The 96,325-nt window shown below is 55.9% G+C and carries 95 protein-coding genes, 1 CRISPR repeat array and 1 riboswitch (1 of these 97 running past the window's edge); of the genes, 53 read left to right on the top strand and 42 right to left on the bottom strand.

The annotated features are described in order from the left end of the window. A partial coding sequence (locus INT20_RS18055) for a hypothetical protein (RefSeq protein WP_226912084.1) occupies positions 1-222 on the top strand: 222 nt, incomplete at its 5' end. Between the two features lie 1,051 nt (positions 223-1,273). On the opposite strand, the gene INT20_RS07670 is transcribed toward INT20_RS18055, so the two are convergent. Both INT20_RS07670 and INT20_RS07665 read right to left on the bottom strand, forming a co-directional pair. Next, positions 1,274-2,512, bottom strand: a complete 1,239-nt coding sequence (locus INT20_RS07670; protein ID WP_193056719.1) for a type II toxin-antitoxin system HipA family toxin — start codon at positions 2,510-2,512, stop codon at positions 1,274-1,276. After that, on the bottom strand, positions 2,509-2,805 hold the full coding sequence (locus tag INT20_RS07665) for a helix-turn-helix domain-containing protein (RefSeq protein ID WP_087111202.1): 297 nt from the start codon (positions 2,803-2,805) through the stop codon (positions 2,509-2,511). Before INT20_RS07665 ends, INT20_RS07670 begins: the two co-directional genes overlap by 4 nt. Positions 2,806-3,009: 204 nt before the next feature. On the opposite strand from INT20_RS07665, the gene INT20_RS07660 reads away from it, so the two are divergent. Both INT20_RS07660 and INT20_RS07655 read left to right on the top strand, forming a co-directional pair. Continuing rightward, a complete protein-coding gene (locus INT20_RS07660) occupies positions 3,010-3,546 on the top strand; it encodes a serine hydrolase (protein ID WP_226912083.1) in 537 nt (178 codons plus the stop codon). A gap of 169 nt (positions 3,547-3,715) precedes the next feature. After that, the gene (locus tag INT20_RS07655) at positions 3,716-4,162 is read left to right on the top strand and encodes a serine hydrolase (RefSeq protein WP_319643849.1); all 447 of its coding nucleotides are present in this window, start codon (positions 3,716-3,718) and stop codon (positions 4,160-4,162) included. Positions 4,163-4,179: 17 nt separating this feature from the next. On the opposite strand, the gene INT20_RS07650 is transcribed toward INT20_RS07655, so the two are convergent. The 13 genes from INT20_RS07650 to INT20_RS07590 all read right to left on the bottom strand — a co-directional run bounded on the left by INT20_RS07650 (position 4,180) and on the right by INT20_RS07590 (position 17,925). Further along, the gene (locus tag INT20_RS07650; protein WP_193056718.1) at positions 4,180-4,683 is read right to left on the bottom strand and encodes a tellurite resistance TerB family protein; all 504 of its coding nucleotides are present in this window, start codon (positions 4,681-4,683) and stop codon (positions 4,180-4,182) included. 36 nt (positions 4,684-4,719) lie between these two features. Continuing rightward, positions 4,720-5,724 (bottom strand): nucleoid-associated protein YejK, encoded by a 1,005-nt coding sequence (gene yejK, locus INT20_RS07645; protein WP_193056717.1) that lies wholly within the window; start codon positions 5,722-5,724, stop codon positions 4,720-4,722. A 57-nt stretch (positions 5,725-5,781) separates the two neighbouring features. Beyond that, entirely contained in the window at positions 5,782-6,543 is a 762-nt protein-coding gene (locus tag INT20_RS07640) for an ABC transporter permease (RefSeq protein WP_172119068.1), read from the bottom strand. After that, on the bottom strand, positions 6,540-7,475 hold the full coding sequence (locus tag INT20_RS07635; protein ID WP_193056716.1) for an ABC transporter ATP-binding protein: 936 nt from the start codon (positions 7,473-7,475) through the stop codon (positions 6,540-6,542). The genes INT20_RS07640 and INT20_RS07635 overlap by 4 nt, the downstream gene beginning before the upstream one ends. A gap of 183 nt (positions 7,476-7,658) precedes the next feature. Beyond that, on the bottom strand, positions 7,659-7,937 hold the full coding sequence (locus INT20_RS07630; protein ID WP_087111190.1) for a peptidylprolyl isomerase: 279 nt from the start codon (positions 7,935-7,937) through the stop codon (positions 7,659-7,661). Positions 7,938-8,023: 86 nt separating this feature from the next. Beyond that, complete coding sequence (locus INT20_RS07625) at positions 8,024-9,172, bottom strand: serine hydrolase (RefSeq protein WP_226912082.1); 1,149 nt, start codon at positions 9,170-9,172, stop codon at positions 8,024-8,026. Between the two features lie 11 nt (positions 9,173-9,183). Then, complete coding sequence (locus tag INT20_RS07620; RefSeq protein WP_193056715.1) at positions 9,184-10,290, bottom strand: acyltransferase family protein; 1,107 nt, start codon at positions 10,288-10,290, stop codon at positions 9,184-9,186. A gap of 172 nt (positions 10,291-10,462) precedes the next feature. Continuing rightward, complete coding sequence (locus INT20_RS07615) at positions 10,463-10,750, bottom strand: hypothetical protein (RefSeq protein WP_172119065.1); 288 nt, start codon at positions 10,748-10,750, stop codon at positions 10,463-10,465. A 501-nt stretch (positions 10,751-11,251) separates the two neighbouring features. Then, positions 11,252-12,997 (bottom strand): IlvD/Edd family dehydratase, encoded by a 1,746-nt coding sequence (locus INT20_RS07610; RefSeq protein ID WP_193056714.1) that lies wholly within the window; start codon positions 12,995-12,997, stop codon positions 11,252-11,254. Between the two features lie 57 nt (positions 12,998-13,054). Beyond that, a complete protein-coding gene (araH, locus tag INT20_RS07605) occupies positions 13,055-14,065 on the bottom strand; it encodes an L-arabinose ABC transporter permease AraH (protein WP_193056713.1) in 1,011 nt (336 codons plus the stop codon). 37 nt (positions 14,066-14,102) lie between these two features. Next, the gene (araG, locus tag INT20_RS07600) at positions 14,103-15,596 is read right to left on the bottom strand and encodes an L-arabinose ABC transporter ATP-binding protein AraG (RefSeq protein ID WP_172117991.1); all 1,494 of its coding nucleotides are present in this window, start codon (positions 15,594-15,596) and stop codon (positions 14,103-14,105) included. Between the two features lie 40 nt (positions 15,597-15,636). After that, positions 15,637-16,629, bottom strand: a complete 993-nt coding sequence (locus INT20_RS07595) for an arabinose ABC transporter substrate-binding protein (protein ID WP_193054277.1) — start codon at positions 16,627-16,629, stop codon at positions 15,637-15,639. Between the two features lie 75 nt (positions 16,630-16,704). Then, positions 16,705-17,925 carry an aldose epimerase family protein gene (locus INT20_RS07590; protein WP_193054276.1) on the bottom strand — a complete coding sequence of 407 codons (1,221 nt, stop codon included), beginning with the start codon at positions 17,923-17,925 and terminating at the stop codon, positions 16,705-16,707. Between the two features lie 180 nt (positions 17,926-18,105). Between INT20_RS07590 and INT20_RS07585 the strand changes: the two genes are divergently transcribed. From INT20_RS07585 to INT20_RS07575, 3 genes are all read left to right on the top strand, one after another. After that, positions 18,106-19,074: a LysR substrate-binding domain-containing protein gene (locus INT20_RS07585; protein ID WP_193054275.1), complete on the top strand. Its 969-nt coding sequence runs from the start codon at positions 18,106-18,108 to the stop codon at positions 19,072-19,074. Between the two features lie 516 nt (positions 19,075-19,590). Next, positions 19,591-20,991 (top strand): MFS transporter, encoded by a 1,401-nt coding sequence (locus INT20_RS07580; protein WP_193056712.1) that lies wholly within the window; start codon positions 19,591-19,593, stop codon positions 20,989-20,991. Between the two features lie 32 nt (positions 20,992-21,023). Continuing rightward, on the top strand, positions 21,024-21,968 hold the full coding sequence (locus tag INT20_RS07575; protein ID WP_193056711.1) for a glycoside hydrolase family 43 protein: 945 nt from the start codon (positions 21,024-21,026) through the stop codon (positions 21,966-21,968). A 117-nt stretch (positions 21,969-22,085) separates the two neighbouring features. Here the strand turns inward: INT20_RS07575 and INT20_RS07570 are convergent, their stop codons facing one another. Together INT20_RS07570 and INT20_RS07565 are read right to left on the bottom strand one after the other, a co-directional pair. After that, entirely contained in the window at positions 22,086-23,012 is a 927-nt protein-coding gene (locus INT20_RS07570; RefSeq protein WP_193054272.1) for a Gfo/Idh/MocA family protein, read from the bottom strand. A 39-nt stretch (positions 23,013-23,051) separates the two neighbouring features. After that, entirely contained in the window at positions 23,052-23,840 is a 789-nt protein-coding gene (locus INT20_RS07565; RefSeq protein ID WP_193056710.1) for a FadR/GntR family transcriptional regulator, read from the bottom strand. 427 nt (positions 23,841-24,267) lie between these two features. Between INT20_RS07565 and araD1 the strand changes: the two genes are divergently transcribed. Next, positions 24,268-25,266: an AraD1 family protein gene (araD1, locus tag INT20_RS07560; protein ID WP_193056709.1), complete on the top strand. Its 999-nt coding sequence runs from the start codon at positions 24,268-24,270 to the stop codon at positions 25,264-25,266. An 11-nt stretch (positions 25,267-25,277) separates the two neighbouring features. Continuing rightward, positions 25,278-26,855, top strand: a complete 1,578-nt coding sequence (locus INT20_RS07555; protein WP_193056708.1) for an aldehyde dehydrogenase (NADP(+)) — start codon at positions 25,278-25,280, stop codon at positions 26,853-26,855. Between the two features lie 57 nt (positions 26,856-26,912). Here INT20_RS07555 and INT20_RS07550 read toward each other — a convergent pair whose 3' ends face one another. The 4 genes from INT20_RS07550 to INT20_RS07535 all read right to left on the bottom strand — a co-directional run bounded on the left by INT20_RS07550 (position 26,913) and on the right by INT20_RS07535 (position 30,990). After that, positions 26,913-28,208, bottom strand: a complete 1,296-nt coding sequence (locus INT20_RS07550) for a TRAP transporter large permease (protein ID WP_193056707.1) — start codon at positions 28,206-28,208, stop codon at positions 26,913-26,915. Continuing rightward, positions 28,205-28,744 (bottom strand): TRAP transporter small permease, encoded by a 540-nt coding sequence (locus INT20_RS07545; RefSeq protein WP_193056706.1) that lies wholly within the window; start codon positions 28,742-28,744, stop codon positions 28,205-28,207. Before INT20_RS07545 ends, INT20_RS07550 begins: the two co-directional genes overlap by 4 nt. 57 nt (positions 28,745-28,801) lie before the next feature. Next, positions 28,802-29,788 carry a TRAP transporter substrate-binding protein gene (locus INT20_RS07540; protein ID WP_193056705.1) on the bottom strand — a complete coding sequence of 329 codons (987 nt, stop codon included), beginning with the start codon at positions 29,786-29,788 and terminating at the stop codon, positions 28,802-28,804. Positions 29,789-30,087: 299 nt separating this feature from the next. Then, positions 30,088-30,990: a LysR family transcriptional regulator gene (locus tag INT20_RS07535; protein WP_193056704.1), complete on the bottom strand. Its 903-nt coding sequence runs from the start codon at positions 30,988-30,990 to the stop codon at positions 30,088-30,090. Between the two features lie 150 nt (positions 30,991-31,140). On the opposite strand from INT20_RS07535, the gene INT20_RS07530 reads away from it, so the two are divergent. The 7 genes from INT20_RS07530 (at position 31,141) to recQ (ending at position 39,594) form a co-directional block, all read left to right on the top strand. Then, a complete protein-coding gene (locus tag INT20_RS07530) occupies positions 31,141-32,346 on the top strand; it encodes a CaiB/BaiF CoA transferase family protein (protein WP_193056703.1) in 1,206 nt (401 codons plus the stop codon). Between the two features lie 10 nt (positions 32,347-32,356). After that, positions 32,357-33,304 (top strand): hydroxymethylglutaryl-CoA lyase, encoded by a 948-nt coding sequence (locus INT20_RS07525; RefSeq protein WP_193056702.1) that lies wholly within the window; start codon positions 32,357-32,359, stop codon positions 33,302-33,304. A 162-nt stretch (positions 33,305-33,466) separates the two neighbouring features. Further along, on the top strand, positions 33,467-34,594 hold the full coding sequence (locus tag INT20_RS07520) for an ABC transporter ATP-binding protein (protein WP_193056701.1): 1,128 nt from the start codon (positions 33,467-33,469) through the stop codon (positions 34,592-34,594). A gap of 18 nt (positions 34,595-34,612) precedes the next feature. Continuing rightward, complete coding sequence (locus INT20_RS07515; RefSeq protein WP_193056700.1) at positions 34,613-35,893, top strand: ABC transporter substrate-binding protein; 1,281 nt, start codon at positions 34,613-34,615, stop codon at positions 35,891-35,893. Between the two features lie 60 nt (positions 35,894-35,953). After that, positions 35,954-36,838: a carbohydrate ABC transporter permease gene (locus INT20_RS07510; RefSeq protein WP_193056699.1), complete on the top strand. Its 885-nt coding sequence runs from the start codon at positions 35,954-35,956 to the stop codon at positions 36,836-36,838. Beyond that, positions 36,835-37,695: a carbohydrate ABC transporter permease gene (locus INT20_RS07505; RefSeq protein WP_193056698.1), complete on the top strand. Its 861-nt coding sequence runs from the start codon at positions 36,835-36,837 to the stop codon at positions 37,693-37,695. Before INT20_RS07510 ends, INT20_RS07505 begins: the two co-directional genes overlap by 4 nt. A gap of 78 nt (positions 37,696-37,773) precedes the next feature. Continuing rightward, the gene (recQ, locus tag INT20_RS07500) at positions 37,774-39,594 is read left to right on the top strand and encodes a DNA helicase RecQ (RefSeq protein WP_193056697.1); all 1,821 of its coding nucleotides are present in this window, start codon (positions 37,774-37,776) and stop codon (positions 39,592-39,594) included. 12 nt (positions 39,595-39,606) lie between these two features. Here recQ and mtnA read toward each other — a convergent pair whose 3' ends face one another. Further along, positions 39,607-40,623 carry an S-methyl-5-thioribose-1-phosphate isomerase gene (mtnA, locus tag INT20_RS07495; protein ID WP_193056696.1) on the bottom strand — a complete coding sequence of 339 codons (1,017 nt, stop codon included), beginning with the start codon at positions 40,621-40,623 and terminating at the stop codon, positions 39,607-39,609. A gap of 126 nt (positions 40,624-40,749) precedes the next feature. Between mtnA and mtnB the strand changes: the two genes are divergently transcribed. From mtnB to INT20_RS07465, 6 genes are all read left to right on the top strand, one after another. Then, complete coding sequence (gene mtnB / locus INT20_RS07490; RefSeq protein WP_193056695.1) at positions 40,750-41,337, top strand: methylthioribulose 1-phosphate dehydratase; 588 nt, start codon at positions 40,750-40,752, stop codon at positions 41,335-41,337. Beyond that, positions 41,334-42,053, top strand: coding sequence for an acireductone synthase (gene mtnC, locus INT20_RS07485; protein WP_193056694.1), 720 nt, complete (start codon positions 41,334-41,336; stop codon positions 42,051-42,053). Before mtnB ends, mtnC begins: the two co-directional genes overlap by 4 nt. Before the next feature lie 48 nt (positions 42,054-42,101). After that, positions 42,102-42,650 carry a 1,2-dihydroxy-3-keto-5-methylthiopentene dioxygenase gene (locus INT20_RS07480; protein WP_193056693.1) on the top strand — a complete coding sequence of 183 codons (549 nt, stop codon included), beginning with the start codon at positions 42,102-42,104 and terminating at the stop codon, positions 42,648-42,650. Between the two features lie 168 nt (positions 42,651-42,818). Further along, a complete protein-coding gene (locus INT20_RS07475) occupies positions 42,819-44,312 on the top strand; it encodes a sugar ABC transporter ATP-binding protein (RefSeq protein WP_193056692.1) in 1,494 nt (497 codons plus the stop codon). After that, entirely contained in the window at positions 44,248-45,336 is a 1,089-nt protein-coding gene (locus INT20_RS07470) for an ABC transporter permease (protein WP_319643848.1), read from the top strand. The genes INT20_RS07475 and INT20_RS07470 overlap by 65 nt, the downstream gene beginning before the upstream one ends. Before the next feature lie 42 nt (positions 45,337-45,378). Further along, positions 45,379-46,461, top strand: a complete 1,083-nt coding sequence (locus INT20_RS07465) for a substrate-binding domain-containing protein (RefSeq protein ID WP_226912079.1) — start codon at positions 45,379-45,381, stop codon at positions 46,459-46,461. Between the two features lie 122 nt (positions 46,462-46,583). Here the strand turns inward: INT20_RS07465 and INT20_RS07460 are convergent, their stop codons facing one another. Beyond that, a complete protein-coding gene (locus INT20_RS07460; RefSeq protein ID WP_193056691.1) occupies positions 46,584-47,747 on the bottom strand; it encodes an S-(hydroxymethyl)glutathione dehydrogenase/class III alcohol dehydrogenase in 1,164 nt (387 codons plus the stop codon). Positions 47,748-47,869: 122 nt separating this feature from the next. On the opposite strand from INT20_RS07460, the gene INT20_RS07455 reads away from it, so the two are divergent. After that, positions 47,870-48,910, top strand: coding sequence for a GlxA family transcriptional regulator (locus INT20_RS07455; RefSeq protein WP_193056690.1), 1,041 nt, complete (start codon positions 47,870-47,872; stop codon positions 48,908-48,910). A gap of 14 nt (positions 48,911-48,924) precedes the next feature. Here the strand turns inward: INT20_RS07455 and folE2 are convergent, their stop codons facing one another. From folE2 to INT20_RS07425, 6 genes are all read right to left on the bottom strand, one after another. Continuing rightward, positions 48,925-49,815, bottom strand: coding sequence for a GTP cyclohydrolase FolE2 (folE2, locus tag INT20_RS07450; protein WP_193056689.1), 891 nt, complete (start codon positions 49,813-49,815; stop codon positions 48,925-48,927). Continuing rightward, positions 49,815-50,900, bottom strand: a complete 1,086-nt coding sequence (locus tag INT20_RS07445; protein ID WP_193056688.1) for a CobW family GTP-binding protein — start codon at positions 50,898-50,900, stop codon at positions 49,815-49,817. The genes folE2 and INT20_RS07445 overlap by 1 nt, the downstream gene beginning before the upstream one ends. 6 nt (positions 50,901-50,906) lie before the next feature. Next, entirely contained in the window at positions 50,907-51,371 is a 465-nt protein-coding gene (gene dksA / locus INT20_RS07440) for an RNA polymerase-binding protein DksA (RefSeq protein ID WP_264299226.1), read from the bottom strand. A 135-nt stretch (positions 51,372-51,506) separates the two neighbouring features. Beyond that, positions 51,507-52,067: a gamma carbonic anhydrase family protein gene (locus INT20_RS07435; RefSeq protein WP_193054252.1), complete on the bottom strand. Its 561-nt coding sequence runs from the start codon at positions 52,065-52,067 to the stop codon at positions 51,507-51,509. A 343-nt stretch (positions 52,068-52,410) separates the two neighbouring features. Then, positions 52,411-53,688 (bottom strand): S-methyl-5-thioribose kinase, encoded by a 1,278-nt coding sequence (gene mtnK / locus INT20_RS07430; protein ID WP_193056687.1) that lies wholly within the window; start codon positions 53,686-53,688, stop codon positions 52,411-52,413. A 127-nt stretch (positions 53,689-53,815) separates the two neighbouring features. Beyond that, positions 53,816-54,571, bottom strand: a complete 756-nt coding sequence (locus tag INT20_RS07425) for a DeoR/GlpR family DNA-binding transcription regulator (RefSeq protein WP_192527876.1) — start codon at positions 54,569-54,571, stop codon at positions 53,816-53,818. 145 nt (positions 54,572-54,716) lie between these two features. Between INT20_RS07425 and INT20_RS07420 the strand changes: the two genes are divergently transcribed. The 8 genes from INT20_RS07420 to INT20_RS07385 all read left to right on the top strand — a co-directional run bounded on the left by INT20_RS07420 (position 54,717) and on the right by INT20_RS07385 (position 63,069). Continuing rightward, positions 54,717-55,709, top strand: a complete 993-nt coding sequence (locus tag INT20_RS07420) for an ABC transporter substrate-binding protein (RefSeq protein ID WP_087111067.1) — start codon at positions 54,717-54,719, stop codon at positions 55,707-55,709. A 2-nt stretch (positions 55,710-55,711) separates the two neighbouring features. Beyond that, positions 55,712-57,412 carry an ABC transporter permease gene (locus INT20_RS07415; protein ID WP_193056686.1) on the top strand — a complete coding sequence of 567 codons (1,701 nt, stop codon included), beginning with the start codon at positions 55,712-55,714 and terminating at the stop codon, positions 57,410-57,412. Continuing rightward, a complete protein-coding gene (locus INT20_RS07410; RefSeq protein ID WP_192527873.1) occupies positions 57,400-58,446 on the top strand; it encodes an ABC transporter ATP-binding protein in 1,047 nt (348 codons plus the stop codon). The genes INT20_RS07415 and INT20_RS07410 overlap by 13 nt, the downstream gene beginning before the upstream one ends. Further along, positions 58,443-59,516 carry an MBL fold metallo-hydrolase gene (locus tag INT20_RS07405; RefSeq protein ID WP_192527872.1) on the top strand — a complete coding sequence of 358 codons (1,074 nt, stop codon included), beginning with the start codon at positions 58,443-58,445 and terminating at the stop codon, positions 59,514-59,516. Before INT20_RS07410 ends, INT20_RS07405 begins: the two co-directional genes overlap by 4 nt. Then, positions 59,513-59,962 (top strand): phosphatase domain-containing protein, encoded by a 450-nt coding sequence (locus tag INT20_RS07400; protein ID WP_192527871.1) that lies wholly within the window; start codon positions 59,513-59,515, stop codon positions 59,960-59,962. The genes INT20_RS07405 and INT20_RS07400 overlap by 4 nt, the downstream gene beginning before the upstream one ends. Before the next feature lie 253 nt (positions 59,963-60,215). Further along, entirely contained in the window at positions 60,216-61,244 is a 1,029-nt protein-coding gene (locus INT20_RS07395) for an ABC transporter substrate-binding protein (protein WP_192527870.1), read from the top strand. Further along, on the top strand, positions 61,241-62,308 hold the full coding sequence (locus tag INT20_RS07390) for a FecCD family ABC transporter permease (protein ID WP_192527869.1): 1,068 nt from the start codon (positions 61,241-61,243) through the stop codon (positions 62,306-62,308). The genes INT20_RS07395 and INT20_RS07390 overlap by 4 nt, the downstream gene beginning before the upstream one ends. Continuing rightward, positions 62,305-63,069, top strand: coding sequence for an ABC transporter ATP-binding protein (locus INT20_RS07385; protein ID WP_192527868.1), 765 nt, complete (start codon positions 62,305-62,307; stop codon positions 63,067-63,069). Before INT20_RS07390 ends, INT20_RS07385 begins: the two co-directional genes overlap by 4 nt. Before the next feature lie 6 nt (positions 63,070-63,075). Here INT20_RS07385 and INT20_RS07380 read toward each other — a convergent pair whose 3' ends face one another. The 5 genes from INT20_RS07380 to INT20_RS07360 all read right to left on the bottom strand — a co-directional run bounded on the left by INT20_RS07380 (position 63,076) and on the right by INT20_RS07360 (position 66,638). Then, complete coding sequence (locus tag INT20_RS07380; protein ID WP_087111050.1) at positions 63,076-63,249, bottom strand: DUF1289 domain-containing protein; 174 nt, start codon at positions 63,247-63,249, stop codon at positions 63,076-63,078. Continuing rightward, positions 63,249-63,614, bottom strand: a complete 366-nt coding sequence (locus tag INT20_RS07375) for a hypothetical protein (protein WP_087111048.1) — start codon at positions 63,612-63,614, stop codon at positions 63,249-63,251. Before INT20_RS07375 ends, INT20_RS07380 begins: the two co-directional genes overlap by 1 nt. A gap of 49 nt (positions 63,615-63,663) precedes the next feature. Then, a complete protein-coding gene (locus tag INT20_RS07370; protein WP_192527867.1) occupies positions 63,664-64,830 on the bottom strand; it encodes an MFS transporter in 1,167 nt (388 codons plus the stop codon). Then, a complete protein-coding gene (locus tag INT20_RS07365; RefSeq protein WP_192527866.1) occupies positions 64,821-65,867 on the bottom strand; it encodes a GlxA family transcriptional regulator in 1,047 nt (348 codons plus the stop codon). Before INT20_RS07365 ends, INT20_RS07370 begins: the two co-directional genes overlap by 10 nt. An 87-nt stretch (positions 65,868-65,954) precedes the next feature. Further along, positions 65,955-66,638, bottom strand: coding sequence for a GntR family transcriptional regulator (locus INT20_RS07360; RefSeq protein WP_192527865.1), 684 nt, complete (start codon positions 66,636-66,638; stop codon positions 65,955-65,957). A gap of 155 nt (positions 66,639-66,793) precedes the next feature. On the opposite strand from INT20_RS07360, the gene INT20_RS07355 reads away from it, so the two are divergent. From INT20_RS07355 to INT20_RS07335, 5 genes are all read left to right on the top strand, one after another. After that, a complete protein-coding gene (locus INT20_RS07355; RefSeq protein WP_192527864.1) occupies positions 66,794-67,789 on the top strand; it encodes a TRAP transporter substrate-binding protein in 996 nt (331 codons plus the stop codon). Between the two features lie 89 nt (positions 67,790-67,878). Then, on the top strand, positions 67,879-68,400 hold the full coding sequence (locus INT20_RS07350) for a TRAP transporter small permease subunit (RefSeq protein WP_087111039.1): 522 nt from the start codon (positions 67,879-67,881) through the stop codon (positions 68,398-68,400). Positions 68,401-68,402: 2 nt separating this feature from the next. Beyond that, positions 68,403-69,737: a TRAP transporter large permease gene (locus INT20_RS07345; protein ID WP_192527863.1), complete on the top strand. Its 1,335-nt coding sequence runs from the start codon at positions 68,403-68,405 to the stop codon at positions 69,735-69,737. Between the two features lie 11 nt (positions 69,738-69,748). After that, on the top strand, positions 69,749-71,101 hold the full coding sequence (locus tag INT20_RS07340) for a malonyl-CoA decarboxylase (protein WP_192527862.1): 1,353 nt from the start codon (positions 69,749-69,751) through the stop codon (positions 71,099-71,101). Beyond that, positions 71,098-72,621 (top strand): malonate--CoA ligase, encoded by a 1,524-nt coding sequence (locus INT20_RS07335; RefSeq protein ID WP_192527861.1) that lies wholly within the window; start codon positions 71,098-71,100, stop codon positions 72,619-72,621. Before INT20_RS07340 ends, INT20_RS07335 begins: the two co-directional genes overlap by 4 nt. Here INT20_RS07335 and INT20_RS07330 read toward each other — a convergent pair. Next, positions 72,618-72,878 (bottom strand): hypothetical protein, encoded by a 261-nt coding sequence (locus INT20_RS07330; RefSeq protein ID WP_192527860.1) that lies wholly within the window; start codon positions 72,876-72,878, stop codon positions 72,618-72,620. The two genes, INT20_RS07335 and INT20_RS07330, sit on opposite strands and share 4 nt — an antisense overlap. A gap of 214 nt (positions 72,879-73,092) precedes the next feature. Between INT20_RS07330 and INT20_RS07325 the strand changes: the two genes are divergently transcribed. From INT20_RS07325 to INT20_RS07300, 6 genes are all read left to right on the top strand, one after another. Then, positions 73,093-73,548 (top strand): DUF2170 family protein, encoded by a 456-nt coding sequence (locus INT20_RS07325; RefSeq protein WP_087111029.1) that lies wholly within the window; start codon positions 73,093-73,095, stop codon positions 73,546-73,548. Between the two features lie 22 nt (positions 73,549-73,570). After that, positions 73,571-74,266 carry a PspA/IM30 family protein gene (locus INT20_RS07320; protein ID WP_087111027.1) on the top strand — a complete coding sequence of 232 codons (696 nt, stop codon included), beginning with the start codon at positions 73,571-73,573 and terminating at the stop codon, positions 74,264-74,266. 105 nt (positions 74,267-74,371) lie between these two features. Next, complete coding sequence (locus tag INT20_RS07315; RefSeq protein ID WP_192527859.1) at positions 74,372-75,097, top strand: DUF2491 family protein; 726 nt, start codon at positions 74,372-74,374, stop codon at positions 75,095-75,097. A gap of 65 nt (positions 75,098-75,162) precedes the next feature. Next, positions 75,163-75,573 (top strand): DUF350 domain-containing protein, encoded by a 411-nt coding sequence (locus INT20_RS07310; RefSeq protein WP_172117914.1) that lies wholly within the window; start codon positions 75,163-75,165, stop codon positions 75,571-75,573. A gap of 11 nt (positions 75,574-75,584) precedes the next feature. Further along, positions 75,585-76,196 (top strand): DUF1190 domain-containing protein, encoded by a 612-nt coding sequence (locus tag INT20_RS07305; RefSeq protein ID WP_172117913.1) that lies wholly within the window; start codon positions 75,585-75,587, stop codon positions 76,194-76,196. Positions 76,197-76,214: 18 nt separating this feature from the next. Next, positions 76,215-77,381, top strand: coding sequence for a glutathionylspermidine synthase family protein (locus tag INT20_RS07300; RefSeq protein ID WP_192527858.1), 1,167 nt, complete (start codon positions 76,215-76,217; stop codon positions 77,379-77,381). Between the two features lie 21 nt (positions 77,382-77,402). Here the strand turns inward: INT20_RS07300 and INT20_RS07295 are convergent, their stop codons facing one another. The 3 genes from INT20_RS07295 to INT20_RS07285 are packed head-to-tail and all read right to left on the bottom strand — an operon-like array spanning position 77,403 to position 79,450. After that, entirely contained in the window at positions 77,403-78,608 is a 1,206-nt protein-coding gene (locus INT20_RS07295) for a molybdopterin molybdotransferase MoeA (RefSeq protein WP_192527857.1), read from the bottom strand. Continuing rightward, complete coding sequence (gene moaB, locus INT20_RS07290; RefSeq protein WP_192527856.1) at positions 78,601-79,119, bottom strand: molybdenum cofactor biosynthesis protein B; 519 nt, start codon at positions 79,117-79,119, stop codon at positions 78,601-78,603. Before moaB ends, INT20_RS07295 begins: the two co-directional genes overlap by 8 nt. 4 nt (positions 79,120-79,123) lie before the next feature. Further along, on the bottom strand, positions 79,124-79,450 hold the full coding sequence (locus INT20_RS07285; protein WP_192527855.1) for a DUF1244 domain-containing protein: 327 nt from the start codon (positions 79,448-79,450) through the stop codon (positions 79,124-79,126). A gap of 268 nt (positions 79,451-79,718) precedes the next feature. On the opposite strand from INT20_RS07285, the gene mobA reads away from it, so the two are divergent. Genes mobA through INT20_RS07265 form a run of 4 tightly spaced genes read left to right on the top strand, consistent with a single transcriptional unit; the run spans position 79,719 to position 83,589 of the window. Next, positions 79,719-80,321 carry a molybdenum cofactor guanylyltransferase MobA gene (gene mobA, locus INT20_RS07280; protein WP_192527854.1) on the top strand — a complete coding sequence of 201 codons (603 nt, stop codon included), beginning with the start codon at positions 79,719-79,721 and terminating at the stop codon, positions 80,319-80,321. Next, positions 80,318-81,565 (top strand): molybdopterin molybdotransferase MoeA, encoded by a 1,248-nt coding sequence (gene moeA / locus INT20_RS07275; RefSeq protein WP_192527853.1) that lies wholly within the window; start codon positions 80,318-80,320, stop codon positions 81,563-81,565. Before mobA ends, moeA begins: the two co-directional genes overlap by 4 nt. Further along, positions 81,562-82,554: a GTP 3',8-cyclase MoaA gene (gene moaA / locus INT20_RS07270; RefSeq protein WP_192527852.1), complete on the top strand. Its 993-nt coding sequence runs from the start codon at positions 81,562-81,564 to the stop codon at positions 82,552-82,554. The genes moeA and moaA overlap by 4 nt, the downstream gene beginning before the upstream one ends. Before the next feature lie 3 nt (positions 82,555-82,557). After that, complete coding sequence (locus INT20_RS07265; protein ID WP_192527851.1) at positions 82,558-83,589, top strand: CobW family GTP-binding protein; 1,032 nt, start codon at positions 82,558-82,560, stop codon at positions 83,587-83,589. A 2-nt stretch (positions 83,590-83,591) separates the two neighbouring features. On the opposite strand, the gene INT20_RS07260 is transcribed toward INT20_RS07265, so the two are convergent. Beyond that, positions 83,592-86,684: a bifunctional diguanylate cyclase/phosphodiesterase gene (locus INT20_RS07260; RefSeq protein WP_193056685.1), complete on the bottom strand. Its 3,093-nt coding sequence runs from the start codon at positions 86,682-86,684 to the stop codon at positions 83,592-83,594. A gap of 450 nt (positions 86,685-87,134) precedes the next feature. Here INT20_RS07260 and INT20_RS07255 point away from each other — a divergent pair, with 450 nt between their 5' ends. The 3 genes from INT20_RS07255 (at position 87,135) to INT20_RS07245 (ending at position 89,502) form a co-directional block, all read left to right on the top strand. Next, a complete protein-coding gene (locus INT20_RS07255; protein WP_172117904.1) occupies positions 87,135-87,323 on the top strand; it encodes a YqaE/Pmp3 family membrane protein in 189 nt (62 codons plus the stop codon). Positions 87,324-87,545: 222 nt separating this feature from the next. Next, the gene (locus INT20_RS07250) at positions 87,546-88,394 is read left to right on the top strand and encodes an ABC transporter substrate-binding protein (protein ID WP_193056684.1); all 849 of its coding nucleotides are present in this window, start codon (positions 87,546-87,548) and stop codon (positions 88,392-88,394) included. 335 nt (positions 88,395-88,729) lie between these two features. Further along, positions 88,730-88,895: riboswitch (FMN riboswitch) on the top strand. 109 nt (positions 88,896-89,004) lie between these two features. After that, entirely contained in the window at positions 89,005-89,502 is a 498-nt protein-coding gene (locus INT20_RS07245) for a 6,7-dimethyl-8-ribityllumazine synthase (protein WP_193056683.1), read from the top strand. Positions 89,503-89,581: 79 nt separating this feature from the next. Here the strand turns inward: INT20_RS07245 and INT20_RS07240 are convergent, their stop codons facing one another. After that, positions 89,582-90,037: a GNAT family N-acetyltransferase gene (locus INT20_RS07240; RefSeq protein ID WP_193056682.1), complete on the bottom strand. Its 456-nt coding sequence runs from the start codon at positions 90,035-90,037 to the stop codon at positions 89,582-89,584. 93 nt (positions 90,038-90,130) lie between these two features. On the opposite strand from INT20_RS07240, the gene pdxR reads away from it, so the two are divergent. The 5 genes from pdxR to INT20_RS07215 all read left to right on the top strand — a co-directional run bounded on the left by pdxR (position 90,131) and on the right by INT20_RS07215 (position 94,329). Then, the gene (gene pdxR / locus INT20_RS07235; RefSeq protein WP_193056681.1) at positions 90,131-91,609 is read left to right on the top strand and encodes a MocR-like pyridoxine biosynthesis transcription factor PdxR; all 1,479 of its coding nucleotides are present in this window, start codon (positions 90,131-90,133) and stop codon (positions 91,607-91,609) included. A gap of 37 nt (positions 91,610-91,646) precedes the next feature. Further along, positions 91,647-92,255: a DNA-3-methyladenine glycosylase I gene (locus INT20_RS07230; RefSeq protein WP_193056680.1), complete on the top strand. Its 609-nt coding sequence runs from the start codon at positions 91,647-91,649 to the stop codon at positions 92,253-92,255. A 181-nt stretch (positions 92,256-92,436) separates the two neighbouring features. Then, positions 92,437-93,162: a phosphatidylcholine synthase gene (gene pcsA, locus INT20_RS07225; RefSeq protein WP_287076878.1), complete on the top strand. Its 726-nt coding sequence runs from the start codon at positions 92,437-92,439 to the stop codon at positions 93,160-93,162. 31 nt (positions 93,163-93,193) lie between these two features. Next, positions 93,194-93,886 (top strand): uracil-DNA glycosylase family protein, encoded by a 693-nt coding sequence (locus INT20_RS07220; protein ID WP_193056679.1) that lies wholly within the window; start codon positions 93,194-93,196, stop codon positions 93,884-93,886. 38 nt (positions 93,887-93,924) lie between these two features. After that, complete coding sequence (locus INT20_RS07215; RefSeq protein ID WP_193056678.1) at positions 93,925-94,329, top strand: VOC family protein; 405 nt, start codon at positions 93,925-93,927, stop codon at positions 94,327-94,329. A gap of 144 nt (positions 94,330-94,473) precedes the next feature. Then, positions 94,474-95,665: direct repeats of the CRISPR family, unit length 29 nt; unit sequence CGGTTCATCCCCGCGCCTGCGGGGAACGG. A gap of 110 nt (positions 95,666-95,775) precedes the next feature. Here INT20_RS07215 and cas2e read toward each other — a convergent pair. Both cas2e and cas1e read right to left on the bottom strand, forming a co-directional pair. Continuing rightward, positions 95,776-96,072: a type I-E CRISPR-associated endoribonuclease Cas2e gene (gene cas2e / locus INT20_RS07210; RefSeq protein ID WP_193056677.1), complete on the bottom strand. Its 297-nt coding sequence runs from the start codon at positions 96,070-96,072 to the stop codon at positions 95,776-95,778. A 1-nt stretch (position 96,073) separates the two neighbouring features. Next, positions 96,074-96,325 carry the final stretch of a type I-E CRISPR-associated endonuclease Cas1e gene (gene cas1e / locus INT20_RS07205; RefSeq protein WP_193056676.1) on the bottom strand. Its footprint extends 669 nt past the window's final position, so only the last 252 of its 921 coding nucleotides appear in the window; the start codon falls outside the window, past its right edge — the gene reads right to left on this strand; its stop codon occupies positions 96,074-96,076.

Below are 96,325 nucleotides of genomic sequence, written 5' to 3'. Positions count from 1 at the left end.
CCATACCTACCGCTGTTGTGGAGCCCCTATTCTGGCCCAGCTCAGGAGACAAATTCCACACCCAACGTCGAAGAGCCTTTTTTAGATGCTTCAGGTTCGTTTGTAACGTTTAAAGACATTTTATTCATATCCAGCACGCCACCCCTCTTTATCGCTACATCATTCACTCTTTTGCGGCTATCAACGGTACCGCACAGCTATTACTGCTTTTTTATCGGTTAAAATCAATCATCCCCCTGTGGCGGCAGCCTGCCACTAACCACCTTTAAAGCAAACGTTTGAACCATTAAAACGCTGCCACTTAAAACGATCCTCGATAAAAAACATGAGCTTAACCGATTAATATCAGATATTTTCCGCGTTAAATTTTAATTTAATAAAAATTAACGACATGCCTATTTACGACAAAATATCTTATATAGCAACGATATACTGCATCGCTTACTTATCGCCCTGGCGCGTTATAAAAAAATACTATCCATTTGATTTTTAATAAAAAAAATAATACTGGATAATTATACAACGCCTTACCGTCAGCAAAAAAACATATCTACACCATACTTTGGCTTTTAGTATGCCTGCTTAATCCGTCGCGTTTGTGAAGTTTTGTTTTTTTTCTGCAACATTATTAATCGGCTTATTCGGCCTCAGCCTTGGGTTAACGGTAGTTGCAATGCTCCAAAATGGGTATCTTCAGCGCTCAACCTGGCCTTTGCTACTGCTGCTCTAAGCAATAGAACTCGCTTTGCGATACCGGTGACGCGGTGACGGCTTTACGCATATTCCGGTGGCCCAGCACTTTTTTACTGAGCGATAACAGCTATTCGAGGCAGGCACGCGGCTACGTTTAATGCCTATAGCCGCTGGGTTATGGCAGCGATGCGGCGAGAGTAAATATATGAAACGTTTGTTTGAAGAGTGAGGCTAATAACGCTTATGTCGTGCTTACCGCGTCACTTTTGTCACTAGATTGCTTAGGCGGGTGCGTAAAAAAGCCCGCAGGGGAAATCTGCGGGCGTGCTGGCAGTCGCTGATGTTAGCGCAGGCCGAGCAGTGAAAGGATAAACAGTACAACGACGATTAGGCCTACGATATAGATAATATTACGCATGTTGGCACTCCTTGCTAGTTTGCGTTTTGGGTGAAATCAAAGGGTTGCTTACGCCCAGTAACGATTAAAGCCTAGCAGGCTTTTCAACTTTTTGCGTAATGCCCTGCCTTTCCCTACCAGAAGGCAGAAGGTGGCTGGGTTTGCGTGGCCGCATGGCTAGCGTTATCCGAGACGCTGGCGGTTCTCGTCGAATGCTCGCTGAATAACTTTCTGCTGCTGGGTATCGATTTCTAATTCATAGCAAAGGGACGACCATTCGGATAGAGCATCAAGGGCTTGTTCAATATAGAGATCCGGGGTTAAGTACCTGAAGGGAGCACACACCTGTTTGAGCTTTTTACGCGTAGCCAAACCTGCCCCACTGAAAGATGTTGTATGCTCGTCTGCATAGCCCCGAACAGGGGCGTAAGTCAGGTCGTATGCAGGGGCCAGTGTCCATCGCCCTTGATCATGTAAAAAAGCGAAGTTCTTAGCGTGGTCATCGTGATTGTGGGTCAGGGCGTTGAACACCATCAATCTCGCCATGCGCTCAACGTCTTCTGCGTGGCGGGTAAACGTGCTGGTTGCCTTGAGCAGATCTAAATAGTCCAGCGATGGAGCGCTGTGATCGGCATATAGAATGCCGCTAGCGGTCATCATGTGGATTTTGCGATTACCGTTGCGATCAAAGCGCTGAGTAGAAAAGAAACGCTCGGTTCCCGTTGAGGAGCTGACCTCAATTAGCTTGCTCGAGGCCATTTTCACACCCGCATGCTTAGCCAACACCGAATAGGCGTACTCAATGGCGCCCGTATCCCTATGCTCGGCAGGGGCACGGAACTTCACTAGCCAATGCTGATAGCCCACAGGAAGCTCTTGGAAAGACGTACTGCACTGCTTACCATCAGAAGATAACGCAACGACCACCTTGGGCCGGGCACCTGCCGGGGAACCACCGGCTAGTCGCAAGGCATCCAGAGTAGTCGTGGTTTCACCTTCGTAGACAGCATTAGCTGCCTGATAGAGCTGGGCCAGGTCAATATCATTTTCATCCGCGGTATGCTCAATAACGGGACGGTACTCCAACGCCCCCATTCCCTTGTCGGCCATATAAGCCAGCCGATCAAGCGGGGAAATATCTCTCCGGTCTTTTCCATGTTCGGCGAGGAAATAGCGATCCATGAGCAGCATTCCCCAACCATCTGGCAGTGAGTCAGCAAATGCGCCTGGTAGACCAGCAAAAAGGAGGGAATCGGGCGCCTTCTGTGGCTGGGTAGTAAAATCCATGTTCAGAGGCGATAAATTAAAGCCCTCCGCCACCCACTGAGGGTCATAAGCAAAGTAGGTGCCCTGTCGGCTAGCGACCAGCTCACCCACACGGTTATCTGCTAACAGCACCTCTACGGTGTTGATACGCTTCATTTTCGCCCCCGAACACGCCCTGCCTGCTTGATCTCTTCAAGTGATATGGGATGCTCATATGTGAATAGCTCGGCAATTTGGCGTGTGGCGCCCAGCGCCGTGGCAATGAGCACCAAGATATCGAGGGTTATTTGCCCACTGGATTCGAACCGTTTAATGGTGGACTCGGAAACACCCGTCATCTGCGCCAAGGTTTTACGGGAAAGGTTCTTCGCCAATCGTGCTTCTCGTGCATTGGCACCGACCTGCTGAGACAGTTCGCCAGGAGCAAGCAAGGAGTGAGTAAGGGCCATAAAAAAACCTCTATATAATGGGTTATTTATAACCCATTATAGACTAAAAATGACTTTAAAAGATCAAATATAACCCTTAATAGCTATTCGATTAGCTTTATATCTAGAGAGTGCTATCGCACTTTAATTTTAGCGTCTGTATGTGGTGGAACCTCTCTCACTTCTAAACCTCGAACCTTTGCCACTTATACCGAAGGTGTTGTGATGCGCGCCACTGCTTTGCTTGTTTCATTAGCGGTTACTTCATTGTTACCCACCGCCTATGCAGCCGCTAATGAACCTTCTGCGCATGCACTCCAGGCGCTGGATCAGCAAACCCGCCAATTAAACCGCCTTCACAGCGTTGTGGTCGCTTACGACGGCGAGATTATCCACGAGCTTCACCAGGGTGGCCCCGGTGTTGCGCAGCCTGCCAATATCAAATCACTTTCCAAAACGGTGCTGGCGGCCATAACCGGCGCAGCCATTGAAGAAGGCATTATTGAATCCACCGAGCAGCGCTTGGTAACGCTCTTGGATGAGCTATTGCCAGCCGGGCTGGACCCGCGCGTGGAAGACATTACCGTAGGGCATTTGTTGGCTCAGCAGGCGGGGCTTGAGCGTACATCCGGCGGTAACTACAGCGCTTGGGTGGCAAGCTCAAACTGGGTTAATGATGCCCTTACTCGCCCATTTGTCGATGAGCCCGGCGGGCGGATGCTGTACTCCACCGGCACTAGGGTTTGTACGAAAAGTCGCTGAGCGAAGGCCAGACAAGGCAAAAATCAGCGAAAAAACGGAGTTTACATGTGTAAATGAGTATTTTGAGCTGATTTTTAACGCCGTATGGTCGAGCGCAAGCAGTTTTCGTACAAAGCCTAGCCACCTGCTTTCAGCAGCACTTACCCAGGCAAGCGGTGAAACCACGCATGTGCTCGCGCAACGCCTGCTGGGGGAGCCGCTTACTATTTCGATTCCCGCATGGCCGCGTGACCCACAAGGCATTTATTTTGGCGGCAACAATATGCAACTTTCGCCACGCGCATTAATGGAGGTGGGTGAGCTTTATCGTAACGACGGCGTGATGGAGGGCGAGCGGCTATTGCCAGAGGGGTGGGTGGAGGCTTCATGGACACCCCGCGGTATCTCTGCCTGGACGGGTGATGGCTATGGGTATGGCTGGTTTATTACCGAACTCGCGGGGGAGGCGGTGTACTACGGGCGTGGCTATGGCGGGCAAGCGCTGTACGTGATCCCTGAGCGCGATATAACCATCGTGATCACCGCCGACCCCACGCCACCCTCCCCAGGCGGCCAGTTTCAGCAACAGCTGCATCGCCTGGTCGAGGGCCTGCTCAGCGCACCTGAAGAACAGTAACGCAGGAAGCTAATATGTTAGTGAGATACGCCGCCTCGTTCAGGCCCTTCTTGCGCTGTTCGGCGCTCTTCAACCTGTCCTTCAACCTGTAGCTTGGTGCGAATAAAATCACTGTGGCTAACATGCAGTAAATCGGCCAGCCGCCGAATACGGTGCTCTTCAAGTGGGTCAACGCTGCCGTCTGCCCACGCCAGTTGCCACATCAGCGCCACCAGCTCGCAGCGCTGGTCGTAGTTATAGTGCTCTTTGATTAGGCTCACAAACTGGTAATGATCGACGGCCTCATCCACTTCTGCTTGTGCCAACGTCATCAGCTCTTCTACATCGCTTGTGCTGAGCTGGTAGCGCTCGGTAAGCATAAGACGCAGCGCGGCAAGCTCTTCATTGGTGGTGTCGTAATCGGCGCGGACGATTTCACACAGCAGTGCTGCGGTGGCCAGTTCCAGGGTGAGCGTTTGATTTTCGCGCTGCTCGGGCTGCGCAAGCGTGCGCTGGAAGAAATCACTAATAGCGTTCAGCATAAGGGGCTCCTGGGTTGCTACAGCATCGTCCTTACCTCAATCCTTCTTGGTAAGCTGCTCTCTTAACTGCTTGGGTACTTGCTTGATAATCAGGCGATCTTGATTGGCGTCGTACTCGATGCTTGAGCCCAGCAGGTGGGAGTCAAAACTAATAGAGACACCGCCCGCTCGACCGGTAAAGCGGCGGAACTGGCTTAAGGTGCGCTTATCGGGGGGAATCTCCGGCGAAAGCCCGTAATCGGCGTTGCGAATATGGTCGTAAAAGGCTTTCGGCTGCTGTTCGTCCACCAGCCCAGAAAGCTCTTCCAAGGTCATTGGCTCGCCACGGCGAAGCTGTTCATTGGCGTAGTCCACCAGCGTGTCGGTTTTTTCTCGACTCGCCTCGTCGTCGAAATCCTCTTTTTCCACGTAGTCGCTGAAGGCCTTGAGCAGCGTGCGGGTTTCAGCGGGCGCATCGATCCCTTCTTCCATGCCCAACAGGGCTACCATGCCTTCGGCAAGCTTTTTACCACCACGATCTTTCAAGAAAGAGACGTACTGCGCACCAGGCGACTCGCTCTGCCACTGGGTTAAATTGACCCGGGCCGCCAGGGTAAGCTGGCTGGTATTCAGCTGCACGGCAGGCACGGCCTGGTGGGTTTGGTTAATGCCAATGCCCTCACGCTGATGTACCAACGCGATAAATAGCGTTTCGGTGTCCCCTTGGCGCATGTGCGCAAGCAGCAAATAGCCGCTGACGGATAGCTGCTCTTGTAGCTCACGCGCCAAGCGCTCAGCAATTGCGGTCGAAAGCTGGGTAAAGTCCTGGGCACCCGCACTATAGTCGCGCAGCCAGGCAACTAGTGGGCCAGCCTGCTCGCCCTCTTCAGCAAAGCGCCCCCAACCTTTAGCCTTGGTGTTATACGTGTCGTTCAGCGTATTCACCAGGCTTGTCATGGCCGGGTCATCACTTTCGGCAAGCGATGGCGCAGCGGTTAGCGTTAAGCGTTCACCGTCAAGCGAAGGGTCCAGGCGGTGAACAATGCTTTGCAGTAGTGGCATAAGGGCCTTGGCTCCTGGCATCAATAAAAAGAGGTGCTATGCAAAAAATACTGCGCGTTAGGGTTTCAGACGATAGCCGGTACGAAATATCCACGCGATAGTGGCCAGGCTCGCCAGTAAAAACAGGCTGATCATGGCCACACTGGCTACCACACTGACATCGCTAATCCCGTAGAAGCTCCACCGAAAGCCGCTGACCAGATACACCACGGGGTTGGCGAGCGTGACGGTCTGCCAGAAAGGGGGCAGCATATCTATCGAGTAGAAACTGCCGCCCAGAAAGGTCAGCGGCGTAATGATCAGCAAGGGCACAAGCTGCAGCTTGTCGAAACCATCCGCCCAAATGCCGATAATGAATCCCAGCAAACTAAACGTGACGGCGGTGAGCACCAGAAACGTCAGCATCCAGAAGGGGTGCGCAATTTCCAGCGGCACAAAAAAACTCGATGTCCCAAGAATGATCAGCCCCAATAGAATCGACTTCGAGGCTGCCGCTCCTACATAGCCAATCACTATTTCAAGATAGGAGATGGGCGCCGATAAAATTTCATAGATACTGCCCGAAAACTTGGGAAAGAAAATCCCGAAAGAGGCGTTGGACACGCTTTGGGTCAGCAGCATGAGCATAATCAACCCAGGCACGATAAAGGCGCCGTAGCTGACCCCACCAATCTCACTGATACGCGAACCGATGGCCGCGCCGAACACCACAAAGTAGAGCGAGGTTGAAATAACCGGCGACACAATGCTTTGCAATAATGTGCGCCGCGTACGCGCCATTTCTGCCATATAAATGGCGCGAACAGGATACAGATTCATGCACGCTCCTTAACCAGGTCGACGAAAATATCCTCAAGCGAACTCTGCCGTGTGTGCAGGTCTCTAAAGGCGATGCCTTCGCGCTCAAGGTTCGCTAACAGCGCTGATATTTTGTGGCCCTCTTCATCCTGACGGCCATCATAGCTGTACACCAACTCATGCCCATCGGCGGCCAGGCTTAACCCCGTTTGCTGAAAAGCGGCAGGTAGCGCCTTTAACGGCGTTTGCAGTTGAAGAATTAACTGCTTGCTGCCCAGCTTTTGCATCAAGGCCGCTTTCTCTTCCACCAGCACGATTTCACCTCGATTAATCACCCCGATGCGGTCGGCCATCTCTTCGGCTTCTTCAATATAGTGGGTGGTGAGAATAATCGTGACGCCACTTTCGCGCAGCCCGCGAACCACTTCCCACATATCCCGGCGCAGCTCAACATCGACCCCCGCCGTTGGCTCATCCAAAAACAGAATGCGCGGCTCGTGAGAAAGCGCCTTGGCAATCAGCACGCGGCGCTTCATTCCGCCGGAAAGGGTCATTAAGCGGTTATGACGTTTATCCCATAACGCCAATGACTTAAGCACTTTTTCAATATGCGCAGGGGCAGGCGCTTTACCGAACAGGCCACGGCTAAAACTGACCGTATTCCACACCGTTTCAAAGGCTTCGTTGGTCAACTCCTGAGGCACCAGACCGATACGCTCACGCGCCTGGCGGTACTGGCTAACGCTATTAAAGCCGTCAATCACCACCTCGCCCTGGGTCGGGTTTACCAGCCCACACACCACGCTGATCAGCGTGGTTTTGCCTGCCCCGTTGGGGCCAAGCAGCGCAAAAATCTCACCACGCTGAATGGTGAGGTCCACCCGCGAGAGCGCTTGAAAGCCGCCTTCGTAGGTTTTATTCAGGCCGTTAATCGAAATAATGGGGTCGTTCATGGCTTTCTCCTCACACCGCAACGTAAACGCCACGACGCTGGAGGCGATTTAACGCGAGGTTAAACATGCGATTCTGTCTGAAAAGTGACCGAGCATAAGCGCTTTTCAGGCAGGACCGAATGCCAAAGCGACAATAGCCGTGCAGACGTCTTATCGTATTGCACGGCTATAGAGACGCAACGTTTAGGTGCGGTCAGTGATTTCGAGCAGGTGATAACCAAACTGCGTTTTCACCGGGCCGTGTACCTGACCCAACTCACCGCTGAACACCACCTTGTCGAACTCAGGCACCATTTGGCCGGGGCCGAAGCTACCCAAGTCGCCGCCCTGGCGGCCAGAAGGGCAGCTAGAGTGCTGCTTGGCGACATCGGCAAAATCACGGCCGTTTTCGATTTCCTGTTTAAGCGCTAAACACTGCTCTTCGCTGCTAACCAAAATATGACGGGCGCTGGCGTTTGCCATAACAACCTCCTGCCTGTATCAATGAAATGAAGCCGCTAGTTTATCACGCTCGCCTTGGCGGCGGGTGTACCTGCGACACAGCATGTTCAAGGCTTCCCAAGCGCACCGCTATAGCGTAACGCATCGCCTACTCGCGCCAGCGCACGTTCATGGTCATTCACCGCTACCGGTCCCCGGCTGCAAGCAACGATCACCCAGGGGCCATTAGCCTCCTCGTGCGAAGCAATGCCCGCATCGCAACTGCGCCGATGCTGGGTACCGGTTTTATGTGCAAAACGGATGGTGTCGCCCAACCCGGCCGTTAGTCGATTACTGCCCGATGTTGTTCGCTGCATTATCTCCAGCAGTGCCTGGCTCGGCTGGGCACCTAAGCCACCACTCGCTGCCTCTTTATACACACTTGCTAACAGGTCGCCGTAGGCACGCAGCGTGCCTACGTTTTCACCGGTCGCCTCATAGGCATCGAACGCGTGGTCATAGTCAGGTTGCTTGAGCGTGGAGGGATCAACATCCAGCCGCTGAGCCAGCGCCGCCGCACGCTGGCTTAACCGGTGCTGGCGCAAGGCGATAAAATCCATGCCGTCCAGCGTTCGTGCGTCAGGGTGTAGCTGCCCATAAACGCCCTGACGAACGCCAACCAGCTTGCTAATCGGGCCGATATCATCAGGATTGCCTCCACTATCCGCAATCATTGCTCTCGCCCGAATATTGACATCGGCAAGCCCCACGCGGTCAATCAACATATCGGATGCCGTGTTATCACTGACGGTAATCATCTGTTCAAGCAGGTAGCGAATCGAGATCGGCGTCCCCGGGTCGTGCCAGATCACCGGCCCCGCGCCATCCACAAAGTCACCGCGCGAAAGCGTTAAGCGCTCATCCAGTGACAGCGTGCCTGATTGACGTTCGGCAAGCACTTGGGCGGCAATAGGTACTTTTACTAACGAGGCCAAATACCAGGGCCTGTCCGCGTGCCACGAGTAGGCTTCTCCGGTGGCCAGGTTTTGTACATATACCCCTAACGTACCTTCAAAGATGCCCTCAATAGCGGCGACTCGGGCATTCAAGTCAGCCTGCCATGTGCTCTGTTTATCGACTTCGTAGTACCAGTTCGTCTCAAAAGCCTGTACTTCAAGCTCCTGTGCCTCAAATTCCTGTGCTTGAGTACCGTCGGCATAGGCTGGCAGTGCCATTAAACACACTATGGCCAGCAGCCATCGTTGCTGTCGTTGCAAACCATGTCCTCTTAGCGGTGAGCTGCGATCCAGCGTGTCACCCAAATCCACACGGCGGCGCCCAGTATCAACACGCCGCTAATCGCCAGCGCCTGTGGATAGGTATACATGCCCTCGCCTTGTAGCAAAAAGCGCAGCACGAGAAAGATCATCACAATATGAAAAATAAACGCTTTTAGCGCATCGCTGCCGACCACGGTGAGCGGCAAAAGTGCCTTGGCGGCAGCCGCTCCACCGGCCAGTGCCAATGCGAGCAAAATAAGCGCGCCACCTACACTAAACAGCATAAATTCCAGGCCAGGCGGATGTTTGCCTGCGTTATTGGCAACGGCCATCATGGCGGCATAAACACGGCCATCCGCCAACGCGAGACCATAAAACGCCATTACCATTAACGCGCCTACCGCCAGCAGTATTAACACCAAGCGGCGGCGCAAGTGAGCCGTAAAGTAACAGCGCAATAGCGCTTCACCGACCAATAATCCCGCCAGGATAAGGGGCGCCCGGCTAATCTGCCCCCAGGCATAGTGGTCGGGGTGGTCGACCAGTAAGGCTTTCAGGATATCGTTACCGCCAAAGCTCAGCCCTTGTAACCAGGCAGAAAGTGCGGTTAAGCCAACCAGTGTGGCAATCCGGCTCCAAAGAGGCGCCCGTGCCCATAGCGGTAGAATAAGCGGCACCCAAAGCAGGGCAATGGCATAAAAGCCTAAAATCTCGACCCAGATTCCAAAGCGCCCATAAAGCAACGTATCGACAATATCGGCAGGGCTACTAAACGGCAGCATCTCGATAATAATGAGCGCCTTGTACCAGAACCACACTTCAATCGCGCGTAGCCATAGCTTAAGGCGTCGTTTAGGCCAATCATCGCTTTGGGTGTGAGAAAGAAAGGCCACTGCCAGGGCAATGCCGAATACCAAAATAAACAGTGATGAGGAGAATTTGGTTAATAGATGAATAGGCACCATGCCCCAGTCAGGCACATTACGTATGCCTATCAGCCCGCTAACCGTGTGGCTGACAATCATTAAGCCAATCGCAATGCCTCGCGCCAAATCGATAGCCGCGATTCGCCCTTCCGCTTTAGGAAGCTGCGGCGCCTCTTTCCAGTTCACCACGATACAGGCTTCCTTATAGTCATAACGGGCCAAGGGGTACGTAATGTTAACAATAGACGATAAGGCAACAACTTTTGCTTTGGGCTTTAAACGCAAAAATGCCCCGCAGGCGGCGGGGCATTTTGTGGCTCATCCGTAAGCCAGAGCAAGTGTTATTCCATTAGCGGGTTAATTACCACTGGGTGTCGTCATCGTCATCCGTGGTTTCGTACTCCTGCTCCTCTTCCTCTTCTTCATAGGTGAATTCTTGCTCTTCCTCTTCATACTCAGTGGTTACATCTTGATCTTGCTGATCAGTGTCATACGAATTAAAACTGCCTTGCTCGTCCTGCGTCGTCTCTTCTTGCGGCACTGGTTCTTGCTCAGTGCCACTTTCCATTTCAGCAAACGCAAGAGGGCTTGCGATCAGACCAAATGATACGCCTAAAATACCTAGTTTTTTCAGAGCTTCCATTTTCATGTCGTGCCTCCTAAGTAATCTGCTTTCTGTTGCTTCGTAAAAATAAATCAAACAAGGAACATCTAGCCAAGAACCAACCATCATCCTGATGCTGCGTTCTTGTCCTGGTTACTGCACGCGTCGTACCAGGTTTTTCTAAAAAACAAAAAACATATATAAAGTCAAAAACTTAAACTCAACAAGAGCATGCCAACCTATTGATTTTATGAAATATATTTAATAATTTACTGTTTAACTGTGGCACATGAGCCCGCTTTGGTCATGCCAGTTAAGTTAATGGCTTCGTCATTTAGGTTTTAAATGAAAACGGGCAGCGACTGATCCACAAACACAATAGACCTTCCCAACAGCTGGCATCAGAACATCCATCTTGAGCAACAGGATGCTGAGGAAAGTGCTTAGACAACATGTGCAGAATGCAATAAAAAGTTCAGGAAGGAGACCCTGCCCAGGCCACTCCCGCCATCGATCATAGTTAAAAAAATCATCAGGAAATTCTTATCAGTGCGAATGACGCGGCACGTCAGAGCCTCGACAGCCGATCAGGAAGTCAAAGTCACAGCCTTCATCGGCTTGCAGCACTCGCTCAATATAGAGCTGGCGATAGCCGCCCTGGCTTGCGATGAGGGTCGAGGCCGCCGTGGCATCAAACGCGGCGAGGCGTGCCTGAATCTCCTCTTCACTGACGTCCAGGTGCAGCCGGCCGCTGGCGCAGTCGAGTTCAATCCAGTCGCCGTTACGCACCGCGGCCAAGGGGCCGCCAGCAGCGGCTTCTGGTGCCACGTGCAGCACCACGGTGCCGTAAGCGGTCCCGCTCATGCGCGCATCAGAGATACGCACCATATCGGTGACGCCCTGAGCAAGGACCTTGGGCGGTAGCCCCATATTGCCGACTTCCGCCATGCCGTGATAACCGCGAGGCCCGCAGTGTTTCATTACCAGGATATCGTTGGCTTCAACGTCCAGGTCCGGGTCATTGATGCGCGCTTTATAATCGTCGAAGTCTTCAAACACGACGGCCCGACCACGGTGCTGCATCAGTTCGGCGGTCGCTGCCGAAGGCTTTAACACCGCGCCATTGGGTGCAAGATTGCCGCGCAGCACACAGATACCGCCATCTGCGGTCAGCGGGTTATCCAGCGGACGAATCACATCGTCGTTATACAGCGGGGCGCCCTTGACGTTTTCCCACAGGGTTTTACCGTTAACGGTGAGAGCGTCTTTAAAGGGCAGGCGATCAGCGTCCCCCAAGCGTTTTAGTACGGCGGGCAGGCCTCCAGCGTAGTAGAACTCTTCCATCAAATAACGCCCGGAGGGCTGTAAGTCTACCACTGTGGGCGTACCGCGCCCCACCCGGCTCCAATCGTCCAGCTTAAGGTCTACCCCCATCCGCCCGGCAATCGCTTTCAGGTGGATCACCGCGTTGGTGGAGCCGCCAATCGCTGCGTTGGTACGAATGGCATTCTCAAACGCTTCTTTCGTAAGGATTTTGGAGAGCTTTAAGTCTTCATTAACCATCTCGACAATACGGTTACCGGAAAGGTGTGCGAGCACATAACGACGCGAATCCACCGCAGGAATTGCCGCATTGTGAGGTAGTGAGGTGCCCAGGGATTCCGCCATGCAGGCCATGGTAGACGCGGTGCCCATGGTGTTACAGGTGCCCGCCGAGCGCGACATGCCCGCTTCAGCGGCCATAAAGTCGTGCAGTGAAATCTCGCCCGCTTTGACCTGCTCAGAAAGTTGCCAGACCACGGTGCCCGAACCGATGTCCTTGCCCTTGTGCTTGCCGTTAAGCATGGGGCCGCCGGTCACGACGATGGTGGGGATATCACAGCTCGCCGCGCCCATTAACAGCGCTGGGGTCGTTTTATCACAACCTACCAGCAGCACCACTGCATCAATCGGGTTGCCACGAATCGCCTCTTCAACATCCATGCTGGCAAGGTTACGGGTAAACATTGCGGTCGGGCGGAGGTTGGATTCACCGCTGGAGAAGACCGGGAATTCCACCGGGTAGCCACCCGCTTCCAGTATGCCCTGCTTTACATGCTCCGCTAGCTTGCGAAAGTGAGCGTTGCAAGGCGTTAGTTCTGACCAGGTGTTACAGATGCCGATAATCGGCTTGCCTTGGAATTCATGGTCGGGAATGCCTTGGTTTTTCATCCAGCTGCGGTACATAAAGCCGTTTTTATCGGCGGTTCCAAACCACTGGGCAGAGCGTAGGGGCGGCTTTCGTTCAGACATGGACGTCTCTCCGTACAATTCGGTAAAAGATAGAAACAAAACAGGAAAAAAGTGTCGTTAGGCGCGCTGACGTCGCGTCTGTTTCCAGCGGTCAAACATTACCGCCAGCAGCAGAATTGCCCCTCGTACCAGGTACTGATAGAACGTTGGTACGTTGAGTAGCCCCATGGCATTCTGCACGCAGCCCATAATCAGTACGCCGACGACTACACCGGTGATAGTGGCAACGCCGCCCGATAGCGCCACCCCACCCAGTACACAGGCAGAAATCACCGCAAGCTCTAGCCCCATGGAGGTATTGGGGTCGCCCAAGCCCATCCGCGAGGCCAGTAACACGCCCACTACGCCTGCAACAACGCCTTGTAAACCAAAGACAATAATCTTGAGTCGGCGGACATTGACCCCCGCGAGCGACGCGGCCTCCGAGTTACCGCCCGTGGCCAGCACATTGCGTCCGAAGGCGGTCATATTGAGCACCACACCGAAGATGACAAAGCAGGCCAACATGGTCCACACCGGCAGCGTCAGGCCTAGAAATGAAGCGCTACCCAGGTCAAAGAAACCCGGCACGGTAATCATCACCGCATCGCCGCCCGAGGTGATATAGGCCAGCCCGCGAACAAACTCCATCGCCGCCAACGTGGCAATCAGCGAGTTAATACCAAACCTGGCAATCACAAACCCGTTAAAGGCCCCCACCGCGCCCCCGGCAACAACGCCACCTATAACGCCGATAAAAACGCTACCGGTGCTAGAGGTCACAACCGCTGCCACTACCCCCGCAAACGCCACGATTGAGGCCACCGAAAGGTCCACCTCGCCCAGCGCCAACACCAGCATCATGGTGGTCGCCAGGCTGCCTATCAGGGTGATCGAAAGCAGCAGCCCCACCATGTTTCGCCCGGTAAGAAAGTCGGGGATAAACACCGCCAAGGCGATAAAGAGCAGCATAAAAACGGCGATCAGCCCAGAGGTGTCCAACAGCGTGCGCAGTGGTTTAACGAGCCCTTGGCGCCCCGCAGGGCGCGTTGGTTCAACACCGTCTTGGGTTAATTTGTTCGATGTCATCACAGGTGTCCTGAACGTGTTCGATAATGGGTACCGCTTAGGCGGGTAGTGCCAGGCCTAATAGTCGTTCGGGCGTGGCGGCGTCTCTTGGCACCACGTCGACCAGCTCACCGTCGCGCATCACTGCGATGCGGTCACAGATGGAGCTAACTTCGGCAAGGTCGCTGGAAATCACGACAATGCTTTTTCCCTGCTCGGCCAAGTCGTAAAGCAGGCTATAAATGTCTCTACGCGCGCCCACATCAATCCCACGCGTGGGCTCGTCCATTACGAAAAGGTCAATCTCTTCCGCGAGCCAGCGGGCCAAAATTACCTTTTGCTGATTGCCCCCGGATAGCTTGCCTATCGGTGCCCGATAGCTGGGGGTTTTAACGCTAAGCTGCTGAATATAGGCTTCAGCATTGCGTCGTTCGCGGCCAGGGTGACGGAAAACACCCCAGCGCTTAAAAAACCGCCGACAGCTGATATTGAGGTTGTCGGCAACGCTCGCCACGGGGAAAATCCCTTGAGATTTACGGTCCTCCGGGCACATGGCGATACCAGAACGAATCGCCTCTGCGGGACTTTTAAAGCGTCGCGATTCGCCCTGGAACGTCACGCTACCTGCTTTAGGCGCTTCCACCCCGCATACCAGCCGCAATAGCTCACTGCGACCGGCGCCTACCAGGCCAAACAAGCCAAATACCTCGCCACGCTTTACGGAGAAGCTAACCGGTGCATTCAGGCCGCGCCCTTGAATCTCGTCAACAGACAGCACCACATCGCCCTGCTCGCGGGCGCGATAGCCGTACACGTCATCGATGTCCCGCCCCACCATCTCGCTAACCAATAGATCATGCGTCAGCTGCGACATATCTTCGTGGGTACGAATATGCTGGCCGTCGCGAAAGATAGTGACCGCATCGCACATCTCAAACACTTCTTCCATGCGATGGGTCACGTAGAGCACCACCCGCCCCTCGTCGCGCAGGCGTTTGACGATGCGTTTAAGCTGACGGATTTCCTGAATGGAAAGGCTACTGGTAGGTTCATCGAAAGCGATAACGCGGGCATCACGCAGCAATGCACGGCCAATCTCAATCATCTGCTGCTGACCGATAGAGAGATCGCGCACCTTGGTCGAGGGATGAATGTCACCCTCGCCAAGGTCAGCCAGAATCGCCAGCGCCCTTTCCCGCATCTTTCGCCGGTTCACAAACCCCTGACGCGTAGGCAGCTGGCCCAGCAGCAGGTTTTCAGCGACCGACATATTGGGCGAGAGCGTTAGCTCCTGGTAGATAATGGCGATCCCTTCGCGCAATGCTTCACGAGCATTGCTGAACACGTGGCGCTGTCCATCAATCCAGAGAGCCCCCTCTGCAGTGCGGTTCACCCCGCTAAGCACCTTCAGCAACGTCGACTTACCCGCGCCGTTTTCGCCCATCAGCGCATGCACTTGGCCGGTATGAGCAGCAAAGCTCACCCCATCCAGCGCGCGCACCCCAGGGAATACAACACTGATATTGTCAAAGCGAAGATATGGATCAGACATACGTGAGCACTCCACCAAATAGCCCGTCACAAAAAGTCAGTTACAGACCGAGCGCGTCGCGCACTTCTTCCCAGTTATCACGCGTCATTAACGTGCCGGACGTTTCTGTAATCGCCAGAGGCTCCTGGTCTTCGCTGATCCAGCGGTAAAGGTCTTCAGCCGTTTGTCGACCATGCATGGTAGAACTCACCGCAACGGTGCCGTGGAAGCCCGTGGGGTTGTCGCGGGAAAACTCAGCAAATGCCGCGCCTGAACCATTGATGCCCACCCCAATGACATCCTCAGCGGCCAGGCCGTACTGTTCGGTCGCCCGAACGCCCCCCAGCACACTCTCTTCATTTAGCGCGTAGATTATCCAGTGCTCATAATCACCGCGCTGAGAAAGCACCGGTGATGCAGCGGAAAATGCACCACTCGTATCCGTACTTTGTTGAGGCGCATCGAAGATGTTCTCTTCGGGGAAGCCCGAAGCAAGCAGCGCTTGGGTCGCTCCATCCGTCCGTTCAACGGCAGTCGGTAGCTCGTTATTGGTAATACGCAACGCACCTACGTTCTCAACATCCCAGCCACGGGCTTCCATTTCGGCGGCAATTGCCTCACCAACCTGCTGGCCAATTTTGGTGCCGGACATACCCAGGTGCGGTACGCCTTCCATAGGCTCACCACTGGCGTTAACAAACTGGTCATCGACGGTCACCACTTTCATGCCGTACTGTTCGGCGCGATTCATGATCGCAGGCCCAAGACGTACATCTGGCGGGCAAATGACAAACCCTTGAGCGCCTTGTGAGTAAAGGTTATCAATCGCGCTAAGCACCTCTTGACCATCTTCACCACCCAAACGAACAACCTGGAATCCGAGTTCCTCGCCCGCCTCTGTAGCGGCGCGCTGTTCGTTAATAAACCAGGCTTGTTCCGGCTTTTTGACGATAAAGCCCATCTTCACGTCGTCCTGTGCCTGCACAGAACCCAGCGAGGCCAGCATGACGGCGCTACCCAGCGCCAGGCGCGTAAACGTGGTTACGATGCTCATTGTTGTGCTCCTGATGTTCCAATTATTATTGATGTTATTGCTGCAATCACTGTCTGCTGCTCGTCAGGCACTTGGCTAGGCGTCCATATCGTCCTGGGCAGAGAAGCGGAAGATGGTACGTGAACGGTAGGTCTCTCCTGGCTGTAGCACCGTGCTGGGAAAGGCATCCTGATTAGGCGAATCGGGAAAATGCTGCGTTTCCAGTGCAAAGCCAGAGCGCTGTGGATAGGCATTGCCACTTTTGCCCGTTAAATCACCGGCCAAAAAATTCCCCGAATAAAATTGAATACCAGGCTCAGTGGTTTCAATTTCCAACAGCCGTCCACTTTGTGGCTCCCACACCCTCGCGGCCATCACCAGATCGCCTTGCTCGGCGTTATCTCGGTTAAGCACAAAGTTATGGTCGTAGCCCTGCCCAAAGCGCAGTTGATCGTTATCTTGCTCAATACGCTCGCCAATCGACGTGGCCTGGGTGAAATCGAACGGCGTGCCTTCAACAGGCTGCAGTTCGCCCGTCGGAATCAATGATTCACTCACCGGGGTAAAGGCATCGGCATTGAGCATAAGCTGATGATCAAGGATGGAGTCGTTTCCTTCACCCTTAAGGTTGAAGTAACTGTGCTGGGTAAGATTGACGGGCGTTGCCTTGTCGGTCTCGGCCTGGTAATCAACAATCAGTTCATTTTGATCGGTAAGGGTATACGTCACTTCAACCGTCAGCTCTCCAGGATAGCCCTCTTCGCCATCCTCACTGACATAGCTCAGCACCAGCCCCGTCCCTTCATCATTTTCAAAAGGCTCGGCCTGCCAGAGCACACGATCAAACCCTTGCTCGCCGCCGTGCAGGTGGTTATCACCATCGTTGGTGGCTAACGAGTAGGTTTCACCCTCCAGCGCAAACTGACCTTCGGCGATACGGTTGCCGTAGCGGCCAATGAGTGCACCAAAGTAGGGATTAGCTTGCTGGTAAGTGTCAGACAGATAACCATCCAGCGATTCAAAACCCAGCGCGATATCGTCAATGTTTCCGTCTACGTCAGGTACTTTCAGGGATACGATTGTGCCCCCGTAATTAATGACCTGAAGCTCAACGCCATTGGCGTTCGTCAGCCGGTAGCTTTGCACCTCACGGCCGTCCGGCAACTGGCCGAACGTCGATTGTTCGACGGCGTTCTCTGCTTTACTGTTCGCCATGGGTTCCTTATCACTTTGGGCCTGGGCTACGTTTGTCATCAGCGCGATGACGCCTGCGCTCAGTAACAATCTTGAGCCAACGCTACCTGTATGAGAGGGCATGGTGTTCCTCCTGTTAACATCGTTATTGTTATTCGTGCGGTATGCGGTTCACTACCAGGTTCATTACCAATTTTTCCACTACACGCCCTACACTAGACAGCTCTTACATAACTAACCAATATAGGAACACGTTAATTCCGATACACTTATTGCTATCAAAAGCACTGAAAGGCTTATTCCATGAGCGTTCTTGACAGTAACTGGTTTCTCAACGCTCGACTAAAGTTGCGTCATTTTCAGCTATTTTTGGCGCTTGACGAGCACCGCAACCTGCATCGTGCCGCTGCCCAACTCAACATGAGCCAGCCCGCAGCCTCAAAACTGCTCAGCGACCTGGAAGCCAAGCTGGGTATACGTCTGTTTGATCGCCAGTCGCGTGGGCTAACCCCTAACTGGTATGGGGAGGTCATGATTCGTCATGCGCATAGTGTGCTGTCGACACTACACCACACCGCTGAAGAGCTGACCGCGCTGCGCAACGGCAATACGGGCACCGTGGCTATCGGCACCGTTATGGCACCCGCCGTTACGCTTCTAACCAGCGCTATTGAACGGGTCCACAGAGACCGCCCGGAGCTTAAAATCAGTGTGGATGTGGATGTCAGCAAAGCGCTGGTGCCACGTTTGCTGGAAGGTGAGCTGGATTTTGCGATTACACGCCTTCCACCAGGCAGCGATCTTGAGCGCTTTGTCTTTGAAGAAATTGGCGAGGAGGAGTTGTGCTTTGTGTGTCGTGAAGGGCATCCGCTAGTAGGCAAAACGTCGTTAAAACTGGCGGACATGGCCGCCTATCCGTGGTCACTGCAGCCACCCGGCGCACTCATGCGACAGCGTGTTGACAGTCTGTTTCTGCATCATCAGGTCGCGCCACCTCGGCAAGTCGTTGATACTGCCGACTTACTAGTGTCACTAGCGCTGGTCGATAAGTCCGACACCATCACCGTGACCACGCGCGAAACGGCCGATCTACTCTGCACCCCGCAACGCTTTCACCAATTGCCCTTCGTCGAAGCGCTTAGCGTGCAGCCCTACGGCCTGGTCAGCTTACGCCACCAACGACTTTCACCGGGGGCTGCGCTATTAATGAGCACCCTCCGCGAGATTATCGCTCAGAACGCGCAACGCGAAGATGGGCGCAGTGAAACGTAACGAGGCAGCCGCACAACAAGCATGGCCAGCCCGATAGCAGCTGGCCTTTCACTGCTGCTATCTCATAGAAACGTCCTCACAGCCCCCTCCTCACAGCACCCTTACCAACATTAATACTGCGCTCCTTATCGAAAGATGCGTAGCGGCTGCCCCATGAACACAGCCGACAGGTCAGATATTGCCAAGCGGTCGGCATCGCCGCTCGCCTTGGCTTAACCTGCTCAGTGCTTGAGAAAAACGTCCCTCTAAAGCCTCTGAATAAGCTACCAGACTAAAGTCCATGTTGAACATTTTCCCCATATGTTCAACATATAGGCAATCCTAATAAAGAATAATCGACTGGAGCCACTATGCTGCACATCGCCGTATTTCTACGTTTAACCCTATATCGCATACCGTGTTTCAGGGCCTATCGAAAGTGAATTGCCATGGACGTCAGGTGATTTGCTCCTTCGGTTTCTATAGAGGCGGTCACTAATTTCTTAGTCGCCATATCTATCATTTAAGGCTCTACCCATGAAAACTCCAAAGCTTACGTATCTGGAAAAGGTTGGATTCGGCAGCGGCGATATGGCGATCAATGTCGTTATATCTTCGATGTTTCTGATTATCTCTTACTTCTATACTGATATTTTTGGCCTAAAACCCAGCCATATGGGGATTCTATTTCTAGTAGCGCGGTTAATGGATGCAGTGACTGACCCGCTTATGGGTATTATCACCGATAAATTCAATACGCGTTATGGTCGTTACCGCCCTTACTTCTTGATTTTTTCAGTACCTTTTGGGATCTCGGTACTACTACTTTTTACTACACCCGACTGGAGCTATAACGCTAAGCTGGTGTGGGCATACTCAACCTACCTGTTTGTCACGCTCATGTTCACGGCGGTGACCATTCCCTATATTTCCTTAACCGGAGTACTGTCACCGGACCCGCAAGACCGGCTATCTGCCAATGGATACCGCTTGTTTTTTGCCAAGATTGCCGCCTTCCTGGTAACGATCATAGTGCCGATACTTGCCGAATTTGTGGGTGGAGATAATCTTGCCTTGGGCTACCAGGTATCCATGGGCTTAATGGGAGGACTCGCTACCCTGTTATTTCTGTTCTGTTATTTCACGACTACCGAGCGCGTCCAGCACACTATCGATACGAAACCACTGAAAGAGCAGTTTCGCCTGTTAATCAAAAACGATCAGTGGATGGTGCTATGTGCGGTCTGCTTTACAGGCACGCTGGGTTATGTGATTCGCAGCTCGGTGGCGGCCTATTACGCTAAATATTATCTCGGCGCTAACGCGACAATGCTGTCAGCCTTCTTAACCGTGGGCGTTAGCGCAGCCATCTTGGCCATGGTGGCTTCAACCTGGATCACCAAACGCTACTGCAAACTCAACCTCTTCCGCTGGAGCCAACTCGCCGTCGGGGTGCTGAGCGTTATCATGTTCTTTGCCGTCTCTCCGGGCGATATCGTGTTGGCCTTTATTCTGTATTTCTTTATTTCCTTTGCCGTTGACCTACATGCTCCGGTTTTCTGGTCGGCTATCGCCGAGTCAGTAGATTACGGAGAAGCCAAGACTGGGCGGCGTGTCTCAGGACTGGCGTTCGGTGGTATTTCATTTTTTCAAAAAGCAGGCATGGGGGCAGCCGGTTTCCTGGTAGGCATCTTGTTAACCTATTTTAACTATGAGCCTAATACTGAACAGAGTGCGTTTACGCTAACCGGTATCGCGTTGATGCTTTCTATCATTCCTGGCGTCTTTCATACGCTGATGGGCAGCTTAATGTTCAAGTACCATATTACTGATCGCTATTATGAAAAAATGAAAGCAAACCTTTTAGAGGGCTCCCCGCTACCTGAAACGCCGCCAAAGCAACAACAGCGGCCTATCTACCGCGCAACGAACCTATAACGCGCAACGAACCTATAAGAAGAGAGACCATAATGACGATGAGGCCTTTGATAGAACAACGCGCAGACCCGTTTATTCATAAGCATACCGACGGCTTTTATTACTTCACGGCTTCGGTGCCTGAATATGATCGTTTAGAGTTACGCCGGGCATCAAGCATCGAAGCCCTTGCCGATGCCAGTACCGTCAGCGTATGGCACAAACCAGATACAGGCCCTTTAAGCGAACTGATTTGGGCACCGGAACTGCACTTTCATGCAGGGCGTTGGACTATCTATTTTGCGGCGGCTCCCAGCCGAGAGATTAAAGACGGTTTATTCCAGCACCGCATGTACGCAATTAGCACTGACGCGGAAAACCCTCTGACCGGCACATGGAGCGCGCCCATTCAGGTCGAGACGGGCATCGATAGCTTCTGCCTCGACGCAACAACGTTCTCTCATCGCGACAAACTCTATTACCTATGGGCGCAGAAGTCGCCCGACATCCCCGGCAATTCCAATCTCTATATTGCGCCTATGGAAACACCCGACACGCTTGCAGGGCCGCCGGTTCGTTTGAGTATTCCTGAGTTCGAGTGGGAGACGCGTGGCTTCAGTGTCAACGAGGGGCCTGCGGTTCTGTGCCGACATGGCCGAGTGTTTCTGACCTACTCGGCAAGCGCTACCGATGAAAACTACTGCATGGGCTTGTTGTGGGCCAATGCCGATGACGACTTGCTTGATCCTTCCAGCTGGACGAAGCTGCCAAACCCCGTTTTTCAGAGCGACTCGCCCAATAAGCTCTTCGGGCCAGGGCACAATAGTTTTACCGTTTCTGAAGACGGCCAAACGGATCTACTGGTGTATCACGCGCGCACGTATACCGAGATTGAGGGCGACCCCCTGTGGGATCCGAACCGACATACGTACGTCAAACGCATCCAATGGGACGCAGAAGGATTCCCTCTTTTCGGAAAACCCTCATCACCTGATTAATGGTTTATTTTTCTGCGAATGCTTTAACGTTCCGCGTTAACCCGCCACCAACGACTCCATATGCCCTTTCGTTTGGCTTGAGTCGTTGATGCCACCTCTCTATAGCGTGAACGGCCATCACTCGATAAACGCATCCGTTACGTCACGATGACCGTACAAGAAAGCGTCGGCTACTTGGCGCAGTGGCGCGACATCTACTTCGCTGCGCCCCGCTGCGATAAGCTCGGCGAAGTAAGTATAAAGACCTTCATACTCCTTCTCTTCAGCGTCGACTATCTGCTGACCTTCAATCGTTAGGCGGCAACCACCGTCGGTCAGGCTTACGCGCCCGCCATCAGTATCAATGTGAATATCCCAGGTTTGCGGGCCGGTCTGACGAAAATCAAACACCGCTTCAATAGCCGTATCCAGGTGGTCCGTAAAAGAGAGCTCAGCGGCAATCGGTGTCTGGCAATTTTCTGGCACCTGCAACCGCGCCTGACGCAGGAAAAACGGTTGCGGCAGGATGGCCGTGGCAATGGAAAGCGCGTTAATACCCGGGTCGAATACGCCCATTCCACCGGGTTGCCAGATCCACGCTTGGCCTGGATGCCATACCCTTACGTCCTCTTTCCACTCAATATCAACTCGCCGAATACTGCGCTCTGCTAGCCACTGTTTGGCATGGGCAACGCCCGGTGCAAAACGTGAATGCCAGGCAGCAAACAGGCTAACCCCTTGCTGGTCAGCCACTGCGATCAAGTCCTCTACTTCACTTAACGTGGCCCCTGGCGGCTTTTCCAGCAGCACATGCTTGCCACGCATTAACGCAAGGCGCGCTTGAGAGTAGCGCAGGTGAGTAGGCGTGCAAATGGCCACGGCGGTTATCTCGGGGTGAGCATCCAGCATGGCCTCTAGCGAGGCATAGCCAGGAGTGCCCGGCAGTACTGCGTTAGGGTCAGCTGTGGCGACAAACTGGCAGCTAGTGACCGCTGCCATTGCAGGAATATGCTGATCGCGGGCAATTTTACCCACCCCGACCAGGCCAATCATTACGTGAGACATACGTTTGCCTTGTTAGCAAAAGTGGGATCAATGTAAGGTTCAGCGGCGCTCGATGTTAAGTTCCAAAGAGCTGGGTCCCAAAGAGCTGGGCTCCAGGGTGCTGGCACTGTTCTCAAGCCCCAGCGCCTTTGCGGTACCCGCCAACACGGCCTGAGCCGCCAAAAACGCCTCCCGAGGGCGGCGCAGGCGAATACTTTCCATTAGCTGGCGATGCTGCTCCAAACTCTCATCAGGGTCCGGGGCGCTCTCATTGGACATCGATACCAACATATAAATGGAAGGGCGCAAGATATGGGAAAGCTGTGCCCAAACGATGTTGTGAGTCGCCTTGAAGATCGCTTCATGAAAAGCAACATCGCATTCACTATGCAGACGCCGCTCTTCAAGACAGGTGGCATGACGCAGGTTCTGGCCCAACCCTTCAAATGCTTCTTCGATAGCCACCAAATCGTGCGCCGTGGCACGCTTGGCAGCGGTCATCGCCACATAAGGTTCCACATCCAAACGAAAAGCCAGTATTTCACGCTGGATATCAGGGTTTGGCGCAGCATACCGCGTTAACCAATGGGTCACCTGGGGATCAAGGATATGCCACTCAGAATACTCACGAACCTTGGAGCCATGCCCTGAAATACGCTCAATAATACCCGCATCCACCAACTGACGAAGATCGCTACGTACCGCCGAGCGATTAATAGCAAAGCGTTCACACAGATCCAGCTCCCGAGGCACAAAATCGCCGGGCTGATAATGCCCTGCGAAGATAGCTTCGGCGAGATGTTCGGCAATACTGGGCCGAGCAACAGGCTTACTGAGAGATGACGTCACTATGATTCAACCCTATTACAATTCTTCTCAATCATAACGTAATCAACCTCTCCAAGCATGGGCGTAATACAAGCGGATGGTACTGATGATTTCCCCTTGATTAATGCTCATGACAACATCGTGATATTGGCAACTCCCTTTAAATCCAGGGAGCCGCTATGACGTTACGCTTTCTTTGTGATAACGTCGACACATACAAAAGTATATGTTGAACATACTGGCAATAAGCTCAACAGTTCGTCTACGATGAATAGCACTTTCCAAATAATGGCGTCAGCCACCTCTAACAAGCAGCGCTAGCACTCTCCCGGATAGCCCGCTTGGGGTGACATGACACCGCCTCATGCCATTCAAGACACCATTGGGTTGCCTGCTGTTTGCCATGCAAATGAGCAAGCGCTTGATGTATTAACAAGGACATGTCGCTATGCGGTTGATTCAGTACACCGAACAAGAAACACTAAAAGTCGCATTGGTAGAGAGCGCTGAGAAAGTTCGCCCCATCGCCATAGAGGGCGGCACTTACGCGCTAGCCAAAGCCGCTATTGCCGCTGGGGAGTCGCTTGAACAAGCCATTAAATCACGGCTTGGCGACTCGCTGGTTGATTACCAAACGTTAATCGACGAGCAGCGCCTGCTGCCGCCGCTCACGCATCCCGACCCCGCCCACTGCCTAGTGACCGGCACCGGCCTCACCCACTTGGGCAGCGCCGATACCCGGTCCGCCATGCATGCAAAAACTCAAGTGGCCGAGGAGGAACTGACCGACTCCATGCGCATGTTCAAACTCGGCGTTGAAGGCGGAAAGCCTTCCGATAACGCCGAAGGGTCGCAGCCGGAATGGTTCTATAAAGGCGATGGCGACTGCATCGTCGCGCCGGAAGCAGACATGCCTTCTCCCGCGTTTGCTCAGGATGCTGGTGAAGAACCAGAGCTTGCGGGGCTCTATATTGTTGCTGACGATGGCACTCCGTGGCGGATTGGCTACGCTGTGGGTAACGAATTTTCCGACCATGTTACCGAGCGTTTTAACTACCTGTGGCTGGCGCACTCTAAACTGCGCGCCTGTAGCGTTGGGCCAGAGCTGTTGATCGGAGAGTTGCCTGCCCACCTTGAAGGCACCAGCCGCATTGTGCGCGATGGTCAAACATTGTGGGAAAAGCCATTTTTAACCGGTGAGTCCAATATGGCCCACAGCCTCGCCAATCTTGAGCACCACCACTTCAAATACGCAGGCTTTCGCCGCCCGGGCGATGTCCACGTCCACTTCTTCGGCACGGCTACTCTTAGCTTTGCTGATCAGATTCAAACCCGCGATGGTGATCGTTTCGAGATCACGCTTAACGATTTTGGCCGCTCACTACGCAACACGCTACGCATGCCAACGAATCACAAGCACGAAACAACCATCGTCAACGCGCTTTAACAGGAGGCTACATGACACTGCAAGGTACACTGCTTATCGGTCAACAGGCCGTCACCGGTACTCAAGCCGATATTGTTGCCGTTAACCCGGCCACCGGCGAGACACTGGAGCCGCGCTATCCCGGTGGTAGCCGCGCCGAGGTTGAAAAAGCCTGCCAGCTTGCCGAAGCGGCGTTTGATCAATACCGCGAAACCTCACTTGAAGCGCGCGCTCACTTCCTGGAAACCATTGCCGAAGAAATTGAGGCCATTGGTGCTGACTTGACCCAGCGCGGCGTGGCCGAAACTGGCCTGCCTGAAGCGCGCCTTGAAGGCGAGCGGGGTCGGACCTGCGGCCAGCTACGGCTGTTCGCTTCGGTAGTGCGCGCAGGCGAATGGCTGGATTTACGCTACGACCCGGCCCAGCCTGAGCGTAAGCCCATGCCGCGTGCCGACTTACGCCAGCGCCATATTCCGCTTGGCCCCGTGGCCGTGTTCGGCGCCAGCAACTTCCCGTTGGCCTTCAGCGTAGCAGGGGGCGATACCGCCTCAGCGCTGGCGGCAGGCTGCCCTGTGGTCGTGAAAGGCCATTCAGCCCACCCCGGCACTTCTGAGCTGGTAGGCCGCGCTATTCAACGCGCCGCGGCCAGGTGCAACATGCCGGAAGGGGTGTTTTCGCTACTGTTCGGCTCAGGTCGCGATATTGGCCAGGCGCTGGTCTCAGACCCGCGTATTAAAGCGGTTGGTTTTACCGGCTCACGCAGCGGCGGCATGGCCTTGATGGCGACTGCCCAGGCGCGTCCCGAGCCGATTCCCGTTTATGCCGAGATGAGCAGCATCAACCCGGTATTCCTGTTCCCCGAGGCGCTGAAAGCACGCGGCAACAAGATTGCCGAAGGCTTTGTCGCCTCGCTGAACATGGGTGCCGGCCAGTTCTGCACCAACCCTGGCCTGGTCATTGGCCTCAAAGGCGCTGACCTGGATGCGTTTATCTCTACCGCTGGGGAAGCCGTTAAAGCCAGCGGCGCCCAAACGATGCTGACGCCCGGCATCCATGAGGCGTATCAAAGCGGTGTCTCCGCCCTTTCGGGCCAGCCAAGCGTCAAGGAAGTGGCCCGTGGTCAGTCAGGTAGCGGCCCGCATAGCTGCCAACCGGGGCTATTTGTGGCCAGCGCTCAGGATTTCCTTAACGATGACGCGCTTCAGGGCGAAATTTTCGGCGCTGCATCGCTGGTCATTGAGTGCGCTGACGTGCAGGAGATGCAGCGTGTTGCCGACCAGCTCGAAGGTCAGTTGACGATTACCCTGCAAATGGACGATGGCGACCTGGAGGCCGCAAAATCACTTCTGCCCACGCTTGAGCAGCGCGCCGGCCGACTCTTGGCCAATGGCTGGCCGACCGGGGTCGAAGTGGGTCACGCGATGGTGCATGGAGGACCGTTCCCGGCAACGTCCGACAGCCGCACCACGTCCGTCGGCAGCGCCGCGATTTATCGCTTCCTGCGCCCCGTTTGCTATCAGGACCTGCCTGCTGGCTTACTGCCAGAAGCATTGCGCGACGATAATCCTTTTAAGGTTTCGCGACTGGTGGATGGTAAGCGGGAAGGCTAACAGCCTGCCTGTTCATACTATTGCCTCGCTGGTTAAACCAGCGAGGCAATTTTTATATCAATAGCCCATCACGCTAGGCAGCCAAGTGGCCAACCCCGGCACAGCAATCAACAGTAGAATGGCCGCCATAATCGGCAGCAAAAACGGCAGTACTGCCTTAACCACCTGGCCGTAACGCAGCCGGGTAATACCCACCATCATGAACAGCACCGTGCCGAACGGCGGCGTAATGACCCCCACCGAGAGGGTAATCACCATCACGATACCGAAATGTATCGGGTCCAAGCCTGCACTCAACGCGGCAGGTACCACAATGGGGGTAAAGATCAGGATGCTTTCGATCACCGACATAAAGCAGCCGATCAGCAAAAAGAACAGCGCAAAGCAGATCAGCAGCGCAATAGTGGGCATATCGATACTGGCCACTTGACCAGCCAGCGCTTGGGGAATACCCATACGCACCAGAATCCAGCCATAAAAGCTTGATACCGCAATGATCAGCAGAATGACCGCGCTGAACATCAGCGTACGCCGAAACGCGTCGTACAGGCTTTTCAAACTCAAGTCGCGATAGATCACCCCACCCAGTATCACCGCATACAGCGAGGCAATCGCGCCGGCTTCAGTTGGTGTGAAGAAGCCGCCCCAAATACCGCCAACGATGATTGCAGGCATCATCAAGGGTAAAATAGCCCGCTTACCGGTTCGTACGACTTCAGCTGCATCAAACGGTACGGGAGCAGGCATCACGACTTTTCCCGTGGCGCCGAGTAAAACGGTCATCCCCATAAGCAGCAGCGCCATTAAAATACCCGGCACCAACCCCGCCATAAAGAGTCCGCCGATACTTACATTGGCGAGCCAGCCGTAAACCACCAGCGCAATACTCGGCGGTAGAATCGGGCCAACCACGCTCGAAGCCGCGGTAATTCCGGTCGTATAGTCCAAGGCATAGCCGCGCTCTTTCATCGCCTTGATTTCGATACTGCCAAGCCCCGCGGCATCGGCCACCGCCGTGCCGGACATGGTGGCAAAGATAGAACTCGCCACTACGTTGGCGTGGCCTAGCCCACCTTTGGTAAAGCCCACCAAAGCCGTCGCAAAATCAAATATTCGGGTGGTGGTCGAGCCCAGGTTCATGATGTTGGCCGCCAGGATAAACAACGGAATCGCCATCAAGGTGAAATTATTAAGCGTTTGCACCATGCGCAGCGAAAGCAGCTCAACCGGCAAACCGCCAGCTCCGGTTACCGCCAGGGCAATAAACGAGGTAACCCCAATCGACACCACCACGGGCAGGCCGATCATCATTAACAGCAGCAACCCGCCGACGAATATCGCAAGTTCCATCATGGCGTTATCTCCTCGTGCGCGGGCTTATTCAACCACGTGACGGGGCCGCGTAAGGTTTGCCAAGTGGCGATCAGCGCCATGGCAACAAAACTGAATAACAAGCCGTAATAGAGATAGGAGAAGCTGATACTCAACGAGACTGTTTTGTTGTTGGCGCTCATATCGGACATGATCCAGGCGCCCCAGCTCGCCAGTACAAAAAAACCGACGGAGATAATGGCCGTCAGCCGATACTGCATTTGATGGCCCAGCGCACCCAGCCGGTGGCTAAACAGGTCCACGACCAGATGGTCACTACGTACCCAAGCGGAGATCGAGCCGAAACCAATGGCGTAAATAGCCAGCAGCGAGACGACTTCCTCGCTCCAGGGCATGCCCCAGTTGAGCAGGTCGCGGGCAACCACGGCGGCCACGACCAAGCCTAAAATACCAACCAATAACGCGACACCCAAGGCATCGCATAGGCGAGTGACATAGCGCAGGACATAAAAAGCCAAACGATCGGCTCCGTTTGCGGGTGGCAGTGCTCCATCCACAAGATAACTCCTTACCTAAGACGGTGGCGGCATCATCATGCCGCCACCTAATGATGATCAGTCGCTTACTTGGCTCGCGCTGATTGCGTCGTCGCGTACACCGTCGGCCATTTCTGACAGCACACGATCAATGGCGGGCATGGCCGCTTCACGAAAGGCTTCAGTATCCGGCTGGACGACCGTCATACCCTCTTCTTGAAGGGCATCCAGGTAGTAATCATCCAGTTCGAGCTCCTGCTCGGTGCCGTAGGCACGAGCGACATCAACCGCCTCAGAAATCAGCGCCTGATCCTCTTCCTCCAAACCGTCCCACCAACGCGCGCTGGCAACCCAGCTCCAGGGGAACTGCACGTGGCTGGTGGTAATGAGGTAGTCCTGCACTTCCCACAGGCGCCGCGTGTAGGGCGAAGAGAGGGAGTTTTCATGGCCATCAACCTGGCGGGTCTGCATGGCGAGATAGATTTCCGGCGCAGGCACGTTCACCACCTGCGCGCCCAGTTCTTCCCAAACTTCTAGCCAGATCGGCAGTGACGGCAGACGTAGCCGAAAGCCCTGCAAATCTTCTGGTGTATGAATCTCTTTATTGGCAGTCATATGGCGCGGGCCACGGTGCTGAACCCCCAGAAACTTGAGGCCGCCCTGCTGTTCTGCCTGCTCAATCAGCGTCTGGCCCGATGGGCTATCGATATAGCTATCCACCTCGTCCCAGGTCGTGAACAGGAAGGGCACGGTAATGGCGTCGTACTCCGGCGCATATTGCTGGCGCCAGTTGCCACCGGTGAGTGAAAGCTGGGTCTGGCCCAGGTTGAGCAGCTCCAGTACGGAATCTTCACCGCCCAGGGAACCCGCGAGAAAAGGCCGCACGTTGAAACGCCCCGGCGCCTGCTCTTCCAGGTACTCCACAAAGCGTTCAACCGCAGCACTTTCAGAGCCGCCTTCACTCATGGTGTTGTTAACTTGAATTTCAATCGGGTTGGCCAGCGCGAAGGGAGCAACCGCTAAAATGCCTACTGCAGTGAGCGTGGCAAGTAGTGATTTTTGCATGAGATGTACTCTCTCAATTTGTCGTTATAGGCAGAATGGTGCGATGTTGTTCTATCGATCTTGAAACAAGCCGCCGATACGCTCAAATCGACGTTCGAGAAGGCTGACTTCGCAAAATACGATGGCTGGAGACTCCATGACAGTGGGCGTTTGAGGGCTCTCGTAAAACAGCATACGACTAAAGATGGAGAAGCACCGGCAGTCGTTAGCCAGGTTTGTTCAGGGCTAGCCGATAAGGGAGGGCTCAGAATGTTAATGAGCTTTCTCCAAACGCGAACCCGAAAGGGGACGCGTAGCCTTTAAGAAGACGTCGTTTCAGCCTTAACCAGATGATCCACTAAATGACGGGCAGTGGCCGGTAGGGTGGCGTAGCGGCGCATACCGATCACCAGCTCGCGCTGCGCCCAGGGGTCGCTAAGCGGAATACTGTTCAACTCCAGATCGCCCAATTCACGATAGATGGTCTTTTCAGGCAGTATGCCCACGCCCATCCCGTGATGAATCATGCGGCAAATGGCATCGAAGCTACGCACCTGAATGCGCATCCGTAACGCCTTGTCAGCAATATTGGCTTGTTCATGCAGTAGTGCTTGCAGCGAGGCATCCTGCTGGAGGCCGATAAAATCGAAGTCGAGCGCCTCATTGAAGGCAATACTTTCACGCGCCGCGAGCGAGTGATTGCCAGGCGTTACCAATACCAGCCGGTCATTCCGGTATGAAAGCTGTTGAAGGTCAGGTGCCGCGACATGCCCCGCGAAGATGCCGATATCGGTCAATCCATCGCGCACGGCGGCCACAATTTCGCTACTCACCCGCTCCTGCAGGTCGATTTTAATATCGGGGTAGTGGCAAGAGAAAGTGCTGAGATCCTGGGGAAGAAACGCAATAATGGCCGAGGTGTTGGAGTGGATGCGCACATGGCCGCGCACCCCTTCGCCATATTCACTTAGCTCTGCTTCCAGGCGCTCGATATTATCCATGATGCGCCGGGCGTGGTGCAGAAACGCCTGGCCTGCGGGGGTTAGCTCAACGCCTCTGGGGCGGCGATACAGCAGCGTGGTCCCTACCAGCGCCTCAAGGTCGCTAATCCGCTTACTCACCGCAGCAAGCGCTAAATGCTCACGCTCGGCCGCTGCCGTCAGGCGTCCTTCATCTGCCACAGAAATAAACAGCTTGAGGGTGACAAAGTCGAAGCGGCGCATGATCACATCTCTTAACCAACAGTCTGCTTATGCTAACGCATACCTTCGCCAGCCACGAACCCTTTGTTACCCATTGCCTAATTGTCGACCCAAAACGGCTGCCCCATGCTGGCGCTCACTACGAATAACGACAAGTAGAGGAGAGCCTTAATGAATGCTCCTGAAGCGCGCAAGCTTCCCTTGCAGGACCTAAAAGTGCTTGAGCTAGGCCAGCTGATTGCCGGCCCCTTCGCCACCAAACTGCTGGGTGAATTTGGCGCTGACGTGATCAAGATTGAGCCGCCCGGCACCGGCGACCCACTTCGCAAATGGCGAATGATTGAAGACGGCACCTCGCTCTGGTGGCACGTGCAAACCCGCAACAAGCGCTCAGTGGCGCTGGACTTACGCAGCGAAGAGGGCCAGGCCTTGGTGCGCCAACTTACTGCCGAGGCAGACGTTGTCGTGGAGAATTTTCGCCCCGGCACGCTGGAGAGCTGGGGGCTGGGTTGGGAAGCGTTATCAGCCCTCAACCCACGGCTGATCATGGTGCATATCTCAGGTTACGGGCAGACCGGCCCCTACCGCGACAAGCCCGGCTTTGGCGTAATTGGCGAAGCAATGGGCGGGCTGCGCTACCTTACCGGCCAGCCGGACGAACCCTCCGTGCGGGTGGGCGTGAGCATCGGCGACTCGCTTTCCGCCCTTTACGCGGTGATCGGCACCTTGCTGGCCCTTCAAGAGCGAAACCGCAGCGGCCTTGGCCAGGAAATTGATGTCGCTCTGTATGAATCAGTATTTGCCATGATGGAAAGCCTGCTGCCGGAATTTGATGCCAGCGGCCAGGTCCGCGAGCCCAGCGGCAGCGCCCTTCCCGGCATTACGCCTTCAAACGCCTACCGCTGCCTGAACGGCGACTACGTGCTTATCGCTGGCAATGGCGACAGCATCTTTAAACGCTTGATGGGCGTGATTGGCCGCGAGGATTTAGGAAGCGACCCAGCACTTGCCCATAACGATGGGCGCAGCCAGCAAGCCACCATGATTGATGCAGCCATTGAAGCCTGGACGCTAGAACGCCCGCGGGACGCCATTCTACAGGCCCTGGATGATGCCCGGGTGCCCGCCGGCTACCCCTACACCGCTGAAGATATCGCCTTTGATCCCCACTACCTGGCGCGGGAGATGATCCAAACCTTTACCCGCCCCAACGGCCAGCCGCTCAAAGTGCCCGGCGTACTGCCCAAGCTAAGCGCCACGCCCGGGCGCCTGGGCAATGGCGGCCCGAACCTTGGTCAACACACCGACGACGTACTGGACGAGCTGGGTATCGATCAAGAAACCCGCACCAAACTGCGCCAGGCAGGCATCATTTAAGGAGTTTGTTATGAGCCAGTTATCACCCTGCCCTTTGAGAATCGAGATCAACGAAGTCGCCCCCCGTGACGGCCTACAAATTGAAGCGCGTTTTGTGCCTACAGAAGAAAAAATCCGCTGGATTGACGCCCTCTCCACCACGGGCCTCAAGCGCATCGAGGCGACATCATTTACCTCCCCTAAAGCGATTCCCAACCTGCGCGATGCCGCCGACGTTGTTACCAGCCTTCAGCGCCGGGCAGGCGTAGATATCACCGTGCTGGTGCCCAACGTAAAAGGTGCCGAACGCGCGCTTGCCTGCAACGTCGATGAGATCAATCTGGTAATGTCGGCAAGCGACAGCCACGGCCTGGCCAACCTGCGCATGACGCCCGAGCAATCCCTTGAACAATTTTCGGCTATCCTGGACGTGACACAGGGCAGCGGTGTGTTTATCAACGCCTCACTCTCCACCACCTTTGGTTGCCCCTTTGAAGGCGAAGTGCCCGAAGCTCGGGTGCTGGAACTGGTTGAAAAGCTGATAGCGCTGGGCATCCAAGGGGTAACGCTGTGCGACACCACCGGCATGGCCAACCCGGCCCAGGTCAAACGCCTGTGTGAAGCGGTACTTGAGCGCTGGCCTGAAACGCCGTTTACCCTGCATGTTCACAACACCCGCGGCATGGGCCTGGCCAATGCCCTGGCAGCCTGGCAGGCAGGCATTACCCGCTTCGACTCAGCACTTGGCGGGCTGGGCGGCTGCCCCTTTGCCCCCGGCGCCACCGGCAACGTATGCACCGAGGATCTAGTACATATGTTTGAAGCCATGGGCGTGGACACCGGCGTTGACCTGGACGTCCTGCTTAACGTCGCCGCTACTCTCCCCGAGCTTATCGGCCATGAGGTACCGGGGCAGGTGGTGAAAGCGGGTAAATCGACGCGGCGTTATGCGATGCCAGCATCCGCTATTCAACAATGAACGGCACTAGTCTCAGGCTACATTGAGGCCTTTAACCAAAAGAGCTATATAACTATTACCTGACACAACTTCGCCATACAAACGTCACACAACAGCAACATTTTCACCGCAAGCTGGCCAACAATAAATAACAGCTGGCGGTGAAGACATGAGCCTGTGTGTATGAGCCAATCGCGTATCCGCCTGGAGCGCGTTACTAAACGCTGGGGCGCGACGGCTGCGGTCGATGAAATTTCTTTTGAAGTAACGCCCGGCCAGTTTGTCATTCTGCTGGGCCCTTCAGGTTGTGGGAAGTCGACCACGCTGCGCATGATTGCAGGCCTGGAAGAGGCAAGCGACGGTCAGATCCATATTGGTGAGCGTGATGTTACGCGCCTGCCGCCGGGCGACCGTGGCTTAAGCATGGTATTTCAATCCTATGCGCTGTTCCCGCATCTAAGCGTTGCCGACAATATCGTGTTTGGCCTGCGCAGCCGCAAAGTGCCTAAAGCTGAACAGCGCGAGCGGTTGGCTAAGGTGGCCGAGCTTGTCGACCTTACCGATTACCTGAACCGTAAACCTGCCCAACTCTCTGGTGGCCAGCGCCAGCGGGTGGCGCTGGCCCGCTCGATTATCTCGGAACACCCGATCTGTTTGATGGATGAGCCACTCTCCAATCTGGATGCGCGGCTGCGCAGCGATATGCGCCGGGAAATCAAGGCGCTACAAAGCCGCCTGAATATGACGGTGATTTACGTGACCCACGATCAGGTCGAGGCCATGAGCATGGGGGACCGCGTGATTCTGATGCAGCACGGCCGCATCGTTCAGGACGGGTCGCCTGACGCGCTTTATAACCAGCCTGCCAGCGCCTTTGCCGCTAGCTTTATAGGGAGTCCTGCCATGAACTTGCTGCCACTTATTAAAGGCGACCAAGGCGCTGTTATCGACGGCGAGCCAACCACCACGGTCGCACCGCTGGAAGCCGTTGGCGGTCAGCTAGGTATTCGCCCGGAGGATATTGAGCTGCGCCCGGCGTCGGAGCCAGGCGTGCTGGCCACCGTACTTAGCGAGGAGTATTTAGGCGCCGACACGATTGTCCATGTGGCAGTGGGCGGACACAGCCTGCGCGTGCGCATCAATGGCAAACCCGCACTGACTAACGGCACGTGTCGGCTCTATTGGGCGCCAGAAAACGCCCACTTGTTTGCAAATAACGGGTTACGTCTGGATAGCGTTTTGCCAAGTGCGTTACCAGGCTCGCCTCGCGTTGTTTCTCGTCCACCGGCGGTGGGCTCTTTCCAACACTGATATTCGTGGAGTCTTTTTATGCGTTTGCGTATCCCCTTCGCTACCACCGCGCTTGTGGCTGGCATGTTAAGCGCCACCCAGGTCAACGCGAATACCGTTGACCTGACCATGTACTACCCGGTTTCAGTGGGCGGCGCGCTGACCAATGTCATTGACGACTTAGTGGCCGAGTTTGAGAGTGAGCATCCCGACATTTCGGTAGAAGCCATCTACGCCGGCAACTACGACGACACCCGCGTGCGCACCATGTCGGCAATTGAATCAGGCGATACACCGCAGCTATCGGTGATGTTCTCGATTGATCTTTACGAACTGGTTGAGCAGGACGCCATCGTGGCGTTCGATGATCTGGTCGAAACCGATGAAGAGCGCGACTGGCTTGACGGCTTCTACCCCGGTTTGATGGAAAACGGCCAGTTGGATGGCGACACCTACGGCATTCCTTTCCAGCGCTCCACCATTGTGCTGTTTTGGAACAAGGACGCTTTTGAAGCGGCCGGTTTAGACCCTGAAATCCCGCCAGAAAACTGGCAGGAAATGGCCGAGATGGCGGCAACGGTTCGCGAAGCCTCCAACGGGGAGCAGTGGGGCGTGATGGTGCCGTCTACCGGCTACCCGTACTGGATGTTCCAGGCGTTCGCGTTTCAGAACGGCCACCGCTTGATGAGCGAAGACGGCACCGAGGTCTATTTTGATGCCCCCGCCGCCGTTGAAGCGCTTGAGTACTGGGTGTCGCTAGCAACCGAACATGACGCCATGCCAGATGGCACCATCGAATGGGGCACGCTGCGCCAGAACTTCCTTGAGCAATCTACCGCCATGATGTGGCATACCACCGGCAATCTAACCGCCGTGCGCAATGAAGCCGATTTTGATTTTGGCGTCGCCATGCTGCCCATGAACACCCAGCGCGGCAGCCCCACCGGCGGCGGCAACTTCTACGTCTTTAAAGATGCCTCTGAAGAGGAGCAGCGCGCTGCGATGACGTTTATCCGCTGGATGACCGCACCCGAGCGCGCCGCCGACTGGTCGATTGAAACAGGCTACATGGGCGTTAGCCCCGCCGCTTACGAGACTGACGCGCTGCGCGAATACGTGGAGAGCTTCCCGCCCGCCGCTGTTGCCCGCGACCAGCTGGAATATGGTACTGCCGAGCTTTCCACCTATCAGGGTGGCCGCATTCGTCGCACGCTGGATAACGCCGTTCAGGCAGCGTTAACCGGCCAGATGGAACCGGAAGCCGCGCTTAACCAGGCCCAGCAGGAAGCGGACGCCATACTGCGGCGTTACGCACGTTAAGCCCTTTCTTACCCATTCGCCGGGGTTCGCCCCGGCGTTTCCTATAAGTAGCCGTTCCCCATGGCATTAACCGCCCACCACAAAATGCAGATGTATGGCGCGCTGCTGTTACTGCCCGCTGCCGTGCTGTTAGCCACTTTTGCGTACCTACCCACGATTACGACCGTGATTCAAAGCCTGTTTCTGCCCGGCTTTCGCGGTGCCCCGCCGGAATTTGTCGGGCTTGAGAATTATCATTTTTTGTTCGATGACGCCAAGTTCTGGAAGGTGGCGCGCAATAACTTGATCTACGCGTTGGGCACAATCCCCGCCTCCATCGCCTTGGCGCTCGGCATGGCACTATTCGTTAACGGCAAACTGCCGGGGCGCGGCCTTGTGCGCATGGCCTACTTCACACCAACTATTTTGCCCATGATTGCCGCAGCCAATATCTGGATGTTTTTCTATGCCCCGCAAATTGGCCTGTTTAACAAGCTGCTCGGGGCGCTGGGGTTTTCCGGGGTGAATTGGCTGGGCGACCCAAGTGTCGCGCTGGGCTCGGTGATGGTGATGTCGGTCTGGAAAGAAGCCGGCTTTTTTATGATTTTTTATCTCGCGGCGCTTCAAGGCATTCCGCCCGAGCTAAAAGAAGCCTCCGATCTTGAAGGCACCAGCCGCTGGAGCTTCTTCTGGCGAGTGACGTTTCCGCTCTTGATGCCCACCACGCTGTTTGTGCTGATCAACGCATTAATCAATGCGGTACGCGTGGTTGATCACCTGTTTATTCTGACCAAGGGCGGCCCCAATAACGCGACCAACCTGTTGCTGTATTACGTCTACGAAAATGCCTTCTCGTTTTTTGATCGCACCACGGCGGCCACCATCACAGTGGTGATTCTGCTGGTACTCGCGGTGGTTGCCACGCTGAAGTTCACGATCCTGGACCGCAGGACGCACTACCAATGAGTTCAACGACAATACACTCAAGCGCCAAAAAACCTACGCCTCGATCTCGCCAACTATCACTTCCATCGCTTGAAACTCTGGCGGCGTGGCTATTGGCGGTGATTTGGATTTTTCCGCTGCTGTACGCTTTTTGGGCGGCCTTCCACCCCAGCGAATTTATGGTGCGCTTTGATCTATTCGCCCCCCTGACGCTGGATAATTTCGTTAACGCCTGGGCCCAAGCGCCCTTCGCCCGCTATTACTTCAACACCTTTGCCCTGGTTACCGGCGTGGTATTGGGCCAATTTGTGGTGTGTACGCTGGCAGCCTTTGCCTTTGCACGGTTTCCCATTCCGGGTAAAAACCTGCTGTTTATGCTGGTGCTGATTCAGCTGTTTGTCTTTCCCGAAGTGCTGATCGTGGAGAACTACCGTATCGCCAGCGAGTTGGGATTAATCAATACCATCACCGGTATTGGCCTGCCTTATGTGGCCAGCGCCTTTGGTATTTTCCTGCTGCGCCAAACGTTCAAGACCATTCCGCGCGAGCTTGAAGATGCCGCGCGCATAGAAGGTTGCAGTTGGCTGGAAATTCTCTGGAAGGTCTACGTACCGTTGGCCAAGCCTACCTACCTAGCCTATGGACTGGTTTCCATTAGCCATCACTGGAACAACTTTTTATGGCCGCTGGTGGTCACCAATTCGGTGGAAAGCCGCACGTTAACCGTTGGCTTGGGCGTATTTTCCGCCCCGGAAACGGGGGTTAACTGGGCAACGGTCAGCGCGGCCACGCTACTCAGTATCGCGCCGCTGTTAGTGGCGTTTCTGCTTTTTCAGCGCCAGTTTGTGCAGTCTTTCCTACGGGCTGGCATCCGTTAGGCTTAGTACGAAAACCCTAATCAACGGGCAAGCGGCTTTTCGTGCGACAATCCCCGCTCGGCAAAAAGGAGAGCGAGGATGCACGGCGAACCCAACCCGGCGGCCCTCACGGTGCTGCAGGAAGTCTTTGGCTACGACAGCTTTCGCGGCCCACAGCAGGCGATTATTGATCATGTGGTTGCCGGTGGCGATGCGCTGGTCCTGATGCCCACCGGCGGCGGTAAATCGCTGTGCTACCAGATCCCCGCGTTGTTACGCGAAGGCACCGCCGTCGTGGTTTCCCCGCTGATCGCACTGATGCAGGATCAGGTGGCAGCACTCGTACAGAACGGCGTACGCGCTGCGTATCTCAACTCCAGCCTTGATTACCATGAGGCGGTCGAGGTGGAGAATCGCCTGCGTTCAGGCGAGCTGGACCTTTTATACGTCGCCCCCGAGCGGCTTGCCATGCCGCGTATGCAGGCGCTTCTTGAGCAGGCCCGGATTGCCCTGTTTGCGATTGACGAGGCCCACTGCGTTTCCCAGTGGGGCCATGACTTCCGCCCTGAGTATCGCCAGCTCTCTCAGCTTCATCAGCGCTTTCCCCAAGTGCCGCGAATCGCGCTCACCGCCACCGCCGATGTGCCCACGCGAGGCGATATCATTGAGCACCTGCAACTGGGCGAGGCAGCGCTTTATAACAGCGGCTTTGACCGCCCCAACATCCGCTACCATATCGCTGAAAATCAGGGCAACGCCCGTGAACAGTTGCTGCGCTTTATCCGCGACAACCACGCAGGCGAAGCCGGGATTGTGTACTGCCTATCTCGGCGCAAGGTAGATGACACCGCCGCCTGGCTTGAGCGCCAGGGGCTAACCGCGCTGCCCTATCACGCTGGACTTCCCGCCGAGCAGCGCCAGCATCACCAGACGCGTTTTCTGCGCGAAGATGGTGTGGTGGTAGTGGCCACCATCGCCTTTGGTATGGGCATCGACAAGCCGGACGTGCGCTTTGTCGCCCACCTCAACCTGCCCAAGAGCATTGAAGCTTACTATCAGGAAACCGGCCGCGCCGGGCGTGATGGTCTCCACGCCGATGCGTGGATGGCTTACGGCTTGCAGGATGTGATTACGCTGCGTCAGATGCAGCAGAACTCCAGCGCAGATGATCACCAGAAGCGTATCGAGCAGCAAAAGCTCGATGCCATGCTGGGGCTTTGCGAGATCATCAGTTGCCGCCGCCAGGCGCTTTTGCACTACTTCGGCGATCATTTGGATGCGCCCTGCGGTAACTGCGACAACTGCCTGACGCCGCCTGAGACCTGGGACGCCACGGTGGCCGCGCAAAAAGCGTTGTCGTGTGTCTACCGCACCGAGCAGCGCTTCGGCGTCACCTACTTGGTGGATGTGTTGCTGGGCAAAAACAACGAGCGCATCACCCGCTTTGGTCATGACAAGATCAGCACCTTTGGCATCGGCAAGGATCTCTCGGCCAACGAATGGAAGGCGCTGTTTCGCCAATTGATCGCCAGCGGCTTTCTAAGCGTGGATATGGAAGGTCATGGCGGGATTCACTTAACGGCAAACGCCAAGCCGGTGCTGCGCGGCGAGCAGTCGTTGACCCTGCGCAAGCCCAGCAAAGCCAAGGCCGCCCGACGCGGAAACAAAGGCGCCTCGGCAACGCCGGGTCACGGCGCGCTGTGGGAATCCCTACGCCAGCACCGCAAGGCGCTTGCCGAAGCCCAGGGCGTGCCTGCTTACGTCATCTTCCACGATGCCACGCTTGCCGAAATGGTCGAGCAGAAGCCGCAGAATTTGCAGGCGCTTGGCGATATCTCCGGCATTGGCGCACGCAAGCTTGAGGATTACGGCGAAGGTTTTCTGGCGGTGATTCAAACCCACGGCGATGCCACGCTTTAAGTACAGAGGCCGTTACCGGCAGTGTTCACCACGGGCGATAGCGGCAGCGTCAAACACGCCGGTATCCAGCACCCAGCCGGTCACTAGCGAGGCGGGCGTGACATCAAACGAAGGGTTCCACACCGGCGCATTTTCCGGCGCCCAGACGACATCCCCGAACGCCCCGGTGGCTCCGCGTATTTCTGCGGCGTCGCGCTGTTCGATCGGAATGTCATCGCCAGTGGCGCAAGCTTTGTCTACCGTGGTGTAAGGCGCCACCACGTAGAACGGCACTTGGTGGTAGCTGGCGACCACCGCCAGCATGTAAGTGCCCACTTTATTGGCGAAGTCCCCGTTGGCACAGATGCGGTCGGCACCGACCATCACTTTATCCACTTTACCGGCGGCCATCAGGCTTGCGGCCATGCTGTCCGCAATTAGCTGATACGGAATATCCAGGTCGGCCATTTCCCAAGCGGTCAGCCGCCCACCCTGAAGCAGCGGGCGGGTTTCGTTGACGTAGACATGCAGCGCTACACCACGCTTTTTGGCCACCGCCAGCGCGCCAATCGCCGTGCCGACCCCGGCCGTGGCCAGGGCGCCGGTATTGCAGTGAGTAAGCACTCGCTCGCCGTCTTTCAGCAAGTCCGCGCCGCGCTCGGCCATCTGCAAACACAGCTCGCGGTCCTCTTCAAACAGCGCGGCGGCGCGCTCAGAAAGCGCAGCCGGTCCTTGAGCAAAGCAGGCCTCCATGGCATCCAGGCAATACATCAAATTAACCGCCGTGGGGCGCGTGGCACGTAAGCGGTCACTTACCAACTGCCACTCGCTCTCCTGACCGGGATGTTGCGCCGCATACTGTGCCAACACAAAGGCCGCACTCAGGCCAATCAGCGGCGCGCCGCGAATCGCCAGGCTTTTGACCGCCACCTGCCAATCTTCCGGGCTTGCACAGCGTACCCACGTTTCGGCCTGCGGCAGGCGAGTCTGATCCAGATACTCAAGCGAGTCGGCATACACCCGCAAACTGCGTGACTGAAGATGAGGCATCAGGGGCTCCTTGAGTACTGCGATAAAGAACGTATGGAAAGAACGAATACGGCGCGTGGCTTATCAGCCGCGGAGCATATCATATAGAATGAAGGCCTTTGAAAGCGACGCGATACTGACCCTACGATGATATTACAAGACGAACTGCTAGCAGCGATCTCTTGGGCGGCCCAGCAAGGCTGGACGCCCGCCACGGGCGGTAATTTTTCTGCCCGTGTGCCGCAAGGTTATCTGGTCACCGCCTCGGGCCGTGATAAAACGCGCATTCAAGCCGATGACTTATTGCTTTGCGACCTTGAAGGGCGCGTACTTGAAGGCAGCGGTAAACCCAGTGCAGAAAGTGACCTTCACGCGGCACTTTATCGGATGGATGAACAGATCGGCTGCGTACTGCACACCCACACCGTGGCAAGCACCGTCCTTTCGCGTCGTTTTCCTGAAGGCATTGCGCTAAGCGGCTTTGAAATGCAAAAGGCGCTACAAGGTAATAGCACGCATGACGCCACCATTCACTTGCCGGTGGTACCCAACTCCCAGGATATGAGCGAGCTGGCCGACCACGTACGGGCAGATTGGCCGATGCCCTGGGGCTTTCTGGTCGCGGGCCACGGTATTTATGCCGTCGGCGAGACCATTGCCGAGTGTCGTCGCCATTTGGAAGCCATTGAGTTTTTACTTGCCTGTGTCCTTGAAGAGAGCCGGTGGTCCAAATGATTAATAACCCAGATGTTAATAAGCCAGATATTGATAACACCAGCATTCGCGCCGTGGTCACCGATATCGAAGGCACCACCACCGATATCAGCTTTGTGCATAAGGTGCTGTTCCCCTACGCTCATGATCAGCTCCCCGAATTTGTCTACACTCACTCAGCGCAACCCGATATAGAAGAGCAGATAGCCGCAGTGCGCGATGAGCTCAAGGAGCCGGACGCCTCGCTGGATAAAGTGATCGAAACGCTGCTCTACTGGATCGAAACTGACCAAAAAGTCACGCCGCTCAAGGCACTTCAGGGCATGATGTGGGCCGATGGCTATCAACGTGGCGCCTTTAAAGGGCATCTGTATAGCGATGTCGCCCCGCGTCTTCGTCAGTGGGGAGAAGCCGGGAAGCAGCTTTACGTCTACTCGTCAGGCTCCGTGCAGGCGCAAAAGCTGCTGTTTGGCTACAGCACAGAGGGCGATTTAACGCCGCTGTTCAGCGGCTACTTCGATACGCATATCGGTCACAAGCGCGAAGCCTTGGCGTATCAGCATATTGTCAGCAAGCTACAGCTCCCCGCCGACGAAATCCTGTTTCTATCCGATGTGGTAGAAGAGTTGGATGCCGCCAAGCAGGCGGGCATGCAAACGCTACAACTGGTGCGTGAAGGTACTCAGGCTGGTACGCAGCACGCTTGCGTGACAAGCTTCGATGAGATCAATCTCTAACAACTTAGCCTTTAACAGTTCAAGTATTAGCTAGCGGAGAGCGCCTCAATGTCACAACTTAAAGTATTTGCCGATCAAGACCCGAACAACGCGCTGGTCGATATTACCGACGGAGAGCAGATCAAGGCCGAACTCAACCGTGTAGGCGTGCTATTTGAGCGCTGGGCAACGCCGGGCGAGATCGCCGACGACGCTACCCAGGACGATATTCTGGCGCTCTACCAGGACGACATCGAACGCTTGAAAACCCAAGGCGGCTACCAGACGGTGGATGTGCTGCACATGGTGCCTACGCATCCTGAAAAGGATGCCATGCGCCAGAAGTTTTTAAACGAGCATCGCCACTTTGAGGACGAAGTGCGCTTTTTCGTGAAAGGCCAAGGGCTTTTCTGCCTGCATATCGACGACAAGGTGTACCAGGTGCTGTGCACCCGCAACGACCTGATCAGCGTACCCGCCAATACACCGCACTGGTTCGATATGGGCCCGGCGCCTGAATTCACCGCGCTGCGTTTCTTCGACAACGTGGAAGGCTGGGTACCCCACTGGACCGAGAGCGATATCGCCGGCAAGTTTGACCGGATTGATCAGCTGTAAATATCGGCAGTAACTAAAAGGACGCGGGTTCAATTCCCGCGTCCTTTTTTGCGCTGGCCTCAGGCTTTTCGTGCTTGCCATATACCCTGCCACGGCGATTGACTTTCCAACTTCCGTTACCGATGATCTTGCGCCCTTCACAGCGTATGCCTACCAAGGAGAAACGTCTTGCAAGCGAGCGTACTTGATATCCAGGGGATTCATAAATCCTTTGGGAACAATCAGGTCTTGCGTGGCATTGATATGCGTATCAGTGCTGGCGAAGTCGTCGTATTGATGGGCGCCAATGGGGCAGGCAAGTCGACCCTGGTTAAGGTACTTAGCGGCTACCACGCAGCCGACCACGGCCAGATGCAGCTTGCCGATATGCCCTACCACCCCCACGATGCGCGTGAGGCGATTCACCAGGGCGTGGTGACCGTACATCAATCCATCGATGACGGCGTCATCCCCGACCTGGACGTGGCCAACAACCTGATGCTGGATCGACTAGCCTCCGGCGCGCACGGCTTATGGGTCAGCGCCAAGAAGCTTCGTCAGCAGGCAAGCGAAGTTGCCGATGCCATGGGGCTGGATATCGATCTGAACGCCCGCGTTGCCGATCTTTCGGTGGCTGACCGGCAGATGATCAGCATCGCCAGAGCCATGGCCCACGCCCCCAGACTTTTGATTCTGGATGAGCCGACCTCGTCACTCTCCGCTACCGAAGCCGAGCGCTTGTTTACGGTGATCGACCGTTTGCGCGCCCAGGGCGTGGCGATTGTGTATATATCGCACCGCATGTCCGATATCAGGCGCTTGGCGGATCGCATCATCTGCTTGCGCGATGGGCAGATATCCGGCGTATTTGATCAAGCGCCGCTGGATCTCACCGCCGCCGTGCATGCCATGCTGGGTCAGGCGATCAATAATGCCGATATTGAGCCGGCAACACCGGGCGCGCCTATCCTGACGCTACAAAATGTCGAACTGACTCAAGGCGCGGCGCCGGTCAGTTTGAACGTGGGTGATGGCGAAGTTGTCGCGTTTACCGGCCTGCTGGGCAGTGGGATGTCGGCGCTTGTCGAGACCCTGTTTGGGCTGCGCTCTTTAAGCAGCGGTACCATGCAGGTCGATGGTCAGCCCTATGCGCCCGCCAATGTACGCGAAGCGCTTGCCCGGGGCGTGTTCATGTCGGTAAAAGACAGAGCGACCAACGGCGTGATTGGGGATTTCAATATCGCCGACAATATGACGCTGCCGTTTTTAAAAGCCTTTACCCGTGGAGCGTTTCTGAGTGCCCGCCAGCAGCGCGCCAGCACAGAGCAAATGATTGCCCAGTTGGGGATTGTCTGCCAATCCCACGCGGATGCGATTGGCACGCTTTCCGGAGGCAATCAGCAAAAGGTCATGATCGGACGCTGGCTTCAATCGCCCAGCCGCGTGTTACTGCTGGATGAGCCCTTTCAAGGTGTGGATATCGGGGCAAGGCAGGATATAGGCCGCCATATCCGGGCAACCGCCAAAGGGCGCGCAACGCTGGTGTTTGTTTCTGAACTAGACGAGGCGATTGAAATCGCTGACCGAATTATTGTGTTACATGAAGGAGCCATTGCTGGTGAGCAATCCAACCGAGATATCGACCTCAACGTCCTCGTCGCCCAGGCCTCCGGAAAAGCCTAATGCTAGCGCCGCGAAAGCTCGCTGCCTGGAGCTAGCCATTCGCTACGGTTTCTTGCTTCTGCTGGTAGCGCTGGTGGTTTACTTCAGCCTGGCGGCCTCTGGCTTTGCGAACCCGCGTTCGGCGGTATTTGTACTTCAGTCTGTGGCGATTACCGGTATTCTGGCGCTGGGCGTGACCACCACGCTAGTGGTGGGCGGGTTTGATCTATCCATTGGTGCCGTGGCCACCACGTCGTTGATGCTGGCCGCGTACTGTATGGTCGTCCTCGAACAGCCCGCCTATGTGGCCGTGGCTGTGTGTCTTTTGATGGGGGCTTTCATCGGGCTTATTAACGGTCTTCTGATCGTCAAGTTCCGCATCCCTGACCTGCTGGCCACCCTGGGCATGATGTTTTTGCTGATTGGCCTTCAGCGCATTCCTACCCAGGGCAACTCTATCGCCACCGGTATGTCGCTGGCCGATGGTTCCACCGCAGAAGGCACGTTCTCGGCGGCGTTTCTGTGGCTAGGCAGGCACCGGTTTGACCTTATTCTGGAGCGTTTGATTCCGGTGCCGGTGGTGGTGTTTGTTCTGATTGCGGTCGCTATTTGGCTGTTTCTGGGCTTTACCCGTCACGGCAGGCTGATGTATGCCATTGGCTCCAATGAGCGTGCGACCGCTCTGGTGGGCGCGCCGGTGGAGCGCTACAAGATCGCGGCGTACATGATTTCTGGTGTTACCGCCTCGATTGGCGGTATTTTGCTGGCCGCCCGTTTAGGCCGGGGCGATATTGCCAGCGGCAATAACCTGCTGCTGGATAGCGTGGCCGCCGCGCTAATTGGCTTTGCCGTACTAGGTGCTGCACGCCCCAACGCGTTTGGCACTGCCATGGGCGCACTTTTTGTGGGGATACTTCTTCAAGGCATGACGATGATGAATGCGCCCTACTACACGCAGGACTTTGTTAAAGGCGCGGTATTGGTGGTGGCACTCATGTTCACCTTTTACCTCTCCTCACGGCGTGGCCAATCAGGCCGTTATTAATAACGCTTCAACGCTAAAAATGTTAACAACCGGGACACCGCTATGCTTAAACACCTTGTACTTAAAAACATTGCACTTAAACACCGTATGCTCAAACGTTTTGCGGTCAGTTTTACCGCCGCCATGGCGCTACTGGGAACGAGCCTTGCAACGGCCGAAGAGCGCCCGGCACCCTTTGATGCGCCGGAAGATGTCACCATCGCGCTTATCCGCTATATCTCCACGGGCGATTTCTTTCAAGCCTATCTGTCGGGTGTAGAGGCGCAAGCCGCTGCGCTGGGCGTGAACCTGCGCGTGCTGGATAGCCGCCAAGATGCGGCCCTGCAGGCAGATATGGTGGACCAGGCTATCGCGCTCGGCGTAGATGGCATCATCATTCAGCACGGGCTGCCGGAGTCCATGAAAGATGCCGCTCAGCGCGCCGTAGAGGCGGGCATTGATGTCGTCGCATTCGATGTGGAAGTGGATAACCCCGCCATCCCGCAAGTCGAGCAGTCCGATTATCTGCTGGGCGAGTTAGTGCTTAACCAGGCGCTACAGGATAACGGTGACAGCTTTACCGCAGGCTATGTTTACGTGCCTGGTATCGCGCCGCTTGATCGCCGCAACGCCGCTTGGGAAGATTTTAAAGAAGCTCACCCAGGTGTGACCGAAGCCGCAGTTTTTGGCACCCTGGATAACCCGATCGCCAACTCGGTTGCCAATCAGGCCCGCGCGGTGATTCAGGCCAATCCGATGATTAATGTGTTCTTCGCGCCCTACAATGAGTTTGCAGCGGGCGTGAAAATAGCCGTGGATGAAATGGGTCTGGGTGAGGATATCGCTATTTATTCAGCCGATATCTCCACCTCCGACATTGCCGCCATGCGTGAGCCCGGCTCGCCCTGGGCCGCAACGGTTGCCACCAACCCAACCGTGGTGGGCGAAGTCTCGGTACGTACGCTAGCGCTATTAATGGCCGGTGAAGAGCCCAGCCAGCAGGTTATCGTGCCGCCCACGCTGATTACTCAGGACTTCCTGAACGATAACGCCATCACCAACATGGAGACGCTGGGTGAAAATATGCCGCAGTTCTCCCATGCTGAGGTAGTACTGGCTGATTGGCTGACCCTGCCTGAGCGTTAATCCTGGACAGTGGCAAACCAGCCATTCAAAAGCTATGCAACGTTGGAACTGGTAGCGGGCTTTTTTATGGTTACACGGAGGCGGGTTCAATCAGAACCCGCCTACCTTCTAAGCGTACATGTTCAGCTTGAAACAATCTTGCCTGCCAGTCCTTCCGGTTGCATCGTCTCCTTGGGCTGGAAATGGATGACCGAACGGATCGATTTGCCCGCGTGCAGCAAGTCGAAGGCGGTGTTGATCTGATCGTGCGTCATATTGTGGGTAATGTAGGGGTCGACATCGAAGTCGCCGCGTAACCATTCATCTACCATCCCCGGCAGCTGACTGCGCCCTAGCACACCGCCAAATGCAGAGCCACGCCATACACGCCCGGTCACCAGTTGAAAGGGTCGCGTAGAAATTTCTTCTCCCGCGCCCGCCACGCCGATCACCGTACACTCACCCCATCCTTTGTGGCAGCACTCCAGTGCCGCACGCATTACGTTGACATTGCCAATGCATTCAAAGGAGTAATCTGCGCCGCCATTGGTCATTTCGACGATGACTTCTTGGATGGGCTGCCTGAAGTCGGCGGGATTAACGCACTCCGTTACGCCCATGTCCCGTGCCAGCGGGAACTTGTTGGGGTTGGTATCGATACCGATAATACGGCCAGCGCCGACCATTTTGGCGCCTTGAATTACCGCCATGCCCACCGCGCCTAAGCCAAAAACCACGACGGTCGCGCCAGGTGTGACCCTAGCAGTATTGCGCACCGCCCCCATCCCGGTCGGCACCGCGCAGCCCATAACACTTGCCTTGGCAAGTGGCGCCTCTTTAGCAATTTTTGCGACCGCAATTTCAGGCAGTACCGTGTATTCGCTGAAAGTACTGGTCCCCATATAGTGATGGATCATCTTCCCTTTGTAAGAGAACCGCGAGGTGCCGTCAGGCATCACGCCGCGCCCTTGTGTCTCGCGAATCGTCTGGCAAAGATTGGTTTTACCCGACTTGATATAGGGGCAGTTGGGGTCTTCGGGCGTGTAGAGAGGAATCACATGATCCCCGGGCTTAACCGATGTAACACCACGGCCCACTTCCTCGACGACCCCTACGCCTTCGTGACCGAGCACGGCAGGGAATAGCCCTTCGGGGTCGCGCCCTGAAAGCGTGAACATATCCGTATGGCAGAGGCTGGTGGTAACAATGCGGACCAGCACTTCACCGTCTTTGGGGCCTTCCAGGTCGATTTCTTCAATTTCCAGTGGGCGGTTCGGCTCCCATGCAATCGCGGCGCGCGTTTTCATTTTCTCTCCTTTTACTTGAGCTAAAATGATACGTTATAACGTTTTGTTAAATTACCCCAGCGAGTACTCCGGTCAAATCAAGACAGAGTTCACGGTAATCAGGCCTCGAAAGAGTAATACCCATGAAAAATGACAAAGCCAATAACATCCCAGGGATCACAGCAGCCGAAAACAGCGACCGTGTACATCTCATCATTTATCCGGGGTTTAAAATCATGGAGACCATCGGACCGCTCAGCGTATTCACCTACGCCAACAAACGCTTGGCCGAGCGAGGCGATCCGCGACGTTACAAGGTGACGCTGGCCGCCCCACAGCCTGGCGTGATTGCGTCGGAGACGATGGTGCCACTTCAAGCACAGAGCGGGCTGCCTGAAAACGGCCCGTTTTCAACCGTAATGGTGGCAGGCGCTGCCGATATCGAAAAAGCACTCACCAACCAACCTGCACTTATCGATTGGTGTCGCCGTCGGGCAGATGATGTTCAGCGCTTCGCCGCGCTATGTACCGGGTCATTTTTTCTCGCTGAAGCGGGGCTTCTTAACCGCCGTCGTGCGGCAACGCACTGGCACTATGCGGCCCTGCTACAGCAGCGTTTTCCCGCGTTGCAGGTAGATGCCGATGCGATTTTTGTGCAGGACGGTCGTTTCTGGACTTCCGCCGGGGTGACGGCCGCGATTGATCTGACGCTGGCATTTGTCGAGCAGGATTTTGGACGCGATCTGGCGCTGGGCGTAGCGCGCGATCTGGTGGTTTATCTCAAACGCCCGGGTGGCCAGTCGCAATTTAGCGCCGCCCTCACCAGCCAAATGACGGGTTCGCCCAGTATGCGCGAGTTACAGAGCTGGCTTATCACTCATCTTGATAAACCTTTAAAGCTTGCAGATATGGCCGCCAAGGCGGGTATGAGCCCCCGCCATTTCAGCCGCACGTTTCTTGACGAGTTTGGCATGACGCCATCGGCCTGGCTTGAAAACGCCCGTTGTGAACGCGCCAAGTCGCTGCTGCTCGACACAGCGCTGCCCATGAAAAGCATTGCCTGGCGCGCAGGATTCAGTTCCGACGAACAGATGCGCAAGGTATTTTCTCGTCGTTACGCGCTGACGCCTACCGCCTATCGGGCACGCTTTAAAACCGCCCGCACGCCCCTATCGCTTCATTGATTACGATCATCGCATCACCACTGCCATTCGCTGCGCGCGACGGCGTTGTGAGCATGCAGGCTCTCTGCATGCACGACCTTGAGTTGAAATCCCGCGACCCAAGGCATTTTGCGCAGCGTGCTATCCACACGCTTGGCGGCATCTTCACAAAACATCAGGTTTTGGCCATTGGCGAGGGCGAAGGCCTGTTCATCGATACGCTTCACCGCCGTCTGCAGCGCGGTGCCCAGGGCGTTCTCTACCCGGTCGATGGTAGCTTCCAGCGGCAGTGTGTCGCCACTTTCTGGTGACAGATGCAACGAGCAGGTGACGTCACTTCGCTGACTATGGGGAGTTGCCAGTATGCCCTCTTCACTACCGAGCCAAGCCGATACCGCTGACCTCGTCAGTGGTATTTCTTCGAAGTCTTCTTCAAAAGCTTGCTGAATGAGCTGTCGGGCTAACGCCGCCGAGCAGGGGCAAGTCGATGAGTAGCCTATTTTAATATCCAACTGCGCTTGGAAACCCGCGGGGGTCAACTGGCAATGTAACGAGAACGGGTAGTTTTTCCATCCTGCGAGCGGGCTAATTAACGCGCTGCGCTTAAGAGGCATATTGCCCTCAACACTGAGATACGCATGCTGGGACAGTCCGCCCTGGCCCTTTACAAATGCGTTCAATACCGTGTGAACGACAGGCAGTGTCAATGTCTCATTCTCTAGAGCATCCAGCGCTAGATATAAGCGCGACATATGGATCCCCCGGGCGCCCGGCTCATCAAGGCTGACGCCCGCATTTACCGTCACGTTAAGCGTCATATCGTTTAAGCGAATGGGCAGCGCGATACCCTCCATCCCTACCCATGATAAAGCGCCTGATAGCGTCGGCCTTTGGCGTGCAATATCGGGTAACGTCACAGCGGTCATTAGGCACTCTCTTTAGAGGTTTGAAAAAAGCGGTACATCTCAGCCACGCTCTCCGGCGACACGTTCTGCGTGATGAAAACAAATCGGGAAACTCGATCACTCACGCTGCCTATGGGCAGCTCTGCAGGCGGGTGAAAGATATGTTGTACGCCGTGTAACGCCAGCGGTGACTCCCTGTCGGTAAGATGCACTACCGCTTTGATACGCAACATTTTATCGCCCATCAGCGACATCAATATATCCAGCCAGCTCTCTAACGTGTCGGGGTGGATTGGCTCTTCAACGCTAAAGCAAAAGGCATTGATACTATCGCCGTGCGATGTGCTGTCGGGCTGGGCCGCGTTCAACAATGAATGCTCACTCAGCGAAAAAGCAGCACCGGCGTGCTGATCGGCGGGCTGGATTGTATAACTGCCCGCCTTTAGCCACTGGTCAACCTGGTAGCCCGCCTGTTCACTGCGATAAAGCCCTGCGCCGACCAGGAGGCTGGCGGAAAGCTCGCCGTTAATTACCTGCCACTGCTCGGCCGTAGGGTTAATTCTCGCGAGCTGGTTGGCCAGGGTAGATACCACGTTTTGCTCGGCCAAGTCAGTTTTGGTGAGTAACAGCTTATCGGCGATGGCTACTTGCTGCTGCGACTCGCTATGGGCGGTAAGCGTTGCTGCGCCATTGACTGCATCAACACAGCACACCACGCTATCAAGTTTAAAACGATGCGCTAGCCAGTGATCGGTCATCAGCAACTGCAGTATGGAAGTGGGCGCTGCCAGGCCCGTGGTTTCGATCACCACGCGTGAGGGAAAAGGCTTATCTTGTGCCTGAATATCTTCCAACGCTTGCTGTAGCGTACGACTAAGATCGCCGCGCAGCGTACAGCATAGGCAGCCGCTGCTCATTTCGATAACGGCTTGCTCATCGCTATGGGTGATGAGCAGGTGGTCCAGCCCAATATCACCAAACTCATTGATAACCACCAATGTATTACGCATTGACGATTGGTGTACCCAACGATTGAGCAGCGTGGTTTTGCCGCTTCCCAAAAAACCGGTAAGCACGTTAATGGGAATGAGCGAGGGTGTCGTCATAACGGGTTACTCCCACCTTGCTTTGCGGTAATGATTTTCCTGGCTTTCCTGACGCTCTTTCGCCTCAATACATAGCCGCGCAGTGGGTCGGAACAGCAAGCGGGCAATACCAATAGGCTCGCCAGTCTCGTCACAATAGCCATAGTCGCCGTTATCGATCCGTCGTAAAGCCGCATCGATATTGTTCACCAGGCGGCTTTCCCGGTCGGCCTGGCGTAGTGATAGACGTAGCTCCTCTTCAAACGAGGCCTGATCGGCTTCATCGCTGTCACGTTCGTGAGAAGCGATTGCCTCTTTCATTTCCTTTAAATGCGCTTGAATTTCATAGCGCTCATCCAGCAAGCGCTGGCGAAAAAAAGCCAACTGCTCGTCGTTCATATAGTCGCAGGCAGGCATGGCCAATATCTTGGCCTTCTGCACTTTATCCGGCGACTCACGCTGTGTTAATGCCGTGGTAATTGGCTTATTCATACATATACCTTGCGCTATAAATTACGTTATAACATACCGAAATATAAAAATTTAACGTTAATAGCGACCTGACTCACTAGCTAAACGCAACACTGTGTCAGTAATCGTTTTAAACGAGCGGAAAATTGCTACTACCTAAAACTCATTATGGATAGCCTTATAACCCTGCACCAAATCATTGTTGGTGCGAGCGACATCCTCGGAAAACGCACTCGCTTCGCTGGGCACCTGGCTTAAACGCGTCAAATTGGTATCGGGGCCAATTCGCTCAGTAGAAGGAACATAAAAGTTCGCTGGCAGTTGGCAACCATCGACCACCGCGTTGTAGCGCACTACGCAGCCATCGCCAATCTGGCAATTGAAAAGTACGCTGTTAAAGCCGATGAACACGCCACTACCCACCGTGCAGGGCCCATGCACAATAGCGCGATGGGCAATCGAGGTACGCTTACCTATCGTTACGCTGGCCCCCGATTTGGAGTGGATCACAACGCCATCTTGAATATTGGAGTGCGCACCGATCACCATCGGATCAATATTTCCATGCGCATCCATTTCATCGGCTCTGATCACGGCGTAGGGCCCAATGAATACATTCTCTTCCACGATGACCAATCCACAAATGATAGCCGTGGGATCAATAAAAGCACTGGGATGAATCGTTGGCAGGTCACCACGTGGATTTTTCCTAATCATTGGTCACTTATCCTTATTTATCATAAAGCAGGGGAAGTGTTGAGGCAGACCAGATGGGGCTTACGGACTACAGCAAGGGGACTCAAATATGCTGAAACCAATCTCAGCCAAAACGCTTATTGTTATAGTATAACATACCAAATAAATATAACGAATGCTCTCAATCGTAACGTTACCGGGACAGGGATATTTACTGGGCAGGCTGCGCAATCAGCAACTTGAACGTCTCGTCGTACGCCTTCCTTATAAAAACACCCCCTGCGTTAGAGGGTTGTCCAACGCTAGGGGGCAGCTCATCGGGCGATTGCGGCTTTTTTATAGCACGTCTTTTATAGAATGCCGTTTATAGAACATCCTGACGGTTATACGCCTGAGCCAGTTCAATAAGCGCAGGTACCTCACGAGCCGCGTCTGGGTTCATTATAAGCGCCTGGCCCATCAACACATTACGGGCTTCTAGCCGGGCGCGCAGGGCAGTGTCTTCGATCTCTTCGAAGTCCGCGTTATGGGCCAGTGACAGCACCCGGCGGTGCATCTCGATACCGCAGTAGGCCAGCGCATCCAGGCGAATCTCATCCAACAGCGCATCGCAGGCGTCGTCCGCACTGTTGCCCTGCTCTTCAAACAGCGTCCTGGGGAACAGAATGCCGGTGCGCTCGGTTTGCCATAAGTAACGGAACTCGGCATCAAAGCTTGTGAAGCACGCCTCGATGACGTCGAGAATCCACGCCTGGTAAGCAGCCAGATCGTTATCCTTTCTGTGGGCAGGCTGACTAAAGTACGCCATCAGGAAGTTGGCCACGGCCATTCCCAGATCAAACGCCATCGGCCCGTACTGGGAAAACTCAGGGTCGATCACGCGCACGTCGGTATCGGTCGCCATGATCGAGCCCGAGTGCAAATCACCGTGGAGCATGGTTTCAGTGTTGGCAGTGAACTTCATCAATAGCCGCTGAACCTTGGCTTTTAAGCGCACATTGCGGCGCAGCTCGTCCACCACTGGCGAAAGTTCCGGCGTGTGGTGGTTCATCTCGGCGCCGTAATAAGGGTCGGTGAACACCAATGATTCGGTAATCGCAGGAATCGCCACGTTACCCGAAAACAGCCCCACATCCTGCTTCTTCTCTGGGCTTGGCAGAGAAAGCTCCGAACCGCGAAACGCCGTGCGCGCACAAAACTGGCCGATGGTCTCCCCCAAGCGAGCCACGCGCTCACCTTTAATCAGCTTACGGCGCAAGATCGTGTGCGGGTAAAGATACTCCATCACAAACAGGGCCTGGGGCTTATCGAAATAAAACACCTCCGGCGCAATGTTGGGGGCACGCTTGGCCTGGCGCACCAGGGCGTAATACTCAAAATGGGCGCGGTAAAGCGGCAGCGGCCAGCTTTCGCCCACCATACGAACGTAGGGCAGCGCCTGCTTGACCACCACGCTACCTGCTGTGCCCGTCACGATAAACACCAGGTTCAGGTTGCCATCGCCCACCTCACGCATTTCCCAGCTCGCGGGCTCGCCGCCTACCCGGCTGGCTACTTCGTGTACATCACCCAGCCGCGTTGCCAGCGTATCTACGGATAACGCTTCATAACGCAAGGCCGCTTCTGATTGACCGTTTTCCACAGCGTGCTCCTCAAGCAAATTTTTTGGGTATTTGTCATCACCTGAGAGCCAATGTCAAATAGATACCAGCGCCTATCGGCTGCGGCTACCTCGCCGACCACCTTAATACCTGCTCATATCAAACTGTTCATATCAAAAACCTAACACCCTGTGCGGCAAGAGGGCTGCGCAATCGGTCGGGGAGCGCCACGTCGGTAATCACCGCGTCATAATCGGCTAGTTGCCCCGCCGCACAGCGCAGCGGTAAATCAAACTTGGTGCTATCCAGCACCAGAACGCGAAAGGCTGCATTAGCCAACAGCGCTTCACGGGCCATAACCTCATCGTCGTTATAGTCGAAAAGGTTGCCGTGAGCATCCATGCCGCCTACCGAGACAATGCCTACATCCGCCCGGTAGCGTTGAAAAAAGCGCCACGCGTCGCCACCAATCACGTCCTGGTCCCGGCGACGTACCCGGCCACCCGCCACTACCATCTCACACTCCATAGCGGATAGTTTGATAAGCGCATGAAGGTTATTGGTCATGATATGCAGGCCCTTTTTATCGTGCAGCGCGTCGGCGAGCTGCTCAACGGTGGTGCCGGTACCTAGAAAAAGCGACTGATGGTGCTGAATCAGCGAAGCGGCCTGGCGCGCAATATGGCGTTTTCCGGTTTCGTTAACGATCTGGCGCTGGTCGTAGCCGATATTTTCACGGTCGGGAAACGGCAGCACCTCGCCGTGGCGACGCAGCACCATCCCCTTCTCGGCAAGAAAGCGAATATCGCCGCGCAGCGTTTGTACTGACACCCCAAACTGACCGGCCAGCGCCTCCAGCGAATGGCGCCCCTCCTGGCGCACCCGATCAAGCAGCGCTCGGCGACGCTCGTTTAAGCCTTTCATTCCGCACTCATCTCCCTCTTTTTTATTAACGAAAGGCTTTCCGGTGTTTACGAAAGCTTTCCCCCTTCAAACGAAAGGGTACTGTCACGATGTTGTAAGGTGATGACAGTAGTGTGAGCAGGGTCAACTCACTGGAGACTTTCTGATGCTTAAGCGCTCACTCTGCACCGCCATTGCTCTTACCACCACGATGGCAAGTTTGGCTCTTTCGGCAAACGCCGTTGCCGACGACAAACTCGTGCTCTACACCAGCCAGCCCAACAGCGATGCCCAGCAAACGGTCGATGCCTTCCAGGCAGCCTATCCGGATATCGAAGTGGAGTGGGTACGCGACGGCACCACGCGGTTGATGACCCGCCTGCGCTCCGAGCTTTCCGCCGGGGTCAGTAACCCGGATGTGCTGCTGATCGCCGACAGCATGACCATGGAGTCGTTAAAGCAGGAAGACCAGCTTCAGGCGTATTTGAGCCCTCATCGTGAAGCCTTTGATGCCGAGCTTTTTGACCCCGAAGGCTTCTACTACGGCACCAAGCTGATCACCACCGGTATCGTGTATAACACCGGCGCTGACGAGCAGCCGCAAAGCTGGCAAGACCTACTCAAGCCCGAATATGAAGGCTTAGTGACCATGCCAAGCCCGCTTTACTCGGGCGCGGCACTGATCCACATGGCGGCGATTAGTGAAAACCCTGACTTGGGTGAAAGCTATTACGATGCACTACATGACAACCGCACCGAGGCACAGGGTGGCAACGGCGGTGTGTTCAACGCAGTGGCGGCGGGCACTAAGCCTTACGGCATCGTGGTGGATTTCCTACCCATCCGCGAAGCGGCCAAAGGCTCGCCGGTCGAGTTTGTCTTCCCTGAAGAGGGTGTAAGCGCGGTCACCGAGCCCGTCGCTATTATGGCAGGCGCCAAGAACGTTGATGCGGCACAGAAGTTTGTCGACTTCGTACTCTCGGAAGAGGGCCAGCAGTTGGTCAGCGAGCAGGGGTATCTGCCTGCCCACCCCGGTGTTACGCCGCCAGAAGGCTTCCCCGCCCGCGACACCATCGAGCTGATGCCTGTTGATATCGCCCAAGCGCTTGAGCAGGAAGAAGCCCTGAAGCAGCGTTTTAGCGACCTGTTCGGCGGCTGATCATGTCACCGAGTCTTACCCAAGGCAGCCAGCACCGCTGGCTGCTTACCCTTTTGACGCTTACCGTCGTCCTGCTGAGTCTGGCGCCTAGCCTACGTCTTTTAGTAGAAGCGTTAAGCGATCTGACTCAAGGGGGCGATGCGCCACTATGGCGTGTGCTCCAATCAGCGAGTACCTGGCGAGCGCTGTGGCACAGCCTGTATACCTCGGGGCTAGGCATGCTGATCGCCCTTGCACTAGGCAGCCTGTTTGCGTTCGTGATCACCCTCACCGACATTCGCGGCAAGGCGTGGCTGGTGTTCTGCTTTATGCTGCCGATGATGATTCCACCCCAAGTCACGGCACTTAGCTGGCTTCAACTATTTGGCCCGGCAAGCCCGTTACTCAAAAGCATCGGCATGGCGCCGCCGTTGGGCAGCCCGCAGCCGCTCTACTCGGCGGAAGGCATCGCGCTGCTGTTAGGTATTCAAAGTGCCCCGCTGGTGTTTCTAGCGCTGCGCACCTCGCTACTTTCTCTGCCCCGCGAGCTGGTCGAAGCCGCCCGCATCAGTGGCGCCCGGCAAAACCAGGTATGGCGGCATATTGTACTTCCCGTGACGAGAAGCGGCCTAGTCGCAGGTGCCGCCATGGCGTTTATCTCCAGCCTGGGTAACTTTGGCATCCCGGCCATGCTGGGCATTCCGGCGGGCTACTATGTACTGCCTACGCTGATCTATCAGCGCATGGCCAGTTTTGGCACCGGCGTACTAGCTGAGATGGCGGCCCTTTCGCTGCTGATTGGCGTGCTGGCGCTGGTGGGTGTGGCGCTTCAACAACATTGGATGGGCCGCAGCCGTTTCGGGCTGGTGGGGCATAGCGGGCGCGCCCATGATTTCTCACTCGGCCGCTTTCGTGCGCTGGTCACGGTGCTGCTGGTCATCGTGTTGCTGGTCATTCTTGTCGCTCCGCTGGTGGCGCTGGTAGTCAGCTCGCTGGTGCCAGCCATGGGCGTACCGCTTAATGCCGATACCGCCACTCTAAACGCCTACCATGAAGTGATTGGCCGCCAGGGCGCTACGTGGCGCGCCATGCGCAATAGCTTCTGGCTTGCCGGTGGCGCAGCCGTGGTGCTCATGCTGTGCAGCCTGCCGCTGGCCTACCGCCTCCAGCGGCTTCCAGCGCGCCTGCAAAACCTGACACTGAGTATTATCGAGCTGCCTTACGCCCTGCCCGGCGTGGTACTCGCGATTGCCTGCATTCTGCTGTTCGTGCGGCCACTGCCCATTATCAACGTCGCACTATACGGCACGCTGGGGCTGATCTTCGTGGCTTATCTGGCGCGTTTTCTGGTGGTGTGCCTAAAGCCGGTCAGCGCAAGCCTTGCCCAGTTAGATCCTTCGCTTGAAGAAGCCGCCCAGCTCGCCGGTGCCGGCCCTTGGCGCCGCCTTGCCACTATCGTGATGCCGCTGATTGCGCCCGCGCTGTTTGCCGGTGGACTGTTGGTATTTCTGCTGGCCGTCAACGAGCTGACCGTTTCGGCGCTTCTATGGAGTGCGGGCAACGAAACCCTGGGCGTGCTGATTTTCAACCTTGATGAAGGCGGCGAAAGCGTTCTGGCCTCAGCGGTATCCGTGCTGGTCGTGCTGATGGTCGCTTCACTCATGCTCTCGCTTAGCCTTCTGGCCCCGCGTTTACCCAAAGGAGTCGTGCCATGGCAGGGCTAACCCTCAAGCAAGTCACCAAGCAGTTTGGCGAACACAACGCCGTGGATGGGCTTTCATTAACGGTTGAACCGGGCGAGTTTGTCGCCCTGCTCGGCCCCAGCGGCTGCGGAAAAACCACCATGCTACGTATGCTGGCCGGGTTCGAGCAGGTCAGCGGCGGTGAAATCCATCTGGGCAATCAGCTTCTAGCGAGCGAGCAGCACCACGTGCTCCCCGAGCAGCGCAATATGGCCATGGTGTTCCAATCCTACGCGTTGTGGCCGCATATGAGCGTGGCCGATAACGTCGGCTACCCTCTTAAACTACGCGGCGTGCGCGGGGCGGATTATCAACGCCGCGTTGAGCAGGCGCTTGCTCTGGTGGCACTTGGGCCCTACGCCCAGCGCACACCGCAGGATTTAAGCGGCGGCCAGCGCCAGCGCGTGGCACTCGCCCGCTGCTTGGTCACCGACCCGTCAGTAGTGCTTTTGGATGAGCCCCTAGCGAACCTGGACCGCCACCTGCGCGCATCCATGGAGCATAGCTTTGCAGATTTTCACCGCCGCACCGGCGCTACCATGGTGTACGTCACCCATGATCAAAGCGAAGCCATGGCGCTGGCCGACCGTATCGCGGTGATGCAGGCGGGCAAGCTGGTGCAGTGGGCCACGCCCGAAACGCTCTACCGCGAACCGCGCACATCCTGGGTGGCAAGCTTTATCGGCCAGGGCAGCCAGTTAATGATAAGCACCGGCGCACCGGGCAGGCGCCTCAGCGGCAGTGAGCTGATGCAAGGGCTGACGTCTCCCGCTTCCCAACGCCATCAGGCAGTGCTGGTGCGCCCGGAGCATATTCAGGTGCATCCCGAGGCGCCCAGCCAGCAGGATTTAACCGCCCGCGTCGAGCGCCAGACCTTTCGTGGCGAGCGCTATGAGATTCACCTGCGCATGAGGGATGGCGCAACGCTGCTCGCCTATCATCCCCACGCGCTCAAAGAGGGCCAGCAGGTGGCGCTAACGCTATTGGAAGGCTGGTGTCTGGAGCCCGACCAATGAACGCCAGCATCAACATATTAAGCGGCCTGGGCGATAAAGGCCCTGCAGCCATGGTGGTGGAAGACAACGGCAAGCGGCTTCTGTTGGATGCAGGCGGCGCGCTGCACCCGGGCGAGCCAATTACCTGGGCTCGCGGGCTTGATGTCGATGCGGTGATTATCAGCCATGACCATATCGATCATATTGGCGGCGTCAGCGAGCTACCCGCGTCGCTTCCGCTTTACTGCACGCCGCTGGTTGCTCAGGCACTTCCCAACGGGCGCGCCTGGCAACCGTTGCCCGAGCGCGGTACCTGCCAGATTGCCGGTATTCCGGTGACCACCGGCCAGGCGGGCCATTCGTTGGGCGGGGTATGGATTCACCTGGATGTCGAGGGCGGCATTTTCTACAGCGGCGACGCCTGCTTTGAGTCCCGGCTATTTCCGTTTGATACGCCGCCACCGGCGCGCATTGCGCTACTGGACGCTTCTTATGGCACCTACGATCAACCCCAGCAGGCATGTGTGGACGCCATCAGCGAACACTTGTGCCGCCCGCTGGTTTTTCCGGCACCTGAATCAGGCCGAGCGCTTGAGATGGCGCTCTGGCTAGCCGAAGAAGCGGATGCTCGCGGGCTGCCGCTCGCCATTGATCCGATTATTCGCGCCAACCTGCAAACCCTACTGGCGCTCCCCACGACGCTTCGCCGCTCCCATTCGGATGACAAAATAGAAGCGCTTCTGGGGCGCCCCGATGCTTCCCAGCCAAGCCTCAAGCTGATTAGCGACCGGGACGACACCGCCGCCACGTGGCCAGGCTTTCACCTGCTGCACACCGGTTATCTGACGCCTTCGCGCTGCGCCGAGCTTACCGCTGGCGACATCCTCTGGCAGCGCTGGAATGTGCACCTACGCGCCTCGCACCTGGTTGCGCTTGCCGATCAAGTAAACGCCGAACGTGTGGTGCCGCTGTTTACCCACTTATCCGAACCGACTCTTAGCGCCTGGCGCGCGTTACTCGGTGCGCGCCTCGCCACGCAAAAGATGCTGTTTTTAAATACTCACGCCTTGAATAACAGGAGCCTTGCATGACCCACGCCGTGATTGTCGATGTTGACGGTACGTTAGCTGAATTTCACCCCACGAAAGTACACGAATGGGTGTTAGGCCCTGCCAAGCAGTGGGACCCCTTCTTTGCGTTTATGGCCGAAGCGCCAGTGATCGAACCGGTCGCCCGGCTGGTGAAACTATTGAAAGCCCAGGGCCAGCAGATCATCATTTGCAGCGGCCGCCCGGACACTCACCGCGAACATACCCACGAATGGCTGACGCGCAACGCCATCCCGTTTGACGCCATGTACCTGCGCCCGGATGGCCATGACCACGTGGACGATGAAGCCGTCAAAGAAGCCCTGCTCAGCATCATGCGTGAAGACGGTTTTGAGCCCTGGCTGGTGCTGGATGACCGCGATGCAGTCGTTGCTCAGTGGCGCGCTCTAGGCCTTACCTGCCTGCAATGCGCCCCGGGTGATTTTTAACCAGGCGCGCTAAGCCTGCAGCTACATTACTAAAACGCCTCTGCTGCTTTATCCTGATCGTTTAATATCCCAATCTGACTCCTTCTGCTTTCTCCGCTACCCAGCACTTGGCTCTGGGTAGCGGCACGGGCGTTGCTTTTCAAGCATCAAAATATGTTATAACATAACAATAAATAAAAACGCCGTCTCTTTTCCCTCCCATTTGGCTAAAGGCGACGTTTACGTTGGTGGAACAACTTATTTGGGAATTTTCATGAACCTCATTCGCTCAATGCTGGTGGCGGTATCCGGCCTATCAGCCGGCTATGCCATTGCTGACACGACAGCTGACACGACGGGCTATCCGCTAACGCTGGATAACTGCGGCAAGCAGATTAGTTTCCCAGCAGCGCCTAACGGTACGGTCACCATTGGTCAGTCGGCGACCGAGATTCTATATGCCTTGGGGATGGGCGATCAAGTGTTGGCCACGTCCGTATGGTTTACGCCGGTGTTGCCTCCGTTTAGCGAGCTGAACGCCTCCGTTGAACGCATCGCCGATAACGACCCAAGCTTTGAGTCAGTGGTCAATAAGCGCCCCGAGCTTGTGGCCGTGCAGTACGAATGGCATGTCGGTGCCACGGGCAGCGTGGGAACACGTGAGCAGTTCGACGATCTGGGGATCGCCACATACATTATGCCCGCCGACTGCGATACCAAAGACAACACTACCGGAGGCGACGGCATGCGTACCGCGGCCTTTTCGCCTGATCACGTCTACAAGGGCATTGCCGAGCTTGCCGAAATCTTCGATATGCAACCGGCTGGGGAAGCGCTGATTGAAAGCCTTGAAACCCGTGAAGCCGACGCGGTGGCTACCGCCGCCCAGCTTGATCTACCGGACGATCTTTCCGCCGTGTTCTGGTTCTCTTCGCCGGATACCGGCGTTGCCCCCTTTGTCGCAGGTCAGCTGGGCGCACCCGGCTATATGATGAAGACGCTGGGAATACGCAACGTCATCCAGTCGGATGAGGAGTGGCCCACCGTCGATTGGGAAACCATTGCCCGCGCCAACCCGGACGTGATCGTCATCGCACACATGGACCGGCGCCGCTACCCCGCTGACGATGTGGCCGCCAAGCGTGCATTTCTTCAAAGCGACCCTGTCACACGTGAAATGCAGGCGGTTCAAAACGGCCATATCATCGAGATGGATGCCCACGCCATGAGCGCAACGATGCGCACCATTTTCGGTCTCGAAACGTTAGCGGATGCCCTGTCGGGAATGTCCTTCGAACGATGAGTACGGCATCTGCGCTAACCATACGGCCACGCTTTCAGGTTCGTGGCCACTGGTTCTGGCTGGCACCACTGATTCTTTTCTCGGCGCTAATCGCCGGAACCGCGATTGGCGAGACGTCGATACCTGTGGAAACGGTGCTCAAGGTGCTCGCTAACCGGCTGTTGGGGGCAAGCTATCCTGTCGACCGAATCGATGCCGGGATTATCTGGAGCTACCGGCTTAGCCGCGCAGTCGTCGCCGCGTGCTGTGGTGCCGGGTTGGCGCTGTCCGGGGTCGTGCTTCAGGCGCTGCTGCGCAATCCGCTGGCCGACCCTTACCTGATGGGGATTTCCGCAGGTGCGTCGACCGGCGCTGTCTTGGTTGCCGTTGCCGGGTTTGGTGCTGGCGTCGTTACTCTCTCGGCAGGGGCCATGGTCGGGGCCATCGCGGCGTTTGGGATGGTGGTTATACTCGCCTACGCAGCGTCGGATAGCCGGGGCAGCGGAACACAGGCATCCAGCGCAATCATTCTGGCCGGTATTGCCGGGTCGAGCCTGTTTAATGCGTTGACGGCGTTTATCATCGCCAAATCAGCCAGCGCCGAGCAGGCACGTGGCATCATGTTCTGGCTGATGGGGAATCTTTCCGGCGTTCGCTGGGACAACGCCCTTCTTGCCGTACCCACCGCGCTTGTCGGCCTGCTGATCTGCCTCTGGTATCGACGAACCCTGGACGCCTTTACCTTCGGCACCGACAGCGCGGCGTCCATGGGCATTCCCGTGCGCCGTGTGCGGGGCATTCTGATCGCCACCGTCGCGCTGATGACCGCCGTGATGGTTTCCATGGTAGGTGCCATCGGCTTTGTGGGGCTGGTCATTCCTCATGCCATGCGTTTTCTAACGGGGAGCCGCCATACCCGCTTGGTGCCCGCATCTGCCTTGGCGGGCGCGGTATTTTTGATCGGCGCTGATGTGGTGTCCCGCGTGCTGGTTGCCGGGCAGGTACTGCCCATTGGGGTCGTCACGGCACTGGTCGGCGCGCCGGTTTTCGCTTTGATACTAATTCGCGGAGCAAGATCACGATGAAACTCGCGGCCGAACATGTGAGCTGGAAAGTTCAGGGGCGTACGTTGCTGAAGGATGTCAGCTTTGAAATTGCCGCTGGTGAAACCTTTGGGCTGATCGGGCCGAACGGCTCGGGAAAAACGACACTGCTACGCCTGTTTGCCGGCCTTCAAAAACCCAAAGTGGGGCGTATCCGGGTCGGCGAGCAGGATATGGGCCGTATGCGCCAGCGCGACATCGCACGCTCGGTGGCCCTGGTCGAGCAACAGGCCAACACAGCCGAGCGCATCAGTGTTCATCAGGCCGTATCGCTCGGCCGGACACCCTTTCTTTCGCCGTTTCATCCGTGGTCCGAGGAGGATGAGGCGATCGTCTCACACGCGCTGGCGGATGTGGGTATGCAGTCAATGGCTGAGCGTCTCTGGCATACGCTTTCCGGCGGCGAGCGCCAGCGCGCCCACATCGCCAGAGCCCTGGCCCAGCAGCCTAGCGTATTACTGCTGGATGAGCCCACCAACCATCTGGATATCCGCCACCAACTCTCGATTCTTCAGCTGGTCAGGCAGCTCCCCATCACGGTGGTGATTGCTCTGCACGACCTCAATCAAGCCATGGACTGCGACCGTATTGGAGTGATCGAAGGCGGGCGACTGGTCGATCTGGGGTCGCCTCGGCAAGTGCTAACGTGTCGTCGGCTGCGCCAAACCTTCGGCGTGCATGCCGACATTCTTGAAGACCCCATTGGGCAAGGGCAAATCATGCGCTTTCGCCAAGCCGTTTAAAGCACGCTATTTGCTGAGCTTCTTGCACCGCTGCTCGGCCCGTTTAATGGTGGCGATTTTTTCGGGCCGTTTCATGGATTTCCAGTGGCGGATCTCCTCTATGCTTCGCCCACAGCCGGTGCACATGCCGCCCTTCAACTGACAGGCGGATATGCAGGGGCTATCGATTTTCTTGGCCATCAGTGCCTCACACTTCGCGCGCGCAGACGGCGCTGCCAGTCACCACCATGGGCGCGCTGGCACGCCTGTTCACTATCGAAGTCGATGTGCGGCGTGATGCTATCCAGCACCACACCCGCCTCAGCCAAAGCGCTGGCCGTGAAGTCATGCAGGCGCTGTTTGGCATCGCCCTTTAGCGCTGAGGCTAAATGGGCATCGGTATCAAATACCCAGATAACCACCAGGCTTTCGGGGAAGTGCTGGTAGTCCACGCAGTGAGTTAACCAGACGAACCCAACCACCTCGACCTTGGCCTGCTCACAGACTTCAGTCAGCGAAGCAACAAGCTGGCGCTCCAGCTTGCCGCGTTCCCGTTTAGCAATCATTCAACCACCTGACGTAACAAATAGAATAATATAACTATGTTATAACATTTTAAGAAAGAAGAGGCGCGTTTGCCCGCCGCTGCCATGCCAGCAGCACCATAGGCAGTAACGAAACAGGAATCAGCAGCGCATTGAGCGTTGCCCAGCCTAGGGTGTTAACCAACGGCCCCGCCAGTAGCGCCGTCAAGGCCGCCGTACCGAATACCAGAAACTCGTTGGCCGCCTGAGTGCGTGCCTTATCTGCCGGTTGATAGCTTTGCGTCAATAACCCGGTGGCGGGCAGGAAGGTGAAATTCCAGCCAAGCCCCAGCAGGATCAACGCAGCGTTAAAGCCCGCTAGCCCGGCATCAAACTGTGCGGCAATTGCGCTTGCCACCAGCAGTAAGCAGCCAGCGCTAATCATGCGTGGGGCACCAAAACGAGCCGTCAAATGGCCGGTAAAAAATGAGGGCAAGAACATGGCAACCACATGCCACTGAATAGTAGTGGCGACATGGTTAAAGTTGTGCCCGGCCCCTTCCATCGCCAGCGGTGTTGCGGTCATGGCCAGATTCATCACGCCGTAGCCAATGGCCGCCGCGCTAACGGCCAATAGAAAACCGGGCTGGCGCAGGATAGCCGACAAGGGCTTTTTCTCCCCCTCTACTGCCTGCACAAAAGCGACCGGCAACCGCGTACAAAGCAATATGCCAAGTGCCAACACGTAGAGCACGCCCAGCCCGACAAAGCTGCCCAAAAACGGCGTCTCGCTCAGCTCGCGGCTAAAGCGGGCAAGCCAAGGGCCCGCAAATGCCGCCAACACCCCACCGCCCATCACTAAACCAAGCGCTTTATCACGCAGTGCCGTGGGGGCTGCCTCAAGGGCCGCAAAGCGGTAGAGCTGCCCAAAGCCAATGCCGATGCCAATCAGCCACGTCGCCAGCAGGAACAGCCCAAAACTTTGCTGGCGTAGCGCTGCAATGGCCACGGCTGTACCTATCAAGCCGATAAGATTGCCCAGCACAAACCCACGTTTACGCCCCAGCCGCCCCATGATCAGCGAGGCGGGAATGGTGGCGCACATCAGCCCCAGCCACTGGCTGGCCACTGGCACAGTGGCCCAGTTGGCGGTAGGTGCCAGCGAGGCGCCAATGAGGGGCGACACGGCGATCAGCAGGATATTACCGCTGACCAACAGCGCCTGACACAGCGATAACAACGTAACGGTTAATGGCATGGCGATGGCTCCAAAGGCGTAGGCACAAGAGTAGGCGTGAGGGTAGACGCAAGGGTAGAGGTAGACTTAGCCGCCGCGCCAAAGCGCTGACGATAAACAGAAGGGGAAACACCGTAGTAACGTTGAAACTGGCGGCGCAACTGCTCGGCGCCGCCCAGGCGCCAACGCTCAGCTAACCGCTCAAGAGATACCGTTTGATGCTCATCCAACAGCGCCAAACGCGCCTGCTCCAAGCGTAGCTGGGTCAAATAAGTAACCGGCGTCGTGGCTAAGTGGCGCTTGAATAGCCGGGTAAGGTGACGTGGTGATACGGCCATTAAGGCCGCCATACTTTCCAGCGAATGTGCCCCGCCAGGGTCGGCATGCAGATGATCCAGCAAACGACGCAACGGGCCAGCACCTTGCTGGTAGCGTAGAAGTTCGCTGAACTGCGACTGCCCGCCGGGGCGATGCAGAAACATCACCAGTTCTCGTGCTACCTGCCCGGCAAGGGCAGCGCCGTGGTCAGCCTCTACCAGCGAAAGCGCCAGATCGATACCGGCCGTTATCCCGGCGCTGGTGTAGCGATCACCGCTTTGGATATACAGCGCATCAGGCTCAACATTAAGCGCGGGGTACTCCTCGGCAAGCTGGTCGGCATGGCGCCAATGGGTAGTGACGCGCTTGCCATCTAAAAGCCCGGCGGCAGCAAGCAAGAAAGCCCCTGAGCAGATAGAGCCTAACCGGCGCACTTGAGACGCCAGCTCACGTAAAAGAGCCAGCACGTGCGGGTCTTGGCGTAACGCCATCACACCGCTGCCGCCTGCAATGAGTAACGTATCCAATGGCAGCCGGTGGGGAAGTTCGGCATAGGTGTGGCTGGCGTACACCGCCAGGCCGCCGTTGGTCATTACCGGCCCAGGTGCATCGGCGACCAGGGTCAAGCGGTACAAGGGTTCCGGGCTTAGCGCGTTGGCGCTGGCAAACACCTGCCAGGGGCCGCTGACATCCAGCAATTGGCAATCGGGGTAAGCCAATAAGGCAATATGGCGCGTCACGTTCTCTCTCCAGATCGTTAATAGGGAGAGTTTCCGCCGAGTTCGACGTGTCGGCAAGGACCATTACCCCACCGATACGGACATTACCTACCCCGGCTGGCTGATCGGCGCTTCCATACGGCGCACGCTGGCCACAAAGTCGCTGAATCGCTCGCCCTGAATCAGCACGTGGTCGCATAGCGCCTGCTCAGCCAGTGCGGCATCGCCTTGGGTAATGGCATCGACAATGGCCTGGTGCTCGCTCAAGGAGTTATGCATGCGCTGGCGAACCTGCAATTGCAGGCGACGATAGGGCTTTAAGCGCTGTTTTAACTGACGAGCTTCGCTGGCTAGAAACGTATTGTGGCTCGCCGCATAAATGCAGTCATGAAACGCTTCGTTTTCGTAGTAGTACTCATCAGTATCGCCCGCGTGTGCCGCTGCTTCACAGCGTTTATGGGCCGCCTGAAGCTCTGCCAGCTCCGGGTCACTAATGCGTCGAGCCGCCAGGCGCCCGCACATGCCCTCAAGCTCGGCCATGACTTCAAACATCTCGATTAACTGGTCGATGCCGACCTTGGCCACAAACGTGCCTTTTTTCGGTGATACGGTGACCAAACCGCTAGCCACCAGTTGCTGGAAGGCTTCACGCACGGGCGTGCGAGAAACATTAAACGTTCGCCCTAGCTCGTCCGGGTCGAGCCGTTCACCTGGCACCCGCCGCCCATTAATAATGTCATCTTCCAACGAGTCCCTAAGCCGTTGAGCGTTGGAACGTTTGCTCTCAGCCATCTGTTCCCCCTTAAATAAGCAGCGTACTTACCGATTTTTATTGTGATGTTCAATTGACATTAGCACAATTAACGGTTATTGAAATATATATCAGATATTCTGATGAACACCTAACGATCTTCCAAACACACAACAACAAATGTTGGAGACGTAATATGAAACGCTATGTATTTTCTACCCTGACCGCATTGAGCCTCGCAATTCCCGCAAGCTATGCAAGCGCCGATACCGTGCTGCGTGCCTCTCACCAATTCCCGGGTGGGCAGGGCGATGTTCGCGATGAAATGGTGCAAATGATGGCTCGCCACGTGGCTGAGGCGGATGTCGGACTGACCATCGAAGTCTACCCCGGCCAGTCGCTTTTCAAAGCCCGTGAACAGTGGGGCGCGCTTACCCGTGGGCGCTTGGACATTACCTCGCTGCCGCTTGATTACGCGAGCGGCCGGCACCCTGAATTTTCCGCTACCCTGATGCCCGGCCTGGTGCGTAACCAGGCGCACGCCCAGCGGCTTAACGACTCGGAATACATGGAATTAATTGAAGCTGTCATTCTGGATGGGGGCGCCCGCGTTCTGTCCCATGCCTGGCTGTCGGGCGGTTTCGCGTCCAGCGAGCAGTGTATTACCTCCCCCGACAGCGTATCCGGCCAGAACATTCGCGCCGCGGGCCCGGCATTTGAAGAGATGCTGGAAGCCGCTGGCGCCTCCATTGCCTCCATGCCCTCCTCTGAAATTTACACCGCCATGCAGACCGGTGTACTCGACGCCGCCAATACCTCTTCCATGTCGTTTATCTCGTTTCGGCTTTACGAGCAGGTTGATTGCATAACCCAGCCAGGCGACTTCGCACTGTGGTTCATGTACGAGCCGATCCTGATTTCCGAGCAGGTGTGGCAAGGCCTGAATGAAGAGCAGCAAACAGCTCTGATGGAAGCGGGCAAAGCGGCCGAGCAGTTCTTTGCCGAAGAAGCGGCAGCCATTGATCAGGAGATGGTCAATGTTTACGAAGAGAACGGCGTAGAAGTGGTCAGTATGAGCGAGGAGGACTACAACGCGTGGCTCGCTATCGCCCGTGAAACCTCTTACAAGAATTTTGCCAATAACGTCCCTAATGGCCAGGCCATCATCGATGCGGCGCTAGCCGTCGAGTAAGCACTTACCTTCAGCAATCTGTGGCCATTTGCCTGTATTGGGCGAATGGTCCGGTTCGATTGACGCCTGCTTAGCTTGATGAGGGAACTATGGCAACTTCAACTACGCACCCCCCTGCCGCTCGCGGTGGGGCTCTCGGCAGCTACATACGGCTGATGGACAGGCTGTCACGCCTGTTTGCCTATCTGGCCTGCGCCCTGTTTGTTGCGGGCGTACTGGTGATTTGCCAGATGGTCTTTATTCGCTACGTACTGGGCATGAGCACCAGTTGGCAAACCGAGTTCACCGTATTCTCAGTGACCGGCGCCATGCTGATGGGCAGCCCCTACGTACTTATGACCGGCGGCCATGTCGCCATCACTATTGTCCCCGATGCGCTGGGCGGTATCGCCCAGAAAGCCATGCGCCTGGTGGCCTCGCTTTTTGGCCTGGCCTTTTGTGCAGCGCTTGCCTACGCCTCCTGGGTGTATGTACTGGAAGCCATACATGGCAACTGGACCACCGGCTCGGTCTGGAACCCGCCGCTCTGGCCGGCGCTTATGCCCATGGCATTAGGCGCTTCGCTATTGGTATTGCAATACGTGGCTGAAATTCTGCGCGGGGAGCACTGAGCATGGACCCAATTACCTTAGGCATTATTGTAGCCATCGCGCTGATTGCGCTCATGGCCATTGGTACTCCTATCGCCTTTGCACTGGGCGGCGTTTCGCTGCTGGCGCTACTTTATGATCGCGGGCCTTCCGAGATCACCTACTTTGGCGAAACGTTTTTTGACCGCATTGCGGAGTTTGGCTTTGTCGCCATTCCGATGTTCATTTTGATGGGCGCGGCTGTCGCCTCATCACCGACCGGACGCGACCTTTATCGCTCACTCGACTTATGGATGGGTCGCTTACCGGGCGGCCTGGCAGTCTCCAATATAGGTGCCTGCTCCATCTTTGCCGCCCTTTCGGGCTCGTCTCCAGCCACCTGTGCGGCAATTGGTAAAATGGGCATTCCTGAGATGCGCGTGCGCGGTTATCCGGATGGCGTAGCGGCAGGGTGTATTGCCGCGGGCGGCACTCTGGGCATTCTGATTCCACCATCGGTTACCATGATTATCTACGGTATCTCCACCGAGACGTCTATTGGTCGGCTGTTTATCGCCGGTGTAGTGCCAGGCTTTATGCTCGCGGGGCTGTTCATGATCTGGACAATAATCGCCTGCAAAATGGCCGGCGGCTATAACAACCCATTGGCGGAGTCTGCCGAGCGCCTGAAGCAGACGGTTAAACACAACATCGATAGCAACTTGAAGGCGTTAGTGCGTGTTCTGCCTTTTCTAGGCGTGGTGGCGGGTATTTTATTCGCGCTTTACGGCGGGGTAGCGACACCCTCGGAAGCAGCGGGCGTAGGCGCCTTCTTATGCTTGGCGCTGGCCATTTTAATCTATCGCATGTGGCAGCTGGGCCCGATCAAACTGATCATGCGCGACTCGCTGCGCGAAAGCGTGATGATCATGCTGGTGATCGCTACTGCCGAAGTATTCGCCTACGCACTTTCCTCAATGTTTATTACCCAAACCGTGGCCGCCGCCATTGCCGACATGGAAGTCAACCGCTGGGTGTTGATGGGGATAATCAATCTCTTCCTGCTGGTGGCCGGTTTCTTCTTGCCGCCCGTAGCCGTGATCGTGATGACCGCGCCGATTCTGCTGCCGATTATCATTGCCGCCGATTTTGACCCCTACTGGTTCGCAGTAATCCTGACTATCAACCTGGAAATTGGCCTGATCACCCCGCCTGTGGGGCTGAACCTATTCATTATCAAAGGTATCGCGCCGGATATCTCGTTGCGTGACATTCTAATGGGCAGCCTGCCCTATGCGTTATGCATGGTGCTGGGCATCCTGTTGCTGTGTCTCTTCCCGGGCATCGCGCTGTGGCTACCTAACGTGATAATGGGTTAAGGAGTTAGACCATGAACATGATGTTTTTGCAGGAGATTTTTAACAATATCACTCAGCGTGATGCGCTATTACGCCGCCGTAACCCAGGATCGCTTACCCCCGATCACGGTCATCTTGTAAACGCCTGTCAGGCACTTCTGGCAAGCGATGGTGAAGCCTCCAGCATTGCCCTGGCCAGTCGGGCATTAGCTATTTATCAACGCTTGTCTTCCGCTGAAAAAACCAGCTTTTTTAAGCGCTTGGCAAGCGAGTTTGCCGCCGACGCCGCGCAAATCGACGAAGCCTACGCGGCCTATGCTGAAGCACGCGACAACGATACGTTACAGACTCTGATTGACGCCTGCGAACCACGCCGCCAAGAGCTCTTTCGGCGCTTGAACCTGGCCCGCGACGGCACCTATGAGCTGGTCAAGATGCGCGAAGACTTGCTGGAATTGCTGCGCGAGCAGCCCGAACTGGGGCCTATCGACAACGACTTTGTGCACCTTTTTAGCTCCTGGTTTAACCGCGGTTTTCTGATGCTTAAACGGATTGACTGGAACACGCCAGCCTCCGTGCTGGAGAAAATCATCCGCTATGAAGCGGTGCATGAAATTAAAGACTGGAACGATCTACGCCGACGGCTGGATGCCCGTGACCGGCGCTGCTTTGCATTCTTTCACCCAGCGATTGGCGACGAGCCGCTGATCTTTGTCGAGGTGGCCCTGCATAAAGGACTGCCGAGCCGTATTCAGCCTATTTTGGTGGGCGAAGAAAGCGGCGATGACCCCGAAGACGATGATACAGCCGCTTTCTTTGGAATCAGCAACTGCCAAACCGGCCTGCGCGGCATTTCGTTTGGTAACTTTCTGATCAAGCAGGTGGTACAGGAGCTTTCGCAGGAACTCCCTCAGCTCAAATACTTCGTAACGCTGTCGCCGGTACCCGGGTTTGCCCAGTGGCTCACCGAGCAGCGCGAGGATGAACAGTGGCCGGAAAACCTGCGCAACACGCTTGGTGAGCTAGAAACGCCCGATTGGCACCACGATGCGGTACGCGAAGAGCGCCTGAAAGCAATCATTCGTCCTCTGGCCGCCCGCTATCTGGTCGAAGCCAAAAATGCCAAGGGCTTGCCTCTCAATCCTGTCGCCCGCTTTCACTTGGGTAACGGCGCTGAGCTGCATCGCATTAACTGGCTGGGTGATATCTCGTCCAAAGGCGTTAAGCAAGCGGCGGGGCTAATGGTCAACTACCTGTATGTGCTTGATGACATTGAACGCAATCACGAAAACTATACCGCCAAAGGCACCGTTGCCTGCTCAAATGAAGTGCGTGACCTTGCACGGCGCGCTCGTAAGCTGGCCAAGGGAGAGACCGCCAAATGAACCACAACCTGTTTGAAACCTTTGCCGCCAAGATGCGCGAGCGCGCCGACGCTGACTTTATTACCACTCGCGAAGGCCGCCACTATAGTTACACCGATGCGCTGAACATTAGCGCTCAGCTCGCCGGTGCATTGACCGAGCTGGGAGTGACACAAGGCGACCGCGTTGCCGTCCAGGTAGATAAAAGCCCTGAGGCAATACTGCTGTACTTGGCCTGCCTGCGTATTGGCGGCGTATATCTGCCATTGAACACCGGCTATACCGGCGATGAAATTCGCTACTTTTTAAATGACGCCGAACCCGCGCTATTTGTTTGCCGCCCCAAGCTTGAAGATGAGGCGCGAGCGCTTGCCGCTGAAACCGGCTGCCCAGCCGTGGCAACGCTGGGTAGTGCCGATGACGGTAGCCTGATGGAGAAATCTCGCCACGCGACGCCTTGCGAGGAGATCGTCACGTTGGGCGAAAACGATCTGGCGGCGATTTTATATACTTCCGGCACCACCGGACGCTCTAAAGGCGCCATGCTGACCCACCGCAACCTCGCATCCAATGCTGAAACCCTGGTAAAAACCTGGCTCTTCAGCGCCAATGATCGGCTGATTCATGCGCTGCCTATTTTTCATACGCACGGGCTGTTTGTGGCATGTAATGTCGTCTTGATGGCTGGCGCCAGCATGCTATTTCTACCCAAGTTTGATGCCGACATTATCTTTGAAGAGTTACCCCACGGCAGCGTAATGATGGGCGTGCCCACGTTCTATACCCGGCTGGTTCAGGACGCACGCTTAACGCCACAGGCGGCGGAAAACATGCGCCTGTTTATTTCAGGCTCGGCACCACTGACCTCTGAAACCCACGAAGCGTTTGAAGCCAAAACCGGCCATGCGATCCTTGAGCGCTACGGCATGACCGAGACCAACATGAATATCTCCAATCCCTATCAGGGGGAGCGCCGTGCGGGCACCGTGGGAGTACCACTGCCCGGTGTGGATATTCGCATTATTGATCGTGAGTCAGGCGCAGAAGTCGCCGAAGGCGACATCGGCATTCTTCAAGTTCGCGGGCCCAACGTGTTTATCGGCTACTGGCGCATGCCCGAGAAAACCCGTGAAGAATTACTCGATGACGGCTTTTTTATCACCGGCGATTTGGCCATGCGTGATGCCCAGGGCTATGTGCATATAGTGGGCCGTGATAAAGATCTGGTGATTTCCGGGGGCTACAATGTTTATCCCAAAGAGGTGGAGCAGCTTATCGATGAGCTGGAGCAGGTGGTTGAGTCGGCGGTGATTGGTTTGCCGCACCCAGACTTTGGTGAAGGGGTAGCGGCAGCGGTAGTTTGCCAAGCGGGCGCCTCCCTCGATGAAACCACCATTTTTGACCACTTGGCAGGACGCTTGGCCAAATATAAGCAGCCCAAGCGGGTCTTTTTTGTCGAGGAGCTACCGCGCAATACCATGGGTAAGGTGCAGAAAAACGAGCTGCGCAAGCGCTTTGCGGATGCATATCAAGCGCCTTAAGCATACTCTTTAACAAGCAGCGCGCGGGCATTTAAGCCGCGCCCTTCACCTTGCTCAATTAACACAGCCCGCGCTTCACTGGTCTGATGCTGCTGGCTTATATGCAGCCCTTTTAATATTAACGCCAGCCCTAGGCTCGCCACGACAGTGGCGGCGGCGCCACACCCTGGCATAGGGTTGTGAGCAAGCGCATCCCGAAAGTGGCTCAAGCGCTGCTGCCATATCGCGGTGTTGGGCGGTTGACTATCCTTATCCATGTTCTTAACTCCTTTTATCGTACGCTTAACGGAGAACTCCTCTCCTGCCTGTGGGTCTTAAATGGGTTCTCTCAAAAAGCGCTGTTGATAGTGAAACATCCAAGCGCGCAGCGTGTTAGCGTAGCCTTTTGCTCAAACGCGATAGTGCGTTATTAGAAGATGATGAATTGTCAGTGCTAACATAACCTTCATTTTGCATAAGGAGCTTGCTGCTTTGATTACTCACAATGAAACGGGCGCTTTCTCGGCAGCCGAACTCTATCGCGTTATTAACGATGCCTCCGCTCAGGAAGAAGCCGCTGAACTGGAGTGGCCAGCCGCCAATGTTAGTTTAGATGAAGCCAACCAAACGTTGATTTGGGAGCTTCACGATTACGGTAATTTAACGTTAACGCTTTCGCGCAGTGACAATGAGTGGATTGCCATGACCGCCATTGCCCCGCTGGACAGCGTATCGAATCCGGCTGAACTTAACGACGTGTTACTGCGCCAAGGCCTTGCGCTTCCGCTTGCCTCTATCGGTATCGTTTCAATTGATGAGCGCGACTTTTACGTGGCTTACGGGCAGCTGTTTGGCGATTCAAAGCTGGTGTCTATTTGTGCTGAATTACATGCCACAGCCAGCGCTGCCATGGAAGTCGCCGATTTAATTCAAGATCACTTTTCTTAATACGCGTTTAGGAGCAACCCTTATGTTAAGCAAAATCATGACGGCGTTACGTGGCAAAGCGAATGAGACCGGCCAGACCGTCGTAGACTCTCAAGCGCTACGTATTTTGGACCAGGAAATTCGTGATTCTGAAAATCACCTGAAACAGTCCAAAACCGAACTTGCGCGCTTAATGGGTCAACGCCAGTTGAACAGTAACAAAGCAGATACCCTGGAAGGCAAAATTACCGAGCTTGAGCAAAGTGCTGAAGCCGCGCTGGACAAAGGCGAAGAAGCGTTGGCGGTCGAAGTTGCCGAGCGTATGGTCAGTATGCAAGATGACCTGGACGCCGAGCGCAGCATCGTTAGCGAGTACGACGCTAGCATTGAAAGCCTGCGTGGGGCCATTCGCAATACGGAAAACCAGCTGCGCCAGCTAAAACAGCAGGTGAGCGTGGTAAAAGCGACAGAATCTGCACAGAAGGCTCAGTCTGCCGTAGCAGCGCGCCATTCCGGCCAAAATAGCGCCATGGGCAGTGCAATGGAGTCTCTTGAGCGCATCCGTGAGCGCCAGCAGCTTAACTCTGCCCAGATGGAGGCAGCTGATCAAATGGCTGCCGAAGAGAGCGGTTCATCACTGGATGCTCGTTTGAAAGCGGCGGGTATTGGTGCCAATGAGCGCAAAGCCGAAGATGTACTGGCACGCCTAAAAGCCAAGAAAAACACCCCGCAAGCATAATGTGACACAGCGCCCGCCCACCGGCGGGCCTGCACGTTACTGGGCCACTACTTATTCAGTACCCATCTGTCCGCCCTACTTGCTTGCCCTTTGGAGACCTCTCGAATGTTTAAGACACTAAAGGCCCTGTTCGGCACTTCCAATGAGGCGGCGAACCCTGCGGCAGAAAACGCATCCACCTTCACTGCTGGCCTGCCGACCGGGATGTCACAAGAAGATTTCGCAGGGCTGCGCCTGGACGGACGCGTCAACATTCAGTTGGCTGAGTTAAGCGCCTATTCCGATGCACTCTTTGGGTGGGACAGCGCGCCCTATCATCATGTTGCGGCTGTCGGGCATATCGACCTTGGCCAGGGCGCCCACTTGGTACGCTTTTATCTGGATAACGATACGTGGCTGCAAGCCAACGTCGAAAACCAGCGCGTGATTGAGTACAAGCTGTTTGATTTTTATCGTGTGACGCATTTGTCGGATATCGAGTTCGATGCGCTGATCAACGCAAGCGATAAAAAGGCAGGCCAGCTGGGCGCACAAACGATTGCTGTCGAGGCGACCGATGCTTCCGGGCGCACCTGCCAGTTTCAGCGTGTGTGGGGCGATGAAGCGAGCCTTTGGTCGCCGCCCGTCGTACTTGAAGAGCAGGTAATGACCACCGAAAGCGTCATGACGCGCAGCGTTACCCACCATGCCATGCTGTACGAGCGCCCTATTGAAGACTCCGAGCGCATGGAATATGTATTGCTGAATGCGGAAGATGACGGTGAGGGTGGGTTTATGCTGGTACAAAATCTCGGTGTTGATGTTACATCGGTCGATATTGATGCTATTTAAACGCGGCAAGCCCCAACACACGCCATCACCACAACGTTGACTCTCAACCAAGGAAGATTTTATACATGCAGTATTTACAAGGCTTACCCCACTTTTTGGGCTATCTGATCGGCGCACTCGTGCTTCTCGTTGCGTTTATGTACTGTTATAGCCGTATCACGCCCCACCACGAGTGGACGTTAATTCGCGAAGGTAATGCAGCGGCGGCCACGGCCTATGCGGGCTCTATCGTCGGTTTTACACTGCCGCTCTACAGCGCTATGGCCAACTCCATCAGTTTCATCGACTTCATCTTGTGGGGCATCATCGCGTTTGGTGTTCAACTGGCGGCTTTCTTTGGCCTGAAGATGGTGCTGAAGAATCAGGGAGAAAGCCTGTCACTGCATATCACTGAAGGTCATATGGCTTACGGTATTCTGGCGGGTAGTGTCTCCATTGCGGTTGGCCTGATTAATGCCGCCTCGATGACGTGGTAAGGAGTTTAACGATGGCACATAACGATCAGACCCCACACCTGCCGCGACGCAAACGCAGCGCCCGCCTCTCGCTTGCGATGATGGGCGCCAGCGCATTCGGGCTAACGGCGTGTGGCCAGCCAGAGCAAACGACCGATGTAAGCTTTGACAGCCCACGCAGCTACCAGAGTGTTGATGAGTGCGTGGCCGCCGATGTATATACCCGCAGCGCCTGTGAAGATGCCTACGAGGCGTCCATTAAAGAAGTCCCCCGCTTCAATACGCTTGAAGAGTGTGAGGCTGAACACGGTGAAGGAGCCTGCACGGCCCCCACCGAACAGCAGTCGCAGGCGGCCACCGGCAGCAGCGGCGGTGGCTGGTTTATGCCGGCCATGATGGGTTACATGGTGGGTAACATGATGTCGCGCACCAGCCACGGTGCGACCAACCGGGGAGTGTACCAAGAACCGGTTTACCGCAATCGTCAGAACCAGGGCAACTGGAATACCGCCACTAACCAGGCCAGCCAGCGTGTCAATCAGCGCCACCAGGCCCTGCGTACCACGGCGACTCAGAACCGCCAGGCCACACAGCGTCGCGGCTTCGGTTCTCGCTCATCCGCTCGCGGCGGCTGGGGCTCGTGATGTACCTCGGGAATCTCCATGCTTAGAGTTGATGTTGCAGAACGCGCCAACTGGAAAACCCTGGCCCACGAGCTGGGGTTTCATTTTCATACCATCGGCGGCGAACCCTACTGGAAAGAGAGCGCCTACTACCAGTTCTCGCTGGATCAAATAGAGCGGGATATTGAGGCGCCTACCGAAGAGCTGCATGAAATGTGCATGGAGCTTGTTGATCGTGTCTGTCACTCCAATGCGCTGATGCAACGCCTGGCGCTGCCGGAGTTCATGTGGGACACCATTCACGACTCCTGGGTGTCTGGCCAGCCACACCTTTATGGGCGAATGGACTTTGCCTATCCAGGCCAGGGCCACGCCAAGCTGCTTGAGCTTAACTACGATACGCCCACCTCGCTTTATGAAGCGGGCTTTTTCCAGTGGGTATGGCTGGAGCAGGCAATTCAACAAGGCATAATTCCGCGCCACGCCGATCAATATAACTCCATTCAGGAGCGGCTGATTAATGCGATGGCGCATATTGGCGACCGGCTGAGCAGCGCCGAGATGTACTTTTCATGTATCAAGGATAACGACGAAGAGCGTGCGACCGTACACTACCTGCAGGATGTAGCCGTTCAGGCCGGTTTAAAAGCGCCCTTCATTTATACCGAAGATATTGGCTACCAGCGCGACGGCGACTACTTTATTGACCTGGATAATCAGCCCATTCAGGCACTGTTTAAGCTCTACCCCTGGGAAGAGTTGGCCGACGATGCGTTTGGCGAAAAGATTCCCCAGTTGCACACCCACTGGTTTGAACCACCGTGGAAGGCGATTCTGTCTAACAAGGGCATTCTGCCCCTGCTGTGGGAGCACTTTAAGGGCCACCCTAATTTGCTACCTGCCTATTTTGAAGAGCGCTCGCCTTCACCGCTGCCGCCCGGCTGGGTACGCAAGCCGTTCTTTTCACGCGAAGGCAGCAATATTGAACTGTTAACGCCAGAGGGGCAGCGTGAGGCAGTGGATGGCCCCTATACGGACAGCCCCTGGATTCGCCAGGCCTACCACCCCATGCCGCGCTTTGGCGAACATCACGCGTTAATCGGCAGTTGGGTGGTGGGCGATCGTGCTTGCGGGATCGGCGTGCGGGAAGACGTAGGGCGAATTACCAAGGATTCATCCTGCTTTGTGCCCCACGCCATTGTTTAACGGTCAGGAGAACGCGCCTGCTTACTCCGCCAACCATAAGCAGCTAACAGTATCGCCGGGCGTTACCTGATGATGGGGAGGAATAACCGCCAAGGCATCGGCCTCAATACACGACGATAATACGCCGGAATTCTGGTCAGCAAAGGCCTGGGCCGTTATACCGGAAGGTGCAAAATTAAGCGTTACGCGCATATAGTGCTGGCGCGGTCCGGTCGAGGTCTCAAAATTCGCCGTTGCGGTTAACGTTGGCAATGCCTTCAGTGCTGGGCAAGCCAACAACGCCCCCATGAGCGGGCGCAAGAATAGCCAGGCCCCCACAAATCCCGAAACCGGGTTGCCCGGCAACCCCACAAACCTTGCCTCACTGCCGTCAGCGCGAGGCAAGCGGCCTAGCGCCAAGGGCTTGCCTGGGCGTATGGCCAAGCGCCATAAATCCAGCTCGCCCAAGGCATCAAGCGCGGCCTTAACGTGGTCTTCTTCCCCCACACTGACACCGCCAGTACTCACGACCACGTCGGCGTCAGCGGCGGCTTGGGTTAATAGCGCCACCGTTTGAGCGTAGTCATCCGGCACACTAACGATCTGCACCACGTCAGCGCCAAAGCGCTCAAGCAGGCGCTTTAACATGGGCCGGTTGGAGTTATAAATTTGCCCCGGTGCCAGCGGCGTGCAGGGGTCGACGATTTCATCGCCGGTCGAGAGCAGGGCAACTTTAGGGCGGCGGCGTACGCTCACCTGGGTGATGCCCTGCCCCGCTAAATGCCCCAACGCGGCCGCTTCTAAGCGCAGCCCTTTGTTGAGCAAACAGTCGCCCAAACGCACATCCCGCCCTTGGCGGCGCACGTTGTCGTCAGGCGGAATATTGTCCGGTATCAAGGCCTTGCCTGCCTCAACGCTAACGCGCTCCTGCATGACGACGCAGTCCGCGCCTGCTGGCAACTCGCCACCGGTAAAGATGCGTGCACAGCTACCGGGTGCAAGCGGCGCTACCTGCGTTCCTGCCGCAATGCGCTGGCTGATGGGCAGCCACCGGCCCGCATCGCTTGCGCGTAACGCATAGCCATCCATCGCACTGTTATCAAAGGGCGGGACGTTCAGCGCTGCCATCACGTTGTCAGCCAGCACCCGCCCGCCAGCGGCGTCCAAGGCGGCTTCTTCCGCACTGACGGGACTCACGCCAGCCAGCAGCGCTTCAAGCGCGGCGCTTACTGGTTGCAAATCAGCCATGCTGACCTCGCCCGGGGATCACCAGGTTGGCAAAGTTGCACGGTTTGTGACGGCTATCGAGCTGCTCTTTCAAAATGCCTTCCCAGCCCGTACGGCAAGCGCCGGTTGAGCCTGGCAGGCAGAAGATGACCGTGGCATTCGCCAAGCCACCCAGGCAGCGGCTTTGAATGGTGGAACTGCCAATCTCCTCGCCACTTAGCTGACGAAAACGCTCGCCAAATCCTTCGATGTGCTTATCCAGCAGTACCGAAATGGCTTCCGGTGTGGAATCACGGCCGGTAAAGCCGGTGCCGCCGGTGGTAATAACCACTTGCACTCCGGCGTCAGCAATCCACTGGGCCACGATAGCGCGAATCTGGTAGATATCGTCAGCCACAATACGCTTATCGGCGAGCCGATGGCCGGCGGCGGACAAGCACTCGACCAACTGCTGACCAGAGCGATCATTCTCTTCGGTGCGCGTATCTGAAATCGTCAGTATGGCTATGTTGAGGGCAACCATCGGCTCCATAACACTACTCCTGACCGCTTTTCTTGGCTTGGCGAGCGTCCAACGCCGCCAACTGTTCAGGCGTTGCAGTGCCCTGATAGTGTGCTTTCCACTCGCTGTAGGGCATTTTGTAGACGTACTCGCGCGCGGCTTCGTAATCAAGCCGCTCGCCTCGCTCTTCGGCTGCGCTCACCAGCCATTTGGAAAGGCAGTTACGGCAAAAGTCCGCCAGGATCATCAGATCGATATTCTGTACGTCCTTGTTATCGTCCAGGTGGCTCAGCAAACGCCGAAAGGCAGTTGCCTCAAGCTCAGTGCGAGTAGCCTGATCAAACTCGTTAAAATCTGACATTAGCGTTTCCCTCATAAAAAGTGACTGTCGTGCAGCATACCAAAAGACACCGCTTATCGGCGCTGTTCACTCAGATAACGTAGGCGGGCGAACCCACTGATTGATATGGGTCATAGTGCTTATCATCAAGCATCTAACGTATAGACAAGCGCATAGACAAGCATGGCCCTTGGCCGCCATCATAGCGATAAGGGATCTACACTTGAAAATGGCAAGGCTGATCGGCCAGGCTTGTTACTGCTCGCCCGTTGCTACAGGAGACATGCCGATGATCACGACCCAAGCATTAACCGGCATGGTGCTCGCTGGTGGTGAAGGCCGCCGCATGGGCGGGCGCGATAAGGGGCTAGAGCCCTTTGCTGGGCTACCTCTGTTTGCCCACACAGCGGCCAAGCTTGAAGGGCAGGTTGCTGAACTGCTGATTAGCGCTAACCGTAATCTTGACGCCTACCGCCTGTTTGGGCGTGTGATCAGTGATGTGGAACCAGGCTTCCAAGGCCCTTTAATGGGCATTTATAGTGGGCTGCGCGCAGCAAACACGCCGTGGCTATTGATAGCTCCTTGCGATACGCCGCATCTCCCGGTCGACCTGGTCGCACAAATGCTGGCAGGCATACAAAGCGCCGATATCGCCGTGGCGTTTGATGGTCAGCATCTGCACCCTACGGTGGCCTTGATACGCACCGCACTGGCGGATGATCTTCAGGCGGCCCTGAAAAGCGGCGAGCGTAAAATTCAGCGCTGGTATGCACATCATAATATGCGCCGTGTGGATATGTCCGACTGCCCCGACGCCTTCGCCAATCTCAATACCGCCGAAGAGAAAAGCCGCTTGGAAGCACAATGCCTACCTGCCAGGGAAGTACCATGACGCTCTCCTGCTTTGAGCTTGGCGACCAGATGCTGAGCGTGGAAGAAGCCCGCCAGGCGCTGACAACGCTTATTGAAAGACCGCTGGCCCATGAAGTAATCGATCTGCATCGCGCCCATGGCCGCCGCCTGGCGCACGATATTATGGCGCCGATCAACGTACCGCCCAGCACCAACGCCGCGATGGATGGCATTGCCCTTGCCTGGCCAGACACACAGCCATCCCAATGGCCGCTTATCGGTCACTCTTTGGCAGGGCATGGTTTTCAGGGCGCCGTGCCGCCTGGCGCTTGCGTGCGGATTACCACGGGAGCCCCGCTACCAGAGGGCACCGATACGGTTATTATGCAGGAGCAGTTAACAACGCACGGCGAGCACCTCCACATCGCAAACCCTGAGCGCGTTAAGCGTGGCCAGAACGTACGCCTGGCCGGGGAAGATATTCTCAAGGGCAACCTGGCGCTTTCAAAAGGAACGCGTTTGGATGCCGCTAGTATGGGGCTACTTGCATCGCTCGGCGTGGCACAGGTTTGCGTGGCCCGGCCACCGACGGTTGCACTGTTTTCCACCGGCGATGAAGTGACAGCGCCTGGCGAGCCGCTGGAGAATGCCCGCATTTATGATGCCAACCGGTTTACCTTGATGGGTTTATTAACCGAACACGGCGCTGAGATGATTGATCTGGGTATTCTTCCCGATGATCAGCAGGCGATACGTAAGGCGTTATCCCACGCCGCCCAAGTGAGCGACCTGGTGCTCACCAGCGGCGGTGTATCGGCGGGGCAAGCTGACTTTACACGGCCTGCCCTTGAACAACTGGGCCAACTAACGTTTTGGCGCGTTGCGTTACGCCCAGGGCGGCCACTGGCCTGCGGCTGGCTGGGAGAGTCGCGTACGCCCTTTGTGGGCTTGCCCGGCAACCCTGTCGCTGTCATGGTAACCTTTTCACAGTTTGTCGTGCCGTTGCTCCATCACTTGCAGGCACTCCCCATGACTCCGCCACCCAGGCTTTACGCTGTCGCAGATGAAGTGCTTAACAGCCGCTACCAGCGTACCGATTTTTTGCGCGGCATTTACCATAGCGATACGCAAGGTGTGCTCCACGTACGCACGACAGGCGCGCAAGGGTCCGGCATGTTAAGTTCGATGGTCGCGGCTAACTGTCTGATCGAGCTACCCGAAGACCAGGACGGTGCACAAGCTGGCGAGGTAGTCTGCATTCAACCACTTGTGAGATGGCCATGACTAAGCAACTAATAGATGACTTTGGTCGCCGAGTTAGCTATGTCCGCATCTCGGTGACCGACCGCTGTGACTTCCGCTGTGTGTACTGCATGAGCGAGGAAATGACGTTTCTTCCGCGTGCCCAAGTGCTTACCCTTGAAGAGATCAGCATGGTCGCCCAGGCCTTTACCGAACTGGGTGTTGAAAAAATTCGCCTGACCGGTGGTGAGCCCCTGGTGCGCCGGGACATAGAACAGCTGGTAGATGACATTGGCCAGTTGCCCGGGCTTAGCGACTTCACCATGACCACCAATGGCGCCAGCCTGCGTAAACATGCCAAACGGCTTTATGCAGGTGGCCTGCGCCGTCTCAATATAAGCCTGGATTCACTGGACCCGGAGCGCTTTAAAAAGCTAACCCGCACCGGCGATTTAACACGCGTTATTGACGGCATCCATGCTGCAAAAGAGGCCGGATTTACCCGCATCAAGTTAAATGCGGTCATTTTAAAAGGTCGTAATGATGATGAGGTGCTGGACCTTGTCGACTTTGCGCGTGACGAAGGGCTGGATATCAGCTTTATTGAAGAGATGCCGCTGGGCGATGTGTCCGATCACTCACGCGCAGAAACCTTCTACTCAAGTGATGATGTACAGGCCCTGATTGAAAAGCGCTATACGCTAACCCCGACCACCGAAACCACGCCAGGCCCGTCGCGCTACTTTAAGATGGCCGACAGTGAAAGCCGGGTTGGCTTTATATCGCCGCACAGCCACAACTTCTGCGACACCTGTAATCGTGTGCGGGTCACGGTAGAAGGCCGTTTATTGCTCTGTTTGGGTAACGAACATTCGGTCGACTTGCGCGCCGTGCTGCGCCGCTATCCCGGTGATATGCCGCGCCTTAAAGAGGCGATTGTGAATGCACTACCGCTCAAACCAGAGCGGCACCATTTCACGACCGACGGCGACATTCAGGTTGTTCGCTTTATGAATATGACAGGGGGTTAACTCGTGGCAGCGTTGTCAAAAGTGCCGGTTCATATCGTCACCGGCTTTTTGGGAAGTGGTAAAACCACCCTCATTCACCGTCTGATTGAACAAAAGCCTGCGCATGAAACGTGGGCCATTTTAGTGAATGAGTTCGGTCAAATTGGTATCGACCAGGCGATGTTTGAGCAACGTGACGATATCGTTATTAAAGGCTTACCTGGCGGCTGTTTGTGCTGTCAGCTCGCCTTTGTTATGCAGGCAGCGCTTGTTAACCTGCTGGCGCGCAGTAAGCCAGACCGCGTGATTATCGAGCCCTCTGGACTTGGCCACCCCGCCGGTTTGCTGGATCTGCTGCGCGGCGAGGCCTTTCACGATGTCGTTGATGTACGCGATATTATTGCCACGCTGGACCCACGCCGTCTGGATGATCCGCGTGCGCTCAATCATGAAACGTTTCAGGATCAGTTGGCGATCGCCGATGCGGTAGCCATCACCTTATGGGACCAGGCCACCGATCAACAGCAGCAGGCAGCGCAGCAGTTTGCCAATGCCTTATGGCCGCCGCGTAAATGGATCGAGCCGGTTACCAATGGCGAACTGCCACTTGAACGATTAACACACAGTGGCCAAAGCCCTGCCCACGACCTGGCCGTTCCGGAAGCACACCGCACGTTAACCGCGCCCCCTGGTTTGGAGGGCGGATTTTTTGACTTTCCGCCAGCCAAAGGCGCACCACAGCAGGAAACCGGTGTAGCACTGGGCTACGTGAGTCTGGGATTACGCTGGCACCCTGACGAGCACTTTGACCTGGACAGCCTGGCGCAATGTTTAGGTGAATTACCCCGTGATGCCCGTATTAAAGGCGTGTTTCATACGACCAGCGGCTGGCAGCAGCTTAACCGCGCTGATGGTGCGCTAAACGTAGAAAGTAGCGCCTGGCGACAGGACTCACGGCTGGAAATCATTATCCCTGAAGCGCTGGCGAGTACAGTGCCGGATATCACAGCTCTTGCGTCAATACTTTCCCCCGCGCCATTTCATCAAAACGGCTGACCTCAAGAAACATCAAGCTCCGCTTCCAACGCGTCGATGGTGACCGGACGCCCAAACAGATAACCTTGATAGGCGTGGCAGCCATGGGCGAATAACCACGCCTGCTGCGCCTGCGTTTCGACTCCTTCGGCGATCACCTCCAGGTTCAGGCTTTCTGCCAGCGCAATGGTACTCTCGACAATCGCCGCATTCGCGCTACTGGTCAGCACCTGGCGCACAAAACTCTGGTCTATTTTCAGCTGGTCCAAGGGTAGCTGAGCCAGGTAGGCAAGGGATGAATAACCGGTCCCAAAATCATCCAGTGAGAGGCGAACACCCAGCGCTTTTAGGAACAACATTTTATCGCGGGCGCTGTCGCGGGCATCCACAAACAGCGACTCTGTCACTTCAAGCTTTAAGCGGTCAAGCGGTGCTTGGGTACGTTCAAAGATAGCCGTGATACGCGGTATAAACTCAGCATCGTGAAACTGCAGGGGGCTGATATTTACCGACATCGTCAAGTGGCAGAACCGGTCATGCTGTGCCCAGCTCGCCAACTGGTAGCAGGCTTTCTCCAGCACCCATGCACCTACTTCAATAATCAGGCCGGTACTCTCTAACAGCGGTATAAAGTCCCCGGGTGATACAAGACCCCGCTCGGGATGCTGCCAGCGCAAAAGCGCCTCGACCCCGGTCGTCTTTCCATTTACTTCCACCTGGGGCTGGTAATAAAGCTGCCACTGGTCAAGCGCCTGTGCCTGCCGCAAATCACGTTCCAGATGCGTTGAGGCTAACAGCGTTGCCTGCATATCGGGGTCAAAAAAGCACAGCGTGTCACGGCCTCTCGCCTTGGCTTGAAATAGCGCCATATCCGCCTGCTGAAGATACTCATTTTGCTCGTCGGTCGAATAGTTCAGGAGGGTGATACCGATGCTGGCCGTCACGCTGACCGAGTGCTCAACGAGTGAACTGGTACGGCGTATGGCAACCATCAACTTATGGGCGATGAGTTCAGCCAACTGAGCCGCTTTAGTCGCATCGGCATCCAACGACTGAATGAGTATAGCGAACTCATCACCGCCTAAACGTGCCAAGGTATCGCTTTCCCGCAGCTGTTGATGAAGCAGGCGCGCAACGCCCTGAAGCAAGCGGTCACCGATAGGGTGCCCAAACACATCGTTAACCTGTTTGAAATGATCGATATCGATAAGCAGAAGCGCTCCATAAGAGCGATGTCGGCGCGCCTCTTTAAGCGCTGCGCCCAAGCGGTCCATAAAGAGACGGCGATTCGCCAGCCCCGTCACCGAATCATAAAACGCCAGTTGGTGGATCTCCTGTTCAGCGGCTTTGCGTTCGCTAATATCGACAACGGTGGCCACGTAATGGGTTAGCTGCTGGTCAGCATTACGGATTGAGCTAATAACGACCCACTCGGGAAAGATATCGCCGTTCTTGCGCTGGTTCCAAACTTCGCCTTCCCAGCGGCCCTGCTGTTTGACGCTGCGCCATAAATGGCGATAGAAACCAGGGTCGTGACGGTTCGAATTAAACATCTTTGCGTCACGGCCAATCACTTCGGCTTCGCTATAGCCGGTGATCTGAGTAAACATGGGATTGGCTTTTAGTATTTTTCCTTCGGCATCGGCGATGATAATCCCCAGGTGCGCCTGAAAAGCGGCGGCCGCGATATTAAGCTCCGCTTCACTCTGTTTGGCTTCGGTAATATCGCGCGCGACCAGCAACGTGCCGGAAAAGCGGCCATCAGGATGCACCAAGGGGCTTACTACGGCCTGAAAAAAGTGTTCTCCCCTAGGCACCCTCAACTGATACTCAAGCGTAACCGCTTGGCGATGTTGCCTTACCTGCTCAAAGACAGTATCAAAACGTTTGGATAAATCAGCGGGCATTACCTCGTTATAATGTTTCCCTAACAGACTATCGTTGCCTTTCAGCAACATTCCTTCATCCAGGGCATGCGTATAGGTGATTTGATTGTTTTGGTCGAAAACGATGATCAAGTCCTGGATAGAGTTAATAAGCGTTCTGAGCTGAGCTTCTCCTGTCTGGGCCTGGGTACGCGCCTGATCAAGCTCTTTAAGGCGATGTTGTAATAACTGAGCTAACCTTATCCGTTTAAGGTAATGACGAACTCCCCATGCACCCAACAACGTAATAGCGATAAAGATACCGATGGTAATCCCGGCGCGCTGACGCCACCCCGCTAACACCTCGTCCAAATTCATACCGACGACCACCCATATCGGGTAGTTTCCAACGCGCTGTATCCAAAAAATTCGCTCACGCTGATCCAAAGTGGACCACATCACGTCCGACCACGGGGTCTGGCCGCTGTTCAGGACGCGTTGTACGGTCGCACCTTCCACTTGCCCCCCGGTTTGCGTGTGCTCGTCACCAGGATTGCGGGCGATTAATGTAAGCGTGGCGTCTACCAGGGCGATGCTTTCACCCTGACGAATTTGCATTTGGTTAACCATGTCGGCAAATGCTTGTGATGCCACACGTGCTGATGCCATGCCCGCAAAGGCACCTGATGAATCTGTCAGACGTAACGCGTGTATCAGAGAGTAGGTTTGTTCCTCGCTGGACCAGTAAAGCGGAGTAACGATGTCCTCCATGGGATAGTCAGGGTCGCTCAAGACTTTATAAAAATCCTGGTGACTAAAATCCGCTCCCTGATAGTGGTTATCTCCACTACTGGCGATCATGATTCCCTGGCTATCCAACAGACCCACTCGTTGGACCGGGGGGGCATAGCGATGACGATCGCTTAACATTCGGGACATTTGCGTGGCGCTGACCACATCAGGCATGTTCTGAAGGTCAGCGACACTGACCAGCACGTGGTACGTTTGAGAGAAGATGCTTTCTACCCACTCACCAATCAGGCTGGCACGCGCATCGCTCTGCGCCTCAGCAGAGGCTATCTCCTGCTCACGCTGCTCCTTTAAAAACCAGCCGAACAGGCTGAACAGCAGCAGTAAAGCAGCAACGTATAACGCGTAGACATTGCGACGTTGGCGGCGAAAGGCATCATCGGCATACTTTTCGCTCTCTTTGTTCTGGTCCTTTCTCATCAACATATCTACAACAGGCATAGCGCATCGACCTTGGCCAGAGAACAAAAGAGAACGCATAAATTGATGTGATGATGTGCCACGTAAACGTCGTCAGCATTACCCTTTATCCTGCCAACCGTTAGATAGAATAACGGCAAACAATTTAATCATTCCATCCATTTAGAGTGCCTTAGTAGCGCGATTTATCATATTACAAACATAAAATGCTCTTCATTGGCGCATGGAGGCAGCAGACAAAAACATTACGCTTAATTCTCACTGCTATTCTCACGATTATCTGGCTTTATTATCGCTGTGCGCCAAGGGAAAACGGCATTTCCAGGCTTTGTACGAAAACTGCTTCAATCAACCAGCGGCAGGTTAATGTTGGCAGCGGTGGTGTAATGAATATGCGTAGCAACAGCCAATCTGCAATAATGTGCCATCGGTTACTTAACCTTTCGCTGTTTAGATCAAGGAGAGAATGACATGCGTCTGCTACTCGCCCTGCTACTGCCGTGGCTTCAGTTCTTTACCATCGGTCGCCCTTTTGCCGGGCTTATCTGCCTGGTACTCCAGCTTACTATCATTGGCTGGGTGCCCGCGGCGATCTGGTCTGTCTATGCGCTGAGCCAATATCAAACCGATAAAAAGATTCGTAACGCTTCCGGCAGATAGTCCTCCTGCCCAGCACCTTAACTATCCCGCCCAGTAAGGCGGGATAGTGCTTTATAACGCCCATATACGTGCTCCCCTTCTGACAACGCCAATCCTCGATAGTCCCACCAAAACGAAAAAGTGAAACGCCCTGTTCCATAACACGGTAACGACAGCGCCTCATTTTTTTGCCAATATGAGAAATAGTCTCATATAAAACTTTTTCTCATAAAAGGAATACCCATGAAGCCCAAGGTTCTCGTCACAACACTGCTTGTCACAGCGGTTAGCTCTGTTGCTCATGCCCAGGAACGTATTGCCACCTTTGATTTAGGCAGCCTGGATACGCTGGATGCACTGGGTGTTAGTGACCAAATCGTGGGGATTCCCAAACAGATTCTGCCCGACTACCTGTCAACCTATAACGACGACGCGTATACCGACCTTGGCGGCTTACGCTCTCCTGACCTTGAAGCCGTTGCCGCAAGCGAGCCCAGCCTTATCCTTTACACTGGCCGTCAAGGCGAGTGGGAAGCGGAGTTCGAAGAGATCGCCCCGGTGCTCAATACCAGCCTACAGGGCGATGATTACTTGGTAGCCTTTGACGACAACGTGCGCCAGCTTGCCAGCCATGCCGGTGTTGAAGAGCGCGCTGAAGAAGCACTAAAAGAGCTGCACACCGATATTGAAAACCACCGCCAAGCGCTGGATGAAGCGTTGCGCGTACTGGTGGTTACCTCCAATGACGGCAACCTAGGGTTGAACACCCATCCGGTCGTCCATGACGTACTGGGTATCAACACATTAGAAATGCCAGATAGTGTTACCAGCATAACGCGCGGTAGCCGCACCTTTACGCCGCTGACGATGGATGCCATTGGTGAAATCCAACCCGACGTATTGCTGGTGGTTGACCGCAGCGCCGCCATTGGTAACGACGCCGCTGATACCGATGCGTTAACGCAAGCGCTAGCAGACGCGGGCACACCGGATACACGCCTGGTCGTACTGCCCCCGGCCCTTTGGTACTTATCAGGCGGCGGCCTGCAGAGCCTGAAACTGCAAGTTGATGAGGTCGTTGAAGCGCTATAAGCGTCTACCACGATGCATGACCAAGCCCCCGTGTCGCTAGACCGGGGGCTTTTCATTAGGTATCAATGCTTAACGTATACAATGGAGCGCACCAGTCACCCGGGCGGCGTATGTCCGTTGGTTTGGCGACCAACGTGCCCATTTATTGTGATGAGTCGCTTTTGGCGTATAACGAAGCACTGCCGCCGCAAGCTCCTCCAATAGTGCCTGTCCCAAACGGCTTACCGAACTGGTAAATGCCGATTGGGTCGATTAAGCAGCACGCTCGATAAGGTTTTACTTGGCCTCTAGCTGCGCATTCACAATCGGCGTAAGATAGGTAGGCTGCTATGCAGCAATGTTCTCAGGGCGGGGTGAAAGTCCCCACCGGCGGTGATGGTACCTTTCCTAACGAAAGCGGCCTAAGCCCGCGAGCGCTCTCACTGGTCTGCCCGTGAGAGGTCAGCAGATTCGGTGAGAAACCGAAGCCGACGGTGATAGTCCGGATGAAAGAGAACGGCATCCATTCAACGGCGTTATTCCACGGTGAAAGCCCCCTGGAGGCGTACGTTATGCCTATGGCGGATGCCGAATGCCCTGATTCTGGTACCACTTATCCAAGAGAATGACCATGAATCAGACCTTTCCTTTAACACTCTCCTCACATACCACGTCCCAGCGCATTGCGTTTATCCAGGGCCATTGGCACAACGATATCGTCGGCCAGGCCTACCAGGCATTTATTGAGGAAGTGGAGCGCAACGGTTTATCTGCTGACCAGGTGGATACGTTTACCGTTTCAGGCGCCTATGAAATTCCGCTGCAAGCCAAGGTACTGGCTGAAAGCGGCCGCTATGGCTCGATTGTCGGTGCTGGCTTTGTGGTAGATGGCGGCATCTATCGCCACGACTTCGTCGCTCACGCGGTCATCGACGGCATGATGCGCGTCCAGCTCGACACCCAAGTGCCAGTCATTTCGGTGGTGCTCACGCCGCACCATTTCCATGAGCACAGCACTCATCACGACTTTTATTTCCAGCACTTCCTGACCAAAGGTAAGGAAGCCGCCAGTGCGTGCCTGAACACCATGGAAAATCTGCACCGCGCACGCAAACTTAGCGACGCGTAAGCACTATCCTGGCCCGGCGAATGCCGGGCCAAGAGCCCCATCAGCGAACGTAATTCTCTGCTTGATTCTCCTGCTCTACTCACGCCTCATTCACATCCAGCAGATAGCTATAAAACGCCGTGTTGCGCTGCCAGCCAAGCGTTTCATACAGGTGCTGCGCGCGCTTGTTCTCCACCTGCGTCATCAGTACCAGCCTTGCGACGCCGTGGTCCTGGGCCAAATCGGCGGCGGCGCTCATTAGCGCCCGGCCTACGCCTTGGCGGCGATACTCAGGCAGCACGTAAAGATCGTTCAACGTCCATCGTGCATTCATGCCTACCGTCGATAAGCCGGGAAAAAGCTGCACAAAACCGCTGATTGTTCCCTGCGCCTCTTCACTCACCAGAATGAACGAGTCGCCCAACCCAAAGCGCTGATTTAAAAAGTAGCGGGCGCCCTTTAGGTCGCTTTGTTGCTGATAAAACTGGCGATAGTCATCCAGCAGCACGCTAAGCGCGTCCAAGTCATCAAGTACGGCAGCCCGAACATTATTCACAGTGGCGCTCCTTAAAAAGAGGTGGGAATAGGCAAGTCTCTCGTTATAGTGGCTCTTGGTGAAGGACCAGTTTATTAAATAGCGAGGGAACCAGTGAAGCAGCGAACGCCGTCGAGTGAATGGCTTATTGATGCCTTGGCGCTACAGATTGGCACCCAAGAGACCACCACGCTGGTACATCAGCTTTACAGCGCGTTGCGCCGTTGGATTCAACACGGCGAACTGGCCGCCGGGAGTCATTTGCCCTCTTCACGGCACCTAGCGCGCGGCTTGGGTATCAGCCGTAATACCGTATTAGCGGCAATGGACCGCCTGCTAGCCGAGGGGCTAGTGGTTTCTCGGCGGGGCGCGGGCATGTATGTGGCCAACTTGCCTACGCTTCCGACTCATCCCAAGCCACTTTTGGAAGCGGCGTTTAGCTACTCAACACGTGGGCAGGCGCTGATTGACCGCTGCGGCACGCTAAGCCAGCACTATCAAGCGTTTGCGCCGGGCGTGCCGGGGCTGGATCTGTTCCCCCACGCTCAGTGGCAACGCCTTTTAAGGCGCCACTATCGCCAGGCCGATACGGCATGGCTTTCCTATCAAACGCATGGCGGCTTGCCCGCGCTGAAAGAGGCATTGGGTGATTACCTGACGCTTTCCCGCGCAGTGCGCTGTCACCCTGAGCAGATTGTGATCACGCAAGGCGCGCAGCAGGCGTTCGAGCTGGTGGCCCAGCTGCTGACCGATAGCGGCGACACAGTGTGGATGGAAGAACCCGGCTACGGCGGCGCGCAAACCTGCTTTTTGGCAGCGGGACTGAACATTATCCCTGTCCCGGTGGATGAAGAGGGACTAAATCCGTTGCTTTGTCCAGCTAATACGCCTTCGCCGCGGTTGATCTACGTGACGCCCTCCCACCAATACCCGAGCGGCGTTACCATGCCGGTTCCACGACGCTTGGCATTACTCGAACACGCCGCCAGGCACGGCGCCTGGGTTGTTGAGGATGACTACGACAGCGAGTTTCGCTACGACACGCCGCCCACGCCGTCGCTTCAAGGTTTATCGGAACAGGCGTCGGTCATCTATATCGGCACGTTCAGCAAGGTGCTCTATCCAGGGCTTAGGCTGGGTTATATCGTGCTGCCCGAGGCGTTGGCCGATACGTTTCGGTTGGCTCACGCTCGCCTGCACCGCGAAGGCAACTATCCCATTCAGTCGGCGCTTGCTGAGTTCATTGCCAAAGGTGACTTTTCACGCCATATCGCCCGAATGCGCATGGGCTATCGCCAGCGCCAAGCCTGCCTGCGCCGTGCACTGGCCCCTGCTATTGACGCCGGTTTAAAGCTCTCCTCAGGCCATGCGGGGATGCATCTGGTCGCCGAGTTGGATACTTTAAATCAGGAAACGCGCCTGGTTGAGCTGGCCCAACAGGCACACATTACGCTCCCCCCACTCTCCCGGTACTATCTGGGGAAACCTCAGCGTGCGGGGCTTGTGCTGGGCTATGCGGGTGCGACGGAGGATGAGCTACTACGTGCGGGCCGCTGGCTCAGCCACGCATGGCTAAATCTAACATCGTTATAAATTCTGACATTTTTATAACTAAAACAGGGGAATCACTATGGCGAACGAATTTATCGCCCCCGATGGGCACGCCCGCTGCTACTGGTGCGGCGGTGCACCGGAGTTTCTGCCCTACCACGATAACGAGTGGGGCTTTCCGGTTGATAACGATCAGCGCCTGTTTGAAAAGCTCTGCCTGGAGAGCTTTCAGTCCGGCTTGAGCTGGCGGACGATTCTCAACAAGCGCGAGAACTTTCGCGCGGCCTTTCATCACTTCGATTTTCATCAGGTCGCGCGTTTTGATGAGTGTGATGTGGAGCGATTACTGCAAGACGCGGGCATTATTCGCCATCGCGGCAAAATTGAGGCGGCGATCAATAACGCGCAACGGGCACAGGAATTAGTCATACAGGAAGGTTCGCTGGCGGCATTCTTCTGGCGCTTCGAGCCAGCACATGATGCGTTAAAAGCGCCGCAAACCCAGACCGTCTCGCCTGAATCCATCGCGCTCTCCAAAGCGCTGAAGAAACGCGGCTGGAAATTTATAGGCCCCACTACGGCCTTTGCGTTGATGCAGGCGATGGGGCTGCTCAATGACCATTCGCTGACCTGCGTAACACGTGAACGCGTAGAGCAGGCACGCTTGCAGTTTCAGCGGCCCGTCTAGGGCTTCTACATACGTTAGGACGCCAACAGTCGCCTGGCGGACGGCGTCAGAAACGGCCATGCTTAGAGCAGCTCAACGGCCTGCGTATTCTCGGTATGCCTTCTTGTAGTAGTGTATCGACTGACACGCTTATCTATACACCAAACAGCAGCAGAACATAACGTTCTCAACGGGGTTTAATGTGGCTCAACCGCTCTCTTCGCAAGCAGACTCTCACGCATCGCGATGCAAAGCATGGAGCGTACATGCTCTCACCGCTAGCGGCGTACTACTGGGCGTCATGGCGCTATTCGCTTTGATCGACGACAATCCGGTGGCTTGCCTGCTCTGGCTGGGGGCGGCGATGATGGTAGATGGCTTCGACGGCACGTTGGCGCGCAAGTATGAAGTGAAAACCATCCTGCCGCACTTCGATGGCTCAACACTGGATATGGTCATTGATTACCTTACCTGGGCGTTTATTCCCGCCCTGTTTATCTACTACTTTATCGATTTGCCGACCGGTTTTTCACTGCTGGCGGTGTTTATTATCCTGCTTTCGTCGATGTTCTGTTTCTGCAACACCAATATGAAAAGCCAGGATAACTATTTTGTTGGCTTTCCGGCCGCCTGGAATATCGCTGCGGCCTATTTCTACATTCTCGACTTCCCGCCTTGGCTTACCTTTGCCGCCATCATCGTCCTGGCCATTCTCACCGTGACCCGCATGAAGTTCCTGCACCCCTTCCGGGTGCGCAAATTTATGCCGCTTAATATCGCCGTTACGTTGTTGTGGTGCCTCTGTGCAACGCTTCTTATTCTCCCAAGCACTGAGCATGCCGTTTGGGCACTATGGGGATGGGGCGTCGCCTCGGTCTACTTTTTTGGCATGTGCTTATGGCGGACAGCCCAGGAGTGGTTCGTCTGAACCCGACATTGGTTAACAAGGAGGTAGCACGATGTCGCTAACCCCGACTCAGGAGAAGAAATTCAGAGCCCTGGCGGCAGACATCGAAGGAATTGATGTCGAGGTCTACGAGCGTTTTGGGCGCGACCCATTGGCGCCGATCATCGGCCTTGGCAAGCCGAACCTGCGCATCGGCTTTTTTGGCCGCGACCCAGGTCGCGACGAGGTGCGTCACGGCGAGCCGTTTATCGGTGCCGGTGGTCAGTTGGTCAGAAAAGCGCTTTATGAGCAGCTCTACGGCGAGACGATGCCGGATTTTGAGGCATCAAAAGCCGTGGGCGAGCACTTTTTCTGGATCAATACCGTGCCCTACAAGCCCCTAGGCAACAAGGCGTGGTCGATGAAGGTTAAGCGTCACTTTCACGGTTTAATGAACGAAGTGCTGATATCGCGCTGGGAAGGACGAACGCTGATTACGCTGGGCCGAGAAGCGTTCCTGTGGTTCGGTATCGGCCGCTCAAAAGAGGAGCGTGCGCGCCTGGAAGCCTTCTGGAAGCAAGAGGACCGCTTTGAGAGTAGCATCGAGGTGACACTAGAAGATGACAAGGGCGCAGCGCAAACCTTTACGCTCTACCCGCTGCCGCACCCCTCGCCGCTCAATCAGACCTGGTATGCGCGTTTTCCGGGCCTCTTGAAACAGCGCCTGGAACAGCTGGACGTGCGCCAAGACAACCTCACCCTGTGACAGCGGCCTATTTAAAACAACATCTAAAGGGCACCGCTATGAAACCCAAGATCAGCCTGATTACCCTCGGTGTGCATGACCTAAAGCGCGCCATCCAGTTCTATCGGGACGGCCTGGGACTGCCAGAACACGAGACAGACAGCGACGAGGTGGCCTTTTTCAAGATGGAAGGCGCCTGGCTATCGCTCTTTCCCAGAACGTCATTGGCTAAGGATATCGGCATTGCCGACGACTCAAAAGGTGGTTTCAGCGGTATCACGCTGGCCCACAACGTCGCCAGCCAAGAGGCCGTTGACCAAGTGCTTCAACAAGCGGTTGCCGCAGGCGCCGAGCTAATCAAACCAGCAGAAGAAGTGTTCTGGGGCGGTTACTCCGGTTATTTTCGCGACCCGGAAGGCCACTACTGGGAAGTCGCCTACAACCCCTTTATGGATCTGACGTGAGTTACTAGCCCAGAGGTTCATCCCCCGCGCCTGCGGGGAGTGGATAAAAGATAAATTCAACATTATCCGTCTTATCTTGAGTTTGGTTCATCCCCATGCCAGTGAGGAACATATCTCCATGAGCCATTAGGACGTTCAGGACTTGAGTTCATCCCCGCGCCTGCGGGGAACGGCTCTCAACAAAATCATAGACTTTTAAAAAAACAGGTTCATCCCCGCGCCTGCGGGGAACGGCTTGGCCTCGGCAGCCAGTAAGCGGTCGTATTCGGTTCATCCCCGCGCCTGCGGGGAACGGACATGGCCGCGTATTATCGGCATAAAGAGGCGCGGTTCATCCCCGCGCCTGCGGGGAACGGATGCGCTCACGATGGTAGGCCAAGCGGTACAGCGGTTCATCCCCGCGCCTGCGGGGAACGGCCCCCAATCAATGTTTGTGACCGATTGCAGGTCGGTTCATCCCCGCGCCTGCGGGGAACGGTTTGGATTTTCCGTTCAGTATAGGCTCTAGGTACGGTTCATCCCCGCGCCTGCGGGGAACGGTACAAAGGTGTCAGGAATCCCCGGCGTAAGACCGGTTCATCCCCGCGCCTGCGGGGAACGGAGAAGATCACAGCTCCCGAGTTAGCTGAATCTCGGTTCATCCCCGCGCCTGCGGGGAACGGCTAAAACCATTAGGGTTTGGCCCCATAGTCATCGGTTCATCCCCGCGCCTGCGGGGAACGGGACGCTATATTGGCAATGGCGCTATCGGTCGCCGGTTCATCCCCGCGCCTGCGGGGAACGGGCCAATTCAGGGACACTAGCGAGTATATGCGCTCGGTTCATCCCCGCGCCTGCGGGGAACGGGTTTGCAAGCCGCGCGTAGCAACGCCAGCGCCCGGTTCATCCCCGCGCCTGCGGGGAACGGCAGTCCTTAACCGTGCCATCACCACCCACCACCGGTTCATCCCCGCGCCTGCGGGGAACGGGGCCTAGAAAAAATTCAAGATAATGCCGGTAATCGGTTCATCCCCGCGCCTGCGGGGAACGGACATCAACTGCTGCATTCATTGCAAAATCTCTGCGGTTCATCCCCGCGCCTGCGGGGAACGGGGCTCAATAATCAGCGTGCGCGTGCCGTCGGGCGGTTCATCCCCGCGCCTGCGGGGAACGGACCGGCACCGTATACCGACAGTTCAACCGCCGCGGTTCATCCCCGCGCCTGCGGGGAACGGGCGTAGAAAACGCCGGTAGCGCTGAGGCGCTTAGGTTCATCCCCGCGCCTGCGGGGAACGGCGCATAACTGAGGCTGCCAGTAACAGCCAGTTCGGTTCATCCCCGCGCCTGCGGGGAACGGTCTAATTGTAGTCAATTGTTTTCAAAAAGAAAAATCGCCAGCAGAAAATCTACCGGCGATTTTGATCATTTTTTGAACAGCTCTATATTATTAAAGAGCATTAAAAACAGTCACTTATCCTTAGGCGGCAAAAAACGCACCAAGCGTAGTCCGTCATGGTCAATGGGGACGCGGCGGTTATCGCCGAAGGTTTGAAACTCGAAACCGGATTCGTGGTTGCTGGCCCAAGCCATGGCGACGTTGCCGCCCTCCTCGGCCAATACCTCGATCTGCTCCCAGATCATTTCGCGGATACGCTTACTGACATCCCCCACATAGACACCGGCGCGAATCTCCAGCAGCCAGACGGCGAGCCGCCCACGCAAGCGGGGTGGCACGGCTTCGGTGACGACGACGAGCATGGCCATGTTAATGACTCCTGTGGCCGCTATCGCCTATTGATGCCGGCTCGGGGATGGCCGGCGGCACGGCATCAGCCGGGGTTGGTGGCGGTTCGATCTCGCCCGCTGCCAACACCTCTTCGATCATGGGAATGATGCGCTGGAGCAGCCGGGTCTGCTTGAAGGCGTCGCGGCAGGCAATGCGTACCTCGCGCTCCGGCATCGGCGGGTTCTTGGCCGCGATACGAAACGCCGCCGGAACCACGGTTTCGAATTTGAC

The organism is Halomonas citrativorans (assembly GCF_014898005.1).
Taxonomy (GTDB): domain Bacteria; phylum Pseudomonadota; class Gammaproteobacteria; order Pseudomonadales; family Halomonadaceae; genus Vreelandella; species Vreelandella citrativorans.
The sequence above is the reverse complement of the archived record's forward strand: the minus strand, read 5'-3'. Positions and strand labels throughout refer to the sequence as shown.

What these genes read in the sequence shown, in the direction of transcription:
- INT20_RS07670 (WP_193056719.1), bottom strand. Translation starts at nt 2,512, where the DNA reads ATGAAGCGTATCAACACCGTAGAGGTGCTGTTAGCAGATAACCGTGTG.
- INT20_RS07665 (WP_087111202.1), bottom strand. Translation starts at nt 2,805, where the DNA reads ATGGCCCTTACTCACTCCTTGCTTGCTCCTGGCGAACTGTCTCAGCAG.
- INT20_RS07660 (WP_226912083.1), top strand. Translation starts at nt 3,010, where the DNA reads ATGCGCGCCACTGCTTTGCTTGTTTCATTAGCGGTTACTTCATTGTTA.
- INT20_RS07650 (WP_193056718.1), bottom strand. Translation starts at nt 4,683, where the DNA reads ATGCTGAACGCTATTAGTGATTTCTTCCAGCGCACGCTTGCGCAGCCC.
- yejK (WP_193056717.1), bottom strand. Translation starts at nt 5,724, where the DNA reads ATGCCACTACTGCAAAGCATTGTTCACCGCCTGGACCCTTCGCTTGAC.
- INT20_RS07640 (WP_172119068.1), bottom strand. Translation starts at nt 6,543, where the DNA reads ATGAATCTGTATCCTGTTCGCGCCATTTATATGGCAGAAATGGCGCGT.
- INT20_RS07635 (WP_193056716.1), bottom strand. Translation starts at nt 7,475, where the DNA reads ATGAACGACCCCATTATTTCGATTAACGGCCTGAATAAAACCTACGAA.
- INT20_RS07630 (WP_087111190.1), bottom strand. Translation starts at nt 7,937, where the DNA reads ATGGCAAACGCCAGCGCCCGTCATATTTTGGTTAGCAGCGAAGAGCAG.
- INT20_RS07615 (WP_172119065.1), bottom strand. Translation starts at nt 10,750, where the DNA reads ATGAAAATGGAAGCTCTGAAAAAACTAGGTATTTTAGGCGTATCATTT.
- INT20_RS07610 (WP_193056714.1), bottom strand. Translation starts at nt 12,997, where the DNA reads ATGTCTGAACGAAAGCCGCCCCTACGCTCTGCCCAGTGGTTTGGAACC.
- araH (WP_193056713.1), bottom strand. Translation starts at nt 14,065, where the DNA reads ATGACATCGAACAAATTAACCCAAGACGGTGTTGAACCAACGCGCCCT.
- araG (WP_172117991.1), bottom strand. Translation starts at nt 15,596, where the DNA reads ATGTCTGATCCATATCTTCGCTTTGACAATATCAGTGTTGTATTCCCT.
- INT20_RS07595 (WP_193054277.1), bottom strand. Translation starts at nt 16,629, where the DNA reads ATGAGCATCGTAACCACGTTTACGCGCCTGGCGCTGGGTAGCGCCGTC.
- INT20_RS07590 (WP_193054276.1), bottom strand. Translation starts at nt 17,925, where the DNA reads ATGCCCTCTCATACAGGTAGCGTTGGCTCAAGATTGTTACTGAGCGCA.
- INT20_RS07585 (WP_193054275.1), top strand. Translation starts at nt 18,106, where the DNA reads ATGAGCGTTCTTGACAGTAACTGGTTTCTCAACGCTCGACTAAAGTTG.
- INT20_RS07580 (WP_193056712.1), top strand. Translation starts at nt 19,591, where the DNA reads ATGAAAACTCCAAAGCTTACGTATCTGGAAAAGGTTGGATTCGGCAGC.
- INT20_RS07575 (WP_193056711.1), top strand. Translation starts at nt 21,024, where the DNA reads ATGACGATGAGGCCTTTGATAGAACAACGCGCAGACCCGTTTATTCAT.
- INT20_RS07570 (WP_193054272.1), bottom strand. Translation starts at nt 23,012, where the DNA reads ATGTCTCACGTAATGATTGGCCTGGTCGGGGTGGGTAAAATTGCCCGC.
- araD1 (WP_193056709.1), top strand. Translation starts at nt 24,268, where the DNA reads ATGCGGTTGATTCAGTACACCGAACAAGAAACACTAAAAGTCGCATTG.
- INT20_RS07555 (WP_193056708.1), top strand. Translation starts at nt 25,278, where the DNA reads ATGACACTGCAAGGTACACTGCTTATCGGTCAACAGGCCGTCACCGGT.
- INT20_RS07550 (WP_193056707.1), bottom strand. Translation starts at nt 28,208, where the DNA reads ATGATGGAACTTGCGATATTCGTCGGCGGGTTGCTGCTGTTAATGATG.
- INT20_RS07540 (WP_193056705.1), bottom strand. Translation starts at nt 29,788, where the DNA reads ATGCAAAAATCACTACTTGCCACGCTCACTGCAGTAGGCATTTTAGCG.
- INT20_RS07535 (WP_193056704.1), bottom strand. Translation starts at nt 30,990, where the DNA reads ATGCGCCGCTTCGACTTTGTCACCCTCAAGCTGTTTATTTCTGTGGCA.
- INT20_RS07530 (WP_193056703.1), top strand. Translation starts at nt 31,141, where the DNA reads ATGAATGCTCCTGAAGCGCGCAAGCTTCCCTTGCAGGACCTAAAAGTG.
- INT20_RS07525 (WP_193056702.1), top strand. Translation starts at nt 32,357, where the DNA reads ATGAGCCAGTTATCACCCTGCCCTTTGAGAATCGAGATCAACGAAGTC.
- INT20_RS07520 (WP_193056701.1), top strand. Translation starts at nt 33,467, where the DNA reads ATGAGCCAATCGCGTATCCGCCTGGAGCGCGTTACTAAACGCTGGGGC.
- INT20_RS07515 (WP_193056700.1), top strand. Translation starts at nt 34,613, where the DNA reads ATGCGTTTGCGTATCCCCTTCGCTACCACCGCGCTTGTGGCTGGCATG.
- INT20_RS07510 (WP_193056699.1), top strand. Translation starts at nt 35,954, where the DNA reads ATGGCATTAACCGCCCACCACAAAATGCAGATGTATGGCGCGCTGCTG.
- INT20_RS07505 (WP_193056698.1), top strand. Translation starts at nt 36,835, where the DNA reads ATGAGTTCAACGACAATACACTCAAGCGCCAAAAAACCTACGCCTCGA.
- recQ (WP_193056697.1), top strand. Translation starts at nt 37,774, where the DNA reads ATGCACGGCGAACCCAACCCGGCGGCCCTCACGGTGCTGCAGGAAGTC.
- mtnA (WP_193056696.1), bottom strand. Translation starts at nt 40,623, where the DNA reads ATGCCTCATCTTCAGTCACGCAGTTTGCGGGTGTATGCCGACTCGCTT.
- mtnB (WP_193056695.1), top strand. Translation starts at nt 40,750, where the DNA reads ATGATATTACAAGACGAACTGCTAGCAGCGATCTCTTGGGCGGCCCAG.
- mtnC (WP_193056694.1), top strand. Translation starts at nt 41,334, where the DNA reads ATGATTAATAACCCAGATGTTAATAAGCCAGATATTGATAACACCAGC.
- INT20_RS07480 (WP_193056693.1), top strand. Translation starts at nt 42,102, where the DNA reads ATGTCACAACTTAAAGTATTTGCCGATCAAGACCCGAACAACGCGCTG.
- INT20_RS07465 (WP_226912079.1), top strand. Translation starts at nt 45,379, where the DNA reads ATGCTTAAACACCTTGTACTTAAAAACATTGCACTTAAACACCGTATG.
- INT20_RS07460 (WP_193056691.1), bottom strand. Translation starts at nt 47,747, where the DNA reads ATGAAAACGCGCGCCGCGATTGCATGGGAGCCGAACCGCCCACTGGAA.
- INT20_RS07455 (WP_193056690.1), top strand. Translation starts at nt 47,870, where the DNA reads ATGAAAAATGACAAAGCCAATAACATCCCAGGGATCACAGCAGCCGAA.
- folE2 (WP_193056689.1), bottom strand. Translation starts at nt 49,815, where the DNA reads ATGACCGCTGTGACGTTACCCGATATTGCACGCCAAAGGCCGACGCTA.
- INT20_RS07445 (WP_193056688.1), bottom strand. Translation starts at nt 50,900, where the DNA reads ATGACGACACCCTCGCTCATTCCCATTAACGTGCTTACCGGTTTTTTG.
- dksA (WP_264299226.1), bottom strand. Translation starts at nt 51,371, where the DNA reads ATGAATAAGCCAATTACCACGGCATTAACACAGCGTGAGTCGCCGGAT.
- INT20_RS07435 (WP_193054252.1), bottom strand. Translation starts at nt 52,067, where the DNA reads ATGATTAGGAAAAATCCACGTGGTGACCTGCCAACGATTCATCCCAGT.
- INT20_RS07425 (WP_192527876.1), bottom strand. Translation starts at nt 54,571, where the DNA reads ATGAAAGGCTTAAACGAGCGTCGCCGAGCGCTGCTTGATCGGGTGCGC.
- INT20_RS07420 (WP_087111067.1), top strand. Translation starts at nt 54,717, where the DNA reads ATGCTTAAGCGCTCACTCTGCACCGCCATTGCTCTTACCACCACGATG.
- INT20_RS07415 (WP_193056686.1), top strand. Translation starts at nt 55,712, where the DNA reads ATGTCACCGAGTCTTACCCAAGGCAGCCAGCACCGCTGGCTGCTTACC.
- INT20_RS07410 (WP_192527873.1), top strand. Translation starts at nt 57,400, where the DNA reads ATGGCAGGGCTAACCCTCAAGCAAGTCACCAAGCAGTTTGGCGAACAC.
- INT20_RS07405 (WP_192527872.1), top strand. Translation starts at nt 58,443, where the DNA reads ATGAACGCCAGCATCAACATATTAAGCGGCCTGGGCGATAAAGGCCCT.
- INT20_RS07400 (WP_192527871.1), top strand. Translation starts at nt 59,513, where the DNA reads ATGACCCACGCCGTGATTGTCGATGTTGACGGTACGTTAGCTGAATTT.
- INT20_RS07395 (WP_192527870.1), top strand. Translation starts at nt 60,216, where the DNA reads ATGAACCTCATTCGCTCAATGCTGGTGGCGGTATCCGGCCTATCAGCC.
- INT20_RS07390 (WP_192527869.1), top strand. Translation starts at nt 61,241, where the DNA reads ATGAGTACGGCATCTGCGCTAACCATACGGCCACGCTTTCAGGTTCGT.
- INT20_RS07385 (WP_192527868.1), top strand. Translation starts at nt 62,305, where the DNA reads ATGAAACTCGCGGCCGAACATGTGAGCTGGAAAGTTCAGGGGCGTACG.
- INT20_RS07380 (WP_087111050.1), bottom strand. Translation starts at nt 63,249, where the DNA reads ATGGCCAAGAAAATCGATAGCCCCTGCATATCCGCCTGTCAGTTGAAG.
- INT20_RS07375 (WP_087111048.1), bottom strand. Translation starts at nt 63,614, where the DNA reads ATGATTGCTAAACGGGAACGCGGCAAGCTGGAGCGCCAGCTTGTTGCT.
- INT20_RS07370 (WP_192527867.1), bottom strand. Translation starts at nt 64,830, where the DNA reads ATGCCATTAACCGTTACGTTGTTATCGCTGTGTCAGGCGCTGTTGGTC.
- INT20_RS07360 (WP_192527865.1), bottom strand. Translation starts at nt 66,638, where the DNA reads ATGGCTGAGAGCAAACGTTCCAACGCTCAACGGCTTAGGGACTCGTTG.
- INT20_RS07355 (WP_192527864.1), top strand. Translation starts at nt 66,794, where the DNA reads ATGAAACGCTATGTATTTTCTACCCTGACCGCATTGAGCCTCGCAATT.
- INT20_RS07350 (WP_087111039.1), top strand. Translation starts at nt 67,879, where the DNA reads ATGGCAACTTCAACTACGCACCCCCCTGCCGCTCGCGGTGGGGCTCTC.
- INT20_RS07345 (WP_192527863.1), top strand. Translation starts at nt 68,403, where the DNA reads ATGGACCCAATTACCTTAGGCATTATTGTAGCCATCGCGCTGATTGCG.
- INT20_RS07340 (WP_192527862.1), top strand. Translation starts at nt 69,749, where the DNA reads ATGAACATGATGTTTTTGCAGGAGATTTTTAACAATATCACTCAGCGT.
- INT20_RS07335 (WP_192527861.1), top strand. Translation starts at nt 71,098, where the DNA reads ATGAACCACAACCTGTTTGAAACCTTTGCCGCCAAGATGCGCGAGCGC.
- INT20_RS07330 (WP_192527860.1), bottom strand. Translation starts at nt 72,878, where the DNA reads ATGGATAAGGATAGTCAACCGCCCAACACCGCGATATGGCAGCAGCGC.
- INT20_RS07320 (WP_087111027.1), top strand. Translation starts at nt 73,571, where the DNA reads ATGTTAAGCAAAATCATGACGGCGTTACGTGGCAAAGCGAATGAGACC.
- INT20_RS07315 (WP_192527859.1), top strand. Translation starts at nt 74,372, where the DNA reads ATGTTTAAGACACTAAAGGCCCTGTTCGGCACTTCCAATGAGGCGGCG.
- INT20_RS07310 (WP_172117914.1), top strand. Translation starts at nt 75,163, where the DNA reads ATGCAGTATTTACAAGGCTTACCCCACTTTTTGGGCTATCTGATCGGC.
- INT20_RS07305 (WP_172117913.1), top strand. Translation starts at nt 75,585, where the DNA reads ATGGCACATAACGATCAGACCCCACACCTGCCGCGACGCAAACGCAGC.
- INT20_RS07300 (WP_192527858.1), top strand. Translation starts at nt 76,215, where the DNA reads ATGCTTAGAGTTGATGTTGCAGAACGCGCCAACTGGAAAACCCTGGCC.
- INT20_RS07295 (WP_192527857.1), bottom strand. Translation starts at nt 78,608, where the DNA reads ATGGCTGATTTGCAACCAGTAAGCGCCGCGCTTGAAGCGCTGCTGGCT.
- moaB (WP_192527856.1), bottom strand. Translation starts at nt 79,119, where the DNA reads ATGGAGCCGATGGTTGCCCTCAACATAGCCATACTGACGATTTCAGAT.
- INT20_RS07285 (WP_192527855.1), bottom strand. Translation starts at nt 79,450, where the DNA reads ATGTCAGATTTTAACGAGTTTGATCAGGCTACTCGCACTGAGCTTGAG.
- mobA (WP_192527854.1), top strand. Translation starts at nt 79,719, where the DNA reads ATGATCACGACCCAAGCATTAACCGGCATGGTGCTCGCTGGTGGTGAA.
- moeA (WP_192527853.1), top strand. Translation starts at nt 80,318, where the DNA reads ATGACGCTCTCCTGCTTTGAGCTTGGCGACCAGATGCTGAGCGTGGAA.
- moaA (WP_192527852.1), top strand. Translation starts at nt 81,562, where the DNA reads ATGACTAAGCAACTAATAGATGACTTTGGTCGCCGAGTTAGCTATGTC.
- INT20_RS07260 (WP_193056685.1), bottom strand. Translation starts at nt 86,684, where the DNA reads ATGCCTGTTGTAGATATGTTGATGAGAAAGGACCAGAACAAAGAGAGC.
- INT20_RS07255 (WP_172117904.1), top strand. Translation starts at nt 87,135, where the DNA reads ATGCGTCTGCTACTCGCCCTGCTACTGCCGTGGCTTCAGTTCTTTACC.
- INT20_RS07250 (WP_193056684.1), top strand. Translation starts at nt 87,546, where the DNA reads ATGAAGCCCAAGGTTCTCGTCACAACACTGCTTGTCACAGCGGTTAGC.
- INT20_RS07245 (WP_193056683.1), top strand. Translation starts at nt 89,005, where the DNA reads ATGAATCAGACCTTTCCTTTAACACTCTCCTCACATACCACGTCCCAG.
- INT20_RS07230 (WP_193056680.1), top strand. Translation starts at nt 91,647, where the DNA reads ATGGCGAACGAATTTATCGCCCCCGATGGGCACGCCCGCTGCTACTGG.
- INT20_RS07220 (WP_193056679.1), top strand. Translation starts at nt 93,194, where the DNA reads ATGTCGCTAACCCCGACTCAGGAGAAGAAATTCAGAGCCCTGGCGGCA.
- INT20_RS07215 (WP_193056678.1), top strand. Translation starts at nt 93,925, where the DNA reads ATGAAACCCAAGATCAGCCTGATTACCCTCGGTGTGCATGACCTAAAG.
- cas2e (WP_193056677.1), bottom strand. Translation starts at nt 96,072, where the DNA reads ATGGCCATGCTCGTCGTCGTCACCGAAGCCGTGCCACCCCGCTTGCGT.